The sequence below is a fragment of the Bartonella sp. B23 genome (assembly GCF_053793815.1).
This window is the reverse complement of sequence record NZ_CP200033.1, coordinates 980,417-1,095,759: the sequence shown is the minus strand read 5'-3', so window position 1 is coordinate 1,095,759 and position 115,343 is coordinate 980,417. Positions and strand designations below refer to the sequence as shown.

Sequence of the window (115,343 nt, the reverse complement as noted above, 5' to 3'; positions counted from 1 at the left end):
ATCTTCACCAATGGGACCTTTTCGCCAATGTTCTTCGATTTCTCTAATTTCATCATGGGCGCGACCTTGTGCAAGAGCTGTAGCGATTTCATCGGCTGCTAATATGCCAGATAAAATAGCATTGTGTGATCCTTTGATACGAGGAACATTAACAAAACCAGCAGAACAGCCAATAAGCGCTCCACCGGGAAAGGTAAGCTTTGGTACAGATTGCCAACCACCTTCGCTGATGACGCGTGCGCCATAGGAAAGACGTCTTGCGCCTTTGAAGATTTCATAGAGTTTTGGATGTGTTTTAAAACGCTGAAACTCTTCGAAGGGAGAAAGATAGGGATTTTTATAATCTAAGTGTACAACAAAACCAACAGAAATTAAATCGTCTTCTTGATGATAAAGGAAACCGCCACCGCCGGTATTATTGTCTAAGGGCCAACCGGCGAAATGCTGGACTAAACCAAGTCTGTGTTTTTGGGGATCAACTTTCCAGAGCTCTTTGAGACCGAGACCAAATTTTTGTGGTTCACGATTTTTGCTAAGATCGAATTTCTGTATCAGTTGTTTTGCAACGGAACCACGCGCTCCTTCCGCAATTAGAGTATATTTTGCTAATAAAGCCATACCAGGCATATAATTTTTTCCAGGGGTTCCATCTTTGTTAAGACCCATATCACCTGTGAGAACACCAATGATAGCTCCATTATCATCCTGGATGGTTTCTGATATGGCAAAACCAGGATAGATTCCAACGCCGAGTGCTTCGGCTTTTTTGCTTAACCAACGACAAACACTACCGAGTGAAACGATATAGCAACCATCATTTGATAAGATTTTTGGGCGAAAAATATTGGGAAATATTGTGGCGCGTTTTGGCTTTAGAAAAAAAAATTGATCACTGGTGACAGGTGTTTTGAAGGGATGATCACGCTCATTTCTCCATTCTGGCAAGAGTGTATCAATGCCGATGGGATCAACAACTGCACCAGACAGAATATGTGCACCAACTTCGCTCCCTTTTTCAACAATTGTAACAGAAAGTTCGGGATTAATCTGTTTTAGACGAATTGCGGCAGAGAGTCCTGCGGGTCCTGCTCCGACAATCACTATGTCAAATTCTATACTTTCACGTTGCTGATGCAAAGATGCATGCATGGCTTATAAAGCTTTCTCTAACTCAGGAATAATGTGGTGAAGATCGCCTACAAGGGCATAATCAGCAATTTGCATGATGGGAGCCTCTGCATCTCTATTAATGGCTACAATAACCCGTGCATCCATTATACCCGCTAAATGCTGGATTGCGCCGGAAATACCGACAGCGATATAGAGCTCAGGGGCAACGACTTTACCTGTTTGCCCAATTTGCAAATCATTAGGGGCATAGCCAGCGTCAACCGCTGCACGGCTGGCACCTAAAGCAGCTTTTAGCTTGTTTGCGAGGGGTAGAAGGAGTGCCATAAATTGCTCTTGTGAACCAAGACCACGCCCGCCTGATATAATAATGCGTGCTGAGGTAAGTTCAGGGCGATTACTTTTGTTTGTTTCTTCCTTCACGAAAGAGGAAAGATTCGGATTTGGAGCTGGTTTTATTATTTTAATGGGGGCAGCGTTATTTTGGAAGGGGGCTGGTGTGAAAGATGCTGTACGAACTGTTATCACCTTTTGACGATCATTGCTGCGTACAGTTTCCAATGCATTTCCTGCATAAATTGGTCGTTTGAAGGTATTGGGTGCAAGAACGGCGACAATGTCTGAAATTTGCATAAGATCAAGGAGAGCAGCTACGCGCGGCATTACATTTTTGCCAGTACTGGTAGAGGCAGCCATGATCACATCATAATCATTTGCCAATTTTACAATTGTATTCGCCATAGGTTCAGCCAGTTGATGTGCCAAATAATCAGATTCAGCGATAAGAATTTGTCGCACATCAGTGAGTTTAGCAGTGTTTTCAGCGATTGCTTGAACCTTTGAGCCACAAACCATAATATCGATGTCGTTGCTGATTGCGTGAGCAGCGGTGAGTGCTTTTGCAGTTTCTTCTATATTGTGTTCGGCTAATAAAAGAATTGCCATATGTTTTTACCTTTTTATACAGCGTTGCTTTTGATCTCTTGTTTATAGAATATTAAATGCATTTTTTTTGTTTTAGCGCATTGACAAGTTCTGCTACATTATCCACTTTGATCCCGGGTTGGCGGTTTTTGGGCTCTTCAACGCTAAGAATTTCTAAACGCGTTCGCGTATCTATGCCAAAATCAGCAAGCGCTTTTTGTTCAATGGGTTTCTTTCTTGCTTTCATGATATTGGGCAGAGAGGTATAACGCGGTTCGTTTAAGCGCAAATCAGCGGTCATAACTATGGGAAGAGGAAGGCAAATGGTTTGTGTGCCGTTATCTACTTCGCGGATGACTGTTGCGTGGCCGTTTTTTATGTCTAAATGCGAGGCAAAAGTTGCTTGTCCCCATCCAAGAAGAGCTGCGAGCATTTGTCCAGTTTGGTTACTATCGTCATCAATCGCCTGTTTTCCCAAGAAAACCATATCTGGTTTTTCTTCATCAACAATAACCTTGAGAATCTTGGCAATTGCTAAAGGTTCAAGTGTTTTGTCCGTTGTTACAAGGAGTGCGCGATCGGCACCCATTGCAAGTCCTGTTCGTAGGGTTTCTTGCGCTGCTTCTGATCCAATGGAAACAAGAATAACTTCGGAAATTTTGCCAGATTCTTTTTGACGGATTGCTTCTTCCACGGCGATTTCGTCAAAAGGGTTCATAGACATTTTTACGTGGGATAGATCAACGCCTGTGCCATCAGGTTTGACGCGTATTTTGATATTATAATCAACAACACGTTTGACGGCGACAATTATCTTCATAGTGATCCTCTTTGTTTTTCTGATTACAAGTTTATAGTAATCTTCATAAGAAACCAAATCGTTTAAGACTGAATTTTACCTATCATTGATTTTTTCATTGCATAAGCTTTCTTACATCTGTTTATACCCTTTTATCATTGTGATTCATCTCTATTTTGTTTTTTTGTGCAATTTAATAATTGCTACCTTTGTTTGAATAAAAAGTAAAAAACAATGAATATTTATTTTAACTAAATGCGTTTGTCATAGTTTGTAAAACAGTTTTAAAAGAACTTAAAATAAATGATGTAGAATGGTAAATGGTATCCGAATAGCAAAATAAGGATAGCCTTTTTAAATTCCGCATGCGGTTAACTGATCAATAGGAATTTAATGTAATGGTCAAGAGAGCAAAAAAAGAAAAAATGGAGGAATGACTTTCCAATTCAAATCTTGAGAGTAGTAAAATCAAATTCACTCACTTCAATGTTGTTAGAAAATGTTTTCGGAAATTCTTAAAGCTCTATTTACCAAAATAAAGCATACTTCTTACTCATTTATGAGATTCTTTGCAGAAAATTAATGAAGTGTAACATTTGTAAAGAGAATGAGGGGTAGCATTTTTGAATACGAAGAGTCAGACTGTAAAACAAGTTAAGCCTCATGACCCCCCTTTTTTTGTTGTTGAGCAAAAGGAGAAAAGGGATGTGCCTACCGAAGTAACGATGTCGGACATTGCTAAAAAGTTACGCTCTGTTTATGCACAAATGCAGATGAAGCGTTCACCTCGCCATTTGACATCGCAAAGTTTTGTGGAAGAGAGTTTTAAATCTTATTTGGATGACATTAGTCGGGCAATTTTGGCTGAGTACTATATACGTCGCCAAAAAGAGAAAAAGCTTTTTGAGGATTTAGAGCAGATTAAAATGCTTATTCAGAATTTGCATAGCGAAAAGAAAAACCCAGAGGAAGCAGCAGTAACACGACGTATGTCTCATTCAAAATCGCTTGATTCTGTTGTGCAACATCTTGCTCATATGGCATGTGAGGGAAATCAAGAGTGTTCTTCTCCCCAGGAGATACCAAATTTTTCAGAACAAAACAGCATAACCTTAAGCAAAATAAATGTTGAAAACGCGTTGCAACAAGGCGATAAAAGCTTTTCCCCAATGGATGCTATGAAGCCTTCTTTAAAAGAGAATGAAGAACTTGTGGGGCATCCTGCAATAATAGAAGAAAGGTGCTCTGATGTTCAAGTATCTGGCCGTTGCACTGAGAATGATCAGTTTCCTTCCTTAAAGGCGGAGTCTGTAGGAATTCCATTTTTTTTATGTTATCCTATTAAAAAATTTCTTCTTTGTTTTTTAATCATTGCATTTGTGGCAGCGATAACGTTATGCTTTTATGGCTTTTTAAGAGGAGTTCGTTTTTTTTAGTTTTACAATGTTATGTTAATAGATATGAGGTGTGTTGCGCAGTCGTGATTTTGCGAAGGCATGTATGGCATCTAAAATTTTCTTTCTAAACATGCGACGAGAATTATTGAAGAATGAGCTTTGAAAATTGTACAAAAAATAAACTTCATATTGTATTGAAAGTTTTATAAGTGAGTATTTATTTACCAATTGCCGAAATGTCGCTCAATATGCTGATCTTGATTGGTATGGGGGTGGTTGCTGGTTTTTTTTCAGGTCTTTTTGGGATTGGTGGTGGTTTTCTTATTACACCTTTATTGATTTTTTATAATATTCCTCCTGCCATTGCTGTTGGAACAGGGGCTAACCAGATGATTGCATCATCTGTAACGGGGGCAATTACACATTTTAGAAGACGCACTCTTGATATTAAACTTGGTATTCTTTTAGCGACTGGAGGGGGAATCGGCTCTCTGATCGGGATTCAGATCTTTTCTGTTTTGAAGAAATTGGGTCAATTAGATTTAATGATCTCGCTTCTTTATGTGGTTTTACTCGGAAGCGTAGGAAGTTTGATGATCATTGAAAGTTGGTGCGATATGATACGTCAGCGCAAGACACAAAAATCTAATATTCGTATTGCTGGTAGACATAATTGGATCCATCGTTTGCCATTAAAAATGCGTTTTCGGACATCAATGATATATGTTAGCATCATTCCAGTCTTAGGGATTGGTTTGATTGTTGGGTTGTTGTCTTCTATCATGGGAATTGGCGGAGGATTCTTTATGATACCAGCATTGATTTATCTTCTGCGTGTCTCAACCAGTGTGGTGATTGGAACTTCACTTTTTCAGATTACATTTGTATCCTCTTTTACTACAGTTTTGCAAAGTGTAAGTAATCAGTCAGTTGATATTGTTTTGGCCTTTTTGCTGATGATTGGAGGCAGTATTGGTGCGCAGTATGGAACGCGAGCTGGACGGAAGTTAAAGTCTGAACAATTGCGTATGGCACTTGCATTTTTGGTGTTGATTGTATGTATGCGTCTTGCTTTTCAATTATTCGTACGTCCTGATAATCTTTTTTCTCTCGATATTCTTATGAGATAAAAATGGGTAGGTTACTTTCTTTATACATCATTGCAAGTTGTTTTTATGTGGTTTTTTTTTCTACGGTGGTACATGTCGGTGCGAAAACTGCATTCATTGATCAAGTTGATCATGAAACTATCCAAATAATCGTAACAACCAATACAATTACGGTTGATGCACATTTTGATGGTCGTGATTTTTACATTGCCGGTGTTTTAGAAAATATTGATCCGTTATATTCTCGACAGAATCGTTATGATATTGTCGTTAGCTTGGAAGGGCAAGCTCGGCCAGTAGTCATGCGGGAAAAAAAACGTAATGCTGGAGTTTGGGTTAATGCAGATTCCCTTATTTTTAAAAATGTTCCTCTTTTTTATTCGATGGTTACAACGCGTGAGATTGAGGATATTGCTAGTGTTGAAGATTATAAACGCTTAGGATTAGGATTATCTTATTTTTTGCTGCAGACGGATGAACAAGATCAGGAGAAAATACAAATTTTTCGTGATGAACTTATAAAATTGCAAAAAGCTAAAAATCTTTATAATGAGGAAGTGGGCGGTGTTCGTTTTGGTTCTGGCACACTTTTTACAGCACATTTTCGGTTACCAGCAAATACTCCTGTTGGGCATTACCAGGCTCGTGCTTATCTTTTTCGGGATGGACAGTTTATTGATAGTGCGACAACGACTCTTGAAATCGCTAAAGCACATATTGCCTATACAATTTTCCAAGCAGCTCACAAGCATGGTTTTTTATATGGTATTGTTGCGGTAATCACAGCTATCAGCACAGGGTTTTTATGTCGTTTAATTTTTCGAAAAGACTAGCAAAGGGAAATACTAAGGCATTTATTTTTTATGAAAAATACGTAAAAAAAGGAAAATAGGTACAACGATGATTGCTCCCATCACAGTCATATAAAAGATGTTTGCAAGAGTTATAAACCCTGCTTCCCATAAGGATTTTAAAAATTCTGTTATTGTTCGTATGAAACTTCGAGGTGTCCATCCAAGAAAGTTCATCACGATGCCGACAAGAAGTGAAAGAATGAGCAATTTTATAGTAACACGTCCGAATGTTCCTCCAAGAAAAGCATGAAAAGAATTGGATGTATTTTTCCTTTTGTTCATTTTGACAAATTCCTAAATATATTGCGTTCCCGTTATATGACACGCAGTGCCGTCATCATAAAAAAAAGTGATAAGATTTTTTACCTATGTGTTTTTTCTGCGTCTCTTTCGGGTTTACCATCTTGTAATACTGGTGTAGCGTCTGTGCTGGTTTTTGAAACATGCTCGTGTTCAGTTGGCATTTTTCATGATATTTCCATAGTATTTCCTTTATTAATTTGTCGAATATTATTTTGTTTTGTGAGAATTATAGGTGGATGTTTATAATGTTTCGACGCTTGATGTGACGATAAGAACTTTTTAATACATCATCCTCCTATAACGGAGCAATATGTTGTATACAGAATAAAATTTCAAGATGTTCTATTTTATAGTATAGCATCCATTTCGATAAAAGCATGCTTGCATGAGTATCAAGATTAGGTACTTCAAGTTAGTGAATTGAAAAAATGATAAATTTGTTTGTCGAAAAAACAGTAAAAACGGATTTAACAGAATTTGGTCTTTCTAAAATAGTAGGGGTTTTAAAATGCGTTGTTGAAGAAAAGTTTTGTTATGTGCGGGTGTGTAGAGAGATATCAAGTTTTGCGGTGTCCATGCTTTGAATTATGTCTCTTTTTGTTTTAAAAATGATCAGGTGCGATTGGAGGCCATTATTTGGTGCGGCGTTGTGGAAAACTCAAATTCCCTCCGGAAGAAGGGATGGAAGTAATCGCTGTTGGCAAGCTTACAACTTATCCGGGATCATCGAAATATCAAATTGTCATTGAAGCGCTTGAGCCAACGGGAGTTGGTGCTTTGATGGTGCTTCTAGAAAACCGCAAAAAAGCTTGCTGATGAAGGTTTGTTTGACGAAGCTAATAAGAATCTTTACCTTATATGTATATGCCTCAGGTTATAGGCATTGTGACATCACCAAAGGGCGCTGTCATTTATATATATCAGATTGTTTTCCTTTGCATATTTTGGTTTGGTCTGTACGTGTTCAGGGGGGCAAGGGGTAGGAAGTAGCTGCTATTCTTGAATGTTTTATACTCTGCTTCTAGGAATTATGGTTTCTAAGTCTGATCTTATTATTTTGCGCGTTATTGTTGCATAGGGAATTTATATAATAAGCTTTATAAGGAAAAGTCTATGAACGTAAAAAGAGGGATATTAAAAGGCAGCGCTTCTTTTGTTTCTGCTGTTCTTGCAATGGGGATTTTTATGCAACAAGTTTCAGCCAAAACACCTACCGATACGCTTGTGATGGCTTGGAATCTTGATGCAATTAGTACATTTGATCCTGCACAACTCAATGACCATTATGGAAATGAAATTGTTCTCAATGTTTGTGATAATTTAGTTGATACTGCTACAGATGATGCTGCTAAAATAGTTCCTTCTTTGGCAAAAAGTTGGGATGTTTCAGGTGATGATCAGAGCACGGTAATTGCTTTTCATTTGCGCGATGATTTGAAGTTTAATGATGGTCGGTCTGCTAACGCTCATGATCTTGTTTGGGGTATGAGACGGGTTGTTAAATTAAAGATGGCCAATGCAGCGACGTTTAATGAATATGGGATTACAGAACAAAATGTTGATGACGCTCTTCAAGCACCGGATGAGAAGACGGTGATAATGAAGTTTGATAAGCCTTATCCAGCAGAGCTTATTCTTAGCAATATTTCCACTAGTCGCACTGCTGCTTTGCTTGATCGTGAGACAATTATGAAACACGAACAAGATGGTGATATGGGAAACAGGTATTTGGCTAGCCATGCCGCTTGTGTTGGCCCTTATCAGTTAAGTAGCTGGCGTCCTGGAGAAGCTATTTTATTGCGTGCAAGTTCCAACTATTGGGGGAAGACACCTAAACTGAAGAAGATTTTAATTCGCCATGTTGCGGAGCCAGGAACACAGCGCCTGTTATTGCAAAAACATGATATTGATGTTGCACGTGATCTGATGCCAGAGGATTTAGCAGATCTTCAAGCAACAACGGATATTAAAGTTGAAAAAATATTGGAACCATCCGCGTTGTATTGGGGGTTCAATACAACAAATCCAATTTTTGCCAATGAAAAAGTGCGTTTAGCGATGCGCTATCTTATTGATTATGAAGGTCTTGGAAAAACCCTTCTCAAAGATGTTGGTATTCCCCGTGCAAGCTTTATTCCTCTTGGTAATCTTGGTGCTTTGGATGAAAAAGAAGGACAACCCTTTAAACTTGATCTTCAAAAAGCCAAACAACTTTTAACAGAGGCAGGTTATCCAGAAGGGTTTGAGGTAAATTTTTTGGTGGGCACCTCTCCTTATGCTTTGCCCATTGCTCAGTCTATCCAAGATAATGCGGCAAAGGCGGGAGTGCGTTTTAAGATTGAACGTTTTGCAGGTACGCAGTTGTTTTCCAAACTTTATGCGCGTGCTTTTGATACCATTTTTGTTGGGTGGAGTAACGACTCTGCTGATCCTCATACAATGGCTTCACGCCTTATTTATAACCCTGATAATCGTTTTGAGGCTAAAAAAACGGCTTATCCAAGTTGGCATAACGGATATTTTGATGCAGAGATGAATAAAAAGGTTGAAGATGCATTGTTTCAAAAAGATTCACAGAAGCGGGTACAAATGTACACCGATATGCAACGTGAACTTATGCAGAAAGGACCTTATGCTTTCATTTTCCAAAAATATGCTGTTGCGGCTATGACACCTGATATAAAAAAATGGGTTTGGAATAGTGCACCACGCATTTTTTATAGTGCAATTGAAAAATAAGTGGGCAACAAATTTATAAAATACAAAAAGAGCGTTGTTATGATGTATTTGACGTATTGCACAGCATTTAAGAACTTTGCAATACATTGAAATTTATAGGCGATGGATTGATATGTTGTGTATAAAATATCATTTCAAAACATCCCTATTTTAGAGAGAGATTCCACTCTTATTAAAGGTATTTTTGTGTGGGTGTTAAGGTTGGATACTTCAATTTTTGTTGATACAATTTATAAGGTGGAATAATTTTGGTGGATTCCATATAGTGGCTTTAGGTATCATTTATAACTCTCATAATCAGTTTGAGGCTAAAAGTATAGATATTCTGGTTTGTGCCATGGATTTTGGATAAAAATATAAATTAAAGGGTTAAATACGCTGTGTTTTAAAAAGATTCACAGAAAAAAGCGTAAAGAATTGGAAAATGGTAAGTTTGTTTGGTGAAAAAACAGGTGCAACGAATGTAGCAGAATTTACTGTTTCAGAAATAGCAGGGGCTTTAAAGCGTGTTGTTGAAGAGAAGTTTGGTTATGTGCGGGTACGTGGGGAGATATCAGGTTACCGCGGTGTTCATGCTTCGGGGCATGCCTACTTTGCTTTAAAAGATGATAAGGCGCGGTTGGAGGCTGTTATTTGGCGCGGTGTTATGGAAAAGCTCAAATTCCCTCCGGAAGAAGGGATGGAAGTTGTCGCTGTTGGCAAGCTTACAACTTATCCGGGATCATCGAAATATCAAATTGTCATTGAAGCGCTTGAGCCGACAGGAGTTGGTGCTTTGATGGTGCTTCTAGAAAACCGCAAAAAAAAGCTTGCTGATGAAGGTTTATTTGATGAAGCTAAGAAGAAACCTTTGCCTTATATGCCCCGAATTATAGGTGTTGTGACATCACCAACAGGCGCTGTCATTCGCGATATCATTCATCGTATATCAGATCGATTTCCTTTGCATATTTTGGTTTGGCCTGTACGTGTTCAGGGGGAAACAAGTGGGCGGGAAGTAGCTGCTGCTGTTGAAGGTTTTAATGCTCTCCCTTTAGGGGGTATTGTTCCAAAACCTGATCTTATTATTGTTGCGCGGGGAGGAGGAAGTTTAGAAGATTTGTGGGGGTTTAATGACGAAGCTGTTGTTCGTGCTGTTTATGCATCTGCTCTTCCGGTTATTTCTGCTGTTGGGCATGAAACAGATTGGACTTTGATTGATTATGTTGCTGATTTGCGCGCTCCAACTCCTACAGGAGCGGCAGAGAAGGCTGTTCCTGTCAAGCTTGATCTCGAAGTGCATGTGGTGTCGCTTGGTGCACGTTTGCAGAAGGGATTGGCGCGTTATTTTTATTTTCATCAACAAAAATTATGTGCTATTACGCGCGCTCTTCCAACTGCTGACCAACTTTTTGCTTTACCGCGTCGTGGTTTTGACGAGGTTTCAGGTCGATTACAGCGTGCTCTTTGTGTTAGTTATGATAAAAAACGTTTTTATTTTTATGCACTTGTTATACGTCTTGCACCACGTTTGCTGAATATTGAAAAGGCACAACGCAACACAAAGGAATATACTATACGTCTTTATCGTGCTTTTATGCGCAATATGGAAAAACAACGTGCTGAGCTAGAGGTGGCGTTTAGGCTTTTAAAAAGTACTTCGTATCAGAATATTTTAGAGCGTGGTTTTGTTTTGGCTTTGGGGAAAGATCATAAGCCTATTAAACGGTTGGTGCAGATTCCTGAAACGGGGCAATTAAATTTACGCTTTTTTGATGGTGAAATTAGCGTTTCAATGCATGATTCTGTTCTCAATCGGTTTTCAAAATCTAAACGGATCAAATCGAAGCAAGATGATCAAGGAATGCTCTTTTAATATGGGAAATATGGTGCTTGATGAAGGGCTTCTCATGGGAGCGGATGGAAAAGTTCGTTGTGCATGGTCAGGAACTGATCCACTTTATTGTGCTTATCATGATAATGAATGGGGAAGACCTGTTTTTGAAGATCGCTGTTTGTTTGAAAAAATTTGTCTTGAAGGTTTTCAAGCAGGACTTTCTTGGCTCACGATTTTAAAAAAAATATCTTTTTTTCGAAATGCATTTGATCACTTTGATTTTGAAAAAATTATCCATTATGACGAAGTAAAGGTGCAAATGTTGATGCAGAATAAAGGCATTGTTCGTCATCAAGGAAAAATTCGATCAGTGCTTAATAATGCATTTAGAGCGCAGGAAATTGTACAAGAGTGGGGATGTTTGTCCCACTATTTTTGGTCTTTTCAACCGCCACAATCGGAGCGTTATGAAAAGGTAAATTTTCAAACACTGTTTTCTAACCCTATAACACCTGCTTCTCTTCGTCTTTCTAAGGATTTGAAGCGACGTGGTTGGACATTTGTTGGTCCCACAATTTGTTGTGCTTTTATGCAGGCCATAGGAATTGTCAATGATCATCTTGAAGGGTGTTTTTGTCGGTAAATTTGGAAAGCAGCTGTAATGGGTATTGTTTAGTAGAGTAATAAAAGAACAGAGAATATTTTTTTGATTTTTTATCTCCTTGTTGTTATTTGATTATTTCTTTTTATCATGGATGATGGAAGGCTAATTTTGTTAGAGACAGTAATGTGATGTTAAAAAAATCAAGAAAAATCAGTTGTCGGTTTTTTAAGAATGGTTTTTAAAGTTTTTTTATTTCTGAAATCATTATGAGAGCAATTTATCTTATTGATTTTTAATAAATATGTGTCTGTTTTATTTATATAGCAGCTATCATAAAGCAAATGACGGATATTTTATTTATAGTTATTGATGAAGGCAAATTGGTTTTCAAGTTTTTAGCGTAGCACTCTCATTGTATTGTTCTTTTTGTTAAATTTTTGTTGAATGTATAATAATTATTTTATCTATATAGCATCTGATTATCAAGTTCTTGTGTTATATTTTATTATCTGATAGCTTTCTCTTTTAGAAAGTAATTTTGCTGCGTGTGCGTTCCGATTTTTGGGGAAGAATCTTAAATTTAGATGGATTTGTATCCGCTATATCGCTTGGTTAAATCTCTAGAATTTTTCGTTGAAAACAAGGGGTTCTGCGGTGTATTTTTTGGTGTGCATTTTTGTGGTTGCGAAGAAATGATGAACATTGAAATTGGGGATGGTTTATGGCCAAGGATGTTTTTTGGGGGGTAGGTATGGCGAGTTTTGCTTTTACCAGTGAAAAGTACTTTTTATTATGAATTTTTTTATTGTCTACGGTCTTTTTGAAAAGATACAGTTTAGAGGGTTTTGGTAGTTCTGGTTTCCATTTTATCTCTGTTGACTCGTTTAGGATTATTGGTAGATAGGAAAAATTTTCTTTTGCGCTTTATTTTTAAAAAATTAAGCAATTTTTTATGGGGAGCAGATTTTAGTTGGGATGTCTTTTCGTGTTTTTCTGTTTTTTTCGCGTAGCATTTGATAATGCAGTAAGGGTGCGTGTATATCTTGAGACTGATGGTCCGAAAAAATACGATTATTTTTAAAGTTTGCACATTGATTATTTTTAATACAGTTTAAAAGAATAAAATGGTGAACTTATGAATCTCCGTGCGGTGATTTTTCGCAAAGTTTACAGTCTCCGTATTCGATTTGGGAACAGGTATGGCTCAGTTGGAGTGCGAAGAGGTGTTGGGATGTGGATGTAGTGGCGGTTTATGGAAGATGTGTTGTGTATCTATTATAGTTTAATTAAACTGAAATTTATGAATTTAAAAGTAAATGTTTCTTTATGGTATGGTCTATATGTATTTATTCAATTTTTGTTGTATAAAGTTGATGTGTTATTTCAGAATGATGAGTTGATGTAATAAGCTTTATAAGGAAAAGTCTATGAACGTAAAAAGAGGGATATTAAAAGGCAGCGCTTCTTTTGTTTCTGCTGTTCTTGCAATGGGGATTTTTATGCAACAAGTTTCAGCCAAAACACCTACCGATACGCTTGTGATGGCTTGGAATCTTGATGCAATTAGTACATTTGATCCTGCACAACTCAATGACCATTATGGAAATGAAATTGTTCTCAATGTTTGTGATAATTTAGTTGATACTGCTACAGATGATGCTGCTAAAATAGTTCCTTCTTTGGCAAAAAGTTGGGATGTTTCAGGTGATGATCAGAGCACGGTAATTGCTTTTCATTTGCGCGATGATTTGAAGTTTAATGATGGTCGGTCTGCTAACGCTCATGATCTTGTTTGGGGTATGAGACGGGTTGTTAAATTAAAGATGGCCAATGCAGCGACGTTTAATGAATATGGGATTACAGAACAAAATGTTGATGACGCTCTTCAAGCACCGGATGAGAAGACGGTGATAATGAAGTTTGATAAGCCTTATCCAGCAGAGCTTATTCTTAGCAATATTTCCACTAGTCGCACTGCTGCTTTGCTTGATCGTGAGACAATTATGAAACACGAACAAGATGGTGATATGGGAAACAGGTATTTGGCTAGCCATGCCGCTTGTGTTGGCCCTTATCAGTTAAGTAGCTGGCGTCCTGGAGAAGCTATTTTATTGCGTGCAAGTTCCAACTATTGGGGGAAGACACCTAAACTGAAGAAGATTTTAATTCGCCATGTTGCGGAGCCAGGAACACAGCGCCTGTTATTGCAAAAACATGATATTGATGTTGCACGTGATCTGATGCCAGAGGATTTAGCAGATCTTCAAGCAACAACGGATATTAAAGTTGAAAAAATATTGGAACCATCCGCGTTGTATTGGGGGTTCAATACAACAAATCCAATTTTTGCCAATGAAAAAGTGCGTTTAGCGATGCGCTATCTTATTGATTATGAAGGTCTTGGAAAAACCCTTCTCAAAGATGTTGGTATTCCCCGTGCAAGCTTTATTCCTCTTGGTAATCTTGGTGCTTTGGATGAAAAAGAAGGACAACCCTTTAAACTTGATCTTCAAAAAGCCAAACAACTTTTAACAGAGGCAGGTTATCCAGAAGGGTTTGAGGTAAATTTTTTGGTGGGCACCTCTCCTTATGCTTTGCCCATTGCTCAGTCTATCCAAGATAATGCGGCAAAGGCGGGAGTGCGTTTTAAGATTGAACGTTTTGCAGGTACGCAGTTGTTTTCCAAACTTTATGCGCGTGCTTTTGATACCATTTTTGTTGGGTGGAGTAACGACTCTGCTGATCCTCATACAATGGCTTCACGCCTTATTTATAACCCTGATAATCGTTTTGAGGCTAAAAAAACGGCTTATCCAAGTTGGCATAACGGATATTTTGATGCAGAGATGAATAAAAAGGTTGAAGATGCATTGTTTCAAAAAGATTCACAGAAGCGGGTACAAATGTACACCGATATGCAACGTGAACTTATGCAGAAAGGACCTTATGCTTTCATTTTCCAAAAATATGCTGTTGCGGCTATGACACCTGATATAAAAAAATGGGTTTGGAATAGTGCACCACGCATTTTTTATAGTGCAATTGAAAAATAAGTGGGCAACAAATTTATAAAATACAAAAAGAGCGTTGTTATGATGTAGAGTGATGAAAAGTATCCTCCCTCCCTCCGCATAGAGTGGTCTTACAGCCGTTTAGGGCGTGAAATTGTGGAGGGTTTTTTACAGTACGGTTGAGATGCGGCTTATGGTTTATACGGGAAGTGGTATTGATAAGCATGAAAAGTAATGTTTTTAGGGATATTTGTTCATTGTGGTATAGATGGTATGCATCTCAATTATGGTTTGATGTGTGAAGAGCTTGTTTTATGAATATTTGATCGGTGAAGTTGATGTCTTGCGCTATGCTACTGAGGGATGAAAGAGGGAAATTAAAACTACTCTGTATGAAGAAGATAAAATAAAATGCCAAAGAAAATGGTGAAGTGAGAAAAAAGAAATGTTTAAAAATTTTTGTATTTCATTAAGCATAATCGGATTTTTAAATGGATTTATATCACCAGCACTAAGTACATCATCTAAAGATACATTGGTGATGGCATGGAATATTGATTCAATTAGTAGTTTTGATCCAGCTCAATCGGTTGAGGTTGTGGCGAGTGAGTTATTGATGAATATTTGCAGTGCGTTAGTGCAGTATGATAGGCATGATCCCACAAAAATTCGCCCTGCTATGGCTCAATCTTGGGATGTCTTAGATAACGGGACAAGAATCGTTTTTCATCTTCGTGATGACTTAAAGTTTGATGATGGAAGAGCCGCGACAGCGCAGGATCTCGCATGGTCGATGCAACGCATTATTAAATTAGGATTGAGTTATGCTCAATCTTTGATGGATTATGGGTTCAATAAAAATAACATTGAAACAAATATTAAAGCTCTCGATGATAAAACTTTACAACTGAAATTAGATAAACCCTATCCTATCCAGCTTATATTGACGGTGATTGGACAGTCTTACGCTTCTGCTTTGCTTGATCGGCAAACAATTGAAGCAAAGAGTGTTGGCGGGGATATGGGTAATAAATATTTGGCCACGCATTCGGCTTGTGTTGGACCGTACAAATTAGTACGATGGTCTCCAGGGGAAAAAGTGGTACTACAGGCTACGCAACATTATTGGGGAGATATGCCTAAAATTAAGTATATTGTAGTGCGGCATGTGGCTGAATCAGCAAGCCAGAGATTGCTTTTGGAAAAAGGTGATGTAGATATAGCGCGTGATCTCTCTTCGGAGGATATTTTGGATATTGAAAAACAGAGAGGAGAGATCAGAATTGATCGTGTTTTGCGACCGCAAATTGTTTATCTATCGCTAAACAATAAGAATGCAGTTTTTGCTAACGAAAAAGTGAGGTTGGCATTTCGTTATTTGGTTGATTACGAAGGTCTTGGAAACACTGTTGTAAAGGGCATTGCAGTTCCACGTACGAGTTATATGCCATTAGGAATTCCTGGCGCTTTGGATGAAAAAGAGGGATTGTTTTTTAAGTTAGATTTAGAAAAAGCAAAGCAGTTGATCCGTGAGGCCGGTTATCCTGATGGTTTTACGGTTAATCTTTTGGTCGGTAGTCTTAGTTATATGTCGTCTGTTGCGCAGTCTATTCAGGCTAATGCACGCAAAATCGGTATTGAGCTCATAATTGAAAAAATGGCGCAAAATCAATTGTTAAGCCGCGTACGTGGTGGAAATTATGACACTGCTATCATGGGATGGGGAAGTTCTGATCCTGATGGTCATCCTGCTTCATTAAATCACGTTTTTAATCCTGATCCAACCTTTACAAAAAAACACAATATGTATTTGGCTTGGCGTGCTGGATATTATGATGAAAATGTCAATAAAATGGTGATGGATGCTTTGTTTGAACAAGATCAAAATAAACGTATTTTGCAGTATCGTGCTCTACAGCATTATGTGTTTGAACATGGCCCTATGGTCTATTTATTTCAGACATACTATACCATTGGTATGGGACCGGCAGTAAAAAAATGGGTTTGGAATAGTTTTAGACTTTACTACAATGATGCAGAAAAATAGAGTATGTTATGAAGAAAATTTTAGAGCGTGCTTGATGCGGCTTTTCTTGCTTGTACAAAAGGTGTTATTTTTATGTTTGGTGGCTATCGAGGGGGGGTATTATGATGGTTTTGCCATTTTCAGAATCTGAAAAAGAAGCATCACAAAAGCAAAAAAAGATGTTCGTATGGGACCTTTTTTTCAAGATACTAAAATTGTTTATTTCAGTTTTTTTTACGCTGCTTGGTTTGGTGACTGTCACTTTTTTTATTGGCCACCTGCTTCCTTTAGATCCCGTTCTTGCTATTCTTGGTGATAATATTAGTCAAGAGGCTTATGATGCAATGTTTCATAAGTTGGGTCTTGATAAGCCATTGATTATCCAATATTGGAACTATATTTGTAATATATTTTTGTTTGATTTTGGAGATGCTTTAACCTCAGGTCGTCCTGTCTTGGAAGATATCATGCGGGTGTTTCCAGCGACGTTAGAGCTTTCCACAGTTGCTATTGTGATTGGTACGAGTCTTGGTATTCCATTTGGTGTTTTTGCGGCAATGTATCGCGATTCATTTATTGATTACTTTGTCCGGACTTTTACACTCCTGAGTTATTCAACCCCAACTTTTTGGCTTGGGCTAATGGCGTTATTGGTCTTTTATGCCAAGCTTGGCTGGATTAGTGGCCCAGGACGTATTGATTTTATTTATGAATATTCTTTTGAACCGAAAACAGGATTTTTTCTCTTGGATACCGCCTGTCAGGGACAGTGGGAAGCCTTTGGTAATGTTTTCAGTCATATTATTATGCCTGCTTTAATTTTAGCTTTTGGCGCTATGGCTTATATTAGCCGTATGACACGCGTGTTTATGATTGAACAACTCAATCAGGAATATATCATTACTGCGCGTGTGAAGGGATTATCGTTGGCGCGAACAGTTTGGGGACATGCTTTTCGTAATGCTGCGGTTCAGGTTATCACTGTTGTTGCACTTTCTTATGCTTTTTTATTAGAAGGTGCTGTGTTAACGGAGACAGTTTTTGCTTGGCCTGGTTTTGGGCATTACTTGACCAATGCTCTTTTAGCTGGAGATATGAATGCAGTCGTCGGATGCACATTGCTTGTAGGGTTTCTCTTTGTCGTTATTAATTTATTTTCTGATTTGCTTTATCGAATCTTTGATCCAAGGACACGTTGAATATGACAATAACTAATCATAATGAATCGCAATCGTCATTTTCTTTGGGACGTTGGTTAAATGAATCTGTTCCACGGTCAATATCGCAGGCAAATGTACAAAGAATTTATCATGCATTGATTAAGTTTTCTCATAATTTTTCGGCTCTATTGGGTCTGATTATTATTTTTATTATTGTTTTATGTGCGATTTTTGCTCCTTGGATTGCTACTGATGATTTTGTTAGCAATGATCTTGCGCATCGATTGCAGCCACCCTCTATGTCGCATTATTTTGGTACAGATGAATTGGGGCGTGACATTTTTAGTCGTATCATTTTTGGTGCACGTATTACGCTTTATGTTGTTTTTCTCACTACAATTATTGTGGGACCGATAGGACTCATTGTTGGGACTGTATCTGGCTATATAGGAGGATGGGTGGATACTACTCTTATGCGCATTGTTGATATTTTTCTCGCTTTTCCAGCTTTAATTTTAGCTCTTGCTTTTTCAGCAGCTTTGGGACCAGGTATTGAAAATGCATCTATTGCTATTTCGATTGCAGCATGGCCGCCAATAGCGCGTTTAGCACGTGCTGAGACTCTGACGATACGTTCATCTGATTATGTTTCTGCTATTCGTTTGCAAGGGGCATCTGCTTGGCGGATTATTTTGTTTCATGTTGCACCGATGTGTATTCCTTCAGTGGTGGTACGGTTAACATTAGATATGTCTGGAATTATTTTAACGGCTGCTGGTCTTGGTTTTTTAGGGCTGGGAGCTCAATTACCAAGTCCTGAATGGGGAGCAATGCTTTCATCTGGCCGTGAATTTATGATGACAAATTGGTGGTTGGTGGCGATACCGGGTTGTGCAATACTGTTAGCAAGTCTTGCTTTCAATTTGTTAGGTGATGGACTTCGTGATGTATTGGATCCGCGCAATGGATAAAAAGTTATTAGAGATAGAAGATTTACGTGTTGCTTTTCCCACAAGGCGTGGCATTGCAGAAGTTGTGCGCGGCATTAGCTTTTCTGTTGGAAAAGAAAAAATTGGAATTGTTGGCGAATCCGGGTCTGGAAAGTCAATAACTGGGCGTGCAATACTTAAATTAACTCCAAGAGCAGGAATGGTCAAAGCTAAAAAAATGCACTTTGATGGTGTCGATTTATTGCGTGCAAGTGAACATCAGATGCGAACTATTCGGGGTAAGCGTATTTCGATGATTTTACAGGATCCAAAATATTCGCTTAATCCATTGATACGGATTGGGGAACAGATTATGGAGGCTTACCGTATTCATTACCGTGTTTCAAAAGCTGATGCGTGGGAGCAGACAATTTCTATGTTGGAATCTGTTCATATTCGTGATCCAGAGCGTGTAATGCGGTTGTTTCCTCATGAAATATCAGGTGGTATGGGACAGCGTGTAATGATTGCAATGATGCTTATTCCTAAACCTGATTTAATTATTGCAGATGAGCCAACCTCTGCACTTGATATTACAGTAAGACGTCAAGTCTTATCGGTATTAGATGAGCTTGTTACTAAATCTGGAACGGGACTTATTTTTATTAGTCACGATTTGAATATGATTGCTGATTTTTGTGACCGTGTTTTGGTTATGTATGCAGGTCGTGTGTTAGAAGAATTGCCTGCGTGTGACTTATCGCACGCTTGTCATCCTTATACTAGAGCTCTATTAGCGAGTTTACCACGGCTTGATAATCCTGTTGATGTTTTAGCTGTTCCTGAACGCGATTCTGATTGGTTGCATCATCCTACGATTATTAATGGTGTTGAAGAGGTTATTCATGACGAATTGTAAGAATATCATTGACGTTTCTAATTTATCGGTAACTTTTGGGAACAGGCATAAAGCAGTAACTGTTGTTAAAAATGTCAACTTTCATATTAAGCGTGGCGAAGCTTATGGTTTGATTGGCGAATCAGGATGTGGAAAATCAACCATTTTGAATACACTGGTTGGGTTGATTCCAGATTATAGTGGGTGTTTCATTTTTGATGGAGAAGAAGTTTCAAAAAAAAAAGATAAGAACTTTTTACGCCGTATTCAAATGGTTTTTCAAGATCCTTATGCTTCGCTTCATCCAAGAAAAATGGTTCATACTGTCCTGTCTGAATCTCTCAAAATCCATGGGATGGATAATTCAAAAAGGCTAGTGCATGATGCTTTAAATTCTGTTGGTTTAGATTCTTCGTTTCTTTATCGTTATCCGCATGAATTATCTGGAGGACAACGTCAGCGTATTGCTCTTGCACGTGCTCTAATTATCGAGCCAGAGGTTTTGTTGCTTGATGAGCCAACATCTGCATTGGATGTATCGGTACAGGCTGAAATTTTAAATTTGTTAAAGTCGTTACGGGAGGAAAGAAATCTCACTTATTTGATGGTATCCCACGATCTTGCTGTTGTGGCACACATCTGCGAACGTGTTGGAATTATGCATAAAGGGATTATTCTTGAAGAGCTTAGCAATGATGATTTGCGCAGTTTACACGCACAACATAACTATACAAAGATGTTTTTTGAAGCAAGTATTGAGCCTATTGTTCGTGGAGAAGAAAGCGCGTAATGAGTTTTATAAAAGAGAAAATATAATTTTTCTGTTGTAGATTTCTAGAAATGTTTCGCATTGTTGTTGCAATAGGGAGCCTTTGTATTTTTTATGGTATGAAATTTTGCTAAAATAATTTACTGGGAGATGGTTTGACTATATATTAATTTTGCTGGTCGTGTATGTATTATAAATCATGCAGATGCCCTGATGTGTATTGTTTTCTAATAATTATTATATTGTTTTTTTGATTATAAACTTATGTTCAGAAGTTTTTATTGTAGAACTTTGAGCGTTCAGTTTGTGAGCAATCACAAGTGGTTTGTGATATCGTATTTCCCGAAAAATTTGACCATTTTGTAGAGTTTGGTTTTTATTGTCCTTGATTGGTTTTGGCTTTTTTACAGTTTGAGGTTTTATTTATCCAAAAACGCTAAGTTTTATTCTTAAAAGGAGGTTATTTGGAAGAAAAACAGATTTTGTGAATAAAAAAGGTAGCATATTGTGTTACCATTTTTTATAAAGTGTATATGCAGATAACAATATGTCTGTTGTTACGGACTTGTCTTGAAATTAATAGTGTATTCTACTTGAAAAAAAATTCTATGAATAGACCAGTTCTTTGAAAATCTTTTGTTGGTGGTCGACTTCAATTTTTTGGTTTTGTCAATGATAACATTGATGATATCTTTTTTTAGGATTTTATAGGGTAAAAGAGTATCAGGATAAGAATTACGGTCACGCTGTATACTGCATAGGTAGTGAGTGAAGTGATCGTTTATTCAACATGCTCTTAAACTTACGGTCTTGAATATTCTCTGGAGTGAAAAAGGATTGTCTATAGGTTCCTACAAGACAAAAATGTGTTGTAGGTATTTTGTCCTTCTAGTGCGATAAAGTTAACAGCTCCTTGTAGAGCAGTATAGTGAAGATTAGCGCTGCTGTAATTATATTTATTAGGAGCACTACTTATCAGAAAGTAAGGTTCCTGTTTTTTCACAGGTGTGTAAGAAGAAGCCATTCCGTTTGTCTTATTTTTTCCCTAAGATAGATGTTCTCATATTGGCTAACAGTTGCACTTTGCTTAGCCATACTGGTCAATCCAGTATACAAGAGAGCACTAGGTATGACCAAATAGCTTATATTTATTGCATAATGGTTTTTACTTTTGATTCACTATCCAAGCAGTACCAGTTGTAAGCGAAAGTCCCAGAAATTTTTATTTTCTCCTAAAGGGTTTTGTTTAGTATATATTTATAAGGTGAACCACTTATTGTGATATAGTTCTTTGCAAGTTTGAAAGAGTTTTGATTTACTTTCCAAAAAACTTGAATGAGTGAAAGATTACGTCCACTGGTAAGAGAAGAAGTATCTACTTTAATGTTGTTCTTTTCCAAATGTCCAGTGATATAAACAAGTTTAGTACTTGAAACATCACCATAAATTAGAAGATAGTCAGCTTTTTGTTTGTTCATGATAGCGCTATTACTCCGTTCGACGTTGAAATGAATTTCTACTTTTCCTGTAGCATTGTAGCCTTTTTTGCTATTTTTCTGCCATATCCTATGGCAACGTGTGGTAATGATCTTCTGTTGGTTCTTCAAAAACAGCGGCAAAAAAGTATTAGCAAAAACCATTGTTCAGATTATAGAAGGCATCTTCCATAATATTTATGCTGAACTTTTTATTGGAATGGGAGGAATTTTCTTTAGGAGAACATTGATACCAGTTGTGGAAATCATCAATGATCGCTCAGGGGAGATGTGATCAATTTTTTCAGAGTTTTGCAACGCCATTATCGGCCTTTTATGGATATGCTAAAGTTCCAAATCAGCATCCGTTAGGCATTTCAACGTCTCTCACGGCAAGAGCAAAAGGATTTAACCGATTTAGAGCGTGTTGTTCGGTTTTTGTATTTGCAACGGTCAAGTTTTAGCGGCAAGGTGGTAAAGCGCACATTTGGCGTTGAAACGAGCTGTGGTGCACGGTTTAATTATTTTAAGGTTGAAGCGTCATTAGAGCTTCTTTGCCAGCGCTTGGCAAGGGTTGCGATTGAAAATACAGATTGGTCAGACTTTATTCTTCGCTATGATAAATAAAACGTTTTGTTTTACCTTGATCTGCCTTATTGGGGTGCTGAGAATTACTATGGAAAAGATTTGTTTAAACGAGAAGATTATCAGGTGATGGCTACGATTTTTGCGCAATTAAAGGGCAAGTTTCTTCTTTCTTTAAATGACGTACCAAAAATTCGGAAAACCTTTAGTCAATTCCATATAAAAGAGGTCACCACATCTTATTTATGTGGCAGCTCAAATAATACTATTGCTAAAGAACTGATCATCACAAATTGCGATTTTTAATAGAAAAAAGAATCCTTGAAGGGCCTGTGAAGATCCTTTAAAGTCTCCTTGAAAACCCTGTGAAAAAATAAATCTGTACAAAACGAGGCAGCAAGCTACAAAGCTATAACCAGGTGGCAAGCTACAATAAACAAAATGGTGCCGCATGCCGGATTCGAACCAGCGACCCCATCATTACGAATGATGTGCTCTACCAACTGAGCTAATGCGGCGTATGTTTGTATATTAGCTAGACAAAAGCCAGTTTGAGGGTAATAGCCAAAAGTTCGCACAAAAGCAAGTATGCATTTTTTTCAATAATTTATAAATGCTGTAATTATTGAGATAGGAGGTGGGGGAGCGCAAAGAACAGGAGTAGAATAGTATTTTTTTGATTTTAATGCTATAAAATGCTTTTCAATTGTAAGATCGCGTTTAAACTTAGAATATTGCATAAAAAATGCATCTTTGGAGTGGAAGGTGATGTTAGGATTTCCTCATAAAGATAAAAATATCTGCTACTTCTATGGAAATGAAGAATTTTATTGGGTAGGCAATGGGGAGAATAAAAAATATCATCAATCTTTATGAGGTGAAGATAAGATCAATAGAGTCAGCAGAAAAATTAATTCTCATTTTTATAGAAATGAGGGTGAAAATGGTGGATTAATGAATTAAATACGTTTTTATTTAAAATAGAGTAAGAGCCATGTCTGATGAAAATAGGCTAATAAAGTTAAAAACAAAACTATCCTATCAAAAAAATCTTATTGACGAGATTTCTTGTATTGTAATTGATCAATGAAAAAGTTTGAATGAGATATTTGAAAAATTTAGTATTTTAATGAGGAGATTTTCAGATTTAGAAGAACGGAGTGGTTTCCAAGATATTATTTCGCTATCTTCTCATCAACAGATGATATTAGATACCTTGAATTTTTTCAAGATTCAACAGAGGATAAGCCATTATGATATGGGTTTTTATCGTAATTATATTTGATTACTGCCCATCTTTTTATTTAATGCATTCTGTTAGATATGGAGTATAGCTTTTATAAAATTCAAAATCTTCTTCGTTTTTTCCAGAAATTCCAATCTTATAAGGAGTTCTGATATTATCTAAGAAGCATTTCCTATATGCGCTTCCGTGGTGCTGAAAAACAGAGAAAACTTTTTGGAATGCTCTAATTAGTGATTATGGGAAAATTAGCTATTTCGAAACCGTCAGTTTTCCGGTACAGACTTTTTTATAGGTACGATGAGAGATTAAATTTAATCGTTAATAAAAAAATGGGTCGATACGCAGTCACTTACAGCGATAATGAGCCGGCTGTGCTCATTATAAGATGCTTTTAGTCTGCCCCTTTTAACAAAATAGTTTTCAGCCATTTTATAAAATTAAATTTTCTAAAATATATTAAAAGTATATTAATTGTGTATAGCACCATAAATTCTAGAAGAATTTTATCAAGATCAAATATATTTTTCTGTATATAATATTTTATGAAAACGCTTTTGTTTTTTGCGATTCAAAATACAACATATTACTGCTAAGGCACCCGAGATAGACCATGCTGGTAAATAAGTAAGAGCAATGCAAATTGAGGATAGGAAATCTGGTATGGTATTACATATAGACTGATTAAGACGATAAATATCTGTCTGCAGAAGGTTTGCTAATATTTTATTTAAAGGGTTTGTCGTCCAATGTGATGCACTTACAGAGTGTGTACTATCAATGACGAATGCTATAATTGCTAGTGTAACGAAAATGAAAGCGATTAATTTAAGTAAAGGACGGAGCATATTTCTTCCTATAATTTTAACGGAGCATTCACATAATGCACATCAAAACAAGGAGTTGCATTATAACAAGAAAATAAGTTTACGTTCGTTTTGTATTTTTTTGAAAAAGATGCATAAAAACCATGATTGTTTTGTCTCGATGAAAATTTAGGTTGAATTCAACAAAGATAATGAGGAATGATGTTTGAGGAAAAGCACAATGAATTGAAGCGTAATCTTCAAAACCGTCACGTTCAAATGATTGCTTTAGGTGGTGTTATTGGAACAGGCCTTTTTTATGGGTCGACAGAGTCTATCAAATTAGCTGGACCTTCAACAATTTTAGCATATCTCTTTGGGGGACTTATTATCTATTTCATCATGAGGATGCTTGGTGAGATGTCAGTGGAAGAGCCAACATCAGGTGCTTTTAGTTTCTTTGCCTATAAATATTGGGGGAGTTTAGCTGGTTTCATAACAGGTTGGAATTATTGGTTTCTTTATATTCTCGTTGGTATGACCGAACTTACCGTTATTGGATTTTATCTAGATCATTGGATTTTGATTGATCATTGGAAGTCATCCTTTATCGTTCTTTTTTTTGTGACATTGATTAATTTATTGAATGTTCGTTTTTACGGTGAATTTGAATTTTTCTTAGCTTTGATTAAAGTTTCTGCTGTTGTTGGTATGATTATTTTTGGAATTTTTCTTATTTTCATTGGAATAGATGGATATGAATCTGGTATTCATAACCTTTGGTCTCACGGCGGTTTTTTCCCTTATGGTGCAACAGGAGTTGTTTTGGCTACGTGCGTGGTGATGTTTTCTTTTGGAGGAACAGAATTAATTGGTGTTGCTGCTGGAGAGATATCAAATCCACGAAAGACAATTCCAATCGCTGTTCGTAAAGTTATGTGGAGGATTGTAATTTTTTATGTTGGCTCTATTGGTGTTATTATGATGATGAGCCCGTGGAGTATGATCGGGAACAATGGTAGTCCTTTTGTTACAATTTTCGAGACAATAGGAATTCCAGCTGCTGGTCATATTTTGAACTTTGTAGTCATTATGGCTGCTATTTCAGTTTACAATAGCGGTATTTATTCTAATAGCCGTATGCTTTACAGTTTAGCCATACAAAAAAATGCTCCACATATTTTTAGCAAACTTAGTGCTGCTCGTGTTCCTTACATTGCTGTCCTTTTTTCATCGATTTGTACTGCGATGATTATCGCTGTTAATGCTCTTATCCCTGATAACAGTTTTATGCGGATCATGGCTCTTGCAACTGCAGCAGCGGTTATTACTTGGGCTATTATTGTTATTGTTCATTTGAAATTTCGAAAAGCGCATAAGAACAGAAAAAGGGCTTTTATTTATGCGTTTGATTTATATCCTTACGCTAACTATCTTTGCCTCTGCTTTTTTGCTTTATTATTCTGCATTATGTGTGTGAGTGGTTTTGGGAAGAATGGATTAATGGCTCGAGGTTTTGATATGATAGGGGTAAAGACGTCTTGTCTTGAAGCATATATCCCTGTGCAGATGCCTGATATGAGTTTATCAATTCTTATTATTCCTGTATGGTGCTTATTTTTACTCTCGAGTTATAAACTAATCGATAGCGGTAGAAAAGGCAATAAAAGGGATTGATTGGAATAAATCTTGGGGATTATAAAGTTTGATAAAGTAACACAAATTTTTGGAGATTTGTGTGTTTTAAAGAATATTACTGTACAGCTTACTGAAAGACGAATCGCTGTTATTGGTGCGAACGGTTCTGGGAAAAGTACATTTGTTCGCCTTATCAATGGGTTACAATTACCTTCTCATGGTTTTGTAAGCGTTGATGGGCTTGATACAAAGCGCGATGCAAAGGCAGTAAAACGTAAAGTAGGATTTGTTTTTCAAAATCCTGATAATCAAATTATTTTACCATTAGTGGAAGAAGATTTATCTTTTGGACTCAAAAATCTAAAACTTAGTAAAGATGAAATTAAGGAGCGTGTAGATGAAATTTTACAGCGCTATGATCTTCAAAATTTTAGAAATCATGCAGTTCATTTATTAAGTGGTGGGCAAAAGCAACTCGTTGCCATTTCCAGTATAGTAGCAATGAATCCAGACTATATTGTTTTTGATGAACCAACAACATTACTTGATTTACGAAATAAGCGCCGTGTTACGCACGTTATAGAAGAATTATCACAAACGGTAATTGTTGTATCACATGATTTGGAATTTCTTAAAAAGTTTGATAGAGTGCTGGTCTTTGAAAAGGGAGAAATAGTTGTTGATGATGTACCTTTTGTTGCGATCAAAGAATATATAGAAAAAATGTCGTGATCGGCTTATATTTTCATCAAGATACGTTTATTCATAGGCTCAGACCAGGAGGAAAGCTGTTATTCCTTGTTGTATGTGCAACTAGCCTGTTTATGGTATCGTCGATATTTATCCTTTTACCCTTTTTGCTATTTGTATCTTTATTGTATAGAGTTGCGAAAATTCCTTTTAAAAATGTATTAAAACAGCTTAAAGCAATGGGCTTATTTTTAGTTCTTATATTTGTTTTTCAAGTTCTTTTTAAGAATTGGTCTACAGGTTTTGAGGTTATATTACGTCTTCTTTCTCTTGCTTTTTTGGCATCACTTTTATCTTTAACAACAAAAGTTTCAGATATGGTGAATGCAATTGAAACATGGCTTCAACCATTTCAACGCTTTGGTATAAATCCATCAAAATTTAGTATGGTGTTATCCATGGCAATCAGATTTATCCCAGTTATTAGTGAAAAATTCAATGAAGTGCGTGAAGCACAAAGGGCACGTGGATTTGATGCAAGTATTATTGCTCTTGCAATGCCATTAATTATACGAACTATAAGGATGGCTTCAGAAGTTGCTGAAGCATTAGATGCGCGTTCTTATGATTGTGATTCTGATGATGAAGTTATTCATGATAAGGGGATCATCCAATGAATACAAAAGATCTAACCTATATTGCTCTATTTGCTGCTATTTACGCGATTTTAGGACTTTTTCCTCCTATTTTCCTTCCTATTTTTCTTGGGCTTCCTATTACTGCTCAGTCAATGGGACCAATGTTAGCAGGGTCTATATTAGGCGCGAAAAGAGGAGCTTTAGCATCTCTCCTTTTTCTTGTGCTTGTTGCTATTGGTTTACCTTTATTAGCTGGTGGACGTGGAGGAATCGGTGTTTTTTTGGGAGCTGGTGGAGGTTATATAATTGGTTATCCAGTTGCTGCATTTTTTATTGGTTTTATGGTCGAGCTATTTTGGCGTCATCTAAATTTTATTACATTGTTTGTGATAAATACTGTAGGTGGAGTTGGAATTGTTTTCCTTTTTGGAATACCATGGATGAGCTATATTACTCAAGTTCCTTTGCTAACAGCTTTAATAAGTTCATTAGGTTTTTTGATTGGTGATTTTCTGAAAGTGCTGATTTCATCTTTTGTTGCACTTACAGTTAAAAAATCTACTCCTCTCATTACCCAAAAGGAAGGGTAGTTCTTATGTTTGAATTGAGGTTGTGTATCGCAGTTTACATAAAGATAAAAAGAGAAGACATGCTATAAAGTTTTTTTGTTTTATTTTTTGTGCCATAGGTGAGAGGGCATGTACCAAGATAAAAGCATCTTATTATACGACTACCTAAATGTTGCATGACTATCCAAATTGCCAATATAAGAGACCAGTAGTATAAAATTCGCACAGAATATCATATAAGATATATAAAAGGGTAAAAAATAATCTCTGCTGTTTATAAGAGATATTTTTTGATTTTTGTTTAAAATAAATTTATTGAAGAATTTTTAGATGTTTTATTAAGCACAAATTGTGATTTTAAATTTTTTATCAGCAAATTTATAGTTTTTAACGTTAAAAGTTAACAATTAGAAATAATGATTGTGTTTCTATCAATAGCATATTTTGATATATTTATAGCAAAAAACATATAATATAATTTATTTAATGGAATATTATTTTATATATTTGTTTAATGAAATAAATATTGAAACATTTTTATCTTTTTGTATTATATAATTATTGATATTTATGCAAAATGATATAATATTATTTTAACATTACGTTTTTTTAAATAAGAATAAGGATCAAAATAAAGCTATGAATATAAGATATTACTTTGCTGTGTGCATTATTATTTTAAGTTTCTTGTCTGTTGTAAAAGCGTCTGGACATGTAGTTTCTCAAAGAGAAGAATCTGTTATTGTTATTCCTACAGTTTTTGCGACAAATATATTTTGTGATGATCAGATGAATTCTTTATTAAATAAAGTTGTTACACCTGTCCATTCAGGTAATTATGGTGCTTTTTGGAAAAGTATAAGATCAATCTTTCAGAAAGTAGCGCGTGTATATGCTGATTTAGGATCATATTTATACAATTCCATATTTTCCATATTTAATTGGTAGAATGCAAAAGAATGCATTGTTTGGCTTTTGACAGTCTAGATGAGTTATATTTTTTGAATTGCTATAGCTCACAAAGAAGGGTATCGCAGCTGCGGTAGTTTTTTGAAAAAACTTTATTAAAATGATACTTCTTCTTAAGACTGTCAAAGGGAAGTTTAAAAATCCTGTTCTATCATTTTTATTTACGCATCTCTCATATTTAAAATGTGTTAGTGAAAATAATAGATTACACGCGATGAAAAGAGCGTATCAGTAAATGCGGAAAAACATAGCAACGTGAATAAAATTACGTAAAGATGCAACAAGAGTATCTTGATGTCTATAGTTTTTTAATTCAATAAGAATTAAGTATTAAAGAAAAAATTTCACATCAAAATTAAAGCTTGGCAAGGTTATGGTAGCCTTTCAGCTATACTGAAGGTAATGACATTTGAGGAAAAATATGGGTAAGGAATTGGAAATGCTGTTAAATCTTTATGGTTGGCATTATGTGAATCCATTCTATCTGTAGCTTTCTTGGTACTTATACGGCAGTGTAAAAATATTTTGGAGTTAACAATAGATGCATAGAATATCCTTAATTTAGTAGCTCTAGAAGCTTTTTATGAAACTGATATTACAAAAACAGAATTGATTAACCGTTTAGGTTAGAAAAAACATGAACGAAATGTATTTAATCAAATTTACCTAATTAAATTTCAAAAATTGTAGCAAGCGCTGAGTATTCTGAATGAGCATGTTGTTACTATAATTAATGATTACGTTTTGGATATTTTCTTTGCTTTAAAAAAGAAAATGAAAAACGTACTTTTTTGAAGCTAAGTAGCTATTCATAATAGGGATTTTAAGACAGGAAGTTAAATTTTAGTCTTTAATTTTTTTACGGTTTTTATGATTGTACGATATATGGTGTTGTGCACTGCGCGGTGAATACGTAGCAATTGTTAATTTTAACATATCAAAGATTGAAGTTACTCTACAAAAGAGAGGGAGGTAGAAAAAAGTACAGCTCGTATACAATAAAAAATAAAAATATTGTGGTAATTAACAGGATCAAATATTTGTACCTAGAAAAATAACAATTAAATCGTATCGTTTATGTAATCTTATTCGTTGATTTTAAAAGCCATAGGTGGATTCATATTAGTACAAATTAGGCGTGTTACTTTTCGTTTTTTTGAACAGATATTTGTGCTTGTTAACTGCCAGAGTTACTATTTATTTTTTAGTTGTTATTGTGACGTATAATCCTTTTAACCTTGGCACTATTTTAAAAAATGAATTGCTTGATGGATTATGATTAATCGTAACAGAATCTGCAAATTATCTTGGCGTTGCGCATTTAGCTTTACGATTAAATAAAGTCAGGCTTAAACGGCGTGAGTTCTTGTCTTAAATTGCGGTAAAAGTATGGTCTATGGTAAGTGCATGATAATAATATATTTTTATATGTTGCACATTTAGAATAAGTGAAGAATTTTCAAATATTAAGATCGGGTGTAGTTTGACAATTGTTTTTGTATTCAGTGGGAAGAGATGGGATTGATTAGGAATATGTGTTAATTTGTTGTTTTTATGTACGATTTTTACTATTAAATGCATGTTTTATCAAATTGGATTTTGATATCTAAAATTTCCAAAAAGAGCGAAAAATCATAAAAATCGGAATTTTGTGCTAAAAATGAAAAAAGGCTTTGAAAGGTTTTTGAAAGCCTGGAAGATCGAATTTGAAAGATCTTTGAAAAAAATCACCTAAAAAGTCAGGTTAGCCTCAAAATCAGCTAAAATTACTAAAAAAGCAAAATAGAAATGCGCCTGCATCTTTGTATTTTAGAGGGACATTAAGCCGTATTTTGTGTGATTTCTAGATGTGCCTTTTCAGTTTCAATCTACCGTTTTAAGTGTGGTTTTAGAAGAGGAAAAGTTGCTTCGATTTTTTCCATATCGTTGATGTTTTGAACAAGCTCTTGCAACTTTCTATAGAGTTCCGCCGCGATTTCCGCTATATCTTCAGGGAGGAGTTTTATTTTCATACCACGATAGGTCATATAAGCTATACGACCAAGCTTTTTTATGAGTTCATCAAGGATAGTTTGTGGTTTAAAACCAGCGGCTTTCGCTTTATCTACGTCACGAAACATTTCTCCTTCACCCGTAACGAGCCAATGGGGGTTAATGTTATAGACCCTACGATGGGCGTTAGTTGTTGAGGATGCTGGTTCGTGTGCTCCGATTTCATAATTGACAAGAGCAGTGCGTTGTAAACTAATGTGTTGCACAAAATTCAGATCAAAGCAATATTGAGCGTGAAGAGAATAAAAAATCAAAAATGCAAGTTGACCTTTGATCGGTGATGGCGCAGTTTTAGAGCAATTTGGTAATGTCTGCCCTTTTGCTAAACATGTAGCGGATTGCATTGGTTTGTCTGAAGAGTCAGTAAGACGTTTTAACCGCATTACTCAGTATTTACATCTAGAATTGCGGTCTATTTTGCGTGGTATGGCATTGGCGGATAATCAACCACAATTGCTAAATCAGGGATTAGTGAACAGAATTTGGAAGCTTTTAGCATTTATGCGGCAAAGGCTGCCGTAGCCTTTAATATGTCTGGTGATCAAATTGGTGAGTGTTTTGCTAAGTTGCGTAACGTTTTTCAATTGAATCAGAGAGGCATTGAAGATTTAGGCGATGCTATCAATTATCTTTCCAATCATATGACGGCAAAAGCCAGTGAAGTTTCCGATTTTACCAATCGTGCCATTGGCGCGGCAACCATGTTTAAGCTCACGGCACGTGAAATCGCGGCTTTTGGTACGGCAATGATTTCTTCTGGTATTGTTCCAGAAAGTGCTGCCCGTGGTTTTAACTTTATGAGTACACATATTCAGGAAGGCGGAAAGCATATTGAGGATGCTTTTACAAAAAAGGAGAGAGGCTTTGTCGTGCTGTTGGAAGTTGTTTGTTTCTGTTAGAGGTTCACCCAGAAATCATGGCCAATCAACCTTTTTTCTCTGTGGGTTTCGTGGGGAAATGAATGGACAATGGAAAGCCTCTACGGTGCCCCATCGCCATGAAAAAGCCAGCAACTATACCACAGAAATTATCCTAGAAGGACCAGAAAAGGAAAGGGGAAATAGTAAGTAATAGAGGCTTGTCTTGTTATCCAGCCAACGGGAACAGTTTATCGATAAAATTGTCCGATGCCAAAAGACATAACATTGCAGCCATTTTTTATCACTCAAAGCAATGAGAAGAAGGCACTTATGGATGGAAGAAGTTAAGAAATTATGGACACAATTTATTCAGAAACATCACAATCTGTTTTTGCTGTGACACCAGCAGCTGTTTATGTTTGTGGCAAGGGAATATTGGCCAAAATCCTTGTCAAAATTTTGAATAGATTCCGCACAATGCTTATGCTGAACTTTTATTGGAATGGGAGGAATTTTCTTTAGGAGAACATTGATACCAGTTGTGGAAATCATCCCTGATCGCTCAGGGGAGATGTGATCAATTTTTTCAGAGTTTTGCAACGCCATTATCGGCCTTTTATGGATATGCTAAAGTTCCAAATCAGCATCCGTTAGGCATTTCAACGTCTCTCACGGCAAGAGCAAAAGGATTTAACCGATTTAGAGCGTGTTGTTCGGTTTTTGTATTTGCAACGGTCAAGTTTTAGCGGCAAGGTGGTAAAGCGCACATTTGGCGTTGAAACGAGCTGTGGTGCACGGTTTAATTATTTTAAGGTTGAAGCGTCATTAGAGCTTCTTTGCCAGCGCTTGGCAAGGGTTGCGATTGAAAATACAGATTGGTCAGACTTTATTCTTCGCTATGATAAATAAAACGTTTTGTTTTACCTTGATCCGCCTTATTGGGGTGCTGAGAATTACTATGGAAAGGATTTGTTTAAACGAGAAGATTATCAGGTGATGGCTACGATTCTTGCGTAATTAAAGGGCAAGTTTCTTCTTTCTTTAAATGACGTACCAAAAATTCGGAAAACCTTTAGTCAATTTCATATAAAAGAGGTCACCACATCTTATTTATGTGGCAGCTCAAATAATGCTATTGCTAAAGAACTGATCATCACAAATTGCGATTTTTAATAGAAAAAAGACTCTTTGAAAGGCCTGTGAAGATCCTTTAAAGCCACCTTGAAAACCCTGTGAAAAAATAAATCTGTACAAAACGAGGCAGCAAGCTATATACAAAATAAAACATTCTAGAAAACAAAACGGTAGCGGAGGAGGGATTCGAACCCCCGACACAAGGATTATGATTCCTCTGCTCTAACCTACTGAGCTACTCCGCCAAAATCAAATCACTATGATTGCACTTATCTCACCTTTTGCGGATATAAGAGGTAGAATAGTAGGATGTCAAGCATCGTTTTAAGCTTTTTGCTTGTCATTCCATGTTATCCTCGATATGGAGAGTATAGGGAAATATAATTTTTATATGATGAAGTAAGGTAGGCATAAAGATGGTGCCACGTGTAGCGGTTTTAGGATGCGGTCATTGGGGTGGAAATCATATACGGACGCTTCAAAAACTTGGAGCTTTAGTAGCAGTTTCTGATGCTAATGTTGATCGTGCTGCGAGTTTTGCAAATATGTATGGCGTGGATGTTGTTGCGCCTGATGATCTTTTTGCTCATAATGGTATTGATGCACTTGTGTTGGCGTTGCCTCCACAATTTCACACAGACAATGTGATACGTGCTGTTGAAAATGGTAAAGATGTCTTGGTTGAAAAACCTATTGCCTTAAATGTCGCTGATGCTGAACGTCAAGTGCAGGTTGCTAGTCAATATGATCGGATTTTTATGGTGGGTCATATTGTGCGCTTTCATCCTGCTTTTGAAAAAATGTATGAGTTAGTAGCAAAGGGAGAATTAGGCGATGTACGTTATATATATTCTTACCGATTAGGTTTTGGAAAATTTCATACACAAAGCGACGCTTTATGGGATCTTGCTCCTCATGATCTCTCAATGATCTTGGCTTTGACAGGATGTGAACCCTCAGAAATTCGAGGTGAAGGAGCTGCTGTCATTGATCGGTGTTCTGATTTTTCTCATGTTCATATGACTTTTCCAAATGGTATACGTAGCCATCTTTTTGCTTCACGTTTTAGTCCCTATCGTGAAAGGCGTTTAACTGTTGTTGGTACAAAGGCTATGCTCGTTTTTAATGATATGGAACCATGGAATCGTAAATTAGCATTACACGGTTTTGCCATTTGGAAAGAGAATCAAGAGTGGGCCTTTAGCACTGATGAGTTGAATTACATTGATGTTTGTGAAGATTTACCGCTTACTTGTGAATTACAACATTTCCTTCATTGTATTGAAACGCGCCAATCTCCTCGCACAAATGGTGATGATGCTCTTGCTGTTTTACGGATTTTAACTGCTGCTAGCGTCAATTATTATTAGATAAAAGAAAATAAATAGTATTTTTGCATTCTTGTGATTATCAATGGAGTTAATATGCAATTCATCGACCTTGGAGCGCAGCGTGTGCGCATTGAAGATAAAATCAATTCTGCAATTGCGCATGTGATCACTAGTGGTAAGTATATTTTAGGGTCAAAAGTTACAGAGTTCGAAGAGCAATTAGCAGATTATCTTGGCGTTAAACATGTGGTTGCATGTGCTAATGGAACTGACGCGCTGAAGATGCCTCTTATGGCTCAAAATATTGGTTTAGGCGATGCTGTTTTTTGTCCCAGTTTCACGTTTTGTGCAACTGCTGAAGTTGTCGCTCTGGTAGGAGCTGAGCCTGTTTTTGTTGATGTCCTTCCTGATACATTCAATATTGATGTTGAGAAACTTTGTGAAGCAATAGAAATAGTTAAAAAAGAGGGACGTCTTAAACCAAAGGCAATTATTGCCGTTGATTTGTTTGGGCTTCCTGCTGATTATGTGCAAATTGCCAAAATAGCTGTACAGGAGAATCTTTTTGTTATTGAAGATGCCGCTCAATCGATAGGGGGAAGGAGCGGTAATATTATGTGCGGAGCTTTTGGTGATGTTGCCGCAACGAGTTTTTATCCTGCAAAACCATTAGGGTGTTACGGCGATGGAGGTGCTATGATGACAAATGATGATAATTTAGCCGCACTTTTACGCTCTATTTTGTTTCATGGTAAAGGTGAAACGCAATACGACAATGTGCGTATTGGTATGAATTCACGTTTAGATGCTATTCAGGCTGCAATTTTGCTAGAAAAGCTTGTAATTTTTGAAGATGAAATGGAAAAACGAGAGGAAATTGCTCGACGTTACTCCGATGGATTAAGAGGTGTTGTCACAGTTCCAGAAGTTGGAGAGAACATGCGTTGTGCTTATGCACAATATACTGTTAAAGCGGAAGAGCGTGATAGATTAAAGGATTATTTACAGAAAAAATCTATTCCTACAATGGTTTATTACAAGACTCCCTTACATCAACAGCCGGCTTATAAAAATTTTTCTTATGTAAAAAATTCTCTTTCTGTTTCTGAATCTTTGGGAGATTGTGTTCTAAGTTTACCTATGCATCCTTATTTAACGCAAATTGACCAGGATATAATTATCCAAGGAATAAGGGATTTTTATCATTCTTGAGAGAAGATTTTTATCCTGAAAATTGGTTTAGTTGGAGGCGTTGTTTTTGTTATCTTCTTGGAAGGTATTTTTGATTTGCAATTAAAACTAAAGTCAAAATAAGCAGTTCTTATGTTAAGAGAATAGATTCCGCGTCAAGGACACGTCTTGTCAAAAGATAAGTTATGTAGAGGGTATTTTTTTTGTGGATGCTACTTTTTCGCGAATGCGTGATGCCAGGTCGTTTTTGCTTTTAGAATTTTGGATCATTATGTTGATCGGGGATGATTTACCCTCTTGTAATGCTATTTCGGCAGCTAACGTTGCCGCTAGTTCTTTTGTTTCTTCGCGCAGTTCGTTTAAGAGTTGCTGATTCATTGTAGTGTCAAACTCATTGGTTTGAATTTTCTGCAAAAGCTGCTGATAATGTGCGATTTTTTCACGCATAGTTTTGATTTCCATTGTAAAAATGTTTCTTGTAACGACATTTTGTTCAACTGTGAGTGTTCCTTTTTGGGAAAAAGGTGTATCTTGTGTGGGAAGACATAACCGATGAAGCTGTTCGGTCACTTGGCTAAGTTGTGTTTTCTGTTGGGCATATTTTTTTTGCAAATAGGCGTATTTTTGTTCATTGCGTACCCGTGTTACAGCATATCGTGCACAAAGAAAATCATAGTTTGCTTGCATTTCAGTGTGTGATAACGGAATTTGTGCAGAAACATATTTATGCGCAAAGTAAATGGCTCTGCGCCAAATAAGAGGGGCAAAAAATACGAGCAACCAAGAGGTGCAAGCAACTCCAAAAATAAAAAAAAGAACTGATTGGATAAGCATAAATCCTCATTTTCAAAAAAAATCCATTTAAAATGGATTCCATGTTGGTATGCGTGTCAATTTTAAATATCCCACATTTAGGCCAAGGCGTGCACCAACTCCTGTGCGTACTGGAATTAACAAGATATTACGGCGTTTAAGGACATGAAAACCAACACCTGCTACTAAATAGGCTGAACCTGAAATACCACCATAGCGCCCCCATAAATTATTTACGTTATTCAGATTGTAAACTAATATCATTAAACGAGAGCCTTGTCCGCCAAAATCCCATCCTACAGAGGGACCTTGCAAAAAAATTTTATGCTGACCATAGCTTTTGGTAAAAAGCTTCCCTTCACCATAGGTTAATCCAGCAAAAAAAGCACCAGAAGCTTCTTCCCCTAAAATATAGGCATTTGGATAACCGTATTGTGAAAAGATCTTTTGAATTGCTACTGCTATATTGCTAGCGGTTTTTCCAAAAAAAACATGACCGGAATCAATAATTTCTTGTAGCGAATAGTGGGGTTCATTTTGTTCTATTGGTTGGATTTGAGCATTTACAGCGTTTATGATTACGAATAAAAGGAAGATTGCAGATACAATACTTTTATACCAGCGTTTTAGAAGAGAGAGAGCCATAGAATTTTTTTCTTTTATTAGTTACGAACAGAAGATAATATTAGAATTTTCATTATATTCAAATAAAAAATAAGATGTAAGGTTATTTAAATTTTTGAATTTGTTTCTGAAAAAATTTTAGCGTGATTGTTAAAGTCCTGTGTACGTATGCATTGGATGTTAAGGATTTTTCTTTAAAATGAAACTTGTTTTTTAATCTAGGAGTTTTCAATAATTATGACGTTAGATGTTTCTTTGAAGCCCACGGATTTTGCTGCTTTGCTTTGCAGCCGTATTTGCCATGATTTGATTTCACCTGTTGGTGCTATTCAAAATGCAATGGAGCTATATGACGAAGGAGGAGCTGAAGAAGATGCTTTGCAATTGGTACGTTTGTCTGTTGCGAATGCTTCTGCGCGTCTACAATTTGCACGATTGGCTTTTGGTTTTTCAGGGGCAAGTGGAGGACAAATAGATATACGTTCTGCTGAGCAGGTTGCGCAACAATATATGAGGGAAGAAAAAGCAATTTTAAAATGGCAAGCTCCCTCTCTGCTTTTACCAAAAAATGAAGTTAAACTTTTGCTTAATTTGCTATTGATTGCAAACGTAACAGTTTCTCGTGGGGGAGAAATCATTGTTATGATTTTGCAGGAAAAAAATAAACGTATCTTTCGCTTTGAGATTTTCGGTAAAACTTTACGTGTTCCTTCTCATTTTATTGCGTTATACAATGGGAACATTCAGGAAGAATTTATCGATTCTCATACTATCCAATTGTATTATACAGTGTTGCTTGCTGAGATGACAGATATGCAAATAAATATTGATAGGACTGAAAGTTGTATTATTTTGGAAAGTATAAAAAGCTTTGAATAAAACAGGGGCGCTTGAGTTATGTTGAGGAAAGAGGATTTAAACTGTATCCGCAAACGATGGGGCTATACCCGTAAACGATAACAGTGACTTTTCTAAGTCTTAAAAATTCTCCTATATAGGGAATTTCTGGTGTGCGAGCCTTTTACTATGACAGAAAAAAAATCCCGGCCCGCTACACTCCGAGATTTTACAATGTGCATTTCTACTGCTCAAGCGGTTTTACGTATGTTTTCTTCGATCGGATCACGTAACACATAGCCGCGTCCCCAAACCGTATCAATGTAGTTCACATGAGAAGAGATTGCTTCCAATTTCTTTCGAAGTTTGCAGATAAAAACATCGATAATTTTAAGTTCTGGTTCATCCATTCCACCATAGAGATGATTGAGAAACATTTCCTTGGTGAGTGTAGTACCTTTGCGTAAGGAGAGAAGTTCTAGCATCTGATACTCCTTACCAGTTAAATGAACGGGATGCCCAGCAACTTCGACTGTTTTTGCATCAAGGTTAACGGTAAGATCGCCGGTAACAATAATCGATTGTGCATGCCCTTTAGAGCGACGAACAACTGCATGAATACGCGCAATTAATTCATCCTTATGGAATGGCTTCGTCATATAATCATCTGCGCCAAAGCCAAAACCACGCACCTTGTCTTCAATGGCATTCATACCGGAAAGAATGAGGACAGGGGTTTTTATCTTTGCCAATCTTAGGGTTCGCAAAACATCATAGCCTGACATATCAGGTAGATTCAGATCAAGCAAAATGATATCGTAATCATAAAGCTTGCCTAAATCGATACCTTCTTCACCTAAATCAGTGATATAGACATTAAAGTTTGCGGACTTCAACATTAACTCAATGCTTTGAGTCATTGCTCTATCATCTTCAATTAATAATACGCGCATTTTAGATCCCTCACTTTGCTCCTTCGAATCGGAAGAAGCACTCTTGTTTTATAACAGCTAGTAAAACCGCTGTTGATAAAAACAACCCATGAAATCAAACACTTCTAATAAAAGTGTCTATGAATATTTCAGCGGTACGCGTAACAATCACCACCGAATTCCCCACTATCTACGATAGTGGTTAACAAAATATTTTTATTTTTGAAAGAGGCTATAAAATTATTTTAGAAAAATCGCGTATTTTTTAATTAATAGGAAAATGAAATGTTTTTTCATCAATCTTAATTTTAAAAAGTTTATAACAGATTCTTTTAAATTACTTTTTTACAATTTCAGTGTTTATTTACTGAGCTTTAAACCTCTTCACTCTACAGTGTAGGCGAAAAATAAAGAAATAATTATATTTCTTTAAAGCAGGCAGTGTTCATGGGTGTTTTAAAGGAAGGCGGATAATGTATTGGCAAGTTAAAAAATGAACGGTTTTTGTTAGAAAAGCTATAACTAAAGGCATATAAAAGAGTGCGAATGCAAGTTTTGAGTTGGCGTAATCGAGGAGTAGTAAGTATGAAGCCACGGGAAAGTATGGTGCGATTGAGAATGTTTCAAGCGCGTGGGAAGCGTCGTGAAATTGCACAGCTTGAGATGATGATCGCAGAATTTGAGAAAATGGTGTTAGAATTAGAAGCGCAAATTATCAATGAAGAACGTAAATCTGGAAACAGTGATGTTCACCATTTTGCATATTCTACTTTTGCTCGTGCAGCACGGAAAAGGCGCGATAATCTTATAAATTCGATTCGTGATTTGCAGGCTCAAAAAACAAATGCTGAAATTGCTCTCCATGAAGTCAGTACAGAGCTGCAACACGCGCAGATTCTTGAAGAACGGGAAAAAAAGGCAGTAGCAGATAACGAGAGTATTGTAGTTCATTCTAGTTCAATGACTGGATGATAAGATTTATAATTTGAAAATAAATTCTTCCAGATGTTTTTGTGCTGAGAGCATAAAAACAGCCAAACCTTCATCAAGTTTGGCTATTTTAAAGCAGTTACCAAATCATTATTAGTAGCAGCTAATGCCTATAATGTTGGATTCTGGTTGTTCGTAATCCAGCTAAACCGTGTTCATCAATCAAACTTTGCCATGAAAGAAACTCTTCTACAGTCAAAGTATAGCGTTGACACGCCTCATCAAGACTTAACAATCCACCTCTAACAGCCGCGACAACCTCAGCTTTGCGGCGGATCACCCAGCGCCGTGTTGTTTTTGGTGGTAGATCGGCGATTGTAAGTGGATTTCCATCTGGTCCAGTAACATATTTCATTTGTGTTTTTATCAAATTTGCCATTCGTATCCTCTACCTTTAGTCAAGGATTTGATTCGTTTATAAAACATGAAATTTAAAAAAGAGCTAAACACGTTGAAAGAAAAAATTAATAAAGCAAGCCAACATGCAAAAATGTGCTGCAAATTGAAATGGAGTGAAGAGCTTATTACAATGTTTTTGTAAAAGTTTTTTGAAAGAGCAAAAATGATTTTCATTGTGCCTTATTTCCATCACTCTTTTTTTGTTTGCAGCCACTTTAAAGAAAGTGATGCTGCTGGTTGTGGAATGAATAAAAAAACAATATAAAGGAACAATGAATAGCACGCATAAAAACATTAACCAATGGGTGTCTATTAATCAGAGAATGAGTACATGTTTTTGAACAGCCTTGATTTACCAGGAAAACCTGAAAATTCCCGTGTCGTTGTGGCAATGTCGGGTGGGGTTGATTCGTCGGTTGTTGCAGGCCTTTTGAAAAAAGAAGGGTATAATGTCATTGGGATTACGTTGCAGCTGTATGATCATGGTGCTGCAACACATCATCGGGTGGGGGCATGTTGTGCTGGACAAGATATTGAAGATGCACGTCGTGTGGCAGAGATATTGGGGATACCTCATTATGTTCTTGATTATGAAAAGCGATTTCGAGAAGCGGTGATTGATCCTTTTGCAGAAAGTTATGCACATGGGGAGACTCCTGTTCCATGTGTAGCATGCAATCAGACTGTCAAATTTGCTGATTTATTAGAAACTGCGCGCGAATTAGGTGCAGATGCTTTGGCAACAGGGCATTATATTCGTTCGCGTCCCAATGGTGTGCATCGGGCACTCTTTCGTCCTCTTGATAGCGATCGCGATCAGAGTTATTTTCTTTTTGCAACAACACAAGAGCAGATTGATTATCTGCGTTTTCCACTTGGTGATCTTCCAAAAGCATGTGTTCGTGAAATAGCAGAAGAAATGGGCTTTGCTGTTGCCAATAAGCATGACAGCCAAGATATCTGTTTTGTTCCGCAAGGAAAATATTCTGATGTTATCACAAAGTTGCGTCCAGAAGCTGCTAATCCTGGAGTTATTGTTCATATTGATGGACAGGTTTTGGGAAAACATTCGGGTATTGTTCATTATACTGTCGGTCAGCGTCGTGGTATCGGTGTTGCAACAGGTGAAGCACTTTATGTCGTTTATCTCGATGTAGAAAATGCCCGTGTTATTGTTGGCCCGCGTGAAATGTTGGAAACACATAAGCTTTTTTTGCGTGATGTAAATTGGCTTGGGGATGAGCCATTGGATAATTTTCCTCCCGATGGTGTTGAGGTGGCTGTAAAAGTTCGTTCAACACGCCCTCCACATCTTGCTCGCCTGCATTATCAAGAGGGTATTTTTTCTGTTGACTTATTGGAGCGTGAAAATGCTGTAGCACCAGGGCAAGCTTGTGTTCTTTATGATGGAAATGGTAATGAAGCACGAGTTCTTGGGGGAGGATTTGTGACACACTCAGAACGTGCTGCTGATATTGAAGTGATGTTGAAGCGCGTTTTATACAATCTGGAAATAGATGCTGCTGTTGATTCCGAGCTTAAAACAACCGCTTCTTATAAATGAAAATGGTATTTTTATGGAATTGTTTTTAAACTTGAGATGCTATCGTGTTTGGGAAATTTTATCAAAATCACTAAAGTGGGCGAGTGTAATGTTTGTTGCTGTGGCAACATTGAGACTATCAAAGTCGTGAGCTATAGGAATACGTAAGGTTTCTAACTTTTGCAGTATATGGGATGGCAAGTCATAATATTCTGTTTTAAAAATAAGTGCTATCCGTCTTTTTTTTTGCTTGCTTGAGAGTGCGTGGGGCAGAGGGGAAAAGTGCATCAGCATAAAAATTTGAATCACTTAGCATTTTTAGAATGTTATCAATATCGGTGCTTTGCGTGTAGGATATTTTGAGTGCTGCACTTGCAGAAACCCTGATTGATTTGCGGTAAAGCGGATCGCATAAAGTTTTGTCAACGATAATGCCGTCACGGGCAAAAGCGGTTGCATTGCGAAAAATAGTGCCCATGTTATCACGACTAGAAATACCACATAAAACGAGAATCAAAGCTTTTTCTGGTAAATCTTGTAAAAAATTTTACAATGCTGGGAGTGTTTTGCATTTACCTATACCGAGTATGCCGCGATGAACATGGAAATTCACGGTATTATCCATGATTTTTTGCGGAACGCAATAAATAAGACATATTGGCTGTGCTTTTTTTAAGGGGGCATGTCTAGGAAGGTGTTCATCTATTATGAGCAGTGAGAGAGCAAAAAACTCTTTCGAATGTAGTAATGCTGACAATATTGCTTTGCCTTCAGCAATAAATTGATGTTGTCGTTCAACAAGATCTTTTTTACGAATATTATGATAATCTTTCAGGTACATATCATTAGTTTCGTAGATTGGCGCAATATTCAAACGCATGCGAGGTTTTTAGTATTTTTTTTAAATTGCTAGATATTAAATGTTTATTTTATTTTGAAGAAAGAGATAAAAATTTTTATTATTTTAAAATCTATAGTAGAATTTATATTGACATAATACAACCATAGGTATAGTATCACAGTACTGAATGCGGAACAATGTATTTTGTTTTTGCATCGGATGCAGGGTTTTAGGTCCCCGCTATTTCCTATGCCCTGCATGCCCTTAGTTGTTAAGGGAAAGGAATCTGGGTCCCCAATGCCCAGATTCTTTTTTGCTTTGTGGGGAGTATTTTCTTTGTTCTTGGAGATCATTGTTCTTTTAGTAGTTGTCTTTTTTGAATACAGTTCAAGGTGTCAGACTACAGCAGAATGTTAAGCAATCTGTTTTACTGCGTGCAATTATACTGATATATCTACTGGTTTGATGTTTATAAAAGATTGAATGATGGCGTGGAAATATGCTGTATTTGAGAAAAAATAGGTGTTTTTTCAATTATAGGGATGTAGATGTATCAGAGCTACGCTACTCAAAAATTTATTGATAATCAGAGCTATGTATTTAATTTCTCTTAGAGATTTATTTTTATTGTTTGCGTCATATCTGCTCACTTTATTTGTTTATTATATCATATGGCTGAACGGTTGTTGCAGTAAAATAGTGGGCTGTGTGCGCTGTTCATTGTATTGTGAAACTTCTGTGATATTGAAGAAATATTGGTGGTATGCCAAAATATCACAGGGCGTATGGGTGAAAGTATTGTTCCTTATTGAGTAAAGAAAAAGGTATAGATATGGCTGTAAAAATCAATATACAAAGCTTGACCTTATACTCTATTTTCGTTGCTTGTATGGTTTTTGTTTTGAAATATTGGGCGTATTATATCACTGATTCGGTTGCACTTTATTCTGATGCGTTGGAATCAATCGTCAATATACTTGCTGCATTGGCAGCATGGTGGGCTGTTAAAGTCAGTATGAAGCCGGCGGATCATGATCATCCTTTTGGACATCATAAAGCGGAATATTTTTCTGCAATTCTTGAGGGAATACTCATTATTATAGCGGCAATTATCATTTTGAGAGAATCCTGGATAGCTCTTTCGACCGTTAAATTATTGCAAAAACCTGGGATATGGATTGTTATGCATCTTGGTGCAAGTGTCATAAATTACATATGGGGTTGGGTTCTGATCCGGCAGGGAAAAATTCACCGTTCACCAGCTCTTAAAGCTGATGGAGTGCATTTCATAACAGATGTTTTTACTTCTATTGCCATTTTAATTGGTTTGGTGGCTGGATTTGTGGGTGGATGGGGCATTTTGGATCCGATTTTAGCAATAATTGTTGCCGTTAATATTCTTTTGCAGGGGTGGAAAGTGATTAGCAGTGCCGTTCAAGGGCTAATGGATGTTGGAGTTGAATTGAATGAAAATATGCGGATTCGTGAACTTATTTCTTCAAATGCGCATGGTGCGCTTGAAGTTCATGATTTGCTTACGCGTGTTGCTGGTAGAGTCACTTTTATAGAGTTTCATCTAGTGGTTCCTGCAGCAATGTCGGTAAGAGAAGCACATCAGATTTGCGATAAAATTGAAGCTGTTCTTCAAAAAGAATTTGATAATGTGCGTATTTCTATTCACGTTGAGCCTGAAGATGAGGCGAAATTGCCCCTAGGTACAACGGTGATACCTTTTATATAAGAAAGTTCTCTATAGGTGCGCGTAAATATTGTGCTTCAAGATAGTGAGACAAGACACATTTATGCTTATTAAAAATATAGTGCCCACCTGTATCTGGTTTTATTTTTTGCATCAACCAACAAAAGAATAAAGTTAAACCGGATATTCGGGGCAGGGATTTTTCGGTGAGCTTGTAAAGTAAATCATATAAGTTGTAGCAGGTAAAACGCACTCGAAATTAATCACTCTGTTATCAAATTTGTAGCCAAGAATCTACTTTTTTTGAGGTGATGAAAAAATAAAAGGGTGTGAGCTTAAAAATTGTTTTTGTTGTTTTGCAACTTTTGGATGTTCTTACGAGATATTTAAAGGTTAATTGTTTCAGTACACTCTATTTCATTTTTTTGATTGATAAGACTATAACGTTGCAATTGGCAGTGCCACTTAAGGTTTTCTCTTTCAATGGCAAATAAGTTGAAACCTGCTGGTGGTTTTTTATCACCAAAAGCTTGTGATGCAGAAGAAACACCAACAACAGGAATTTTTCCTGTTGTTCCTTTAACGGTATTCAAAGTGGGCACATGGGTATGTCCGTGAAGAATGAGTTCACAGCCGTGATGTTTGATGACGCCTAAAAAACATTCGATGCCCCATAACTTTTTATACCAAGCGGTTGCATGATGAAAAGGGGGATGATGTATCATGATGACACGAAAAAGATTGCGCATTGCAGCTTCATTTAAAAGCTGTGATAAAGTTTGCGCTTGCTTTTTACTAAAATAACCAGACGCTTGAAAAGGTGGTGTAGCAATAGCTGAAGAAACAGCTATAATGGCGACATTATTGCGAATACGCATATAGGGGAAGGGAGGGGTGTTTTTTTGAGGAAAATCACCTGTGATCCAAGGCTGTAAAAGAGTACAAGCTTTTTGAAATGCTCCACGGATATAGGCGTCATGATTGCCAAATGTTAAAGAAATATTTCTTGGCTTTCCCTGGTTAAGTAACCAATTGTGTGCTTGTTCAAATTCTTTATCAAGAGCAAGATTGACAAGATCACCAGATATTACAAGGTGATCAGGATTTATCTTTTTCAAGGTATCCATTAAAGCTTCTAGGACATTTGTTGCCATTTGATCTTTACGTTTTTTTTGCCAATTAAGATAGCCGGTAAGACGCTTTCCACAAAGTTCAAACAAGGAAGGTTGTGGTAAGGGAGAAAGATGCACATCCGATATATGGGCAAGATAAAACATAGATGCTAGCATAGCGTTGAAAACGATTTAAGCAATAAAAAAGAGTACAGAAAAGTCAGTGTATGATATTGGAGATAAGATACCAACCCATCCTTACCATAGCGATATCCAGCTTGCTCAGCAGCTGTAAGAATGGCTTCATTAAACCGCTTTGTTGTTTTATTCAAGGCACCTTTTGGACGCCCTCTTCAGTGTAAAGCATCAAGGAAGACGACGTTCATCTACCATCATGATGTTCCTTCAAATAAAGAAAAGCGCATCTCACGACAAAAAAAGAGTATCAAAATCCTCAAGCATCACGATCTTTAGTTCCCCGCTCTCAAGATACCGCATCTTTTGCCCTTACCGGCACAATCTCAACACGTGAAATTGCTGTAACATCGCCTCTCACTTCTCCCATCACCTGCAGAGGAAACAATTTAGCTAGAAGTGAAAAAAGGCACAGGATTATTCAGTGCATTTTTGAGATAAAAGAGGATTATGAAATCAAGAAATAATCAGAGATTTATATTTTATTGGTTTTTGAAGGAAAAAAGATAGCATAATATATCGTCTTGTTGTTTATTTTAGCGGTGCATACTTTTCCGTAGGATACGCTGCATTACAAGGCCGCGGTATAAATTCTTAAGATTTCTTAACGGCTTTCACGGTACCACATGCTGTTCAACAATAAAAGACAAGAAAGTAGTGCAAAAAAACCAGAAAAGACTGAAAAATAGAGACTGTTAATTAAACGGGTCTGTGTTGCTTCTTTCAAAACAATTGAATGGGCAAGAGAAGATGTTTGGCTTGTTTGCGATTGAATTAGTTTGAGAGAAGGAAGATTAATACCGTCTTTTCCTTTGTCGCGTAAACGTACGGTGTATCCACCGGTGTGTTTACTGATAGGAGCCAGTTTTTCTTTTGTTGAAATTAAATCAAACAATTCGAGATTATCAAGTGTTCCTACAGAAGAAAATGCTGTTAAATCACCGTTTTTTATGTTAAAAATTCCCGTTTCATCGGTATTAATAGTTGTTGTAAAGACTCCTTCTTGCTCTTTTGTGAGGATGATACTTTCTTTTTTTCCAGAGGGAAAGGTTATGTGGGCTGGTTCTGGATGGTCTTTGAGTGTTTGGCGACGAACTGTTAAACGATGATGGTTGCTTGTAGCACTTAATTTTTCCTCTTCAAGTTCTGGTTCTTTCATAAGCCAATGAGCAATTCGGCGATAAAGAGCAGCATAAGGTCCTCCACCTTCGAAGCCTCTTGCCCAAAGCCAGCTTTCATCGGAAAGCAACATGCCTACACGGCCCTTGCCAGTATGGGAAAGGAGTAAAAGTGGTTGTTCATCAGCACCTTTCATAAGAGCGGTGCCTTTGTGTATGTTTTGAATGGCAATTTGTCGTAGCCATCGTCCCCATTGGGATGCTGGATAGGTAGGTGTTGCAAGATCTCTTGTGACAGGATGACGTTCACCTTCTTTGGTTAATGTGGGTCGAAAAGGCTTTTGAATAATAACACCATTGGGTAATGCGGGGAGAATGCTTATTAAAGGTGTTTTTGCCAGTGAATTTTCTTTGGTAAATTCTGGTCCTGTTACTATCAGCAATGCACCGCCCTTTTGTACGTACTGAGCAATACAATCGTAATAGATTAATGGGAGAACAGCAGAATGTTGATAGCCATCAAGAATGATGAGATCAAAATTATCAATCTCTTCAACAAAGAGCTTTCTTGTGGGAAAAACCACAAGTGATAATTGGCTTGATGGTGTATTATCTGCTTTGTTGGGAGGACGCAAAATGGTAAAATGAACAAGATCTATATTAGAGTCACCTTTCAAAAGATCACGCCATGTTCGTTCACCATTGTAAGGTGCACCTGAGATAAAAAGGACACGCAAATTTTCTCTAATGCCTTCAATAATAGCTATAGCGTTGTTGTTTTCAAAGCTTAATTCACCTTTGTGCGCATCGGTGAAAACTTGAATGATATTTTTTCCAGCGTGAGGAAGAGTGATTTCAGTTTGGAAAATGACACCAGGTGTTACGGAATAATGACCAACTTCTTGTCCATTAACGCTTACAGTAACATTTGCTTGTGTTGGTAGAGATTCTTGAAAGTGTCCTTTATCTTCCACTAAAATGGAGAGTATTTGCGGTTTATTAATAAGGGCAAAGCGAGGGGGAGAAATAATTTTAATTTGGCGGTCAAATTCATCTGATCTTCCTGTTATAAGAGCATTGATGGGTGCTTTATGATGAAGGTCTGAAATGTAAGGAATGTCATGCACCTGTCCATCGGTGATAAAAATTGTGCCTGCGTAACGAGATGGTGGGATATCAGATGTCGCTTGTGTTAAAGCATGAAACAAATTTGTTGAGGGCGTATATTGGTTATCAGCAAGTTTCCCAGCTTCAATAAAGCGTAGTTCAAACTGTGGATAATGAGCTAATGCATTGATCAATTGTATTCGTGCTTCATCACTATCATTCGTACGTGTACCAAGTGTTTGGCTTTTACTACGATCAATAACAATGCCTACCGTGCTTTTAAGTGGTTCACGTTGCTCTCTTATAATCATTGGATTAAGCACAACAAGGATGAGAGATGCCAATGCCATGAGGCGTAATAAAGACCCTTTACGCTGTGTAAAAAGGCTGATAATGACAAGAATAGTGGATATTCCCCCTAAGAATAAAATCCAAGAGAGAGACAAGAAAGGCTGAAAAGTAAAAAATGATATCATTGCCTTTTTTCTCTTTTAAAGCGTTCTAAAAGTGCGGGAACATGAACTTGGTCAGCTTTATAGTTTCCTGTAAGTACATAGATAACTATATTTAATCCTGCACGAAATGCCCAGAGGCGTTGCATCGGATCGTTAGGAATCAGGGGGTATTTCCACATGCCTTTTTCATCTAATGCCCAAGCACCAGCAAAGTTATTTCCGGTAATCAGGAGAGAACTTACATTATCACCGCTGCCAAGGGAATTTTTGTTTTTTTTATTCATTGATGATGATTCAACCCACAAAGGTGAACCACGGTAGAGACCAGGGAAATCTCGCATAATATAAAAAGAACGTGTAACAACGTGATCAGTTGATGCTGGTTCAATGGTTGGAATGTTTAGCCCCTTTAAGATAGTTCGTAATCTTTGTGTGGCTGGGGTGGCAGATCCTTCAAGATTAAGGCTGGTATTTATCTGATCGCGTGTGTCGAATAAAACAGTGCCCCCGTGTTTCATGAAGCTGTTTATTTTTTCAAGGCTCTTTTGTGTTGGCATAGGGCTGTTAACATCAATTGGCCAGTAAATTAGAGGATAGAAGGCGAGTTCATCTTTATCGAGATCAAGAGCTGTCACAAAACTGGGCAAGAGCATTGTACGTTCTGCGATAAATCGGCTGAGTGCTTCTAAACCGCTCTTGCTCGTTGTATCAATCTCATGGTTATGTGTCACAACGTAAGCGAGATGTACTGCGCCAGCTGCTTGTATTACAGTTTCATTATTATTTTCTGTGCCTTGCGCATGAACTATTGAATTATATAGAAAAAAAGCAACGAAACCTATTATAAGGGATACAAAGAGGAGCATATTGCGTCGTCGGTTAAGAGAAAAGGCGTTTCCTCTCCATAAAATAAGGAAATTGTCAAAGGCAAATAATAATATTGCTAGTCCTAAAAGTGGGCCAATAAGGTGTGTTTCTTTTGTATCGTAAGATAAAGGGCTTCCTTTTAAGGAAGATGGCGATGACGATTGTTTCATCAAATATGATGAATTATTTAAGAGATTGAGTGCATAAAAATTATTTTTTACACCGTAGAGCCCAGGTGGAGTAAGATAGGAGGGACGGGGTAGATTTTTAGAATCAAGGATTAGTGGAATAACATAAGAGGGAGGCGTTCGTAATTGTCCTTCAGCGGTCATTATTTTCCAAGGGTTTTGTATTGTTGTTTCTTTCTTTATATGTGTTAGGTCTGTGTTTTCGTAGCTACTCAATGTGATCAATTTTTGCAGCATTTTCGCAAAAAATCCAGAAAGAGGAAGATTAGACCATGTGGGATCTGGGGCGATATGAACAAAAATGAGTGTTCCTTTGCCGCGATGAGTTGCTGTAATGAGGGGAGTTCCATCAGAAAGACTAAGCCATGTCTTTTCAAAAAGATCTGGGCTTGGCTCTGCTAAAATTTGGCGTGAGATAGTGACATCTTCTGGAAAAGGAAGATCAGAAAATAAGCTATTTTTTGCAAATGGTGCAAGTTTTTGTGGTTTTGTCCAAGACATAATACTACCAAGTAAACGTTGACCCTGACGTAGTGGTACTGGAAGCAGACTATCATAGTGTTCTACAGTACCTAGGTTTTCTCCTGCAAAGCGGATGAGTGTTCCTCCTTTATTTACAAAGTCAGACAGCTTTTTTTCTGCTTCTTTTGACATGTTTACAATGTCACCTATAATAAAAACAGAAGGATTTTGTTTAAGTAAATGGTCAAGATCAGTTGAAAGTTCTCTTCCGCTTGCTGTTATAAGCTGTGTGTATCCTTGTAATGCTTTGATAATATAGTAAAATGGAGAGAGAAGAGGTTGTATCATTTCATGCGTATTTGGTGAGAGGAGAGCAACTCGGTTTACTCTCTTATGACTGTCCACTAAGAAGGTAGCAGCAGCATGGGATTGGTTGTTAACTGTTATCCAAGCAATGTCGTTGCGTAGTTCAAGTGGTACATTAAAAGGAACAAGCGCTGTTGTTTCTCCCTCAAGGAAATTTGTTGTAAAACGATTGAGGAGTTGGTTGTTTGTATCGTAAAGGTCTAGTGTGATGGGAGTTTTGCCGAGTGTTGTTGAACGGATAACACGCACTGCCATGTTTCCGTTATTATTTTCTATGGCTGTTATGCCGGTTAAATCGGAAATATCAGCTAAGTACCATAAGAATGTTTCGGGTTTTAATTGTTCAATAAGAGCGAAAGCTTGATCGTCTTCATCTGTTTTTAATCCATCGCTTAAGTAAGCAATATCAAGAGGCTTACCTTTGGTTATTTCAATCAGCTTTTCCAGTGCATGCGTACGGTTGACAGGCCATGGACGTGGTTGCAAATGCATTAAATGTTGTTTTATGACTTCCGCAGGGAGTGGTCCTATATTGGAGGTATCATTTTCAGCTGTCGCAAGAAAATAAATATCTTTTTGATATTTTTCTGCTTGTGCAAGGAGGGTTTCGGCAGTGGAAATGCGCTTTTTCCATTCTCTTATAGACGCCCATCCGTTGTCGATGATGAGTGCAATTGGCTGAGAGCCGGAAAGTATAATTGGTTTTTGATTCCAAATAGGTCGCGCCAAAGCAATGATAATGAGTGTTGCTATGGTTAAGCGTAATAACAGTAACCACCAGGGTATGTGGTTTGCGGTTTCCTGCTGATTGGTTGATTTTTGGAGAAAGCGCAAAGGAGGAAAGGGTTCTTTATGCGGGGATGGAGGTGTCATTCGCAACAACCACCAAATAATTGGTAGAGATAAAAGTCCTAGTAAAAGCAGAGGAGAAGTAAAACTCAAGGCAATCTCCTACTGTAAGATGGTGAGCTCCCCATTTTGTTTGCGAGATGCAAAATGGCTTCTGTGAAAGACTGGTTTGTTGTACTTACATGATAGGTCCACCCTTGGCGTGAGCAAAAGTTTGCTAATTCGCGTCGCCTTGCCTGATAGAGTTTACAATAGTGTTCGCGAAAATTTTCCGCCTTTCCAAAAATATGCTTTTCTTTTGTTTCTGGATCAAAAAATTCTATATGACCTTTGTAAGGAAAGTTTTCTTCTGCAGGATCAGCAATTTCAATTAAGTGAGCTGTGACTTGTTTTGTCGATAAAACGGTTAAATTTTGGATGATCTGTTCAGGATAATCGAGAAAATCGCTTATTATGATGGCGTGTGAAAAACGCGTAACAGATGAAAAATTTGGAAAGGGACTTTCACTTTGATGATTTGCTAAAGTTAGCGCTATGCGTTCTATTACATTGCTTGCCATCGTGGGAGGCATTAAGGTGGGGATAGCAATATGTTCGCCACTGTGTGTAAGCAGTGATGCTAATGCAAGGGTAAGAATGATGGTATAATCACTCTTAGAGATTTTGGAGAAACGCGAACGGTAATGCATAGATTCAGTTTGATCAGGCCAAAGCCAAACTGTTTGTGTCGCTTGCCATTCGTGTTCACGTAGGTAAGTGTGTTCGTCACGTGCTGAGCGACGCCAGTCAATGCGTGTAATAGATTCTCCCTCAATATAAGGACGAAATTGCCAAAAATTTTCCCCGCTGCCCCGTTTACGTTGTCCATGCCATCCAGTTACCACTGTATTGGCGATCTTACGTGCTTGTAAAACAAGATACGGCATTTTTGCGGCATCTTTATGCAGCTTAGAAGCCAGTGATATTGGAGGCTTTGGCGGAGCTTTTTTTCCAATAGCCATTTAGAGAACGTCTTTCATGAGATTATTGATAATATCTTTTACGGTTATATCTTCAGCACGTGCAGAAAAATTGAGTGCCATGCGGTGTTGTAAGACGGGATGAGCCAATGCTTCAACATCATCAAGTGAGGGAGCTAAACGACCATGATAAAGTGCACGGGCGCGGACACAGAGTGAAAGTGCTTGTGATGCTCTTGGACCAGGGCCCCAAGCAACATAGGTGTTTGCGAGAGTGTTGCCTTTATAAGGGCGTGCCAAACGGACGAGTTTTAAAATAGCTTCAACAACATTTTCTGAGAGAGGCATTTTACGAACGATATTTTGAATTTTTTGTAGTTTTTGGGTTGATAAAATTGGTTTTGCCTTTTGGTTTTTTTCTCTTGTTGTTTCTAAAATGATACGCCGTTCTGTGGTTAGATCAGGATAGTCAATGTCAATTTGCATCAAAAAGCGATCCAGTTGTGCTTCAGGAAGTGGGTAGGTTCCTTCCTGTTCAAGAGGATTTTGGGTTGCAAGCACATGAAAAGGTTGTGGTAAATCATAACGGGTACCAGCAACGGTGACATGATATTCTTGCATAGCTTGTAAAAGAGCTGATTGGGTTCGGGGAGAAGCACGATTGATTTCATCAGCCATGAGAAGTTGGGTAAAAATAGGACCTTGAACATAGCGGAAAGAACGTTTACCGCTTTTATCTGAATCCATAACTTCAGAACCGATAATATCTGATGGCATTAAATCAGGGGTAAATTGAATGCGTTTTTCATCGAGCCCCAATACTGTTCCCAAAGTTTCAACAAGACGTGTTTTAGCAAGTCCTGGGGCGCCGACAAGAAAAGCATGACCACCAGAAAAAATAGCTATTAAAGCGCATTCAATCGCATGATTTTGTCCAAAAATAACTTTGTCAATTTCTTGTTGTAGAATATTCAACTCTTGGTGTGCTGCATCAATATCATCAATGATCATTTGGGCGTCATGATTGATATTGGCCTTTTTAAGGGAATTGGAGGATGTATCATGTTGACTCATATTTCTTCCTTAAGGCGTTTGTTGCAAAATCGATAATTTTCTCTGCATGATCATGATAATGAATATTTTATGATTTGTAGCAGAAAATAAGAAGAAAAGAAGCTTAATATGTTGTTTTTTAGTATTCGCACACATAAAGCACTCTATTTGAAACAAATAAATGTGTTGTATAAGGGGATGTATGAGAAATAATATTTCCGTAAAGACATCTACTTAAGGCAGAGATACTTAAGGCAGAGAGGATAATTTTTGAAGGGTTAGAGGGTGAGTATAAGACAAAATTTTAAACAAGTTAAATGGTTGCAGCATAGTGATATCCAAACACTTCTTCGCATTTTGTCTGTGGGTGGTGAAGAAGCGCGTGTTGTGGGGGGAGCGGTGCGCAATCAGCTGTTAGGACAGCCTATTAGTGATATTGATATTGCTACAACCTGTTTGCCGCAACAGGTTATAGTGCGTGCAGAAAAAGCAGGATTTAAAGTTATTCCTACAGGTGTTGCGTTTGGTACGGTGACTGTGGTTTCGCAGTCATGTTTTTATGAGATAACAACGCTTCGCTCTGATATTGAAACGGATGGTCGTCATGCCAAAGTGGTCTTTGGGCGTGATTGGAAAAAAGATGCTGAACGGCGAGATTTTACGATTAATGCGCTTTATTGTGATGCTGATGGTCGCCTTTATGATGATGTAGGAGGATTGAATGATATTGCTCGCCGAACAGTGCGTTTTATCGGTATTGCAGAAAATCGCATTCGCGAAGATTATTTACGTATTTTGCGTTTTTTTCGCTTTTTTGCTTGGTATGGAGCAGGGCGACCTGATGCACAAGCATTGAAAGCGTGTGTGTGTTTAAAAGATGGTCTGCAAAAACTTTCCTCTGAGCGTATTTGGGGAGAGATGAAAAAACTTCTCATGGCTTTAGATCCAACACGTGCTCTTTTATGGATGCGTCAAAGTAGAATTTTGACACGCATTTTCCCTGAAACAGAAAAATGGGGCATTGATGGAATCTACTCATTGGTGAAAGCAGAACAGAATTTTGGTTGGAAAATCGATCCGTTGTTACGGCTGGAAAGTCTTCTCCCTCCTGATCCTGTACGCCTTCATGAAATGGCACAGCGTTTGCGTCTATCTAATAAGGAAAAAATGCGATTAAAGGAATGGGCAAAATTAAAAATGATTAACCAAAAATGTTCAGACGGTTTTGTGCAAAAACTGATTTATTTTCATGGTCGTCAACCGGTTTTAGATCAATTATCATTGTGCGTTGCAGCAGCACATGTTGCTGCCCTAGAAGAAGATGAAGCTTTGCAGAAAGCAGAAAGTTATGAGAGGCTTTATCAGCTTGCTCAAAAATGGCAGATTCCTACTTTTCCTGTTAATGGCACGGATTTGATGAAGAAAGGTTTGTCTGGGGGGGTATTTTTAGGAAAAAAGCTCAAAGAGCTAGAAATGATATGGGTTGAAAGTGGATTTTTAACAGATCGTAAAGCATTATTAGAAAAAATTAATTTATAATATGGATTTTATAAAGAAGCTTTGTACTTTTTTATGAAGTTTCTCTCTTTTCATTATAACCAATTTGGCGAAGAGCTTCTCCTGTTGTTATGGCTACGCTCATTGCTAGATTTAAAGAACGTGCATGTGGTTTCATAGGAATTTTTAATGCACAATCAACGGATTCATGAACATAATCAGGAACTCCTGCTGATTCACGACCAAAAAGTAAAACATCATTTTTCTGGTAGCATATTTTCGTATAGCATGTTTCTGCTTTTGTGCTCAAAAGTAAAAGACGACGGTGAAAGTGTTTCATAGCACGTATAAAATGTTGCCAATCAATGTGCCGCTCTAGTGAAGCGTATTCGAGATAATCTAATCCCGCTCGTTTAAGATTGCGATCTGACAGATTAAAGCCTGCGGGCTCAATAATGTGTACATATAAACCGAAACAGGAACTAAGACGCAAAATGGTTCCAGTATTACCAGCAATATCAGGTTGAAAAAGAGCAATATGAAGTGTCATATGACTTACAGTATGTTTTTTTCTTCGTGTTTGTAAAGAAGATTTATTATTTATTCAAAAAGTATAATTGAAAAACATAGAGTTTTTCCGTTTATTTGCCATTTATTCTGTATTCTAGAAAAAATTATGTTCTCAAACTTATTATGAGATGCGCAGATAAGGAAACAATGAAAGATGACAATCATTAATGTATTTCAATGTGGATGTGAATTGTTATGAAAATATGTTTTATTTAGAGAGTACTCAGGACTACTTCGTTTGCAAAGTTTTACTGCAGATGAGAGAATCTTATCAGAGTGATAGCTTTTTTTACCAATATCAGCATAATCAAAACTATATGATTTTGATTAAGTGCTAAGGGAAATTTGATGCAAAATTTAAGTTTTGTTTGTAAAGGTTGATTGCAAAAGAGTTCTGTATAAATTTTATTCCTACGAATAAAGATTTCTGTGTTCAGTGAATTAGCGATTGGAATGTTATTTGAGCTAAAATAATTCCTAGTCTTTACAATAAGTAGCGTAGCAATAGTTGATAATATGTCTGCTGGTATTACCTTATAGGTGATGATATTGAAGACAGGAAGCATGAAAAATGGGGGAGAATAAGCACTGTTTTCTAGAGTGAGGGCTATAAGTTTTTTTGGGAAGGAAAACAATTACACAAATGGTAAGAAGCTTTTTCTGAAGTGTTTTTATGGCTTAGGAAACTTAATTATCAGGGATTATGCGATGGGGGATAGTATAGTAAAAAGGAAATTTGGAGCATAGGATTTTTTAATTAAAGTAATGAGTGAGAAAACAAGGCGCGATTTTCTGTTTTTGGTAACGACTGTTACAGGGGCTGTTGGGGTTTGTGCAGTTGAGTAGCCTTTTATCCGTCAACTGAGTCCAGGTGAGGCTGTTTTGGCATCTTTTTCTGTTGAGGTAGACCTTTCTGGTGTTGAAGAGGACATGTTAGTGATGGTTAAGTGTCGTGGATAGCCTGTTGTTATTCGTAATCGTACCGCAAAGGAAATTGCTGAATCTCGTGTTACAAAACTGAGTATTCTTAAAGATCGTCAGGCACGCAATCCTAATTTTGAAAGTGAAGAAGATGCAAAAATTTTGCACGTTCTGCAGGTGAAGGGTGTGAGAATGGGCTTATTTTCGTTAATTTTGTACGCATCTAGGTTATATAACACTTGGACAAACGGGTAGATCTTGGGGGTTGTTATGTTCGTGTCATGGATCTGTTTATGATACAGTTGGAAGAGTACGCTCAGGATTAGCTAACTATAATTTAGCCATCCTGCCTTATCGATTCCTTTCTGATACCTTGCTGAGGATAGGATAAGGTGATGGCAAAATTTTTTCCTTATTTTTCTAATAGTGCTCTTGTCCGTTGGTTTGATAAAAGTTTGCCTCTTTCCCGTTTTTTTTACAATGCATTTGCTGTTTTTCCTGTTCTACGTAATCTGAATTACTTTTATATATTTGATGGTATTTTGACCGCTATGCTTTTATCGCAACTTTTGGCCGGCATTGTTTTAGCACTGTATTATATGTGCCAGATGTTCATTTATCTTTTAAAATTGGTGAGCGATTTGGGCGTGAGAGACAGTTTGATTGGCTTTTTCGCCCATGGATTTGTGTAGGGGATTTGTTTTTTTTATTGCCGTCTATGTTCATTTAGCGCGCGGACTTTATTATGGTTTTTATAAACATATGCGAGAAATGGTTTGGGTTACGGGTATTTTTATCTATACCATCATGATGGCAATAGCATTTTTTGGCTATGGGCTGATTTGGAGGATGATGTCTGTTCTAGCGGCTTTAGTGGTTGCGAGCCTTTTTAAACTATTCCTTTGGTGGAGAGATGGTTGCGTGAGGCACTTTTGGGTGGCTATAGCGTAGGGCAAGCGATATTGAGCCGTTTTTATGTTTTTATTTGTTTTACTTATTTGGGTAGGGCTTCATATTTGGGCATTTTACTAAGTTTAACAGGGTAATCTAATTTGTCTTGCAACACAATTCGAGAAGAAAATTGTTCCTTTTCCACCTTATGCGCTTATCAAAGATATTTTTGCCATGTTTTTATTTCATACGCCAAATTATGTGGGGTAGGCTGAAAATTATAGCGTTGTGAATTTTTTAAAGTCACCTCTTCGTGTGGTGCCAGAATGGTATTTTTTGCCTTTTTATGCTATAACGTTTAACATTGGTGCTCTTTTATCAACTTTGTGGGTGTTATTTTACCAGCTGGTTTGTTTTTTGTTCCATGGTTAGACCACTCTAAAATATGCTCTGCAAGATATCAACCTGTTTATAATATTTTCTTTTTGGTATTCATTGTTGATACTGTTTTTCTTTGTTGGCTTTGGTCAAGAGAAATTGGTGATGGCACTCTATTTATGGACGCAATTGGCTGCATTTTATTATTTATATTCTTTTTGATTGTTTTGCTGACTTTACCTATTTTTGAAACTTCTTTCTTCAGTTACTGAAGATATGAAACAGAAGAAAAATAAACTGTGGTGAATGTTGTTATTAGATTGATTGTTATAGCGGTGATAGGCTTTCCTTTTTGGAGTGTTGCGGTTAATCTCTCTGATAAAGAGGAAAAGTTTGTTTCTTTCCCCTTATATGTGTTCCTAAAAAAGAATGGAGTTTTTCAGGGCTATTTGGGCTTTATGATAAGGTGCAGTTGCGGTGTGGTTTAAAAGTTTATAAATAGGTTTGTTCTAGTTGCCATGAGCTAAAATATATAGCTTTTCATGATTTAAAGGCGCTAGGCTATGATCAGGAACAGATTAAGGATTTTGCTAAGCGATATGAAGTGAGAGATGGCTATCATCGAGAAGAAAATTTTTCAAACGCGCTAGTATTGCAGAAAACACCTTTCTTTTTCCCTTTTGTAACGAAGAAGAAGCCGAAATTTGTTCTTAATGGTGCTTATCCTCTAGAACTTTCATTGATAGCACTGGCACGCGTCATATCTTTGCCATTTCTTGCTGTTATCTTCGATGTATTAACTCTTTTGATTCTTTAACCACGGGCGCCTCTGTTAAGTTATGGTGTTGTTTTCTGTTGTGATGGGACATCAGAAACAGTCGAACAATATGTGCGCGACGTCTCTGCTTTTTGGGTTTAGGATTCAGATCCTTACATGGAGATTCTAAAAAAACAGGTTTTCATGTTATTTTATTTTTCATTATTTTTGGAGTGTTTGTTTATATTTTAAAAGTCCGTGTCTGGCGTGGTTTAGAAGAAAAATTGGAAAAGAAGATAAAAAGACTGAGAAAAAGAAAAGGCCGGGCCAGGGTGCTGGTTTTGACAGAGTTTGGAACAAATCATGATCATGATGCATTGAGTTTTATAAAATAAAAGCAAAAACGGAGATGTTAAAATGAAAAAAATTGCATGTACTACTCTTATATCGGTTTTGATGGCTTCTAGTGCTTATGTTCAGTCTTTCGCGGTACCTCCTAAACCTGAAACGATTTCTTCAACAGGTACTGTACAGGTAGGGTCAGATATGTCTGTGCGTTATGTTACACCTTTAGCAACGGACTTTGTCGCTTCAAGCCTTATTGGTGCAAATGTATACAATATAGATGATGAAAATATTGGTGAAGTAAAAGATATTATTCTGCGTGAAAATAATATTGCGGGTTTTGTTGTTGCTGTTGGTGGTTTCCTTGGGATAGGGGAGAGTTATGTAGTCGTTTCTCCAGAAACAATCCAGATGATAAACGATTATGGTAAATGGAAACTTATTACTAATGCAACAAAGGATTCTTTAAAGGAGGCTCCAACATTTAAATACGAAGGACGTTGGACACGCTAATTTTGTATTTTTATTCTCCATTGAGAGAGCAGCGCTATCATGATATATGGTGGCGTTGTTTTTTTGTGCAAAGCTTTCAAGAATGAAACATTGAGATATTGAGATATTATGTGTTATGTTTAAACAGCATGATGTCACCATCTTGCACAATGTATTCTTTACCTTCATCGCGGGCTTTTCCTGCTTCTTTTGCACCGTTTTCTCCACCCAGAGCAATATAATCCTCATAGCTAATGGTTTGGGCACGAATAAAGCCACGTTCAAAATCTGAGTGAATCACACCAGCTGCTTGGGGGGCTTTCGTGCCGCGCGTAATTGTCCATGCTCTCGTTTCCTTAGGTCCACAGGTAAAGTAAGTAATGAGGTCAAGCAAAGAGTAGCCAGCGCGAATGAGGCGGTTGAGACTCGGTTCAAAGAGTTCTAAGGCATTAAGATATTCTGTAGCTTCTGCATCATTAAGTTGGGTGATTTCGGCTTCGATAGAAGCAGAAATGATAATGCTTTGAGCATTTTGCTCTGTTGCCATTTTTTCAACGGTTTTGGTAAAATTATTTCCATGAGCGGCATCATCTTCACCAACATTGCATACATAAAGTACGGGTTTGGAAGTTAAAAGGTTTAAATTATCGAGGATGTTTCGCTCATCGGAAGAGATATCTTTAAATAATAACCGGACAGGACTCCCTTTTTGCAGTGAGTTTAATGCTAATTCCATCATGGGAAGAATTGTTAAAGATTCTTTATCTTTTCCGGTTGCACGTTTGCGGATTTGTACGATTCGCCGCTCAAGGCTTTCAAGATCGGCAAGCATGAGTTCCGTTTCAACGGTTGTGGCATCAGAAACAGGATCAATGCGGCCTTCTACATGGGTAATATCGTCATCTTGAAAACAGCGTAAAACGTGAATAATGGCATCGACTTCACGGATATTGGCTAAAAATTTATTACCTAAACCTTCACCTTTTGAAGCGCCACGCACTAATCCAGCAATATCAACAAAATTGATACGTGTGGGAATGATTTCTTTTGAACCAGCGATCGATGCAATTTTTTCCATTCGAAAATCCGGAACGGCAACTTCTCCTGTATTGGGCTCGATTGTGCAAAAAGGGTAATTGGCAGCTTGCGCTGTCGCTGTTTTTGTTAATGCATTAAAAAGGGTTGATTTACCGACATTAGGTAATCCCACAATACCGCATTTAAAACCCATGAGCATCTTCTTTTCTGTTGATTTTATGGTCAGGATGAAATGTCTTTAACGCTTCTATAGCATATTTTAAGAAGACTTATAGTCTCTTATTGCTGTAGGTAAGAAAAAAAGCCATGTTGAAAAGATGTTTTGATTTTTTCAGTATATTTAAAATCCTTTATCTTAATGATAAGGAGATTCCAAATTAATGTTAATAGTACGCTAAGTTTTTCATAGTATGCAGGTCTGTATGAAGAATTAATTAGAAAGAATGTAAGAGTGTTATCTCATCGTGTTTTTTTAATTTCTATATCTCTGGCTTTGGCTGGATGCGCTGCGCGTCGTTCGGATGTGTCATTTGTTTCTTCTCAACAAGTTCGGCACATCTCAGCGGAAATGCAGGCTTTGTATGGACCTGTAACAAATGAACTTTATTCATTGCCCGCCATTGATCTTGCAACTATTGATCCAAAATTTTTGCGCCAGAAAGTGCTGTATCATACATCTTATCCACCTGGGACATTAGTGATAGATACGCAGGAATGTTTTCTTTACCTGATTGGTGAAAATGGGGAAGCTTTGCGTTATGGCATTGGTGTTGGTAAGGAAGGGTTGGCATTTGAAGGTGAGGGGGTTGTGCAGCGTAAGCGTCAGTGGCCGAGTTGGGCTCCTACTGCAGCAATGATGGCGCGAGAACCAGAACGTTATGGTCATTTAGGGAAAGGGATGCCACCAGGACCAGAGAATCCATTGGGTGCTCGAGCACTTTATCTTTTCAAAAATGGGCATGATACATTGTTTCGTATTCATGGTTCACATGAGGCGTGGTCAATTGGTCGTGCTATTTCAAGTGGATGTATTCGTTTGCTTAATCAGGATATTATTGATCTTTATGACCGTGTGCCTATTGGTTCTCGTGTGGTGGTGTTGCAAAATAGCGATCGTCGTCAACCTAATGCGTTAAGTCAGCAATCAAATCTTCACGATCCACTACAGTCAACGATTGCTCCAAGTGAATTTTTTTAATTCTGAGGAGGATTAGCTTAGCAGCCTCATTGGTGTTGTTTTGGTTTTGCGATTCAATGGCCTTTTTTTTGAAAGAGGACGCATTATTTGTAAGAGGTATACAAAGCAATGCTGATTTGTTTTGTAAATTCGCGAAACAAACTGTTATCGAAAGTCTTTGTTTTTCATTGCTTGTGAGATTTTGTTCATAAAGAGGTCCTCCTCACCCTTGAAGAAAAGAGTGATGTTTTTTGCGATTGTCTCTAAGAGAGGAGGTAAGCATTCTTGGTCAGATTTCGTAAAGTTCCCTAGAACATGTTTATGCACAAGTTCTTTAGAGTTAGGGCGTCCGATCCCTAAGCGTATACGATGGTAATCAGTGCCACAATGAGCATCAATGGACTTTATACCGTTATGCCCGTTACTTCCTCCACCAATTTTTATACGCACTTTTCCAAGTGGTAAATCTAATTCATCATAGATGATGATCAAATTTTTCAAGTCTAGTTTATAAAACTGCAAAGCTTCTTCAATGGCTTGTCCGGAAAGATTCATGAAAGTTTGGGGTTTTATGAGAAGCGTTTTTTCCCTATCTATGAAGCCACTGGAGATTTTGGCTTGAAATTTTTTTGACCATGGAGAGAAAGAGAAGAGCTGATAAATAGCATCAACAGCCATGAAACCGATATTATGGCGGTTATTTTGGTATTGTGAACCGGGATTGCCAAGACCAGCAATAAGCCACATATGTGTGCTTTCAGTAAAGTGTGAGAGGTTAAAAATTTTAATGAAGGCGGGAATTTTCCCGCCTGATAAAGTTTATCAATTTTTTTCGTTATCTCCGTCATTTTTTTGTTCGGAAGTTTTATCACTAACATTCAAGCTAGCAGGGGTTGCTATAGTTGCAATGGTAAAGTCTCGATCTTGGATAACCGGGGTTACCCCTGCTGGCAATTGCACTGCTGAAATATGGATCGAATCACCAATAGAGTAGCTAGCGAGATCAATCTCAATTGCTTCAGGGATGGCATTTGCGGGAGCAGTACATTCAATTTCATGGCGAACGATATTGAGGACACCTCCTTTTTTAAGTCCAGGAGCTGTCTCCTCATTGAGGAAGTGCACAGGGATACTCACTTCCACAACAGATTTCGCTGAAATACGTAGAAAATCTACATGTAGGGGAAAATCACGCACGGGATCGAGTTGGTAATCTTTTGGTAAAACCATAATTTTTTGTTTACCAATTGCAATAGTCGCGACGGTAGTACGGAAGCCACCAGCATGAATTTTGTAAAAAATTTCTTTATAGGGAACTGTAATTGCTAAAGGTGGTTGTTTTTCACCATAAATGATAGCAGGAATAAGACCGTTGCGACGAAGTTCACGGGAGGACCCCTTACCAACCCGTTCGCGTATTTCGGCCTTAAGAGTGTAGCTTTTGCTCATAATTTAAGTCCTTTTATGTAATTGGAGATTCATCAAAAACCAACAACAGTTTTTGCATGAATATGAAGATATGCGCTACCAAGCAGCGATTACTCCATTCTGCGTTGCCTCCAAGGGTGTCTGCGCAGAATTTTTTCTATAATTCAAACCATTCATAGATGCAAGAGTTGTGGGAAAAATCGATGATTTCTATCGTTGGATAAGAGGAAATGCTACAACTATGGTTTAGATGAAGAATAAATACTAGCAGATACAAAATAAAATATTGGAGATGTTATGAAGGTTGAGATTGCCTTAGGTGAGATGGCAGAGGGTAGTGCTTTGCGTAAGGTGGCATCAGCATTCATTGATCTTGAAGAATTATTGGCGACGCGTCTTCTTGTGCAAGGCAATTCCGGTTCAGGAAAATCACATCTTCTTCGCCGTCTTCTTGAGCAAAGTGCTTCATGGGTACAACATTGTGTGATTGATCCAGAAGGTGATTTTGTAACTTTGGCAGATAAATTTGGTCATGTCATTGTTGAAGCTCAAAGGAGCGAACCAGAACTGACACGTATTGCTCACCGAATTCGCCAACATCGCGTTTCGGTGGTGTTTAACCTTGAAGGTTTAGATGCCGAACAACAGATGCGTGCTGTGGGGGCTTTTCTTAGTGCACTGTTTGATGTGGAACGTGATTATTGGTATCCTATGCTTGTTGTTGTTGATGAAGCACAACTGTTTGCTCCAGCTGCGGCGGGAGAGGTTTCCGATGAAGCACGTAAAATTGCGCTCAATGCTATGACCAATCTTATGTGTCGAGGGCGCAAACGTGGTCTTGCTGGTGTCATCGCGACACAACGTTTGGCTAAGCTTGCAAAAAATGTAGCTGCTGAAGCTTCAAATTTTTTAATAGGGCGCACTTTTTTAGATATTGATATGGTGCGAGCTGCGGATCTCTTGGGAATGGAGCGTCGTCAAGCAGAAATGTTTAGAGATCTTGAGCGCGGTCATTTTATAGCTTTAGGTCCTGCTTTATCAAGGCGTCCCTTATCAATTATCATTGGTTCTGTCGAAACATTGGCACGTTCTTCTAGTCCCAAATTAATGCCCCTTCCAACAAAGCGTGCTGATGTAAAAAAACTCGTTTTTACTGCTTCGCCAGAGGAAATTTTGATTCCATGCAAGCATTCACGAGAAACTGTGAGAGAAAAGTCAATTCATGAGATGTTAGAGGAGGCGGTGCAAAAAAAACAAGAATTGCTGGAAAAAGAACCAAGCTTATTTCCTGAACTTTCTGCTGCTGATCGCGATCTTCAGCTAGAACGTATTATTCGGGAAATTCTTGATGACCCTGAAGCCTTCTATCGTTCAACGGCGGTGCTTTATCAAGATTTTTTGGTTCGTTGTCGTATTCATGGTCACTCAGGAGACCTTTTAAATCTTTCGCAATTTCGTCGTAAATTAGCTATTGCTCAGGCTTCTGTTGACGAAAAAACCGCTGTAAGTGAAAACTGGAAACGTATTTTGCATCTATCAGAAAGTTTAGAAGATGATGTTCAAGGCGTCTTTCTGCATGTAGCACAGGCTGCCCTAAGCAAAAAACCGTGTCCATCGGATGCATTTCTGGCACGTCTTTATGGAACTCATTCTTTAAGTCGTGCACGCCGACTTTTAACCTATTTTGAAGAGCGTGGATTCATTGTTATCCATACACATTTTAGTGGTCAACGTGTTATCGCTTTCCCTGATTTTGGTGTAGAAACAGCACCAGGAGATCCAAAGGAATTAGTTTAACTAAATAAGCTCGAGACAGATTGTTCTGCCGCTGTTCTTGCAATTGCTTCTCCAATAAGATCGGCAATTGGCAGAACGCGAATATTATGCGCCTCCTCGATTGCTTGTGTTGGCATAACTGAATTCGTAATAACCAATTCTTTCATTTCTGAATTTGTAATACGTTCGATAGCATTTCCAGAAAGAACACCATGTGTAATATAAGCAGTGACACTCTTTGCACCGTGTTTAAGGAGAGCACTTGCTGCATTGCATAGCGTTCCGCCTGAATCAACAATATCATCAAGCAAAAGACAGTCTTTTCCGGATACATCTCCAATGATATTCATAACTTCTGATTCACCAGGACGTTCACGACGCTTATCAACAATAGCAAGCAAGCTGTTCAAACGCTTTGCGAGCGAGCGCGCACGTACAACACCGCCAACATCAGGTGAAACAACGATGACATTTTCAAGAGAATAATGCATTTTGACATCGCGAGAAATAACAGGAACAGCATAGAGATTATCCGTTGGAATATCAAAAAATCCTTGAATTTGCCCTGCATGAAGATCCAATGTCAAAACGCGATGAGCACCTGCTTCTGTAATGAGATTTGCGATAAGTTTTGCAGAAATGGGGGTACGTGGGCCAGGTTTACGGTCTTGGCGAGCATAACCAAAATAGGGGATAACGGCTGTGATGCGGCGTGCTGAAGAACGGCGAAGCGCATCAATCATGATGAGCAATTCCATCAAGTGATCATTGGCTGGATAGGATGTGGATTGTAAAACAAATACGTCCTGTCCACGCACATTTTCATGCAATTCTACGAAAATTTCTTGATCAGCGAAACGTTTTACAGTTGCTTTGCCTAAGGGAATGTTTAGATAATTTGCGACATCTTCAGCAAGGCGTGGATTAGAATTGCCGCAGAAAAGTTTCATGATAAATCCTCTGAGTAATCACGATGAAGTGTGATGTGGTTTTTAACTTCTTGTTGCCAGATTGCAAGGAAACAATTACGAGAGCATTACAATTTTATTCATCATTGTTAAAGAAGGTATGCGTTTTGTTATCTCTTTTTCCAAAAGTTTGTTACTTTTAGAGCAAAGTTTTTTCCATGCGGCAAAGAGATACATATTGATTAAGTTCTTTGATTATTACTTTACAAAAAATGCTCTCAATATGGGGAATGTTCCGTATTTAAGATGAATGAAGGGGAGCAAAAAAAGGGGAGCGCTATCCTACCTCCAATCATTATAACAAAAATATTGAAAATAATCCAGGGCAAAAGCTGTTGTATTTTGTGGGCCGGCAGATGATCTTGTAAAAAAGTAAAGTACAATGAAATTTATTTTCATATTTTGGTAAAAAGCTTAGTTTTGTAGTTTTGGTATTGTTTTAAGGTATAAAAGAGAATTTTCATTTATTTTTCAGCATAATAGCAGAAATTTGCCGTCCGTAATCAGGTTCGCTGCGGTGTATTGCACGGCGATAGGAGAAGAAACGCTTTTCGTCTTTGTAGGTGCAAAGCCCTACACAAGAAGAGTTAACGCCTGCTTCTATGAGTTGATGCATAATGAATGCCCATAGATTAAAATAAAAGTGATTTATTTTGTCTGTTTTTATAAAAAAATTTCGGTATTTGCTATGGCAATCAATAAATTGATCATAAAATTCATCTGTTACTTCATAGTGGCAAGGACCAATACAAGGTCCAAGGACTGCTGTTATTGACTGTCGTTTAGCTCCTTGTTTTTCCATAATATAAATTGTTTTCTCAATAATTTTATTTAAGCTTCCTCGCCATCCAGCGTGAGTTGCCGCAATGACGCCTGCTTTAGGATCAGCAAACAGGACTGGTCCACAATCTGCTGTAAGAATACCAATTACAAGATCTTTTGTAGTCGTAACGAGAGCATCGGCTTGAGGAGGAGAACCGATACAGGCTTTATCAACGACAACGACATCGCAAGAGTGTATTTGATTGACAGTGACCAAATTTTGTACCTCAACATCAAAATAATGAGCAACTAAAGTGCGATTTTGTGCAATATGTTCAGGGTGATCATTAGAGCTTTGGCCAACATTAAGGCTTTGGTAAAGGCTCTTTGAAACACCACCTTGACGAGTAAAAAAACCATGTTTTATTCCTTGGTGGTGCAAAGCAGAAAGATTTTTTGCAAGGATAGGAGCAGGGACAGGATTCATAAAAGTTTCTTATATCAGTAGTGATTTTCAAAGTGAGAATGGTGTATGAGATGCATTTGTTAATAAATATTGCTGCCGGTTATAAAAAACTAGGAGGTAATGGTATATTTTTATCACAAATATGCAGGATTTTAAATAATGTACCCATTTGATCTGGACTGACTAATCGTTCGATATCTTGGCGAATTTTGTCTTGCAGTGTAGTGCTTTTACCTGCTCCAAGGTGTTTTGCGCGTTCCAGAAGTCCCATTTTTAAAAGAAAATCTCCTTGCTCGAAGATTTCAGCAAAACAACCTTGTTCAAGGGCTATTTTTTTTAAAAAGAAAAAACCAACATGCGATGTTAAATCATGTTCACCAGGAGCATCGAAAATATCATGGAATCTGTGTTTTGACAGTGCTTGTAGTGTATCACCAAATGCAAGATCAGAAGCTCCATAATCAATGAGCAAAGCAGAGCCTTTTCCTCGTACTAAATGGTTACTAATTTGTTGCATTAATTGATACCGTGAGGGCGCATGTTCAAAAATTGTTCCATCAGGGACTTCAAAATAATAGGGTTGTAAGAAAGAAGAAGGAAATTTACGTGGGCAAGCAATAAAGGCAAATTCTCCATTTTGATTGATTGTAATGCGGCGTTCTCTCCATTCTCCTTTAATTTTAATATATTGGTTGATGGGGAGCGTATCGAAGAATTCATTGGCTATTAAGAAGAGTGGTTTTGAGGGGATTTGATCAAAACTTTCAATGCTGTGGATTTGTTTTTGATAGGAAGAAAGGCGATTTTTTTGTTCGTTTGCGAGCTTTTTACTTATTTCAAGGAGAAAAACTTCAGCAGATTCAAATGCTGTTGTGGATAATTTTTGAATGGTACGCAAAATGTCATCCATAAGAGTTCCACGTCCTGGACCTATTTCAGCCAGAATGAAAGGGTTAGGGCATCCATGAGCGTTCCAACTTGCGAGAATCCAAATCCCAATCATCTCTCCAAATAATTGGCTTATTTCAGGTGCGGTAATGAAATCACCATCACACCCAAAAGGATTTTGTGTTCGATAATAGCCAAACTGAGGATCAGTGAGTGCAAAAGCCATATATTGGCTAACAGTGATTGGTCCATTGCGTGTGATAATTTCTTTAATTTTCTCTTTGAGGGTAGCCATTATTTTGCGGGTTGCTTTCTAAAGGCTTGGAAAAGGAGATGTCCTCCCAAAAAAAGCATAGGAAGAGTTAAAGCCATGCCATAGGTCAATCCAGTTGAATGAAAAAGAGTAGAAAACCATTCTGGGTCTTCTTGAGGAGCACGGTAAATTTCTGAAATGCTCCGTGCTATCGCGTAGCCTGTAATAAATACTCCTGCCACCATGCCAGGGCGCTTTAATGCTTTGAAGGTAAAAATAATAAGGTATAAGATGATGAAAAGAAGAAATCCTTCCATGAAAGATTCGTAGAGTTGGCTTGGATGGCGCGGCAGATATTGGGGATCTTGAGAGAAGCAAACAGCCCAAGGGTACGTGGTCATATTGCCCCATAATTCTTGGTTTATGAAATTGCATATCCGCACAACACCGATGCCAATAGGAGCACCTGCTGCAATTATATCAAACATTGTTCGCATGTTGATATTGTTTTTATGGGAAAACCAGACCATTGCTATGATGATGGCAATAAGCCCGCCATGGAAGGACATTCCCCCATTCCACACTGCGATGATGGCACTTGGGTGATCAAAATAATAAATAGGATCCCATATAAGTACTTGCCCTAAGCGGCCACCAACAACAATACTGATGGCAGACAAAACAACAAAATCCCCTATCTTTTCTTTATCCATAGGAGGATGATTTGCATACCATAGAGTTTGTTTTTTTAATAATTTTTGTGCATACCACCAAGAAAAAAGGATACCCACTGCGTAACCAAATCCATACCAATGGAGAGATACGGAGCCTAAATGTATAATTACGGGGTCGAGAAAAGATGGAAAAGCAATCGCTGGACAGGAAAGATTGTTCATGAGTTAGGTGTTTCGCATTATATAAGGTTACATGGCGGTCAAAAATGACAGATGAATGCGCGATGGTCAAGCTAGGAGAGCAGTAGATTTCCACTAAATTTTGGTGTTAAAATCTTATGATGGTAAAAGCAGTGTAAAAAGGCTTAAAATAAAATCTGCATGATGAAACATAGGCGGTAAGGTAAGACCTATAGGACAAAAGGAACAAATACAGCATCTAAGTATTATGAAATATACGTTATAGTGCGTTTATTAATAGTTAAACTTAAGGAAAAATATTATGCGTAATGGATCAAATCGTATTCTTGATGAATTGGCAAAATTAGCAACGGATATCGCCGATGTCGCACAAGGTATACGACGTGAAGCTGGAACAGCTTTTCGTTTGCAGGCTGAAAAGATGGTCAATAGACTTGACCTTGTTTCACGTGAAGAATTTGAGGCGTTTAAGGAGATGGTGTTGAAAACACGTGCTGACAATGTTGATTTGAAAAAACGTCTTGATGATTTGGAAAAAACGCAAGATAGTTTTTGTAAAGATTAAGGGTCACACAAAAAATATCCCCAATTTTTCAATGTCATGCGTGAAACTAAAAAATGCTTAATCCTGAGTCTGTTAGAGCAGATCGGTTCTTTATTTTTTGATTTGTTTTTTGTAAAAGAACATTTTTTTGAAGCAGGGGGGCTAGTACTGTGAAGTTGTATCAATACACTGGGAAAGCTTGATGATTCGTTTTATTGTTATCAAGCTACCGCGGAGAGCATTATTGAGTTCTGAGTAGTGTATACTGTCGATTGTTTTTAATGTGTATTTTTTGGTGTAAAAGCTTTGATTGTGGCAAAGTGTTGTTACAGTTTGGGCGGTTTGTATTCTGTTGACAATTTTTAATATGATTGAGGGTTATGATGAGGCTTGCATTTTGCGCCACAGAAAGGGAAGAGCATCCTGTTGATTTTATTGAACAGATTGCCTGTAAATATGATTGGTCATTTGAGCGGGATGCAGAAGATGAAATTAGTGTTTGTGTGGAAGGGAAACGCGCAAATTATCGTCTTGCCTTTTCATGGATGGAAGAACACGAAGCGCTTCATTTAGCCTGTTCATTTGATCTCTCCATTAAAAATGCTCGAACAGCTGAAATACAGCGCTTATTGCTAGCAATTAATGAAAAGTTGTTGTTGGGGCATTTTGATTATTGGCAAGGGAATAATTCAGTTATTTATCGGCAAGGGCTTCTTCTGGCAGGTGGGTTGCATCCATCTCATGTACAGGTTGAGACATTGTTGATATATGCTCTTAAAGTCTGTGAAAGTCATTATGTTGCATTTCAGATGGTTGCTTGGAGTGGGGAAAGCGCTTATAAGGCACTGCAATACACTTTGTTTGAAACTGTAGGGAACGCTTAAATTATCATGTTTGTTTGATGATTTTTGCTTGTGGACGATTTGCGAAATATTGCTCATAGAGGAATATCGATAATGGCACGCAACCCCCCAAGAGGGCTGTCACTTAATTGAATACTACCTCCATGGCTGCGTGCTATATCTTGAGCAATAGAAAGGCCGAGACCGGTTCCACTTGCATCTTGATTTCGCGCTTTATCAAGTCGAAAGAATGGTTTAAAAACTTCTGTGCGCATATTTTTATCAATGCCAGGTCCATTATCATCAATGGTTAAGATGAAAGATTCTTTTTGGTATATGGTTGTCAACTGGACAATGTCGGCATAACAAAATGCATTTGACACAAGATTGCTGACCAGGCGGGTGAAGGCACGTGGGCGTACTTGTATGTGTGTAGATCCTTCAATGGTATAGGAAAATTGACGTTTGTGAAGATGAGCATCGGCGGAGAATTTTTGCATAAGAGCATTTAAATCAAAACTTTTAACACTTTCATTCCCTTCGCCACGGGCAAAAGCAAGGTAGTCTTCTAATATATTTTGCATGTCGCTTACATCTTGCTCAAGTGGTTTAATATCAAAGTCAGTATTTGCTAGCGCTAGCTGAAGTTTAAAGCGTGTAAGAATAGTTCTTAAATCATGACTTACTCCTGAGAGCATCATGGTGCGTTGTTCGATTTGGCGTTCAATGCGTTCTCGCATGCGTAAAAAAGCAATGCCAGCGCGACGAACCTCATCAGCCCCCTGTGGCTGAAATCCTTTTGGTAAAGGACGACCGCGTCCAAAGCTTTCTGCTGCTTCAGCCAATTGTTGAATCGGTTTTATTTGGTTGCGTAGAAAGTAAATTGCTATCAGTAATAAAACAAGAGCTGTTCCTACCATCCAGCTTAAAAAAATACCAGTATTGGAAGCATAGGTTTGGCTGCGCAGCGCAAAGACGCGCAAAATGTTGCGACCAAGGTGGATGCGGATTTCGACAAGATTAGAATCGCCTACTGTATCAATCCAGAAAGGGCGGTTAATTTGGCGAGTGATTTCTTCACTTAAAAAATAATCAAGAATTGCAAAAAATGGCTTAGGTCCTGGGGGGGGAAGGGGGGCAGGTGGCAGGATAGAAATGTTTAATCCCATGCGTTGTTGTGCAATACGCTTGATATCTTCATAGTTATCTTGTTGCGGATATGTTTCAATGATGTCGATAATGGCAGAAATATCATGAACAACGGCGGTTGAAAGACGCTTGGTTACCATTTGCCAATGGCGTTCCATAAAAACGTAAGCAATTACTGTTTGCAATAGTACCATAGGAGCGATAATGATAATTAAAGAGCGAGCATAAAGCCGTTTAGGCATCTTCTTTGTTAACCAGCGGATAAATTTTTTTGAAGATTTGATCATTATGCGTCTACTCAATGGAGAGTTTATAACCTATTCCTCGCACAGTTTGGAGCCATTTGGGAATTGCTGGATTTTTTTCAATCTTATGGCGTAGACGATTGATTTGTACATCAATGGCACGTTCACCAATATTACTGCTGTTCATTGCGAATGTATGGCGCGGTATCGTATCGCCTGCATTTTCAGCAAAAATGACCATCATTTCTTGTTCCTTATCTGTCAACTTAATAACCTGTCCTTCTTTTTTAAGTTCACGTCGTGAAATTGAAAATATATAAGGTCCAAAAACTATCTGCTCAATTTTTGGTTGATTCGATGGAAAACCACGCCGTAAAATAGCATTGATACGAAGGAGAAGCTCACGAGGATCAAACGGTTTAGCGAGATAGTCATCTGCGCCTGCTTCTAATCCATGAATACGATTGTCTATTTCCGACAAAGCTGTGAGCATGAGAATGGGAACATCTTTTGTTTGGCGGAGAGAATGGGTGAGATCAATGCCATTTTCGCCTGGCATCATAACATCAACTATAAGAAGGTCAAAATCTAAGCTTGCAAGTTGCCGTCTTGCTTCACCGGCATTAGCAGCGACTGAAACACGAAATCCATTCTTCATGAGAAATTGAAATAAAAGATTGCGGATACGAGTGTCGTCATCAATTACAAGAAGGTGAGGTGCATCATCACACAAAACTTGAATGTGATCAGTCATTCTTTGAAGCCTTGATAAAAATTCATTTTACAAAAAATTCAAGTTTACATAAGTTGCATAAAGCTGTCGAGCTGACATTTTTATTCTATAAAGTGTAGAGTGTTATTTAAAAGATTGAAAAGCTTACTTTTGAAAAAGATATTATGGATAATTTTAGGGCACATATTATTCCGGTCACACCTTTCCAACAAAACTGCACTTTGCTTTTTGACAATGAATGTAAAACGGGGGTTTTAGTTGATCCTGGTGGTGATTGGCATCGGATTCAAGAAGTGATCGAAAAGAGTGGTGTGATCGTTGAGGCTATTTGGATAACACATGGTCATATTGATCATGTGGGAGCGGCAATGCAAGCCAAAGAGACGCTTAATGTGAAAATTATTGGTTCACATCGTGACGATAAGCCTGTAATGGATGCTATGAGAGAAAGCGCAAAAAATTATGGTATAACTGATGTGCGTATTTGTGTTCCCGACCAATGGTTGGAAGATGGTGAGAGCGTTCATTTTGCTGGACATGTATTTAGGGTTTTTCATACCCCAGGACATTCCCCTGGTCATGTCATTTATTTTAATGAAAAAAAACGTTTTGCTCTCTTGGGTGATGTACTATTTCGTGGTTCTATTGGACGTACAGATTTTCCATTTTGTTCTCATGAGAAATTGATGAAATCTCTTAAGGAGAAGATTTTCCCATTAGGCGACGACGTTCATTTCATCTGTGGTCATGGTCCTGGAAGTCAAATAGGTTATGAGCGCCAGTGGAATCCTTTTTTGCAAGGAATCAATGAATAAAAACATGAAAAAACCCGCTTTAAAGCGGGTTTCTGCAATGGTTATTCAGGGTCATCTTACTGGAGCATAGCAGAAGTGATCTAGGCCATCATAACCTCGAAAAGTTCCTGTTTTATGGTTAAATGAACGGTATCTTGTTTTACAATATTTAAGCCAGTCAGCAGTCCATGGCTGATATATTGTTTCTGATTGTATTTCATAAACTACATGACTTTGTGGAACTTGTTGGTACACCACATGATTTTGTGGTGCAGCTTGGTAAACAATTTGTGGTTGTTCTGGTTGTTTTAGTACATTACCGAGAAATGCACCTGCAGCAAGGCCAAGAATTCCCGCTGCCAAAGCATCACCTGAGTTATTATGATTTACATGATGTTCATGTATATGATTGTGTGTTGTTGTTTTGCGCTCGACATAATGGTATGTTTTGCGTTCAACATGATGATGTTTTTTTTCTCTCCTTTTATGGTCAACATGATGGTGGTGCTGATTATCAGAAGAATAAAAAGGGTGATGCTTGCTAAGAATAGAACGAGAGCTATAATCATCAGAACGGATGTTAAAGCTATGAGAAGGGAAACGATTTTCCGCCGTTATTCTTCTCATCGAATTATCCATTTTCTTTTGCATTCTATCCATTTCTCTCGTAACATATTCACTGTGGAAGGATGTCATATCAGCAAGCGTTGTACCTAATGGTGCCAAAACAGCTGCAGTTGACATTGCCGATAATACCGCTACTCTAATCACTTTTTTCATAACAACGCTCCTTGATGTAAATTCGCATTTTTTCATATTCTATATGTGCCAAACTGAATAGAGTCTGAACAATTGTGGATTTTATTATAACAAAACAAGTAAAAATTCATTTAGCTAAACCTACCGCAGGTATTATATGATATAATTTTGATTTCACTTAATGTATCCTGCTTGAGGTTGATTAATAAGTTTGTATTGATAGTTTCCGATTTTTTACTGTGGAATATAAAATCTTTATTTATGGATACTTTTTGTATTATTTGGTATAGTATGAGTTGAATAATAGGTGTATGAATAGAAATTATCATTTTTTATCATAAACTTATGGTGATATGATAAAGTATCACTTTGCTTTATTTGTGTCATAGAATAGTATCCTGTTTGACTATTATCTTGTAAAGATAAATAATGTTTGAACAAGATATCACAGTATAAATGTATAATGACAATGTATTGTAGTAATTTTTTTGATACACATAGGATTTTTTCTTTAAATTTGTCTGATTTTTATAGTTTATGAGTTTTTTACGTCTTTGGAGATTTTTTACAACGTGGTTTAGTAAGAAAAAATGCTTAAAAAGTCAATAAATATTAGGCGTTTTTTGTAAAATGTTCTCTTTTATGGTGTTTTAGATAAATTGGAGCACCCTTGATGCTTAAGATTGTATATTTTTCAGATAATACTGTTTTCTTTTGAGCTTTAGTCTTTTTTTAGAAGAGATGAAGATTGTTTTAGGCGGTTTGAAATTTTTTACTCTTTTGTTGATTGCGTTTTTTTTCGTTTTATTGTTTCTTGATTAGGTGTGTTTTTACAAGATTTTTTCCTTCGATTTTCTAAAATATCAATGTTCATGGTTGGTTCCATGTGTGAAAGGTCTGGCTTGAAGAAAAGGCTTGGCTGTAATACGGGCTCATGGGTGGATTGTTCGCTATTATGTGTTAAGGGGTTCTCAGTGATTGTTAGCTCTATCCTTTGTAATTGTTTGATTTCATCGCGAAGTCGCGCTGCTTCTTCAAAGTTGAGATCAGTGGCTGCTTCATGCATTAATTTTTCAAGGCGTTTAATATGAGATGCTAAATTATTGCCAACCGTATTTTTTTTCTCGATGATATTAGGGATATTTGTGCGAATATGTTCGTTTTCATAGCCTGAATTTAGAATATCTTTGATATTTTTTTTGATACTTTTCGGTGTAATATGGTGTTCTTCATTATAGGCTACTTGTTTTTGCCGGCGTCTTTGTGTTTCCTGTAAGGCTCGTTCTATGGAGCCAGTGATTATATCCGCATAAAGAATAACTCGGCCATCTACGTTGCGTGCAGCGCGTCCAATTGTTTGTATGAGCGAGGTTTCGGAGCGCAAAAATCCCTCTTTGTCAGCGTCTAGAATAGCGACAAAACCGCATTCTGGAATATCTAAGCCTTCTCGAAGCAAATTGATACCGATTAAGACATCAAAGGTTCCGAGTCTCAGATCGCGAAGAATTTCAATACGTTCTAATGTATCAATGTCAGAATGCATATAGCGTACGCGAATACCTTGTTCGTGAAGATATTCAGTTAAATTCTCGGCCATACGCTTGGTTAGGACCGTCACCAATGTACGGTAACCTTTTTGAATTGTTTTATGAATTTCATTCACAACATCATCGATTTGATTGCGGGCTGGGCGAATCTCTGTTTGTGGGTCAACAAGCCCTGTTGGGCGAATAATTTGTTCAGCAAAAATGCCATGAGATTGTTCTATTTCCCAGCGTCCTGGTGTTGCAGAGACGGCAATAGTTTGTGGGCGCATAGCATCCCATTCTTCAAAGCGTAAAGGACGATTGTCCATGCAAGAGGGGAGGCGAAAACCATATTCTGCTAAGGTGGCTTTTCGTCGAAAATCACCTCGGTACATGCCGCCAATTTGGGGAATGGTTACATGGCTTTCATCGATAAAAACAAGAGCATTGTTTGGAATATATTCGAACAAGGTTGGTGGTGGTTCGCCGGGTTTTCGTCCTGTTAAATAGCGTGAATAATTTTCAATTCCGGAGCATGAGCCAGTGGTTTCCAGCATTTCCAAATCAAAAATTGTACGCTGTTCTAAACGCTGCGCTTCTAAAAAACGTCCAGCTGCGTTCAACTCATCGAGGCGTTGAATTAATTCCATTTTGATTGATTTCATTGCTTGATTTAGAGTTGGTCGGGGTGTTACGTAGTGTGAGTTGGCATAAATTTTAATTGATTGGAGATTACCTGTTTTTTGACCTGTTAGAGGATCAAATTCCGTAATTGTTTCCACTTCATCGCCAAAGAGTGAAATACGCCAAGCACGATCTTCTAGGTGAGCAGGGAAAATTTCGATTGTATCCCCTCGAACACGAAAAGAACCACGAATGAAGTTAATATCTTGTCGATAATAATGTTGGGAAACTAAATCAGCCAGTAATTGCCGTTGATTGAGTTTATCACCTTTTTCTATTTTAAAGGTCATAGCAGTATAAGTTTCTACTGAACCAATCCCGTAAATACAGGATACAGACGCGACTATAATGACGTCATCACGTTCAAGGATAGCACGTGTTGCAGCATGGCGCATACGGTCAATTTGTTTATTAATTGAGGATTCTTTTTCAATATAGGTATCAGAGCGTGCAACGTAGGATTCTGGTTGATAATAGTCATAATAGGAAACAAAATATTCGACAGCATTGTGGGGAAAAAAACTTTTAAATTCTCCGTAAAGCTGCGCTGCTAGAGTTTTATTTGGTGCTAAAATTAAAGCTGGACGCTGTGTTTCTTCAATGATTTTGGCCATTGTATAGGTTTTTCCTGAGCCGGTAACACCCAAAAGCACTTGTGTATGTTCACCTTTTTGAATTCCTTTAACCAGAGTTTTGATTGCTTTAGGTTGATCTCCTGCGGGTTCAAAGGGTGTTTCGAGTTGAAATGGAATGCCACTTTCAGACTTTTCAGGACGTACAGGACGGTGAGGTGTCCATAACGCGCCATTCTTAAAAAGAGGATTTCCCGAGGTAATCAGAGCAGAAAGAGCTTCAACTGTTGCTGTAACACCATTTTTCATTATCGCTTCCTTTGACATGAAAATACATGTGCTATTCAAAGAAATATTGTTCATAAATTTGATCGAGATAACGACAAAGCGTTATTTAGTAGTTTCGCTCCGGTTTACTAGATGTTTTATTATTTTTCTCATTTATGCCATGATGATCTACAGAAAGGTATTTGTAATGATGTTCACTATGACTGTTATGGACATTGAGGTTGCATGTACTGCTACTTGTGACGGGAAGCGTTGCATATGTGCGATAAAGATCGTTTCCATCTTTAAATGAGAGGTAGCGAGATGATACCCAACCGATTTGAGAGTTATGTTTGATTTGGCACCAATTCTCTCTACAGGTTTGGACAAAGACCAATGTTCCTGCTGGAATTAAACCATGAAGCGTATGCTGCGTGCTTGGTCCTGCTCTAAAATTAAGATTGCTCGTTACAAAAGCATCTATGGCTCTAGATACTGTTATGTTTAGAAGGAGAGAGCAAAACACAAAAAAAAATACCAAATTTTTCATTTTTCCACAGAAGATTCCTTTAGAGGTTTCTCTTATTTCTCTCTTCATATAAAATTTCTGCTGCTAGACTATGATAAAACAGAAAAAATTACAATTGTTTCTTCTTTACACCTTGAATTATAGGATTTTATTTGAACATTTGAAGTCCTTTAATCATTGAATTTTGCTAAACAGAATTGGTGAATGCTTTCTTTTCCTTTTTATTTTTATATGGAAAATAGGGATGCTGTACTATATAATGTATGAAATTGTGGTTTTTGGATTCTAAAAGTGATTTTGGAAGCCATTTTTTGTGTTTTTATTAAACCTTCCGTGTAACAGAAAGGAACGGGTTATGAAAAAAGTTCCGATGACTACAGCTGGTTTTGAACGTCTTAAAGAAGAGTTGCGTTGGCGCCAACAACAGGAACGTCCAAGAATTATTGAAGCAATTTCTGAGGCGCGTGCACATGGTGATCTTTCAGAAAATGCCGAATACCATGCCGCTAAAGAGGCGCAAAGCCATAATGAGGGGCGTATAAATGAGCTTGAAGACTATATTGCGCGGGCAGAGGTTATTAATGTTTCGCGTCTTTCAGGCGATAAAATTAAATTTGGAGCCACTATCAAACTTTTGGATGAGGATACTGAAGAAAAAAAGGTTTATCAGATCGTTGGTGATCAGGAGGCTGATGTCAAAACTGGAAAAATTTCTATTTCCTCACCTATTGCACGTGCACTTATTGGTAAGCAAGAGGGCGATGTGATTGAAGTAAATGCACCAGGTGGTGCGCATAATTATGAAATTATTAAAGTTCAGTACATCTAAATTCTTATACGTGTATCTTTGAAAAAAACTGAAATTATTGCTCTTCAGTTTAAGAATTTTTTATCGAGAGTGGCATCTACGGTTGTTTAGCTCATTTCACTGCAGAGAGGATAAGGTGTACATATGTCCGTTTTTGGGTTTGGGTTGCCGAGCAATTTTCTGGCTCTTGCCTTTTAAAATATTTGTCGGCTTTGAAAAATCCCGAGGGAGGGGAGGTGTTGTGTTGTATTTGGCATGCACAGCGCAATATTGAGATGCTTTGTGGAGTCTTTTTGCGCGATGTTTTGCAGATGAAGCTTAAACTCACCTTTACATTGACTTTCAGCATCATAGTAAGCCTTTTGTCAAATGCTTGATTCGCCGTATGAATAAGGTTATTGCTACAAGTGCGTGTACGGGAGCTTGTCTAGAGGTGCCTCATAAAATTATCATGCATGGGGTGGATGTTGGGTGGTTTTTACAACCGAAAACTATTGATGGTCGCTTTTCTTCATCAGAACTTCTAGGAAAATATGCGGTGGGATGTTTTGGGCGCGTGCGTTATTTGAAGGACACTGATTTGTTTATAGATGCAATGATAGCATTATTGCCGCGCTATTCTGAGTGGACAGCACTTGTTGCTGGTTGTATGGCGGAATAGCGTTATAATTTTGAAAAAAATTACGTCAGAGGATTTCTGAATCCGGTTTGGATAATTGCATTATTTGTTTTGGTGAGAGGATTGATTTACTTTTGTGGTATCGTCTTTATCGCTTTATATTACACCTTCTCGTGTGGAAGGTTTTGTTTGATACCATTGGAAGCCATGATATCTTAGGCAGTTGTGGTGGATAGTGATGCAAGAATTTTAAAAAATTGATAGCAGAGAGAACAGGAACGGTTGTTAAACAAGGAGATGAGGCAGTGTTAATTACAGAAATTAAACTTTATTTTGCTGATTTATAAAAAACATTTGTGGCAGGGCAAAAAATTTTATCTTGTATTTGTATTCACTTTCCTATGGAGATTCTTGTAAATGAATATTCAATCATACAAATGTTATTTCATAAAATTGCGCATGTTTTGATACGATAATAAACGCTCAAAATTTTTGAAGAGATTTAGGATTTTATGCTCTTAGAGTGATGTGGATATTGTTATAAAGTACAAGTGTGGGGTATGTATTTTTTATTCTAGAAATTGGTGGGGCAGGAAATAATTGCTTTAACACACTCAATTCTAAATATTTTAGGTAAAATTTAGCGCCGTAAGTAAGGCTTGTATCGTTATTTTGTGGTACTAAGTGTGTAGGAAAAAGCAATAAGATAATTTATTTCCGATCAAGTGCACTGTAATGAAAAAATATTTTTACTAAAAATCATCACTGTTTCTTTCTTAATGATGAGCCATTGGTAAAAATATTGAAGTGTTGTCTGAATCCATTTTCTCTTTTTGATGAGGAAGATGCATAAAGCATAGAGTTATAAGATCTTTTTTGATGTGAAAGCTCTTGAGTAACACTTGATGGTTTTTTATGTGTTGCATTTATTTTAAATAGTTGATGTGCAAAAAAAGAGCGATTTAAAATCCTATTTGGAGGATAACTTTGTGTTGTTGACATAATGACACATTTAAAATTTTTTCATCAATTAAGCTACACATTAGAATTACTCACGCCAAAAAGCGGGAATAAAAAGTACGAATATAGTTATAATTTCAAGACGTCCAGCGAGCATTAAAAAACTTAAAAACCATAAGGCATTGTCATTGATTGTAGAAAAATTGCCAGCAGGTCCAATAATATCTCCAAAACCTGGCCCAATATTTGAAAGGGCGGTTAAGACACCTGTAAAGGCAGTGGTAAAATCAAGACCGGTAGTAAGTAAAAGTGCAGTACCAATAATAAGGCAGAACATATAAAGGCATACAAAAAACAAAATTGATTTGGCAACATCGCTTGATATATTTGCATGATCATAGCGAGCCTTTACCACTACATTAGGAGAAAGAAGTTGTGCTATATTTGTTTGTGTAATACGCCAAAGGATAATGAGGCGATTAATTTTTATACCGCCAGAGGTAGAACCAGCGCATCCGCCCATAAAGGAAACAATGAAAAAAATTCCAAGCGCAAAAGAACCCCAAAGTTGATAATCTTTAGCGCTATAGCCAGTGGTGCTAATGATAGAAGAAAGGTGAAAAATTACATCGAGAAAAATCCAATTGAAGGTACGCTGATCATAAAAACGCAACCATGCTGCTAAAGCAAAGCTAAAGAGAAAAACAGTAGTGAGAAAAACGATTACTTGTGGATCAAGGAAGCGTTTAGAGCGTCCAGGAAGCACTAATTTAACATAGAGCACAAAGGGTAAAGCAGAAAGCAACATAAAGATTGTTGAAACAATTAAAATAGCTGGCTTATCAGAAAAATGGCCAAAAGAGGTGTCGTGAGTTGAAAAACCAGCTGTTGCCACTGTGCTCATTGCGTGGTTTATGGCATCAAATAAATTCATGCCAGAAGCAAAATAAGAGAGCATACAAGCGAGTGTGAGTCCAACATAAGCTATGATAATTCCATTAGCAATGTGGTTGATGCGGGGTAGTATTTTTTCAGATTTATCTGATGATTCCATATGAAAAAGCTGGCTTCCCCCAACGCGCAGTGAAGGTAAAAGCAAGAGGGCTAGACCGATAAAGCCAATGCCTCCAATCCAGCATATAATAGAACGCCATAACAAAATACTCCGCGATAAATTGTCAAGATCAGTGAGTACTGTGGAACCTGTAGTTGTAATTCCAGAGACAGATTCAAAGATTGCGGCTGCTAGAGAAATTGGGAGAGGGGAAAGATAAAGGGGTAAGGCGCCAATAATGCTTCCTATTAGCCAAAGACAAACAGTAAGTATAAAGCCAAGCCGTGCTGAAAAACGACAGGTAGCACCCTTAGTAGCTAAAAGAATTAGCGTTGCCAACATGGTGGTGATGGCGTAAGAGTAGAGAAAAGCTATCCAATTGCGGTTGCTGTCGTGCAAACCCACAAAAATTGGCAGAAGCATTGCTCCTCCCATAATTAACGCAAAACGCGCACAGACATTGATAATAAATTGAAAAATGGCTGTTCCCTATCTTTGTATCGTTTTTTGTTACGGTTTTGTGCTCATAAAAATTTGCACTTTATTATCTTTATAAGACAAAGATTAATTTTTCTACATTAAGTGCATTTTTATAAATTGGTAATCGAAATTTTTTACCAAACTTGAAAAGAAATACGTATACAACATAGTTTAGACTGTTGAAAAATGTTTTTTAAAAGGCTGTATTCCATTATAATTTATAGAATAATTAGATAACAAAAAGTAAAGGGGATTTTATGGTACGATCGCATATTCGTTTGCTTATTATCGGCTCAGGGCCGGCTGGTTATACAGCGGCGATTTATGCGGCAAGAGCAATGCTCAAACCGGTTTTGATTGCTGGATTGCAGCAGGGTGGGCAATTGACGATTACAACGGATGTTGAAAATTATCCAGGATTTGCTGATCCAATTCAAGGACCATGGTTGATGGAACAAATGGCAAAACAGGCTGAAAACATGGGTACCAAAATTGTTTATGATAGTATTACGAAGGCTGATTTGTTGAAGTATCCTTTTATCTTGTACGGAGATTCTGGAACGCGATATTGTTGTGACGCGCTGATTATTGCAACGGGAGCGCAGGCGCGTTGGCTTGGTTTGGAAAGTGAACAGGCCTTTATGGGTGGTGGTGTTTCTGCTTGCGCTACATGTGATGGATTTTTTTATCGTGATAAGGATGTCATTGTTGTGGGAGGTGGAAATACAGCCGTTGAAGAAGCCCTTTATTTATCGCATTTGGCAAAAAGTGTAAGTGTGGTTCATCGGCGCAGTTATTTTCGGGCGGAAAAAATTTTGCAAGATAGATTGCTTGCTTGCAATAATGTGCGTGTTCTTTGGGATCATGTTGTAGAAGAAATCGTTGGTTTACCAGCCCAGGATTCAAGAGGAGCTGTTGTAACAGGCGCACGTCTGAAGAATATTAAAACTAATCAAGAAATTAAGGTAAATGCAGAGGGAATATTTATTGCTATTGGTCATGATCCTGCAGTTTCTTTGTTTGAAGGACAACTGAAACAAAAGCGAGGTGGCTACTTATGGACGGCACCAGATTCAACAGCAACAAGTATTGCTGGTGTGTTTGCGGCAGGTGATGTAACAGATGAAGTTTTCCGCCAAGCTATAACAGCGGCGGGAATGGGATGTATGGCAGCGTTGGAAGCGGAGCGTTTTTTAGATTTGCAAGCATAACATTCATTGAAAAAGTAAAAAATTAGAGGTAAAATTGTGACATCACCATTGGATTGGGATAGGTTGAGGGTTTTTCACGCAGTGGCAGAGGCAGGTTCGTTTACACATGCCGCCCAAGAGCTTCATTTATCCCAATCAGCTATTTCACGGCAGGTTTCAGCTTTGGAGCAGGATGTTGGTGTGTCCTTGTTTCAGCGCCATGCTCGAGGGCTAATCTTAACGGAGCAGGGTGAAATTCTTTACCGTGCAACGCATGATGTTTTAATGAAGCTTGAGAGTGCACGTTCGCAATTAAGTGAAAGTTGTGAAAAGCCAACAGGGGATTTACGTGTTACGTCGACTTTTGGAGTAGGGGCAGGGTGGCTTGTAGAGCGTATGCCAGCATTCCTTAGCCTGTATCCGGATATGCGGGTTCAGCTCTTGTTGGATGACAAAGAACTTGATCTGACGATGCGTCAGGCAGACTGTGCTGTTCGTTTACATCAGCCTCAACAGCCTGATCTTATACAAAGAAAACTCTTTACAATTCATATGCATGTTTATGCTTCGGAAAATTATATTGCGAATTATGGACAACCAAAAACATTATCTGAACTGGATGCACACCGTATTATTTCATTTGGTGAACCTGTTCCATCTTATTTATCTGGTTTAAATTGGTTGGAAAAGGCTGGAAGAAATGATGGATCTTTACGTTTTTCAGTCCTGCGAATCAATAATATTATTTCAATCAAGAATGCGCTTATACGTGATCTTGGCATTGCCGTGCTTCCTGATTATATCGTGAATAATGATAAGCGACTCGTCCGTCTTTTTCCTGAGATGCTTGATATCCCTTGTTTTGATACTTTTTTTTGTTACCCTTATGCCTTAAAAAATTTGGCAAAGCTGAAAGCTTTCCGAGATTATATTTTTTTGAAAGCTCGTCAGTGGGCTTTTTAATGGATGTGGATTTTTAGCTATGTGTTTCATGCATAGCAGATACGCTTAAGTCTTTATTGTGCTTCTCCTTATAAAATGACATACAATACCATCTCTTGATTATGTTGCCTCCCATTGCATTTTCTTGAGTGTTCCCTTACGAAAATCTACTAGATTGATTTTATCTTTGGAGATTTTCTAGATTTGCCGGGCGTTTGTCCGGCTTTTTTTGTTTCGCAATATAGCATCTGAGAATGCAGGCGTTTTAGAAGATGATAAGAGAAAAATTTTAAAGCTTTTATGAATTTGAAACATTTTTAAGTGCATCAAGATATGAAATATTGGGACTATGATGATGACTATTGCTGGGCAGAAAGGGTTTTATAAAAAATATAGGATTTTTAGACGGGAAATTTTCTGAGATGTCTCAAATTACATGAAGAAATACAAGCTTTATGAACACATCGAAGAATTTTCCTTTATATGCATTCTCTACAGAACCCATATATTCGTGCTATAACTCAATGGACTACAATTTTTTTGGATGTATCAACATCTAGTGACAGAAATATAGTAGTAGAAGATAGTGAGCGCTTTAAAGAAGGCTATCACAAAAGCGCTGTATACGTAGGCAAGCTTCTTCAAGTAACTTTTCTGATGTTGCATAAGAAATACGAAAAGCTGGTCCAAGTCCAAAAGCAGATCCATGAACAACAGCGACAGATTCTGCCTCCAGAAGCTCTATTACAAAGTCTTCATCACGAGTGATTACTTTACCTTCGGGGGTTTTTTTTCCAATGAGTTCTGCACAAGAAGGATAAACATAGAAGGCACCTTCTGGTGTTGGACAATGAATGCCAGGTGCTTGGTTCAGCATGGAAACGACAAGATCGCGGCGTGCTTGGAAAATACTTTTATTTCGAGCAATAAAATCTTGTGGACCAGTAAGTGCTTCGACGGATGCCCATTGTGAGATAGAACTTGTACCAGATGTTTGCTGACCTTGAATGATATCCATGGCTTTAATTAACTCTTTTGATCCTCCTGCATAACCGATTCGCCAACCTGTCATGGCATAGGCTTTAGAAACACCATTCATGGTAAGTGTACGGTCGTAAAGTTTTGGTTCTACTTCTGCTGGAGTGACAAAGTTAAAACCTTCATATGTGAGATGTTCATAAATATCATCGGCGAGGATATAAACATGAGGGTATTCTACTAAAACATCTGTTAGTTTTTTTAATTCGTCATGTGTATAAGTAGCACCTGATGGATTTGAAGGAGAGTTAAAAATAAACCATTTGGTTTTAGGGGTGATGGCAGATTCTAACTCTTGCGGTTGAAGTTTATAAGAAAATTCAGCTTTGGTTTCGACAAAAATAGGCGTGCCACTGTTGAGCGTAACCATTTCTGGATAACTAACCCAATAAGGAGATGGGATGATGACTTCATCCCCTTTATTTAAAGTTGCCATCAATGCATTGAAAAGGATTTGTTTACCACCGGTACCGACAATAATTTGTTCTGGCTGATAAGTGAGATTATTTTCTCTTTTAAATTTGTCTGCAATTGCTTGGCGCAATTCTGGAATACCAGATATGGGGGTATATTTTGTTTCTCCACGTCGAACAGCTTCAATGGCAGCATTTTTGATATTGTCTGGTGTATCAAAATCTGGTTCTCCAGCGCTTAAAGCAATAACATCACGACCTAACGCTTTCAAATGACGCGCTTTTTGGGAAACAGTAATTGTTGCAGAAGGTTTGATACGAGAAAGCCTATCGGCGATAAAAGCCATAATTTCAATCCTTATACGATACAAGAAAATGATTGCGGATTTGAAACTATTCTATAAGAGATTGCATCGTATGCAATAAAAAATTGCAGTGAAATGTTTAAGTTTTTACATCTAAAGAAGATTTGAGATGAAGGTGAACAGGCTAATGTTCTGTTTACAGAAAATAAGAATATTATCAGAGAGGAGTTTTACGTTAAAAGCAGAGATTGCAAAGGATTTATGATTTGTCGATAAAATTTTTTGGGTTCGCATAAAGATTAAAAATTTTTCTCTCCATTTTGTTTAAAGATGTAAGCGAAATGTAAGAGTCTTTTTTTCTTAGGTAAGTGGTATAGCATATCATAAAATATTATGCATTTTGATATGAGACGAGGGGAATATCATGATGTTTTAGAGGAATGTGTCAAGGATGATGAACGTGAGTTTATGATGGCTAATTCTTCTTCTTTGCACTCATCCTGGTCATTTTTTTTACTCCAACAGAAAAATATTGCGTAATTATGGTGAATATATTTACAAAGAACGATATCTTCCCGCATTCTTCTACAACAAAACAAACAGTTCAAGATATGTTTTCTTGCGATTTAATAAAAAAAATCTTTTCTATTTATGGAATATCTGAATTACGTTTCCGTTTTCTCTTGGTTTAGGTGAATAGATACATAGAGTTTAGGAAAATTTATTTCAAAAGAAGGATTTGTGTTTTAGTTTTTTGAGGTTTTATAGGAAAAAACGGTTTGCAGCGGTTATGGAAGATTTCAAAGAAATGTTGGGAATATCTTGGATCGTTGTGCAAAGCAAAAATCCAGTACTTTTTTATAAAAAGTAAAAAAACTCGCCCATGAAGGCGAGAATTTTTTATTAGAATGCAAGATTATTTAAAGACTAAAGTGCTGCAAGATTTCCAGCAGAAAATTTCCCAGAACGACGATCTTGAAGAACGTCATAGGAAATTTTTTGTCCTTCATTAAGATTACTTAAACCAGAACGCTCAACAGCAGAAATATGTACAAATACATCTGCGCTTCCATCACTAGGTTGAATGAATCCGAAACCTTTTGTTGTATTAAACCACTTAACTGTTCCTGTAGACATAGGAAACTCCTTAAAATATAAATTACATTGTGTACTGAGAGAAAAAATCCCTCAATACGGTTTTAGATCGAAATTAGGTGGGAGAAGTTTCGTCAAAGGTGCAGAGCGCACAGGAAAGAAAGCCACATAACCAAAAATCTTATGGGGATGAGTATAAAAGTTTTTATGATAAAAAGCAAGCCTTAATTGGTATTATTTATACAAATAAAAGATTGAGAGAGAATATAAAATATGAGTAGAATATACTTTCTACTATAGTGAAAAGTTCAAGTGAAATAACTTTGCAGTGAGCGCACTTCGAGGCACTTTTTTTTGAGTGCTTTGATGGCTTCCACGGCAGCTTCGGCTCCAGCTACTGTCGTATAATAGGGGACTTTTTGCATGAGTGCTGCGTGGCGTAATGATTTAGAATCGGAGATGGCACTGGCAGTACTGGTCGTATTAAAAATTAATTGAATTTTTCGATTGCGAATGGCATCTTCAATATGGGGATGTCCTTCTAAGACTTTGTTGATTTTTTTTGCCTCAATACCACATTCGGTAAGAAATTTATGTGTGCCACTTGTTGCTAAAATAGAAAAGCCAAGTTCACCTAAAAGTTTTACAGGATTTAAGATATGTTTTTTGTCTTCATCTCTCACAGAAACAAACAAAGTTCCTTCTTTTGGGAGCTCAACACCAGCTCCGAGCTGGGCTTTAGCAAAAGCAAGAGAAAATTCATAATCAAGTCCCATAACCTCACCAGTTGAGCGCATCTCCGGACCAAGAAGTGTATCAATACCTGAAAAACGCGCAAAAGGAAAAACTGCTTCTTTGACAGCAATGTGTTGTTTTTTCTGCAGAGAAGGTAAGCCGCCATAAGCCTGAAGGGCTTTGTGAAGAGTTTCTCCTGCCATAATTCGTGCGGCTATCTTAGCAATGGGGCGACCAATTGTTTTTGCGACGAAAGGAACCGTGCGAGAAGCACGGGGGTTAACCTCTAAGACATAAATTGTGTTATTTTTAATGGCATATTGCACATTCATCAAACCGCACACATGAAGTGCTTTCGCTAATGCTTTTGTTTGGCGCTCTAATTCAGCCACTATTTTATGGGAGAGTGTATGTACTGGTAACGAACATGCTGAATCACCAGAATGGATACCAGCTTCTTCAATATGTTCCATAATACCAACAATCAATGTTTCTTCTCCATCGCAAAGACAATCAATGTCAACTTCAATTGCTTCTGTGAGATAACTATCAAACAGAAGTGGATTTTTACCAAGTAATGTATTGATCTGCTCTGTTTTGTTGTTTGGATAACGAGCTTTTATATCTTCTGAAACCAATTCATGAACACTCTCAAGCAAATAATTTTGCAAGCTGCGTTCATCACGGATAATTTGCATAGCACGCCCTCCTAGAACATAAGAAGGGCGCACAATCAGTGGAAAACCTAATTCATGGGCAACGAGACGCGCCTGTTCAATTGAATGGGCAATACCATTTTGAGGTTGTGTTAGATTAAGTTTGAACAGCAATTTTTGAAAGTGATCTCTGTCTTCTGCTAAATCGATGGCTTCAGGAGAAGTGCCCAAAATGGGAATATTATGTTTTTTGAGTGCGCTTGCCAATTTCAGTGGTGTTTGTCCACCAAATTGGACGATGACTCCGACCAATTCGCCTTTTTGCTGTTCTGTTTCTAAAATAGCGAGAACATCTTCTGTTGTTAAAGATTCAAAATAAAGACGATCAGAGGTATCGTAGTCTGTCGAGACGGTTTCAGGATTGCAGTTAATCATGATGGCTTCAAATCCCGCATCACGTAGTGCAAAAGCAGCATGACAACAACAATAATCAAATTCAATACCTTGTCCGATGCGGTTTGGTCCCCCGCCTAAAATAGCAATTTTTTTGCGTTCAGAAACGTGTGCTTCTGAGTTTTCTATACCTGCAAAGGGAACTTCATATGTTGAATACATATAGGCTGTCGGTGAAGAAAATTCAGCTGCACACGTATCAATCCGTTTAAAAACGTGTTTGACATTAAGCGATTTGCGCAGAGCAGCAATATCATCCGGTTCTTGTCCTGTAAGGGTGGCTAAACGCGCATCCGAAAAGCCCATAGCTTTTAACATGCGTAAATTATCTGCATTTTTGGGCAGTCCATGGATGCGGATATATTGTTCCATTGCAATAATGGAGGCTATTTGTTCCAAAAACCATGGATCAATTTTGCTGATTTGGTGTATTTCATTTAAGGATAATCCCTTGCGCATGGCTTGAGCAATGTAACGTAAACGATCAGGGCTTGGTATTGCAATAGCGGAGCGTATGGAACTCTTTTCATCACCTTCAGCATGTTCAGGGATTACGATTTCATCAAGACCGGTAAGACCTGTTTCAAGTCCACGGAGCGCTTTTTGCAGTGATTCTTGAAAAGTGCGTCCTATCGCCATCACTTCTCCTACAGATTTCATCGCAGTCGTTAAGATGGTTGATGAACCAGGAAATTTTTCGAAAGCAAAACGAGGAATCTTGGTAACAATATAGTCAATAGAAGGTTCAAATGATGCTGGTGTTGTGCCACCTGTGATATCATTTTTTAATTCATCAAGTGTGTAGCCAACTGCTAGTTTAGCCGCTACTTTAGCAATTGGAAAACCTGTTGCTTTTGAGGCAAGCGCTGAGGAGCGAGAAACTCGCGGGTTCATTTCAATAACAATGAGGCGGCCATTTTCGGGATTAACAGCAAACTGTACATTGGACCCACCAGTTTCAACACCGATTTCACGGAGTACAGCAATTGAAGCATTGCGCATACATTGATATTCTTTATCTGTTAAAGTAAGGGCAGGGGCTACGGTAATCGAGTCACCAGTATGAATCCCCATAGGGTCAATGTTTTCAATGGAACAAACAATGATACAATTGTCGTTCTTATCGCGGACAACTTCCATTTCATATTCTTTCCACCCTAAAACACTTTCTTCAATCAAAACTTCCGTTGTAGGTGAAGCTTCAAGTCCTCGTTCAATGATTTCATAAAATTCAGAGCGGTTATAAGCAATTCCTCCGCCGGTACCACCAAGAGTGAATGAAGGACGGATAATCGCTGGAAGACCAACGATATCAAGAGCTTGAACTGCTTTTGCGGTAGCATGTGCGATATAATGTTGTTTACGGTCAGCCTCTTTATGGCGCCAATTGCGTTCAAGGTCTTCTAATGCTTTGTCAAGAGCATTACCGGAAAGTTTCGCTTTAAGTTCATCACGCATTTTTGCATGCTGTCGGCGATTTTCTTCTTTAAGTTCTGTTGCATTGGCTAATATAGACCGTGGTGTTTCCAAACCAATTTTTGCCATTGCCTTGCGAAATAAAGCACGGTCTTCAGCTTTATCAATCGCATCGGCATTTGCACCTATCATTTCAACGTGATAGCGGTCTAAAATGCCCATACGCTTTAACGATAAGGCTGTATTAAGGGCTGTTTGTCCTCCCATAGTTGGTAAAATAGCATCTGGACGTTCATGAGCAATAATTTTGGCAACTATTTCAGGAGTAATGGGTTCAATGTAAGTTGCATCAGCTAAGTCTGGGTCTGTCATAATGGTGGCAGGATTAGAGTTCACCAAAATAATTCGGTAACCTTCTTCTTTTAATGCTTTACAAGCTTGTGTGCCTGAATAGTCAAATTCACATGCCTGACCAATAACAATAGGTCCTGCTCCAATGATGAGAATAGATTTTATATCTGTGCGCTTTGGCATGGTCTTTTCCTATGACAAACATCTGTGCGAGATTGTGTTAGACAGAATATTTAAATTTTGAGGCTAAAACTATTTTATAGGTTAAGTGACAAAGAAAGTAAGCCATAAAATGCCTTTTCCATGCTTTTTTTCATGGTCAAAAATTAAAAATGATAAAAAATAATTATTGATATTAAATTGTTTATTATATAAGATACAAGGATAGAATAAAGCTCTTTGATGTTACGATAGAAAGCATTAATAGAGCTATTGTATGTGTATATATTACATGAATTTTGATGTTTTTTGACAACTTGGGTGCACATTAATAGCATAGGGAACATTCTTGTTTCCATATAGATTTACTTAAGGGCTCTTAAAACAATAATTCCTGGTGTTTGTGCTACATAATCCATAAAAGGGGAGTCTACAACTTTTTCATTTTCTTTTCGTGAAGAAGCATTTCGTAGCATTGGACCATTATCTGTTATGATAAAAAAACCTACGTGGGTTACATCCAACCCAGCAAGTTTGGTGTAGATACCGATGAAATCACCGGATTGTAACTGACTTAAAACTTCTTCATCAATAAAGTTACTTGGAATATAAGTTATATTGCGTTTAACAATTGGTAATCCGGGAAGATAGTTTCCACCATCTGCTTTTTTATTGAGATGTTTTTCAATGTTTACCGCATTAGGGCTGATCTGCGCGGTGATGTCATCGGCAATTTTATATTTTCTATAAGCCCAATCAGTGAAAAAGTGTTTCCGGTCTAAAAAACTAATATTACCATCAATGTAACGCGTTCGGATAACGTTATTTATGAATTCTGTTTGCGAAGTTGATTTCCGTAATGCTTCAATATAGTCCAGATAAGTGAAACAATCTAAACCTCTAAAGTCAATTATTAGTTTTTCTGATACATTTTGTGAACCATGTAACATATTTGCTTGGTAAGGTGTTCCTAAAAAAGCTGCAGATAGAAAGTCAATCATTTTTCCTGTCTCATGGTCATTGATTTTCAACCGTTCTTTAAGAAGAACATTGAGCTTTTTTAAAGTATAAGAATCTAGATTCACTTGTTTTTTTTGCTGTGTTTTCGTTTTGTTTTCAGGAGTCTCTTTATTTATGTTAGAATTCTGAAAATCATATCCTGTAATCAACGTGAAAATTAAAATAAATAGGAATATTTTTCGCATTTTTTTACCATTTTTGAATTGAATAATGAGCGGTACTTTTCTACGCTAACCAGATTGTCCTATGTTAATTGTAGCATATTATAAATGCAGCATAAATAGATATAGCTATGGTTTTATTTTAGGTTATGCTGATTGTGTGCAAGGTAGGTGTTTTTTAGCATAAAAATGCACAAAAATTTTTTAAATAATTGAAATTATATTAAAATGTAATTTTCTATTTTTAGAAAGCATATTTATCGCTACCCTCTTTAATTTTAAGAAAGTTATAGGTAAATTATTATGCTGGAACCCGTATGCATTTCATTCATCAAAAGGGATTTTTTGAAAAAGATGATCCTTTATAAAGATATGTACAGTGTCGCGTATTTAGTAAAATGAGGATTTGTGGCATTTTTAAGTTTTTACTTTCATGATGGTTTTTTTAAGAATAAGTTATGTTATTAGCTATTTTTAATAGCAGGTGGAGTTTAACAGATTGTAGGGAAAACAATTTGCATGCTATGAGTAATCAAAAATGCGATTCAAAAATTATCCATCAGGGGTTCGTTTTAGTTTTTATTATTTTGTTGTTGTATGTTATTGCTATTGCAATCGTTGGTTCTGTTTTGCTTGAATATTTTGCTTATCTCTATTATAAGCTTTGCGCTTGATAATTTCATATGTGCTATAGCATGGAGCTGTTCTATGTTGTTTATTAGGCGTCTCTTGTCAGGAATGAATAGTGTTGATTTTTAAACCTGCATGGCATATCCTGCTGATATGTCCAATGATAAGATCCGTATACGCGATTTTGGTTTATTGGGAATCGCATTTGAATTGAGGTTTATTTTAGGTTCATTGATCGGTGTTTTTTAGGTCAGTTTGGTTCGCATGTTGCGTTTCATTTTGCCGTTGATTTTTCATTCATTTTATTTTTGCATGGATTATGCTTCCTAAAATTCTCTCTATGTGGAATCGGTGCGCTTTTAATATTAAAATGTAATGTACAGATCTTTTCTTTTCTAGATGCTTGTTTTCAGTTTTGGCAATATCCAAAGGTTCTTTAGGTGTCGTTGGCCTTTTTTCTTCATTGGTTTGCTGAATCTGTATGGCTTTGTATTTGATCATTCATTGCTAAAGAGTGTTATAATTGGGGCACGTTTTTCATCGAGATGTCCTAAGTGTTTTGGTATAGGGTAGATTATTGTTGTAACTCCTATTTTTCCTTATTTTTCTAAGAAATGAGGCAGTTGGTTTATTGCTATGGTAGGGCTTGTGTTTGCATCAGTTGCTATGCCTGTGGCTACGTATTTGCAACGCAAGCGTGGATGGTTTATCTCGTCTTTACGTATATCGTGATTGAATGTTCTGTTCATGCGCCCATGCGTGCCACTATTTCAGCACAGATACCAGCGAATGTGCAAGGAGAATCTCCGGGAGCGATGGTTTCTACTATTTCATTGAGTCTTATATTTGATCCCATTTTTTATATATTTATTTTCGAATAATTTACGCATGGAGATGTGATGTTCCATTTTTATTGCGCTACTTTTGGGGGAGTCTTTTATGTGTTTGTTGTTGCGACGATAATCTTTGCCTTATGGGTACGATAGATTTCTGGATTTTTAGCTGGTAAGAATATTCTCCAAGTTGGCATTTTATCAAAGTCGTTTTATGGAGGAAGGATTATTATCTGTTATTTTGAAAAGAAAATTTTGTATACGGAAAATGGTGCAATTTCAATTAAGCTATTTTTTATAATTCATGATAAGATTGCTGAAATATTGAAAGAGGTAGTGGCTATCTTGTGGGCCGGGAGAAGCTTCAGGGTGATATTGAACCGAAAAAATTGGTTTTCCAATGATCCGAATACCACAGTTAGAACCATCAAAAAGGGAAATATGTGTTTCTTGGACATGTGATGGTAGAGATGCAGCATCTACAGCAAAGCCATGGTTCATTGATACAATCTCAACTTTTCCGGTGTCAAGATCTTTAATAGGATGGTTGGCACCATGATGTCCTTGGTGCATTTTTATGGTTTTTGCCCCAAGAGTTAGAGCTAAAAGTTGGTGACCAAGGCATATACCGAAAAGTGGCAAATTATGGTCAATTAGCGTTTTAATAGTTGGAACTGCGTATTGAGCTGTTGCTGCCGGATCGCCTGGGCCATTAGAAAGAAAAATACCATCAGGGTTCATTGCCAAAATTTCTTCTGCATTTGTGTGTGCAGGCACGACGGTAATGCGTGCATTTTGTGTAGCAATAAGACGTAGAATATTACGCTTAATGCCATAGTCGATTGCAATGATATGAAGATTGTGCACATTGTTTGTATGATATCCTTTATTCCATATCCATGGCTTTTCACTCCATTGCCTTAACGATTTAGATGTGACTTCTTTTGTAAGGTCAAGATTTATGAGGCCCGACCATTTTTGTGCACGCTTTTGTAAAGAAGGGATATCAAAATTTCCATGAGGATCGTGTGCAATGATAGCATTTTGTGCACCTTTTTCCCGGATAAAAATGGTTAGTGCGCGCGTATCAATACCGCAAAGCGCAATAATTTTACGTGCTTTAAGCCATTGATGCAGGTTTTCATTTGCACGATAGTTGGAAGGACGTGTGATGTCTGCTTTGAAAAGAGCACCGACTGCACCATGACAGTTGAGAGGAGTAAGATCTTCGATATCTTCGCTATTTGTGCCTACATTTCCTATATGAGGGAATGTAAAATTGATAATTTGCTGCGTGTACGACGGATCTGTAAGAATTTCCTCATAACCTGTTATAGCGGTGTTGAAACATACCTCACCCTCGGCAATGCCTGTAGCACCTGCTCCTCTACCTTCAATAACTGTTCCATCAGCTAATACTAAGAGGGCTGTGGGTTTTTTTACACTCCAAGGATCGCGAGATGGGATAGTTTGTGTCATGGTGTATGCCCAAAATTTATTTTTGAAAGATATAAAAACAAACGTTACACAAAAGCTGTTATGCTCTTATGTATATTATTTACAATATTTCACCTAAGGTGGCGAATATAGGTATATTCTATGAAGAGGTAAAGTCTTGTTTTTGAATTTTCTAAAATTCCGATATTAATTATTTTTTATTATGTATTGTAAGACGTGTAATAATTGCTAAGAAGCGATTTTCTGATTGGACAGAATGAGATAATTTGTGTTGTCTAACCAGATTGATGGGGCAGTCAATTCTGCTTTGAAGATGCAGGAGAGTGTGCATCTTTCCATACTTTTTGTTTAGTAAGACGCTAGGTCAGAGATCGTGATATTCTTTAATTATGATGAAGAAAATTTAAAGGTGAATAATTGATATAGTCTGTTTTCACTAACATGCTTGAACGTTTTAACAATGTGAGGAATTAACGCGTGCTTATAAGAACTTTTGTCACTTAGAATTAGTAGAGAAAGCATCAAGAAAATTTTGATAAGCAATAATTATTCCATACAGGTTAGTGCGAAGGAATATTTTTTAGTAAACAAGCCAGTGTTTCTTTTTGTTAAGAGGAGAAGAGATCGTTTTCGCTTAGTATATATTCTTTTTTTGCAAATTATTTAGGTTATAAAAGGGCTATAAGTGCTTTAATTATTTTAAATACAAAAAAGTTATTTGGAGAAGATAAGGTGGCTAGAACAAACTGTTCAATATGCAAGTTTGCGTATGTTTTCACGATTATGGTACGGTAAGAGGGATTTTAAAATGCTTATTTTTAAAATAGCAATACCCTCCAGCTGAGATATTTCAAAAAGTATCTCGGGAATAAGTTGTCGTTTGCAATATGCTGTTGAGATAGATTGGAAAGCTCTGTTTTTTTACTTTGAAAAAGGCATATATGTTACGCACGCTCAGAGAAATATAGGTATCCTCCATTTATGCTGAGTTTGTTGTGTAAAGCGGTGAAGCTGTTAAAAATAGCTCGGTTAATAACAGTGGCTTGTTTATTAATCGCAAACGAGAGCGGCGTGCCCACAGGGTGCCTTGTTGGCCAATATGAATGTAATCGCGGGTTAATTTGTCACTGTTAAATAAATAGTGTCCTAATGGGGTAGAGCCTAAATGCATCAATGCTTGATTCTGTTTGGATAGGGTTTCTTGTGGAATTACAGTGCGTCCAAGAAGCCAAGGCTGATTATCTCCCATCAGTATGACTTCACGTAGCCAGTAACGTGCACTGTTGGGGAGATGATCCGCTTCTTCTTGCAATTGATCCCGCGTAATAAAACATTCACGCTGTGGTTCGACACGTATGCAGGTACAGTGATTTTGTAATCGAAGCGTCATTGAGCCCGATTCCATGAGCCAGCTACGGATGTTCTTTGGTAGATGATTGTCTTGATCAGAAAGCCATTTTAGAGGCGGTAAGATGGAATCCCTAGGATTATGCATCATTTACTCCACACCTAAAACCGTACCTCGTACGCTATACCGGACAGCACAAAAAGACGTCCCTATTATAATATAGAAATGCAAAGGTAGCAAGATTTTAAATGGAAAAATGTTAAGGCGAACGTTTAAGCGAAGAATGTTTAAAAAGGTATGATGAAAGCGTGTTGTTGGCTGAAACTTCATATCTATCATTCATAAAATTTAGAAGATAAAAAAACTGAAAGGGAAATGAATAAGGTATCATCTCTTTTTCACTTTCATTAACAGTAAAGGAAATTCTCTTTATGATCTACAAAATTCAAAATTGGTGTTGGAGGTTTCTGGTAAAACCATCTTGTTGATGGAGTACATAGAATTTAGGGCTACGGCGAGAGAAGTTTGGGGAAAAAGTATTATTTTAATAATAATACTGGGTGATTGTGTTGGTATTACAGTGAGATGAGAAAGATTTAATTGTTATTGGTATATTTTATTGATCAAAATTTTGCGTATTGGTGTGGTGCTGAAGCAATCCAAATATTAGAAACAATGATATTTGAATGAATTATAAAAAACTAAATCGATATTGTACAAAAATAATGCCCTCACCCTTGTTGGTGTAAAGTTGCAGCATATGGAAAGGGATAGTGTTCTTGTAAAGAGCTTTGATGTTTCTCATTTAACAATACAATGATGGCGATGCAAAAAATCGTAGCTTAAGCATCTAACCATCACTTCACCACGGGCTGTAATTTTAAAGCTGGGGCGGAAACATTTAAATTGTCTCATTTAGAATCAATGAACACCTTAAAAAAGACAAATAGATATTCTAAGATCGAATCTTTCTTCCTATCCATATAAGAATGCAGGCTCCTATAAAACCTGAAATGAGATAGCCAAGCCAACCAGCAAAGCTCACGCCTAAAAGGCCAAAAGCAAAATTGGCTAATACTGCTCCAATAATTCCCAAGATAATGTTTAAGAAAAGCCCAGTCTGGCTTTTCATAAGACACTGCGCAGCCCAACCTGCAAGGCCGCCGATAATAATAGCTGCAATCCAGCCGATATTTGCATTTTCCATTTGTACTCTCCTTTGCCTGAATCCTAACTAGGGTAAGCTTTGTAAAGGTCAAGGCTAACCTTTTCACCTCAAGGAGAGGTGCTGCCGTTGAAAAATTTGTTACTTTTACTGCGCTGTTTTTTCAATTCGTACGAACATCTTAAGGAACGAGAAAAATAGATATTCAAAAAGTTTAAAAAGAAGTTTATCAATATGACATCAATTATATTAAAAAATATTGTTATTTAAATTTTTATAAATAATTACATAGGCTGAATCTTTAAAAATGGTATAATTTTTGCATATCAATGGATATTTGTATTTCCCTATGTTACGTTTCTTTTCTTTGTGCTGTGGGGTGGTGTGTTGTTTTACAAAAATTTGATTTAACCACGATACTCAGATATGCAAAATTTAATAATCGATGTGATTATTTTATCGTTCGAATGATCTTAAAATTAAAATTTGGCTGTTTGTTGTTCAGCAGGATTACGTAGGCGAGAACTTTTGAGAAGTCCCTGTGCTTCTAAAATCGGATAGATCATTGAGGTTAAAAGGGAGTTGATTTGTTTTAGATCACGTACGGTGTCAAGATGAAGACTGGACGACTCTATGTTTTTAAGATCGCCTTCACGAAGGCGTTTAAAATGCTTTAAACTCATCTCTTTTTCTAAATTTCGGAGTTGATCTTTTTTCTGCACCAGTAAATGCGCAGTGTGTGTATCACGCGAAACAAGAACATTAAATGCGATATGTGCATTGGCCAGAACAATGGCGTGGAATTGCAGGAGGTCATTCCATCCATCGCTGCTAAATTGTAAACCTTTTTGTTTCTTCTTTTTAACCAGTGTAAGCATATTATGAATAATGATGTCTCCTGCCTGATCCAATTTTATACAAGCACTCAGAAGTTCTTGTGTTTGAAGGGCTTGTTCATCAGATAATTTTTGTCTAGCCAATTGTGCGAGATAAAGTTTAATTGCGACATGCTTTTTGTCCAGCATAGTGTTCAGCTGGTTAAGCTCACGGATGATGTCGGGATCGGGTTTTTCATAAAGGTCCATGATTTTTTCTAGCATGATATCCACGAGGTCACAAATATGAATGACTTCACGCATGACATTGGAAAGTGCTAAAGTTGGGCGTTCAAGAACGCTATCATCAAGAGCTGTTTGATCAGATAAACTGAGTATTTTATCGCTTTGCGTTGTTTTTGTACTTATACGAACAATTTTAGCGGTTAATTTTAAAACCCATTTCGAGAGTGGTATTCCAGCAAGGAGAATGAAAACGTTAAAAATAATATGAGCGTTGGTAACTTGAGCAGAGGGGGCATTGCCAAGCCATGTGATTGGTGGTTGAAAAAAAAGAAATAAGATGAGGATAAAGATTGAACCGGCACCACGCATAAATAAATTTCCTAAGGGAATGAGGCGGGAATTAGGGGAGGCATTTCGCGTTAAAATTGGAGCTATAAGAGAAGAACCAAAATTAACGCCAAGAACCATTATAACACATAGTTGAGCGTGGATGAGGTCGTAGTTGGCAAAATTGACCAGCAAAATTATTCCTGCAATGGATGAATGTAAGAGGTAAGTTAATGCTGCTGCCAACAAAAAAGTGGAAATAGGATCGGTTGAAAGATAACGAATAATGCTAGGAAGAACAGCACTATTACGTAAAGGTTCCATGGCTGCGCTTATCATTTGTAAAGATAACACCAAAAGACCAATACCAATGATAATACGCCCTATTTGACGCCAATCACGTTTTTCAGTTGTCATGAAGATACATGTGCCAATTAAAAGACATAGTGGCACAACAAGTGTGAGGTTATAGGAAAGAATTTTGACAACGAATGCTGATCCTAATTCTCCTCCACGTACAGCCATAAGTCCTGCTAATTCAGAGATAAAACCGGATTCGACAAAAGAACCAACAAGGAGTGTTACTGCTGTAGAGCTTTGTAAAATTATTGCTGAAAAAAGTCCAAAACTTATCGCAAATAATGGTTTGGAAATGACGTAGCGCATTTTATATTTAAGTCTGTCACTATAGGCACGTTTAACACCTGTGCGTACCATACGTGTGGCCCAAAGAAGTAAAGAAATAGCGCCTGCAAGATGAAGGAGTACCAATGAACTATTCATGATACTTTTTCTTTCTCTGTTGTTATAAATAGGGTTGATCTAAAAAAATTGATGAATTTAGATTTATCGTTTTACTGTTCTTTTACTTTTAGTATATGATGAAAATCATAGCCACTTGGATTTTGAAAAATCTTTAGACCAAAACTAGGAAGGATGGAATAAAGGTGGTCAAAAATATCAGATTGAATTTGTTCATATTCTAACCAAACAGTTGTGTTGGTAAAACAATAAATTTCCAAAGGCAAACCATTGGGTGTAGGAGATAATTGTCGTGTCATCAAAGTCATGTTTTGTGCGATGTTTAAATGATTTTTTAGGTAAGCAAAAACATAAGCACGGAAAGTTCCAATGTTGGTTAAACGGCGGGTATTGGCTAACACGTCGTGATTTTTGTTTAATTGAGCATTCCATTCGTCAATTTCTGGTATTTTTTGTGTGAAATAATCTTCTAACAAATTAAATCGAGAAAGGTATTCTTGTTCTTCTTTTGTATGAAAACGGATGCTTGATTGGTCAATAAAGAGGGATCGTTTAATACGTCGTCCACCTGCTTCTTTCATTCCACGCCAATTCTTAAAAGGGTGAGTCACCAATTTACGGATAGGCACAGTTGTGATTGTTTTATCAAAATTTTGAACTTTAACAGTATGAAGTGCAATTTCAGTGACATCACCATCTACATCAAGACTTGGGATTTGAATCCAATCACCAACACGTACCATATCAGTAGATGAAATTTGGATACCTGCAACGAGAGAAAGAAGAGTGTCTTGGAAAATTAAAATGAGGACAGCAGCCATTGCACCAAGACTGGATAGAAGAATGAGCGGTGAGCGATCCATTAATGTGGCTACCATGAGAATTGCAGCTGCAGTAAAAAGCGCAATTTTGGCAATTTGAATATAACCCTTTATTGGTTTTAATCGTGCCGTTGGCTGTTGTTCATAAAGGATATTGATAACATTAAGAAGAGAGGAAATTGCTAAGACAACAACAAAAATAATGAAGGCGTTGGCAACATTGCCTACAATAGTACTGAGAGCATCAGGGAGTCTTTGGATAAAATTAATGCCGATTGAAAGAGTAGAGGCTGCAACAGCGTTAGCCATGTAGCGAATGGTGGCTTCAATATCAGCGGTGGTATTTTTAGAGAGAAAAGAAGAAAGCTTTTTTGCTCTGTGTGAGAGGAGGTTTTGTGCTAAAAAGTTGACTAAAAGCGCAATGATGATAAGAATAATGAGCCAAGCAATAGCTTCTAGCAAAGGATGTTGAACGAGAAATTTTATCACTTTTTTACTCTCCATTTCTGAAAAATATACGGTTAGACCTTTAAAAATTTTTAACCGCTTAAAAGGAAGTATTGGAATTATGCTCTAAAGTAGTTAAATATGCAAAAAAGAATTTTAAAACTCTGTGAGAGATAATGCGCTTTCCGCCTGATTTTCTTTATGATCTTCGCACGAAATTACCGATTTCAACAGTTATTGGCCAAAGGGTGGTATTTGATCCTCAAAAAAGCAAGCCTTCGCGAGGAGATTTTTGGTGTTGTTGCCCATTTCATGGTGAGAAAACTCCAAGTTTTCATTGTGATGATCGTAAAGGACGCTATTATTGTTTTGGCTGTGGTGTGAGTGGTGATATTTTTACTTTTCTTTGTGAACTTGATGGATTGCACTTTTCAGAAAGTGTAGAGCGTTTGGCTGATTTTGCGGGAATAAAATTACCTCTTTTTGATACACAAAGCCATAAACGTCAAATGGAAAAGGCTGATCTTTATGATGTTATGGGAATAGCTACGAGTTTTTTTCAACAAAGCTTGCATGATAAAGTAGGTGCCCAGGCGCGTCGTTATCTTGATGCGCGGGGGGTGACACCAAAGCTTGTCGAGCGTTTTCGAATTGGTTTTGCACCAATGAAACGTACAGCTTTGAAAGAAGCTTTAGGCGCGCGTGGTATTTCAATAAAACAAATGGAAGATTGTGGACTTCTCAAATTGAGTGAAGATAATACGATTTCCTATGATCGATTTAGAAACCGTATTATGTTTCCTATTGAAGACTTACGCGGACGTGTGGTGGCTTTTGGAGGACGTGCGTTAGAAAAGGATGTGTCAGCAAAATATCTCAATAGTCCTGAAACGGTACTGTTTCATAAAGGAAATATGCTTTACAATGCAGCAGCAGCTCGCAAAAATAGCCGCTTCGTTGGCGATGAAAAAATCCATTCACTCCTTGTTGTCGAAGGTTATATGGATGTGATTGCGTTGACCAAAGCTGGTTTTGAAGGAGTGGTAGCGCCTTTAGGTACAGCATTAACGGAAACGCAAATTGGGCTTTTATGGAAAATGGGGAGTGATCCCATTTTGTGTTTTGATGGTGATGATGCTGGTTTAAAAGCAGCTTTTCGTGCTGCTGATCGTGTGCTTCCCCTTTTAAAGGCTGGGGTTTCAGTGCGCTTTGTTTTGTTGCCACAAGGTAAAGATCCAGATGAAATTATTGCTGCTGGTGGTGCACAACTTTTTTCTTCTTTTTTGCAAAAAGCGATTCCGTTAATTGAGCTTTTATGGTGGCGTGCTGCTTACGGAAAGAATTTTGAAACCCCAGAAGCACGAGCAGCGCTAGAAAAACAACTGAAACAGCAAATTTTTACGATTAAGGATGAAGATATACGCCGTTATTATTTGCAAGATATAAAGAAACGGCTTTTTGATTTTTTTCGTCCCTCTTTTTCGAAAAAAAAAGACGCAGGGCAGTATCAACAGTCTTCTCAAACTAGAATATTTAAAGATCAATCTTTTTCCATTTTGGCAAATTCTGATATGGTGCGCAATTCGTCGCAGTCTATTCCGCTGCGTGAGGCCGTTATTTTATTGCTTTTAGCCTATTACCCTGAGTTATGGTATGAAAACTTTGAAGTATTTGCTGAATTGGAATTACACAATACTCAATTGGTTTGTTTTCATCAATCTATGTTAGAAATTCTTGGAAATCAGCAACTTCATGATAAACAGACAATGGTTGCACTCTTAGAAGAAAAAGGGCAAAAAGATTTGTTAGAGCGTATGAAACATCTTGTGCAACATGTTGGTATGCGCGCTGTCTTTATTGGAGCTCCTGTAGAAGATGCTCGTGCTATATTAAAACAGGCTATCTACTTGCATCTTCAAGAACACCACCTACATAAGAGATTACAAGATATTGAAGAGCAACTCGTAAAGAATCCTAAGAGTGAGATTTTTGATTTGCTTCGTGAGACAAAAAGTGAGTTAGAACAAACACAAGCAACAGAAGCGTTAATTGAGGGATTTGGAAGTTGGTTGGATGAAAAAGTAGACGGGAATAACAAAGATACGATAAAATGATTCGCTTTTTTAATGCGAATCAGTCACCTAAGGCGTAGGATGAGGAGGTTCATGTAGGGCATCATCTTTATAAAAAAATGACGATTAGATTTTAGGAAAAGCGGGAAATTGGTTCTTACTTGTAGGATACAGAGATTATCTCAGAAAGGCTGAGAGGTGTCGGGGAAACTTCTGGAGTTTTCCCGCGTTTTTGTGTGAATGAATGATGTATACAAAATGTATTCTTTCAAATAGTAATCTCCTCTAAAAGAGGGGAGTATTATGGAAAACTGTTAGTACGCTTAAGTGAGAGCGCGAAAAGCTGGTCACGTGGAAGCTGTGGAGTGATCAAGTGGAGTTACGGTATGGCAACAAAGGTTAAACAGAAAGATAATATGGAAGTAATAAGCCACGCGAGTTTGGATAATCCTCTTCTTGATTTTTCTGATGATGCCATTAAAAAAATGGTTAAGCTCGCCAAAAAAAATGGTTATGTGACGATGGATGAACTGAATGCAGTTCTTCCGTCTGAAGAGGTTACATCCGAACAAATTGAAGATATCTTGGCGATGTTTTCTGAAATGGGTGTTAATGTTGTGGACGATGAAGATGAAGTCGATTCTGAACATTATGATGAAGGAATTACTGTAGAGGGTGGAGATTTAGTAGAGGCCTCTGGCCATGCGATCGTTACAACAACAAATAAGCGTGAAGTAGCAGATCGTACTGATGATCCGGTGCGTATGTATTTACGCGAAATGGGAGCTGTTGAGCTGCTTTCTCGGGAAGGAGAAATCGCCATTGCTAAGCGTATTGAAGCAGGGCGTGAGACAATGATTGCAGGACTTTGTGAGAGTCCTTTGACTTTTCAAGCTCTTATCATCTGGCGTGAAGAATTGAAAGAGCAGCGTATTCTTCTTCGTGAAATTATTGATCTTGAAATGACTTACGCTGGTCCGGAAGCTAAGCAGGCTCCTATTGTTGAACGAGGAGAAGTTGATGAGATAAAAGAGGAAAAAATATCTCATAGTACGCGTGATATGCTGGGCATTGAAGGAGATAGAGGCATTGAGGATGATGAGGAGGACGATGACGAGGTTAACTTGTCGCTTGCTGCAATGGAAAGTGAACTTTGTCCTCAAGTAATGGAAACATTGGATTTCATCGCGCAAACCTATGTAAAATTGCGAAAATTACAAGATCAGCATGTTGAGAGTAGTTTGGCAGAGCGTAAAGAGGGTGCTCTCACGCCTTCTCAGAGGAAAAAATGCATTCAATTAAAGGGTGAGTTGATTCAAGCAGTAAAATCCCTTTCTTTGAACCAGAATCGTATCGAATCTTTGGTTGAGCAGCTTTATGACATCAATAAGAGATTGATTCATAATGAGGGTAAGCTAAAGCGGATTGCTAATAGTTACGGCATTGGTCATGAGGACTTTTTAAAAGAATACCAAGGACGAGAATTAGATGCAGATTGGATAAATTATATTGCAACTTTGCCAGGATCTGGTTGGAAGGAATTTTCAACACGTGAAGCAAGGGAAATTCAAAAGCTGCGCTGCGAGATACAAAATCTTGCGCAAGAGACGGCTATTTCGATTGGTGAATTTCGTCGGATTGTTACACAGGTACAGAAAGGTGAACGCGAATCAACAATTGCTAAAAAAGAAATGGTGGAGGCTAATCTACGTCTCGTGATTTCAATTGCAAAAAAATATACCAATCGTGGTTTGCAGTTTCTTGATCTTATTCAAGAAGGTAATATCGGTTTGATGAAAGCCGTGGATAAATTTGAATATCGGCGTGGGTATAAGTTTTCAACTTATGCAACATGGTGGATTCGTCAGGCAATTACCCGTTCAATTGCTGATCAGGCACGTACTATTCGTATCCCTGTTCATATGATTGAAACAATCAATAAAATTGTTCGTACATCCCGACAAATTTTGCATGAAATTGGACGTGAGCCCACACCAGAAGAGCTGTCTAGTAAGCTTTCTATGCCGTTAGAAAAAGTGCGGAAGGTTCTTAAGATTGCAAAAGAGCCTATTTCACTTGAAACGCCTGTTGGTGATGAGGATGATTCACATTTGGGTGATTTTATTGAGGATAGGAATGCATTATTGCCGATTGATGCTGCTATTCAGGCGAATTTGCGGGATACGACAACGCGCGTCCTTGCTTCATTAACTCCACGTGAAGAACGTGTTTTGCGAATGCGTTTTGGTATAGGGATGAATACCGATCATACGTTGGAAGAAGTTGGTCAACAATTTTCGGTGACTCGGGAACGTATTCGACAGATTGAAGCAAAGGCTCTTCGTAAGTTGAAGCATCCTAGCCGTTCACGAAAATTGCGTAGTTTTCTCGATTCTTAAATAAAGGATGTTGTGTTTTTATCTGTAGAGCTAAAAAGATAATAGCGTGACATTTCGTGGTGACTTCTCAACAAAATAAACGCGGTGTTCTAAGCATCCTTTGTGTGTATCGTAGGGATTGTGGATTTTTAAAGAGATGCAATACCTTAAAGGTAACTTATTAAGGTATGTTAGATTTTTATAACGAAATGCACGGTTTCTTTTGTAGTAATGAGGCTTTTATAGAAGCAATTTATGCAGATATGTGGGAGTCTAAAAATTCCATTTGGATGGGTATTATTGTTTTAGATTGTAAAATATTAACTGCGTGTTGAAATTTTTTCTATGTTGCTCATAACAGATGTTTTTATGCTTTATTTTTCTTTATACAAGATGCTTGCTAAAAATAGAGTACATCTTTCTTTATTGATTTTAAAAAATTGTCTTAAGGAAACAGAGTGGATTGAATGTTTTTCAAGAAATAAAAATTGGTGGTATAGAAGGGATTGAATTTTGCTTATAGATTTTCTTATTTCAAAAAGATATGATCGATTTTATGAGTGAAAAACCCCCCTTTTGGGAAGTAAAAAAATTAGAAGAAATTTCCATTTCTGAGTGGGAGAGTCTCTGCGATGGTTGTGGGCGTTGTTGTTTGCATAAGGTAGAAGATGATGATACTGGTGATATCTATGCAACCAGTGTCGCGTGTCGTCTTTTAGATGGGGAAACTTGTCGGTGTCGGGACTATATTCATCGGCAATCAATTGTTTCAAACTGTATATCGTTAGATGTTGCAACGGTTAAAAAAGCCCGTTGGCTTCCGGAGAGTTGTGCTTATCGGTTGATTAATGAGGGAAAAGGTCTTCAATGGTGGCATCCACTGGTGTCAGGAAATTGGCAGACGGTGCATAAAACACAATTTTCTGCCCGTGGACAGATAGAAATTTACGAAGACGAGTTATCGTCCGAAGAGGCTTATCTCGACCATATCACCGGTCTTCTCTGTGAAGGCCAATGATATGATTATTTTACGAAATAATTGATGATATTAGATGATATTATATGGCTTATTCTACAGCAAATACTACGACAACACTGACGTTGTAGCCCAACTCACCCCCTGAAAAATTTGTATCGGTGTAGCCTGCATGTGTTGCACTTCTCATAAGCCGTGGCGTTGGATAATAATTGTCATTATTTTCATTGATTGCAATGATTTTTCCTAATTTCAAATTTGCTGCTTGTGCTATAGTTTCTGCTTTTTCAATGGATTCAGAAATAGCTTTTTTACGTGCTTCTTGATAAAATGGCTTTGTATCGGCGTTGGTAAAGGTGATACCATTAACTGAGTTAACGCCGAGCGCCATTGCTTGATCAAATATTTTACCAGCATTGGCAAGATCACGAATACGTACCGTTAAAGAATTTGAAACATAATACGGTCTTTCGTTATTCTTTTTTTCATGACGTTGATTGGGATTAGATTGATAAATGGACAAGCCTGATGTTTGCAAATCATTTTCTTGTATGCCGTTGTTTTTAAAAGCATTTACAATATCATTCATGGATTTATTGTTAGCTGTTAATGCTTTCTGGGCGGTTTTGTCATGTGTAACAACGGCTAAATTGATAATTGCCATATCCGGTTCTGCTCGGCTCTCGCCGGTTGCGGTAACCGTAATAGTCGATTTCATTCTACTTTTTTCAGCGTGCACGGTGAGTGAACTGGCCAGCAATGTAAATGCTATTACAGCTATTTTGACTCTACAATGATTTAATGGTTGGAAAATTGTTTTTGTCATATCTGCTCCTTTGTATTTGTTAATCTTCCACTTTCTCATTTTTGAGAGTTTTTGTAAAGAAATTAGGGCACTAGAGAAAAAAAACGACAGATAAACAGAAAAAGATAGATTATAACTCGAGTAGGCTCTTGTATCATAGGCCGTTTTAGTTTAGACAAAAGCAACCTGTGTGGGGCCTGTAGCTCAATTGGTTAGAGCCAGCGGCTCATAACCGCTTGGTTGGGGGTTCGAGTCCCTCCGGGCCCACCATTTATAGGATAAATAGGTTATAGAGAAGTTTTAGAGGTTTCGCTTCCACTATTTTTTGAATTTTTTTCTGTTTGTCTTGAATCTTCTTGTAGTTTTCTTGAATGTGGCTTCTTATCACTCTCCTTAGTATCAAGGGATATTGTTCTATCTTTAGGCCAACTAGAATTTTGTTTTTATTCGTGATATTGTAGCATTTGCATTAGCTGATAGGTATTGCTCTTTGCTTTCTCAATATCTATGCTGATATTATTTCTTAAAATAGATGTTTTACCCTAGTGAGACAAATTTGAAAGTTTTTGGTGCGTTTGGGTAAAATTGGAAGAAAAACTTTTATCTTAAATCGGCTTTTCTCTATTTTGTAATAAGTAACATTATTTGTTATGCTTTTTCGAAAGTTTAGATCTGTATCATTTTAATCCAATTTTGATGATTTGAGCCTGTATAAAAGAAAGTAGGTCACAGACATTTATGTATATCGTGGGGGAAAAGATGATAACGTTTTTCGCTATTTTATTGTAAATACTTGTGCAATTTATGTACAGGTGTCATTAAGGCTTGACCCATTGTACCTTTTTAAGTATTGCTATCCCTGTCCATGACAGACTTCTATGCTGGTATTTCTAAGGAGCCTCCGGAGGGAAGGTGGCTTTTTCTGGAAGGCGTGTCGTAGAGTCCTAAGCAGTGCTGATGTTCATAAAAACTGTACATATTGCGTCGTTATGTACTTGCTTTGCTATATCGTTTAAAAACATAGATAGTGCTGTGTAGAATAGGATTGTGATATATTTTTCATTTAAAATAAGGTTTTTTGTATTTTCTTATACAGAGAATAGTAATGTCTTCAAAGATATTTTCACATCAATTAGTCATTGGTTTGATTCACAAGATCCGAGTAACATTATTAGCGGTGTTTATAAAAGTGATGATACCATTTTTTCATAAAAAAGTCCGAACTGTGCGATGTTTTCTGTTTCACCATGGTACATAACTGACAGAATCCCATCTGATTGTATAAGAGCAGTTTGTACACAATCACTTCCATACTGCTTATTACAAATATTTTTTGTAAGGTATGGGACATGTGTAAACGCTTTAGCGTTAGGCAGTTTGACTACACGGAGTATAACGATGAAGGATAGCGAAAAATTTGAGGCCGCTTTGTCTGATATTATAGTGAAATGGGAAGCCTTGTCGAGAGCTCAAAAGCAAGAAATATTGAAAATAGTAGAAAGCTCTACAACTTCTGCTCAGTCAGTAGAACACTTAAAGCTTCAATCTTCTTTTTATCTCCAGACGAAATCAAAGCGATGAGTTTTAAATCTTCATCGGAAATGTTAAAACCGGTTATTACGTATATAGCGCTGGCATTTCCGAGTGTGTTAAGAATAGCCATCAGTTTATCTACAGAGGGTCTTTTTCCTCCATTTATCATTTGCTGTACGTAGTTTTGTCCACAGCCTGCTGCTTTGCTTATTTCAATCATTGTGCGTCCATCACTTTTTATTAATTCAATTAAGCGTTGGAACCAATCTTTTTCAGTCTTTTTCATTTTTAGACCTTTACACATTTACGCTATAGCGTTAATATTGAACTGCGAATCTAGAGTAGATGATATAAGGAGCGTGAGAATATCCATGCGTAGCTTTTTGCCTATGGAGGATAGATGGTCTTTTTTAACTAATAACAAAATGTCCCCATGCACTTTCAGATTCGAATCAATAAAAAATGGTTATTTAGTTCCACGGTTGTAACAGGATGAATGCGTATGACCAGATATGGAAATACACTTGGTGTGTTCATGAAATATTGCTGATGATATACGCAGCGTCACTATAAATCAAGATATACCCTAACATTGGCATTTGTAAGGAATTTCTGCGTCGAGGCCGTGCTCAGATAAAATAGAGTTTTACAGCCTTAAGAGGGGGATAGTGGCTGTAAAAAATGTAAATTCATGGGCACAGAGCGTCATTTTTTTAATAGATTAGGTTACTTCCAGATGGCATATCGCATGTGGGCGTTGAGAGACTTTATAAATGTCAAAAAAAGTGTTTTTTGTGATTTTATAGAGTCTAAAAGTATTCTTCATTATAAAGATGATTGCTGGGGGAAATATCGTATAAGTGGTAAATGCTGTATCAAAGGTGGATGCTCTTTTACCTATACTATTATGGTTTATAATAGTATTCGTGTTTGCAGTGGCAGCGCTATTTATGACAATGCAAAGATATATTGTATGTTGCTTGTTTCTAGCAGTGCTCGTTTTTATGACAATGCTGAGGTTTGTAACTATGAAGATTTTCGCAATGGTAAGGAAATTCGCATAGATAACCGTATTGTGTATATTACAAAAAGGGTAAACAAAAACAATGCGATGGGGTTGTGTATAAAGTTTATCACGCCGTTAATATTGTCTGAAATTATTTGTGTTTCGGCGTTTTATATAAATAAATGCAATGCAAACATATTGGTGTGAGAGTATAGATTTAGGCAGCTTTCATGGGGTTATTTTGCGTCATTTGTTAGAGTGTTTTGCAAAAAGAATAAAGATTACCAAGTGTGATTTGTTGCACTTGTCATGTGCGATTTTTGGCATTCTTTTTTATGGAGGATTGAACCAAATAAATTGGTCAAGATGATCAATTTAATAACAATTAAAGGAGATCAAAATGGGTGTAAATGAAATTTTATTAGCAGTTGTAATTATTATTGTGCTTTTGAGTGGTATTATGCTTCGTTTTGCTTTTTATTATCGCGATCAGGTTAAAGCTCTTAAAGAAGAGGCAAGAAAGATAAAACATGAGTTCTTAAGAGATTCTATGAAGATGACTGAAGAACGAGATAGGGCAATTAGAGATCAAAGTATGGTAATTAAAAGACGTGATCAAGCAATTGAAAAACTGAAAAAACAAATTAAGCAGCACGAAGAAGTCATAAAACAACATCAGGAAGCAATTAAATTTAAAGATGATGTGAAGAGATGATTTATCCACATTTGCATTGGATTTGTATGTTAAAAGATTTTTATAACGTAAGATTTTGAACAACAAGAAAGGTAACCGTTTATTATAAAAGCAAATGTTTGGTTAGTGGTGAAATTATGTTTTGGGGTAATACTAAAGTTTATCGAAAGGTAATCGTTGGTAGCAACGTAAGAGTTTATGGCGATGCACTAACTTATAGATATACTAAGGTTATTAAGAGTACACATATATGATCCCGCAACTGTTCGTGATGTGTACATATTGCTGAAAATAATACTGAAGGTAGTACGTTCACTTTGGGAGAAATGAAGTATATTATGATAAAAATGTCTCAAGAGATTAGCACAGCAATAATAAGAAGAGAGTTTCCTGTTCTTTAGAAGATGAAGCGGTCAAGAAAATAGGAAGAGAAGGATGTACGCAGAAAATATCCGGCATTTGGTAGAGCAATTATATTCATAATTTATATGCATTCCATTATATCTATTACTTGTATGAATAGATACAAAACCTAGAGGAGTTGATGATTGTCAATTTAATGCAGCTTGATTGTTATTTTATACATAAGTTACAGCATGCACTGTTGTCTAAGTTGTTTGTGTATATTATGAATCATACAGAAACCACTCCTCTATTGAGACAAACAAACCACTTTGTTGCTCACTACAAAAGCACGAAATTTCAAGTATACGGAGTAATATTTTGTTTTAATGGTAAAAAACGCTAAGATCGCAGTTCTTTAATAAGAGCTTTGTGCGTGATTTCCTTTATTTGCTCAATATTTGTCAGGATATCTTGCTTTGTTGGATAACCCTTACTAGAAAAAGCAATTTTTTGTTTGTCTTTTGAGATTAGACGCCAGTACCATTGATTGTGAACACCTCTAAATACCTCAAAATACATGCTTTCCACCTCATAAAACATTTAATAATTTGTAGGATAAATATTCAAATGTTCTAACTACGGATATTAAAGTACATCTCTGTCACAAGTAATCAATATATTCTTCTCAATTTTTTTGATTTTAAACAATAATTTTTACGATAATGGTATCTTGTAACAAAAAATATTTATTGTCAACAAGGTATAAATAAGCATTTTGCTACTATAAAATTCATCTTTTTAATTAATTTTATTATATTATTATTTAGTAGGAAATGTTTCATTATTATTAGCTAAACATATTCGATTATTTTGCTACAGAAGTAAAATTTGTATGGCACACCGAATTCTACCAACATGCAAAAAGTAGGAGCACTGTTTTCCATGCTGATAGGGCTTACATCTATTTTGTTATTCTTTATTGATAAAGATATCTATTGATTAGCTATCATTTCTTTTTGCGATATGCTACGAATGAGTAGGTCAATGAACAGGCTGAGAGTGTAAGAATTGGCCATTTTTGCCTTCATATCGATTAAAGAAGTTGCAACTTTTGGGCTAAGGCTATTAGACAATCCTTGTCTTGACAAATATTGTTGCAATTTTTCATAAGAACCATCAATTTTTTCTCGATTTAGTTTTTCACTATTGTCACTGCTGGTAAGAATTTCTTCAAGACCCTCGATTTTTTTTATAAAATAGTTCCAATCAAAATCACCTTTAGCATATTCGGTGTCAAACATTTTTCCTTGTCCTGTTAAAAGCCAATTGATATTAACACCATACAATGTGCGATACGTTTGTAAGACACTAAGATTAGGTTCTCTTTCTCCACGCTCATAAAAGGCAATGGAATTTTTTGTCATGCTAAAATTTTTAGCCAATGTTTCACGTGATGGATCCCCTAAAGCAAGGCGTACATAACGCAAACGTTTTCCAAATATAGTTTTTGATTCAGTTTCAGGACGAGCCACGAATTATCTCCCTCAGTCAATCATCATGGTATAGAGTTCAACCGATAAAGGCACACTATGTATTAATATTTCATGATGCAATGTCAATATTTATAGTTTATTTCTCTTTATTTTTTTAATTTTAGTGGATAGAAAGCTAATTTGAACTTGTTGTATTTCATATTACTTAAAACTGGTATTCATTTCAAACAAAATGATAAAATTGCTGGTTTTTTCTTGTTTTTTTTGCAGGAACTTCCATATGGATCTGCCGTGTAGGGCTTTTCTACCTTTGCATTAATAAATGTAATCTTTTGATTCGCGCTACAAATGAATGAAGGAGATGGATTTTGAGGAGTGAACATGGCCCTATTAGGTTATTTTAGGTGGGCTTTTTTTTTCACAATTGTTGGCGTCTTTATGGGAGGGGCGATTGGTTGGTTTGAAACAAAAAGTGTTGCTGGTGTTCTTCAATATTTTTTCATTTGCTGTGTTTTAGGAATTTTGGAGATTTCTTTATCTTTTGATAATTCTATTATCAACGCTCGTGTTCTCGGAAAAATGGATCCATTATGGCGCCGTCGTTTTTTTGTATGGGGTATTTTGGTGGCTGTGTTTGGGATGCGGATTATTTTTCCATTGCTGATAGTTGCTGTTGCTGTTGAGATTAACCCCATTGCAGCCGTAAAGTTAGCAATATGGGAACCACATCAATATGCTGCAATTTTAACAGATGCTCATGTTGGGATTGCAGCTTTTGGGGGAACTTTCCTGATAATGGTTGGTTTGAGATATTTTCTTGATTCTCAAAAGGAGGTGCATTGGCTTGCTTTTATAGAAAAGCCTGCTCAAAAGTTTGGGACGCTTGTTGGCATTGATATTGCAATCGTTTTAGTTTTGATATTGTTTTTTTCAGAACAGATTGCAAAAGAAGATAAAATGACTTTTTTACTAGCGAGCCTTTATGGACTTTTGACGTTTATAGGTGTCGAAGCTATTAGTTCGCTTTTTGATGGTCAAAAAGCGGTTTTATCTGCTGTTGCTAAAGGGGGAGCTGGAGCTTTTCTTTATCTAGAGATTCTAGACGCTAGCTTTTCTTTTGATGGTGTTGTTGGTGCTTTTGCTTTTTCACACAACCTTTTTATTATCGCAATTGGTCTTGGTATTGGTGCGTTTTATGTTCGGTCTATGACGATCATGTTGGTCGAATCAAAGGTGTTGTTGCATTATCGTTATTTGGAGCATGGTGCTTTTTATGCGATTTTGGTACTTGCAGCGATTATGTATTTGCAGACTGTTATATCGGTTCCTGAAATACTAACAGGGCTGATAGGAGGGGGGATTATTGGAATGGCGTTTTATGCTTCTCTTCGTTTTAAGCGGTATCACCTGAATAAGCATGATGTATCTAAGTAAATTGAAAATTTTTTATGCATTATGATAGCAAGACAGAAGAAGGTATTTTAGCAAGCCATTAAAAGTTCTATACCGGATTCGTTCATAGTTTTAAGTATAGTGTTAAGAGACCCGTTGAGATCAATACCAGCACAGGCGTTTAATGCAACACTTACTTTAAAGCCGCATTGTATAGCGTGAAGTGCGGAAAATCCTACACAAAAATCGGTTGCTAGGCCGCATATCGCCAGTTTTGTAAAACCATGTTCTTTGAGATAAGCTTGTAAGCCTGTTGGTGTTTTTTGATCATTTTCAAAAAAGGCAGAATAGCTATCAATTTTTTTATTATAACCCTTTCTAAGGATAAGTTGCGCCTTTTCAATTCTGAGAAATGGGTGGAACTCTGCTCCTTGTGTTCCTTGTATGCAATGATCAGGCCAAAGTGTTTGAGGGCCATAGTCAAGCTCAATGATATCATAGGGCGCTTTTCCAGGGTGGGAAGAAGCAAAGCTGCAATGATTTTTTGGGTGCCAGTCTTGGGTTAAAATGACATGGTTAAAATGATTTATGAGATTATTGACAGCGGGTAATATGGTATCACTTTGTGGTACTGCAAGTGTCCCACTTGGTAAGAAATCATTTTGAACGTCAATAACGATTAAAGCTTTTTTTTTCATAGAATATATTCCTGTAGGAGACTTACTTTTTGATGATATCTTTAAGAAGTTGTACTTTCATCTCGTGGAAGTTTTGAAATAATTTCGTGGATATCGGTATTATTTTTATAATTATCGAGCCAAAAAAGGGGAAGTGATAGGTTTTTACAATTCGTTTTATAGTTTTTTACAAATTGCAACCATGTACCAATGGGAAGTGCACTGTAGTTACCAATTGCAACATGTCGGTGTAAAGCCTTCATGATCATTAAGCTTGGAACGTCAGATCCCATAAGGCGGCGGTCATTTTGTAAACACAATTTGAGCTGTAGTAAAGCGAGGGATGAAGTCCATTGTTTTTCGTGACACAAAATCGATGAAAAAAGAGAGCTTCTTTTTACAGCGTAATCTAAAGCCCATAAAGCAAAAAAAGATGGGGCATAGAGAATTGGTTTTTTTGAGGGGACCATATTGCATTGATAGGTCGGTTTAATACGGTAAAAACACAATGTTGTATCTGCTAAGGAAAAGATGGGTGATGTTTGATAGCATGTTTCAGGTACAGCTAAGAGGATTTGTTTCTTATTCGTTGAAGGTATGTTTTTTTGCATTCAGAACCATAGTGGGGCTTGTGAGATTAGAAAAAATGTATCAATATTAGAATGCAAAACTCTTGCATTGGATATAAATGTTGCTTATCCGATAGTCTGGGAAAAGCGGAGGCATTTTTTTCAAAGTTCTAACTCTGATACCACAAAATATTTAAAGAGAAGTTTATGGCACGTCAATTTATCTATCACATGGCTGGGCTTACCAAGGTTTACGGTAATAAGAAAATTTTGGAAAATATTCATCTGTCTTTTTATCCAGATGCAAAAATCGGTATTTTAGGACCGAATGGTGCAGGTAAATCAACCATTTTACGGATTATGGCTGGGCTGGATAAGGAATATACTGGAGAGGCATGGCTTTCTGAAGGAGCACGTTGTGGTTATCTGCCTCAAGAGCCTCTTCTCGATGCAAGCAAAGATGTACGTGGTAATGTGATGGAAGGTGTTGCCGATAAGCAGGCAATTTTGGAACGCTATAATGAATTGATGATGAATTATAGTGAAGAAACAGCTGATGAAAGTACGCGTCTTCAAGATATCATCGACAGCCAAAATCTTTGGGATTTAGAAAGTCAAGTAGAAATGGCTATGGCTGCTCTTGATTGTCCGCCAGCCAATGAGGATGTGACAAAGCTTTCGGGAGGTGAGAAGCGGCGTGTTGCGCTTTGTAAACTGCTTTTGTCGAAACCTGATTTATTGCTCTTAGATGAACCAACAAACCATTTGGATGCTGAGACTACAGCCTGGCTTGAAAGGTATTTACGTGAATATTCCGGTGCAGTGCTTTTAGTGACGCATGATCGTTATTTTCTAGATAATGTAACGGGATGGATTTTAGAATTAGATCGCGGGAAAGGTATTCCTTATGAGGGGAACTATTCTGCTTATTTAGAGGCTAAAGCTAAACGTTTGGCTCAGGAAGGGCGTGAAGAGGCTGCTCGGCACCGCGCACTATCGCGCGAAAAAGAATGGATAGCTTCTAGTCCAAAAGGACGACAAGCAAAATCAAAAGCGCGAATTAAAGCATATAATGAATTGGTTCAGCTTGCACATGAGCGTCGTCCTGGAGATGCACAGATTATTATTCCTATCGGCGAAAGATTGGGGCAGGTTGTCATTGAAGTTGATAACCTCTCTAAGGCGTATAGGGAGCGTGTGTTGATTAATGGTCTTTCTTTCAAGCTTCCTGCTGGTGGAATTGTTGGAGTCATTGGTGCAAATGGTATGGGAAAATCTACCTTGTTTAAAATGTTGACGGGGCAGGAACAACAAGATTCAGGCCAAATACGTATCGGTGAAACAGTTTACATGAGTTACGTTGATCAGAGCCGTGATTCATTGGCGGGCGATAAAACCGTTTGGGAAGAAATTTCCGGCGGAAATGACATTATTAAATTAGGTAAATATGATATGAATAGCCGCGCTTATTGCAGTGCGTTTAATTTTAAGGGTGCAGATCAACAGCAAAAAGT

At 37.3% G+C, this 115,343-nt stretch carries 89 protein-coding genes, 3 tRNA genes and 11 pseudogenes (2 of these 103 running past the window's edge); 54 read left to right on the top strand and 49 right to left on the bottom strand.

What is annotated here, in order from left to right:
- The 3 genes in view from V4B17_RS04915 to V4B17_RS04905 are tightly spaced (at most 52 nt apart) and all read right to left on the bottom strand, a layout consistent with a single transcriptional unit that may run on beyond the window.
- A protein-coding gene (locus tag V4B17_RS04915) for a 4Fe-4S dicluster domain-containing protein (protein ID WP_455479077.1) crosses the window boundary here: on the bottom strand, positions 1 to 1,149 show its 5' portion. The gene continues 513 nt to the left of window position 1, outside the view; only the first 1,149 of its 1,662 coding nucleotides appear in the window; it begins with the start codon at positions 1,147 to 1,149; its stop codon lies off the left edge, out of view.
- A 3-nt stretch (positions 1,150 to 1,152) separates the two neighbouring features.
- The gene (locus tag V4B17_RS04910; protein WP_455479076.1) at positions 1,153 to 2,073 is read right to left on the bottom strand and encodes an electron transfer flavoprotein subunit alpha/FixB family protein; all 921 of its coding nucleotides are present in this window, start codon (positions 2,071 to 2,073) and stop codon (positions 1,153 to 1,155) included.
- 52 nt (positions 2,074 to 2,125) lie between these two features.
- Positions 2,126 to 2,872, bottom strand: a complete 747-nt coding sequence (locus tag V4B17_RS04905) for an electron transfer flavoprotein subunit beta/FixA family protein (RefSeq protein WP_455479075.1) — start codon at positions 2,870 to 2,872, stop codon at positions 2,126 to 2,128.
- 602 nt (positions 2,873 to 3,474) lie between these two features.
- Here V4B17_RS04905 and V4B17_RS04900 point away from each other — a divergent pair.
- The 3 genes from V4B17_RS04900 to V4B17_RS04890 all read left to right on the top strand — a co-directional run bounded on the left by V4B17_RS04900 (position 3,475) and on the right by V4B17_RS04890 (position 6,190).
- Complete coding sequence (locus tag V4B17_RS04900; RefSeq protein ID WP_455479074.1) at positions 3,475 to 4,287, top strand: hypothetical protein; 813 nt, start codon at positions 3,475 to 3,477, stop codon at positions 4,285 to 4,287.
- 170 nt (positions 4,288 to 4,457) lie between these two features.
- Positions 4,458 to 5,378, top strand: a complete 921-nt coding sequence (locus V4B17_RS04895; protein WP_455479073.1) for a sulfite exporter TauE/SafE family protein — start codon at positions 4,458 to 4,460, stop codon at positions 5,376 to 5,378.
- A gap of 2 nt (positions 5,379 to 5,380) precedes the next feature.
- Positions 5,381 to 6,190 carry a TIGR02186 family protein gene (locus V4B17_RS04890; protein WP_455479072.1) on the top strand — a complete coding sequence of 270 codons (810 nt, stop codon included), beginning with the start codon at positions 5,381 to 5,383 and terminating at the stop codon, positions 6,188 to 6,190.
- A gap of 21 nt (positions 6,191 to 6,211) precedes the next feature.
- Here V4B17_RS04890 and V4B17_RS04885 read toward each other — a convergent pair whose 3' ends face one another.
- Positions 6,212 to 6,493, bottom strand: coding sequence for a DUF6460 domain-containing protein (locus V4B17_RS04885; RefSeq protein ID WP_455479071.1), 282 nt, complete (start codon positions 6,491 to 6,493; stop codon positions 6,212 to 6,214).
- 449 nt (positions 6,494 to 6,942) lie between these two features.
- Between V4B17_RS04885 and V4B17_RS04880 the strand changes: the two are divergent.
- From V4B17_RS04880 to V4B17_RS04835, 10 genes and pseudogenes are all read left to right on the top strand, one after another.
- A pseudogene (locus tag V4B17_RS04880) lies at positions 6,943 to 7,485 on the top strand (exodeoxyribonuclease VII large subunit); the annotation flags it as partial.
- Between the two features lie 142 nt (positions 7,486 to 7,627).
- Positions 7,628 to 9,253: an ABC transporter substrate-binding protein gene (locus V4B17_RS04875; RefSeq protein ID WP_455479068.1), complete on the top strand. Its 1,626-nt coding sequence runs from the start codon at positions 7,628 to 7,630 to the stop codon at positions 9,251 to 9,253.
- Between the two features lie 424 nt (positions 9,254 to 9,677).
- On the top strand, positions 9,678 to 11,108 hold the full coding sequence (gene xseA, locus V4B17_RS04870; RefSeq protein WP_455479070.1) for an exodeoxyribonuclease VII large subunit: 1,431 nt from the start codon (positions 9,678 to 9,680) through the stop codon (positions 11,106 to 11,108).
- A complete protein-coding gene (locus V4B17_RS04865) occupies positions 11,086 to 11,712 on the top strand; it encodes a DNA-3-methyladenine glycosylase I (RefSeq protein ID WP_455479069.1) in 627 nt (208 codons plus the stop codon). The genes xseA and V4B17_RS04865 overlap by 23 nt, the downstream gene beginning before the upstream one ends.
- 1,388 nt (positions 11,713 to 13,100) lie before the next feature.
- Positions 13,101 to 14,726: an ABC transporter substrate-binding protein gene (locus tag V4B17_RS04860; RefSeq protein WP_455479068.1), complete on the top strand. Its 1,626-nt coding sequence runs from the start codon at positions 13,101 to 13,103 to the stop codon at positions 14,724 to 14,726.
- Between the two features lie 403 nt (positions 14,727 to 15,129).
- Entirely contained in the window at positions 15,130 to 16,731 is a 1,602-nt protein-coding gene (locus tag V4B17_RS04855) for an ABC transporter substrate-binding protein (protein WP_455479067.1), read from the top strand.
- Positions 16,732 to 16,835: 104 nt separating this feature from the next.
- On the top strand, positions 16,836 to 17,909 hold the full coding sequence (locus V4B17_RS04850) for an ABC transporter permease (protein WP_455480187.1): 1,074 nt from the start codon (positions 16,836 to 16,838) through the stop codon (positions 17,907 to 17,909).
- Between the two features lie 2 nt (positions 17,910 to 17,911).
- On the top strand, positions 17,912 to 18,841 hold the full coding sequence (locus V4B17_RS04845) for an ABC transporter permease (protein ID WP_455479066.1): 930 nt from the start codon (positions 17,912 to 17,914) through the stop codon (positions 18,839 to 18,841).
- Positions 18,834 to 19,718: an ABC transporter ATP-binding protein gene (locus tag V4B17_RS04840; RefSeq protein WP_455479065.1), complete on the top strand. Its 885-nt coding sequence runs from the start codon at positions 18,834 to 18,836 to the stop codon at positions 19,716 to 19,718. Before V4B17_RS04845 ends, V4B17_RS04840 begins: the two co-directional genes overlap by 8 nt.
- A complete protein-coding gene (locus V4B17_RS04835) occupies positions 19,705 to 20,487 on the top strand; it encodes an ABC transporter ATP-binding protein (RefSeq protein ID WP_455479064.1) in 783 nt (260 codons plus the stop codon). The genes V4B17_RS04840 and V4B17_RS04835 overlap by 14 nt, the downstream gene beginning before the upstream one ends.
- 1,211 nt (positions 20,488 to 21,698) lie before the next feature.
- Here V4B17_RS04835 and V4B17_RS04830 read toward each other — a convergent pair.
- Positions 21,699 to 21,944, bottom strand: coding sequence for a hypothetical protein (locus V4B17_RS04830; protein ID WP_455479063.1), 246 nt, complete (start codon positions 21,942 to 21,944; stop codon positions 21,699 to 21,701).
- 106 nt (positions 21,945 to 22,050) lie between these two features.
- On the opposite strand from V4B17_RS04830, the pseudogene V4B17_RS04825 reads away from it, so the two are divergent.
- Positions 22,051 to 22,832: pseudogene (locus tag V4B17_RS04825) on the top strand (DNA adenine methylase).
- Positions 22,833 to 22,968: 136 nt separating this feature from the next.
- On the opposite strand, the gene V4B17_RS04820 reads toward V4B17_RS04825, so the two are convergent.
- A tRNA-Thr gene (locus tag V4B17_RS04820) sits at positions 22,969 to 23,044 on the bottom strand.
- A 1,750-nt stretch (positions 23,045 to 24,794) separates the two neighbouring features.
- Between V4B17_RS04820 and V4B17_RS04815 the strand changes: the two genes are divergently transcribed.
- The 5 genes from V4B17_RS04815 to V4B17_RS04795 all read left to right on the top strand — a co-directional run bounded on the left by V4B17_RS04815 (position 24,795) and on the right by V4B17_RS04795 (position 29,058).
- On the top strand, positions 24,795 to 26,252 hold the full coding sequence (locus V4B17_RS04815; protein ID WP_455479062.1) for an amino acid permease: 1,458 nt from the start codon (positions 24,795 to 24,797) through the stop codon (positions 26,250 to 26,252).
- Positions 26,253 to 26,264: 12 nt separating this feature from the next.
- A complete protein-coding gene (locus V4B17_RS04810) occupies positions 26,265 to 26,945 on the top strand; it encodes an energy-coupling factor ABC transporter ATP-binding protein (RefSeq protein ID WP_455479061.1) in 681 nt (226 codons plus the stop codon).
- Positions 26,942 to 27,580: an energy-coupling factor transporter transmembrane component T family protein gene (locus V4B17_RS04805; protein ID WP_455479060.1), complete on the top strand. Its 639-nt coding sequence runs from the start codon at positions 26,942 to 26,944 to the stop codon at positions 27,578 to 27,580. Before V4B17_RS04810 ends, V4B17_RS04805 begins: the two co-directional genes overlap by 4 nt.
- Positions 27,577 to 28,131, top strand: a complete 555-nt coding sequence (locus V4B17_RS04800) for a biotin transporter BioY (protein WP_455479059.1) — start codon at positions 27,577 to 27,579, stop codon at positions 28,129 to 28,131. Before V4B17_RS04805 ends, V4B17_RS04800 begins: the two co-directional genes overlap by 4 nt.
- A gap of 618 nt (positions 28,132 to 28,749) precedes the next feature.
- A complete protein-coding gene (locus V4B17_RS04795) occupies positions 28,750 to 29,058 on the top strand; it encodes a hypothetical protein (RefSeq protein ID WP_455479058.1) in 309 nt (102 codons plus the stop codon).
- A gap of 1,889 nt (positions 29,059 to 30,947) precedes the next feature.
- Here V4B17_RS04795 and V4B17_RS04790 read toward each other — a convergent pair.
- Positions 30,948 to 31,514 carry a hypothetical protein gene (locus tag V4B17_RS04790; RefSeq protein ID WP_455479057.1) on the bottom strand — a complete coding sequence of 189 codons (567 nt, stop codon included), beginning with the start codon at positions 31,512 to 31,514 and terminating at the stop codon, positions 30,948 to 30,950.
- 81 nt (positions 31,515 to 31,595) lie between these two features.
- Here V4B17_RS04790 and V4B17_RS04785 point away from each other — a divergent pair.
- From V4B17_RS04785 to V4B17_RS04775, 3 genes and pseudogenes are all read left to right on the top strand, one after another.
- Positions 31,596 to 31,979 (top strand): annotated as a pseudogene (locus V4B17_RS04785) (phage tail tape measure protein); the annotation flags it as partial.
- 16 nt (positions 31,980 to 31,995) lie between these two features.
- Positions 31,996 to 32,202, top strand: coding sequence for a hypothetical protein (locus V4B17_RS04780; protein ID WP_455479056.1), 207 nt, complete (start codon positions 31,996 to 31,998; stop codon positions 32,200 to 32,202).
- Between the two features lie 143 nt (positions 32,203 to 32,345).
- Positions 32,346 to 33,164 (top strand): annotated as a pseudogene (locus V4B17_RS04775) (DNA adenine methylase).
- Positions 33,165 to 33,296: 132 nt separating this feature from the next.
- Here the strand turns inward: V4B17_RS04775 and V4B17_RS04770 are convergent.
- A tRNA-Met gene (locus V4B17_RS04770) sits at positions 33,297 to 33,370 on the bottom strand.
- Between the two features lie 171 nt (positions 33,371 to 33,541).
- On the opposite strand from V4B17_RS04770, the gene V4B17_RS04765 reads away from it, so the two are divergent.
- Both V4B17_RS04765 and V4B17_RS04760 read left to right on the top strand, forming a co-directional pair.
- A complete protein-coding gene (locus tag V4B17_RS04765) occupies positions 33,542 to 34,495 on the top strand; it encodes a Gfo/Idh/MocA family protein (protein ID WP_455479055.1) in 954 nt (317 codons plus the stop codon).
- A 54-nt stretch (positions 34,496 to 34,549) separates the two neighbouring features.
- Positions 34,550 to 35,668 carry a DegT/DnrJ/EryC1/StrS family aminotransferase gene (locus tag V4B17_RS04760; protein WP_455479054.1) on the top strand — a complete coding sequence of 373 codons (1,119 nt, stop codon included), beginning with the start codon at positions 34,550 to 34,552 and terminating at the stop codon, positions 35,666 to 35,668.
- 162 nt (positions 35,669 to 35,830) lie between these two features.
- Here the strand turns inward: V4B17_RS04760 and V4B17_RS04755 are convergent, their stop codons facing one another.
- Together V4B17_RS04755 and V4B17_RS04750 are read right to left on the bottom strand one after the other, a co-directional pair.
- On the bottom strand, positions 35,831 to 36,481 hold the full coding sequence (locus V4B17_RS04755; protein ID WP_455479053.1) for a hypothetical protein: 651 nt from the start codon (positions 36,479 to 36,481) through the stop codon (positions 35,831 to 35,833).
- A gap of 27 nt (positions 36,482 to 36,508) precedes the next feature.
- Positions 36,509 to 37,105 (bottom strand): DUF1134 domain-containing protein, encoded by a 597-nt coding sequence (locus V4B17_RS04750; protein WP_455479052.1) that lies wholly within the window; start codon positions 37,103 to 37,105, stop codon positions 36,509 to 36,511.
- A gap of 216 nt (positions 37,106 to 37,321) precedes the next feature.
- Here V4B17_RS04750 and chpT point away from each other — a divergent pair, with 216 nt between their 5' ends.
- Positions 37,322 to 37,963, top strand: coding sequence for a histidine phosphotransferase ChpT (gene chpT, locus V4B17_RS04745; RefSeq protein WP_455479051.1), 642 nt, complete (start codon positions 37,322 to 37,324; stop codon positions 37,961 to 37,963).
- Between the two features lie 209 nt (positions 37,964 to 38,172).
- On the opposite strand, the gene ctrA is transcribed toward chpT, so the two are convergent.
- The gene (gene ctrA / locus V4B17_RS04740; RefSeq protein ID WP_455479050.1) at positions 38,173 to 38,874 is read right to left on the bottom strand and encodes a response regulator transcription factor CtrA; all 702 of its coding nucleotides are present in this window, start codon (positions 38,872 to 38,874) and stop codon (positions 38,173 to 38,175) included.
- Between the two features lie 564 nt (positions 38,875 to 39,438).
- Here ctrA and V4B17_RS04735 point away from each other — a divergent pair.
- The gene (locus V4B17_RS04735; protein ID WP_455479049.1) at positions 39,439 to 39,825 is read left to right on the top strand and encodes a flagellar export protein FliJ; all 387 of its coding nucleotides are present in this window, start codon (positions 39,439 to 39,441) and stop codon (positions 39,823 to 39,825) included.
- 121 nt (positions 39,826 to 39,946) lie between these two features.
- On the opposite strand, the gene sciP is transcribed toward V4B17_RS04735, so the two are convergent.
- Positions 39,947 to 40,222 (bottom strand): CtrA inhibitor SciP, encoded by a 276-nt coding sequence (gene sciP, locus V4B17_RS04730; RefSeq protein WP_455479048.1) that lies wholly within the window; start codon positions 40,220 to 40,222, stop codon positions 39,947 to 39,949.
- A gap of 351 nt (positions 40,223 to 40,573) precedes the next feature.
- Here sciP and mnmA point away from each other — a divergent pair, with 351 nt between their 5' ends.
- Entirely contained in the window at positions 40,574 to 41,806 is a 1,233-nt protein-coding gene (mnmA, locus tag V4B17_RS04725) for a tRNA 2-thiouridine(34) synthase MnmA (protein ID WP_455479047.1), read from the top strand.
- Between the two features lie 39 nt (positions 41,807 to 41,845).
- On the opposite strand, the pseudogene V4B17_RS04720 reads toward mnmA, so the two are convergent.
- Positions 41,846 to 42,665 (bottom strand): annotated as a pseudogene (locus V4B17_RS04720) (TrmH family RNA methyltransferase).
- Positions 42,666 to 43,458: 793 nt separating this feature from the next.
- Between V4B17_RS04720 and V4B17_RS04715 the strand changes: the two are divergent.
- A complete protein-coding gene (locus tag V4B17_RS04715; RefSeq protein WP_455479046.1) occupies positions 43,459 to 44,367 on the top strand; it encodes a cation diffusion facilitator family transporter in 909 nt (302 codons plus the stop codon).
- A 344-nt stretch (positions 44,368 to 44,711) separates the two neighbouring features.
- On the opposite strand, the gene V4B17_RS04710 is transcribed toward V4B17_RS04715, so the two are convergent.
- The 6 genes from V4B17_RS04710 to V4B17_RS04685 all read right to left on the bottom strand — a co-directional run bounded on the left by V4B17_RS04710 (position 44,712) and on the right by V4B17_RS04685 (position 53,077).
- Positions 44,712 to 45,614 carry a metallophosphoesterase family protein gene (locus tag V4B17_RS04710; protein ID WP_455479045.1) on the bottom strand — a complete coding sequence of 301 codons (903 nt, stop codon included), beginning with the start codon at positions 45,612 to 45,614 and terminating at the stop codon, positions 44,712 to 44,714.
- Positions 45,608 to 45,769, bottom strand: a complete 162-nt coding sequence (locus V4B17_RS04705) for a hypothetical protein (RefSeq protein ID WP_455480229.1) — start codon at positions 45,767 to 45,769, stop codon at positions 45,608 to 45,610. The genes V4B17_RS04710 and V4B17_RS04705 overlap by 7 nt, the downstream gene beginning before the upstream one ends.
- Before the next feature lie 467 nt (positions 45,770 to 46,236).
- The gene (locus tag V4B17_RS04700) at positions 46,237 to 48,333 is read right to left on the bottom strand and encodes a hypothetical protein (protein WP_455479044.1); all 2,097 of its coding nucleotides are present in this window, start codon (positions 48,331 to 48,333) and stop codon (positions 46,237 to 46,239) included.
- Positions 48,330 to 51,137 carry a DUF4159 domain-containing protein gene (locus tag V4B17_RS04695; RefSeq protein ID WP_455479043.1) on the bottom strand — a complete coding sequence of 936 codons (2,808 nt, stop codon included), beginning with the start codon at positions 51,135 to 51,137 and terminating at the stop codon, positions 48,330 to 48,332. Before V4B17_RS04695 ends, V4B17_RS04700 begins: the two co-directional genes overlap by 4 nt.
- A complete protein-coding gene (locus V4B17_RS04690; RefSeq protein WP_455479042.1) occupies positions 51,134 to 52,045 on the bottom strand; it encodes a DUF58 domain-containing protein in 912 nt (303 codons plus the stop codon). Before V4B17_RS04690 ends, V4B17_RS04695 begins: the two co-directional genes overlap by 4 nt.
- Positions 52,046 to 53,077 carry an AAA family ATPase gene (locus V4B17_RS04685; protein WP_455479041.1) on the bottom strand — a complete coding sequence of 344 codons (1,032 nt, stop codon included), beginning with the start codon at positions 53,075 to 53,077 and terminating at the stop codon, positions 52,046 to 52,048. It lies immediately after the preceding gene.
- 264 nt (positions 53,078 to 53,341) lie between these two features.
- Between V4B17_RS04685 and V4B17_RS04680 the strand changes: the two genes are divergently transcribed.
- Positions 53,342 to 54,595 carry a CCA tRNA nucleotidyltransferase gene (locus V4B17_RS04680; RefSeq protein WP_455479040.1) on the top strand — a complete coding sequence of 418 codons (1,254 nt, stop codon included), beginning with the start codon at positions 53,342 to 53,344 and terminating at the stop codon, positions 54,593 to 54,595.
- 31 nt (positions 54,596 to 54,626) lie between these two features.
- Here the strand turns inward: V4B17_RS04680 and V4B17_RS04675 are convergent, their stop codons facing one another.
- On the bottom strand, positions 54,627 to 55,103 hold the full coding sequence (locus tag V4B17_RS04675) for a tRNA (cytidine(34)-2'-O)-methyltransferase (protein ID WP_455479039.1): 477 nt from the start codon (positions 55,101 to 55,103) through the stop codon (positions 54,627 to 54,629).
- A 785-nt stretch (positions 55,104 to 55,888) separates the two neighbouring features.
- On the opposite strand from V4B17_RS04675, the pseudogene petA reads away from it, so the two are divergent.
- The 6 genes and pseudogenes from petA to V4B17_RS04645 all read left to right on the top strand — a co-directional run bounded on the left by petA (position 55,889) and on the right by V4B17_RS04645 (position 58,928).
- Positions 55,889 to 56,435, top strand: a pseudogene (gene petA, locus V4B17_RS04670) (ubiquinol-cytochrome c reductase iron-sulfur subunit).
- A gap of 4 nt (positions 56,436 to 56,439) precedes the next feature.
- Entirely contained in the window at positions 56,440 to 56,736 is a 297-nt protein-coding gene (locus V4B17_RS04665; protein ID WP_455479038.1) for a hypothetical protein, read from the top strand.
- A complete protein-coding gene (locus tag V4B17_RS04660; RefSeq protein ID WP_455479037.1) occupies positions 56,723 to 56,995 on the top strand; it encodes a cytochrome b N-terminal domain-containing protein in 273 nt (90 codons plus the stop codon). The genes V4B17_RS04665 and V4B17_RS04660 overlap by 14 nt, the downstream gene beginning before the upstream one ends.
- Positions 56,996 to 57,223: 228 nt before the next feature.
- Positions 57,224 to 57,585, top strand: a pseudogene (locus V4B17_RS04655) (hypothetical protein).
- 260 nt (positions 57,586 to 57,845) lie between these two features.
- Complete coding sequence (locus tag V4B17_RS04650; RefSeq protein WP_455480186.1) at positions 57,846 to 58,130, top strand: cytochrome c1; 285 nt, start codon at positions 57,846 to 57,848, stop codon at positions 58,128 to 58,130.
- Positions 58,131 to 58,487: 357 nt separating this feature from the next.
- A complete protein-coding gene (locus tag V4B17_RS04645; RefSeq protein WP_455479036.1) occupies positions 58,488 to 58,928 on the top strand; it encodes a PRC-barrel domain-containing protein in 441 nt (146 codons plus the stop codon).
- A gap of 106 nt (positions 58,929 to 59,034) precedes the next feature.
- Here the strand turns inward: V4B17_RS04645 and ychF are convergent, their stop codons facing one another.
- Positions 59,035 to 60,138 (bottom strand): redox-regulated ATPase YchF, encoded by a 1,104-nt coding sequence (gene ychF, locus V4B17_RS04640; protein WP_455479035.1) that lies wholly within the window; start codon positions 60,136 to 60,138, stop codon positions 59,035 to 59,037.
- Between the two features lie 258 nt (positions 60,139 to 60,396).
- Here ychF and V4B17_RS04635 point away from each other — a divergent pair, with 258 nt between their 5' ends.
- Positions 60,397 to 61,143, top strand: coding sequence for a L,D-transpeptidase (locus V4B17_RS04635; RefSeq protein ID WP_455479034.1), 747 nt, complete (start codon positions 60,397 to 60,399; stop codon positions 61,141 to 61,143).
- A 144-nt stretch (positions 61,144 to 61,287) separates the two neighbouring features.
- Here the strand turns inward: V4B17_RS04635 and pth are convergent, their stop codons facing one another.
- Together pth and V4B17_RS04625 are read right to left on the bottom strand one after the other, a co-directional pair.
- On the bottom strand, positions 61,288 to 61,869 hold the full coding sequence (pth, locus tag V4B17_RS04630) for an aminoacyl-tRNA hydrolase (protein ID WP_455479033.1): 582 nt from the start codon (positions 61,867 to 61,869) through the stop codon (positions 61,288 to 61,290).
- Between the two features lie 75 nt (positions 61,870 to 61,944).
- Positions 61,945 to 62,571 carry a 50S ribosomal protein L25/general stress protein Ctc gene (locus V4B17_RS04625; protein WP_455479032.1) on the bottom strand — a complete coding sequence of 209 codons (627 nt, stop codon included), beginning with the start codon at positions 62,569 to 62,571 and terminating at the stop codon, positions 61,945 to 61,947.
- Between the two features lie 276 nt (positions 62,572 to 62,847).
- On the opposite strand from V4B17_RS04625, the gene V4B17_RS04620 reads away from it, so the two are divergent.
- On the top strand, positions 62,848 to 64,347 hold the full coding sequence (locus V4B17_RS04620; RefSeq protein ID WP_455479031.1) for a helicase HerA domain-containing protein: 1,500 nt from the start codon (positions 62,848 to 62,850) through the stop codon (positions 64,345 to 64,347).
- Here the strand turns inward: V4B17_RS04620 and V4B17_RS04615 are convergent.
- The 4 genes and pseudogenes from V4B17_RS04615 to lgt form a co-directional block, all read right to left on the bottom strand.
- A complete protein-coding gene (locus V4B17_RS04615) occupies positions 64,344 to 65,276 on the bottom strand; it encodes a ribose-phosphate pyrophosphokinase (RefSeq protein ID WP_455479030.1) in 933 nt (310 codons plus the stop codon). The genes V4B17_RS04620 and V4B17_RS04615 overlap by 4 nt on opposite strands.
- A gap of 478 nt (positions 65,277 to 65,754) precedes the next feature.
- Entirely contained in the window at positions 65,755 to 66,543 is a 789-nt protein-coding gene (gene pgeF / locus V4B17_RS04610; protein WP_455479029.1) for a peptidoglycan editing factor PgeF, read from the bottom strand.
- A gap of 79 nt (positions 66,544 to 66,622) precedes the next feature.
- Positions 66,623 to 67,705: a class I SAM-dependent methyltransferase gene (locus V4B17_RS04605; RefSeq protein WP_455479028.1), complete on the bottom strand. Its 1,083-nt coding sequence runs from the start codon at positions 67,703 to 67,705 to the stop codon at positions 66,623 to 66,625.
- Positions 67,680 to 68,559: pseudogene (gene lgt / locus V4B17_RS04600) on the bottom strand (prolipoprotein diacylglyceryl transferase). The gene V4B17_RS04605 and the pseudogene lgt overlap by 26 nt, the downstream one beginning before the upstream one ends.
- Before the next feature lie 280 nt (positions 68,560 to 68,839).
- Here lgt and V4B17_RS04595 point away from each other — a divergent pair.
- Both V4B17_RS04595 and V4B17_RS04590 read left to right on the top strand, forming a co-directional pair.
- Positions 68,840 to 69,103 carry an accessory factor UbiK family protein gene (locus tag V4B17_RS04595; protein WP_455479027.1) on the top strand — a complete coding sequence of 88 codons (264 nt, stop codon included), beginning with the start codon at positions 68,840 to 68,842 and terminating at the stop codon, positions 69,101 to 69,103.
- A 362-nt stretch (positions 69,104 to 69,465) separates the two neighbouring features.
- On the top strand, positions 69,466 to 69,966 hold the full coding sequence (locus tag V4B17_RS04590) for a YbjN domain-containing protein (protein ID WP_455480185.1): 501 nt from the start codon (positions 69,466 to 69,468) through the stop codon (positions 69,964 to 69,966).
- 53 nt (positions 69,967 to 70,019) lie between these two features.
- Here V4B17_RS04590 and V4B17_RS04585 read toward each other — a convergent pair whose 3' ends face one another.
- Both V4B17_RS04585 and V4B17_RS04580 read right to left on the bottom strand, forming a co-directional pair.
- Positions 70,020 to 71,360 (bottom strand): ATP-binding protein, encoded by a 1,341-nt coding sequence (locus tag V4B17_RS04585; RefSeq protein WP_455479026.1) that lies wholly within the window; start codon positions 71,358 to 71,360, stop codon positions 70,020 to 70,022.
- Positions 71,361 to 71,367: 7 nt separating this feature from the next.
- Complete coding sequence (locus V4B17_RS04580; protein WP_455479025.1) at positions 71,368 to 72,072, bottom strand: response regulator; 705 nt, start codon at positions 72,070 to 72,072, stop codon at positions 71,368 to 71,370.
- 143 nt (positions 72,073 to 72,215) lie between these two features.
- Between V4B17_RS04580 and V4B17_RS04575 the strand changes: the two genes are divergently transcribed.
- On the top strand, positions 72,216 to 72,866 hold the full coding sequence (locus V4B17_RS04575) for an MBL fold metallo-hydrolase (RefSeq protein ID WP_455479024.1): 651 nt from the start codon (positions 72,216 to 72,218) through the stop codon (positions 72,864 to 72,866).
- A 51-nt stretch (positions 72,867 to 72,917) separates the two neighbouring features.
- Here the strand turns inward: V4B17_RS04575 and V4B17_RS04570 are convergent, their stop codons facing one another.
- The 3 genes and pseudogenes from V4B17_RS04570 to V4B17_RS04560 form a co-directional block, all read right to left on the bottom strand.
- On the bottom strand, positions 72,918 to 73,625 hold the full coding sequence (locus V4B17_RS04570) for a BA14K family protein (protein WP_455479023.1): 708 nt from the start codon (positions 73,623 to 73,625) through the stop codon (positions 72,918 to 72,920).
- A gap of 751 nt (positions 73,626 to 74,376) precedes the next feature.
- A complete protein-coding gene (uvrB, locus tag V4B17_RS04565; protein ID WP_455479022.1) occupies positions 74,377 to 76,695 on the bottom strand; it encodes an excinuclease ABC subunit UvrB in 2,319 nt (772 codons plus the stop codon).
- Positions 76,696 to 76,903: 208 nt separating this feature from the next.
- Positions 76,904 to 77,203, bottom strand: a pseudogene (locus V4B17_RS04560) (SH3 domain-containing protein); the annotation flags it as partial.
- Positions 77,204 to 77,537: 334 nt separating this feature from the next.
- Here V4B17_RS04560 and greA point away from each other — a divergent pair.
- Both greA and V4B17_RS04550 read left to right on the top strand, forming a co-directional pair.
- On the top strand, positions 77,538 to 78,011 hold the full coding sequence (greA, locus tag V4B17_RS04555) for a transcription elongation factor GreA (RefSeq protein ID WP_455479021.1): 474 nt from the start codon (positions 77,538 to 77,540) through the stop codon (positions 78,009 to 78,011).
- Positions 78,012 to 78,017: 6 nt separating this feature from the next.
- Positions 78,018 to 79,085 (top strand): annotated as a pseudogene (locus tag V4B17_RS04550) (glycosyltransferase).
- 286 nt (positions 79,086 to 79,371) lie between these two features.
- On the opposite strand, the gene V4B17_RS04545 reads toward V4B17_RS04550, so the two are convergent.
- Together V4B17_RS04545 and V4B17_RS04540 are read right to left on the bottom strand one after the other, a co-directional pair.
- Entirely contained in the window at positions 79,372 to 79,611 is a 240-nt protein-coding gene (locus tag V4B17_RS04545; protein ID WP_455479020.1) for a hypothetical protein, read from the bottom strand.
- Positions 79,612 to 79,657: 46 nt separating this feature from the next.
- Positions 79,658 to 81,046 (bottom strand): TrkH family potassium uptake protein, encoded by a 1,389-nt coding sequence (locus V4B17_RS04540; RefSeq protein WP_455479019.1) that lies wholly within the window; start codon positions 81,044 to 81,046, stop codon positions 79,658 to 79,660.
- Positions 81,047 to 81,360: 314 nt separating this feature from the next.
- On the opposite strand from V4B17_RS04540, the gene trxB reads away from it, so the two are divergent.
- Both trxB and V4B17_RS04530 read left to right on the top strand, forming a co-directional pair.
- Complete coding sequence (trxB, locus tag V4B17_RS04535) at positions 81,361 to 82,314, top strand: thioredoxin-disulfide reductase (protein ID WP_455479018.1); 954 nt, start codon at positions 81,361 to 81,363, stop codon at positions 82,312 to 82,314.
- 36 nt (positions 82,315 to 82,350) lie between these two features.
- Complete coding sequence (locus tag V4B17_RS04530; RefSeq protein WP_455479017.1) at positions 82,351 to 83,256, top strand: LysR family transcriptional regulator; 906 nt, start codon at positions 82,351 to 82,353, stop codon at positions 83,254 to 83,256.
- Positions 83,257 to 83,830: 574 nt separating this feature from the next.
- On the opposite strand, the gene V4B17_RS04525 is transcribed toward V4B17_RS04530, so the two are convergent.
- From V4B17_RS04525 to V4B17_RS04510, 4 genes are all read right to left on the bottom strand, one after another.
- Positions 83,831 to 85,033, bottom strand: coding sequence for a pyridoxal phosphate-dependent aminotransferase (locus V4B17_RS04525; RefSeq protein ID WP_455479016.1), 1,203 nt, complete (start codon positions 85,031 to 85,033; stop codon positions 83,831 to 83,833).
- An 885-nt stretch (positions 85,034 to 85,918) separates the two neighbouring features.
- The gene (locus V4B17_RS04520) at positions 85,919 to 86,128 is read right to left on the bottom strand and encodes a cold-shock protein (protein WP_455465640.1); all 210 of its coding nucleotides are present in this window, start codon (positions 86,126 to 86,128) and stop codon (positions 85,919 to 85,921) included.
- Positions 86,129 to 86,394: 266 nt separating this feature from the next.
- Positions 86,395 to 89,880 (bottom strand): carbamoyl-phosphate synthase large subunit, encoded by a 3,486-nt coding sequence (carB, locus tag V4B17_RS04515; RefSeq protein ID WP_455479015.1) that lies wholly within the window; start codon positions 89,878 to 89,880, stop codon positions 86,395 to 86,397.
- A gap of 341 nt (positions 89,881 to 90,221) precedes the next feature.
- Positions 90,222 to 91,061 (bottom strand): DUF1460 domain-containing protein, encoded by an 840-nt coding sequence (locus V4B17_RS04510; RefSeq protein WP_455479014.1) that lies wholly within the window; start codon positions 91,059 to 91,061, stop codon positions 90,222 to 90,224.
- A 500-nt stretch (positions 91,062 to 91,561) separates the two neighbouring features.
- Here V4B17_RS04510 and V4B17_RS04505 point away from each other — a divergent pair.
- A pseudogene (locus V4B17_RS04505) lies at positions 91,562 to 92,653 on the top strand (MFS transporter).
- 135 nt (positions 92,654 to 92,788) lie between these two features.
- Here V4B17_RS04505 and carA read toward each other — a convergent pair.
- The 5 genes from carA to V4B17_RS04480 all read right to left on the bottom strand — a co-directional run bounded on the left by carA (position 92,789) and on the right by V4B17_RS04480 (position 99,931).
- Positions 92,789 to 93,979 carry a glutamine-hydrolyzing carbamoyl-phosphate synthase small subunit gene (carA, locus tag V4B17_RS04500; protein WP_455479013.1) on the bottom strand — a complete coding sequence of 397 codons (1,191 nt, stop codon included), beginning with the start codon at positions 93,977 to 93,979 and terminating at the stop codon, positions 92,789 to 92,791.
- A gap of 958 nt (positions 93,980 to 94,937) precedes the next feature.
- Positions 94,938 to 95,456 (bottom strand): chorismate lyase, encoded by a 519-nt coding sequence (ubiC, locus tag V4B17_RS04495; protein ID WP_455479012.1) that lies wholly within the window; start codon positions 95,454 to 95,456, stop codon positions 94,938 to 94,940.
- Positions 95,457 to 96,261: 805 nt separating this feature from the next.
- On the bottom strand, positions 96,262 to 96,513 hold the full coding sequence (locus V4B17_RS04490) for a GlsB/YeaQ/YmgE family stress response membrane protein (protein WP_455479011.1): 252 nt from the start codon (positions 96,511 to 96,513) through the stop codon (positions 96,262 to 96,264).
- 437 nt (positions 96,514 to 96,950) lie between these two features.
- Entirely contained in the window at positions 96,951 to 98,642 is a 1,692-nt protein-coding gene (locus V4B17_RS04485; protein ID WP_455479010.1) for a Na/Pi cotransporter family protein, read from the bottom strand.
- 71 nt (positions 98,643 to 98,713) lie between these two features.
- Complete coding sequence (locus V4B17_RS04480; RefSeq protein ID WP_455479009.1) at positions 98,714 to 99,931, bottom strand: mechanosensitive ion channel family protein; 1,218 nt, start codon at positions 99,929 to 99,931, stop codon at positions 98,714 to 98,716.
- A gap of 134 nt (positions 99,932 to 100,065) precedes the next feature.
- Here V4B17_RS04480 and dnaG point away from each other — a divergent pair, with 134 nt between their 5' ends.
- The 3 genes from dnaG (at position 100,066) to V4B17_RS04465 (ending at position 105,357) form a co-directional block, all read left to right on the top strand.
- On the top strand, positions 100,066 to 102,003 hold the full coding sequence (gene dnaG, locus V4B17_RS04475; protein ID WP_455479008.1) for a DNA primase: 1,938 nt from the start codon (positions 100,066 to 100,068) through the stop codon (positions 102,001 to 102,003).
- Between the two features lie 344 nt (positions 102,004 to 102,347).
- Entirely contained in the window at positions 102,348 to 104,360 is a 2,013-nt protein-coding gene (gene rpoD, locus V4B17_RS04470; RefSeq protein ID WP_455479007.1) for an RNA polymerase sigma factor RpoD, read from the top strand.
- A 535-nt stretch (positions 104,361 to 104,895) separates the two neighbouring features.
- Positions 104,896 to 105,357: a YcgN family cysteine cluster protein gene (locus V4B17_RS04465; protein ID WP_455479006.1), complete on the top strand. Its 462-nt coding sequence runs from the start codon at positions 104,896 to 104,898 to the stop codon at positions 105,355 to 105,357.
- 49 nt (positions 105,358 to 105,406) lie between these two features.
- Here the strand turns inward: V4B17_RS04465 and V4B17_RS04460 are convergent, their stop codons facing one another.
- A complete protein-coding gene (locus tag V4B17_RS04460; RefSeq protein WP_455479005.1) occupies positions 105,407 to 106,141 on the bottom strand; it encodes an SIMPL domain-containing protein in 735 nt (244 codons plus the stop codon).
- A gap of 172 nt (positions 106,142 to 106,313) precedes the next feature.
- Between V4B17_RS04460 and V4B17_RS04455 the strand changes: the two genes are divergently transcribed.
- Both V4B17_RS04455 and V4B17_RS04450 read left to right on the top strand, forming a co-directional pair.
- Positions 106,314 to 106,390 (top strand) — tRNA-Ile (locus tag V4B17_RS04455).
- A gap of 1,128 nt (positions 106,391 to 107,518) precedes the next feature.
- Positions 107,519 to 107,701, top strand: coding sequence for a hypothetical protein (locus tag V4B17_RS04450; protein WP_455479004.1), 183 nt, complete (start codon positions 107,519 to 107,521; stop codon positions 107,699 to 107,701).
- Here V4B17_RS04450 and V4B17_RS04445 read toward each other — a convergent pair.
- Positions 107,625 to 107,939 carry a helix-turn-helix domain-containing protein gene (locus V4B17_RS04445; protein ID WP_455479003.1) on the bottom strand — a complete coding sequence of 105 codons (315 nt, stop codon included), beginning with the start codon at positions 107,937 to 107,939 and terminating at the stop codon, positions 107,625 to 107,627. The genes V4B17_RS04450 and V4B17_RS04445 overlap by 77 nt on opposite strands.
- A gap of 450 nt (positions 107,940 to 108,389) precedes the next feature.
- On the opposite strand from V4B17_RS04445, the gene V4B17_RS04440 reads away from it, so the two are divergent.
- The gene (locus V4B17_RS04440; protein ID WP_455479002.1) at positions 108,390 to 108,866 is read left to right on the top strand and encodes a hypothetical protein; all 477 of its coding nucleotides are present in this window, start codon (positions 108,390 to 108,392) and stop codon (positions 108,864 to 108,866) included.
- 193 nt (positions 108,867 to 109,059) lie between these two features.
- Positions 109,060 to 109,374 carry a hypothetical protein gene (locus V4B17_RS04435; RefSeq protein ID WP_455479001.1) on the top strand — a complete coding sequence of 105 codons (315 nt, stop codon included), beginning with the start codon at positions 109,060 to 109,062 and terminating at the stop codon, positions 109,372 to 109,374.
- A 723-nt stretch (positions 109,375 to 110,097) separates the two neighbouring features.
- Here V4B17_RS04435 and V4B17_RS04430 read toward each other — a convergent pair.
- Positions 110,098 to 110,277 (bottom strand): YegP family protein, encoded by a 180-nt coding sequence (locus tag V4B17_RS04430; protein WP_455479000.1) that lies wholly within the window; start codon positions 110,275 to 110,277, stop codon positions 110,098 to 110,100.
- Positions 110,278 to 110,690: 413 nt separating this feature from the next.
- A complete protein-coding gene (locus tag V4B17_RS04425) occupies positions 110,691 to 111,230 on the bottom strand; it encodes a helix-turn-helix domain-containing protein (protein WP_455478999.1) in 540 nt (179 codons plus the stop codon).
- 342 nt (positions 111,231 to 111,572) lie between these two features.
- Here V4B17_RS04425 and V4B17_RS04420 point away from each other — a divergent pair, with 342 nt between their 5' ends.
- Positions 111,573 to 112,625 carry a DUF475 domain-containing protein gene (locus tag V4B17_RS04420; RefSeq protein ID WP_455478998.1) on the top strand — a complete coding sequence of 351 codons (1,053 nt, stop codon included), beginning with the start codon at positions 111,573 to 111,575 and terminating at the stop codon, positions 112,623 to 112,625.
- A 47-nt stretch (positions 112,626 to 112,672) separates the two neighbouring features.
- Here V4B17_RS04420 and pncA read toward each other — a convergent pair whose 3' ends face one another.
- The gene (gene pncA / locus V4B17_RS04415) at positions 112,673 to 113,281 is read right to left on the bottom strand and encodes a bifunctional nicotinamidase/pyrazinamidase (RefSeq protein WP_455478997.1); all 609 of its coding nucleotides are present in this window, start codon (positions 113,279 to 113,281) and stop codon (positions 112,673 to 112,675) included.
- Between the two features lie 41 nt (positions 113,282 to 113,322).
- The gene (locus tag V4B17_RS04410; protein WP_455478996.1) at positions 113,323 to 113,871 is read right to left on the bottom strand and encodes a hypothetical protein; all 549 of its coding nucleotides are present in this window, start codon (positions 113,869 to 113,871) and stop codon (positions 113,323 to 113,325) included.
- 165 nt (positions 113,872 to 114,036) lie between these two features.
- Between V4B17_RS04410 and ettA the strand changes: the two genes are divergently transcribed.
- Positions 114,037 to 115,343: the 5' portion of an energy-dependent translational throttle protein EttA gene (gene ettA, locus V4B17_RS04405; protein ID WP_455478995.1), read on the top strand. Its footprint extends 343 nt past the window's final position; 1,307 of the gene's 1,650 nt are visible here — the first part of the coding sequence; it begins with the start codon at positions 114,037 to 114,039; the stop codon falls past the right edge of the window.

Coding starts and splice junctions, on each gene's coding strand:
- V4B17_RS04910 (WP_455479076.1), bottom strand. CDS start 2,073: ATGGCAATTCTTTTATTAGCCGAACACAATATAGAAGAAACTGCAAAA.
- V4B17_RS04905 (WP_455479075.1), bottom strand. CDS start 2,872: ATGAAGATAATTGTCGCCGTCAAACGTGTTGTTGATTATAATATCAAA.
- V4B17_RS04890 (WP_455479072.1), top strand. CDS start 5,381: ATGGGTAGGTTACTTTCTTTATACATCATTGCAAGTTGTTTTTATGTG.
- V4B17_RS04885 (WP_455479071.1), bottom strand. CDS start 6,493: ATGAACAAAAGGAAAAATACATCCAATTCTTTTCATGCTTTTCTTGGA.
- V4B17_RS04875 (WP_455479068.1), top strand. CDS start 7,628: ATGAACGTAAAAAGAGGGATATTAAAAGGCAGCGCTTCTTTTGTTTCT.
- xseA (WP_455479070.1), top strand. CDS start 9,678: ATGGTAAGTTTGTTTGGTGAAAAAACAGGTGCAACGAATGTAGCAGAA.
- V4B17_RS04865 (WP_455479069.1), top strand. CDS start 11,086: ATGATCAAGGAATGCTCTTTTAATATGGGAAATATGGTGCTTGATGAA.
- V4B17_RS04860 (WP_455479068.1), top strand. CDS start 13,101: ATGAACGTAAAAAGAGGGATATTAAAAGGCAGCGCTTCTTTTGTTTCT.
- V4B17_RS04855 (WP_455479067.1), top strand. CDS start 15,130: ATGTTTAAAAATTTTTGTATTTCATTAAGCATAATCGGATTTTTAAAT.
- V4B17_RS04850 (WP_455480187.1), top strand. CDS start 16,836: ATGGTTTTGCCATTTTCAGAATCTGAAAAAGAAGCATCACAAAAGCAA.
- V4B17_RS04845 (WP_455479066.1), top strand. CDS start 17,912: ATGACAATAACTAATCATAATGAATCGCAATCGTCATTTTCTTTGGGA.
- V4B17_RS04840 (WP_455479065.1), top strand. CDS start 18,834: ATGGATAAAAAGTTATTAGAGATAGAAGATTTACGTGTTGCTTTTCCC.
- V4B17_RS04835 (WP_455479064.1), top strand. CDS start 19,705: ATGACGAATTGTAAGAATATCATTGACGTTTCTAATTTATCGGTAACT.
- V4B17_RS04830 (WP_455479063.1), bottom strand. CDS start 21,944: ATGAACAAACAAAAAGCTGACTATCTTCTAATTTATGGTGATGTTTCA.
- V4B17_RS04815 (WP_455479062.1), top strand. CDS start 24,795: ATGATGTTTGAGGAAAAGCACAATGAATTGAAGCGTAATCTTCAAAAC.
- V4B17_RS04800 (WP_455479059.1), top strand. CDS start 27,577: ATGAATACAAAAGATCTAACCTATATTGCTCTATTTGCTGCTATTTAC.
- V4B17_RS04795 (WP_455479058.1), top strand. CDS start 28,750: ATGAATATAAGATATTACTTTGCTGTGTGCATTATTATTTTAAGTTTC.
- V4B17_RS04790 (WP_455479057.1), bottom strand. CDS start 31,514: ATGCGGTTAAAACGTCTTACTGACTCTTCAGACAAACCAATGCAATCC.
- V4B17_RS04765 (WP_455479055.1), top strand. CDS start 33,542: ATGGTGCCACGTGTAGCGGTTTTAGGATGCGGTCATTGGGGTGGAAAT.
- V4B17_RS04760 (WP_455479054.1), top strand. CDS start 34,550: ATGCAATTCATCGACCTTGGAGCGCAGCGTGTGCGCATTGAAGATAAA.
- V4B17_RS04755 (WP_455479053.1), bottom strand. CDS start 36,481: ATGCTTATCCAATCAGTTCTTTTTTTTATTTTTGGAGTTGCTTGCACC.
- V4B17_RS04750 (WP_455479052.1), bottom strand. CDS start 37,105: ATGGCTCTCTCTCTTCTAAAACGCTGGTATAAAAGTATTGTATCTGCA.
- chpT (WP_455479051.1), top strand. CDS start 37,322: ATGACGTTAGATGTTTCTTTGAAGCCCACGGATTTTGCTGCTTTGCTT.
- ctrA (WP_455479050.1), bottom strand. CDS start 38,874: ATGCGCGTATTATTAATTGAAGATGATAGAGCAATGACTCAAAGCATT.
- V4B17_RS04735 (WP_455479049.1), top strand. CDS start 39,439: ATGAAGCCACGGGAAAGTATGGTGCGATTGAGAATGTTTCAAGCGCGT.
- sciP (WP_455479048.1), bottom strand. CDS start 40,222: ATGGCAAATTTGATAAAAACACAAATGAAATATGTTACTGGACCAGAT.
- mnmA (WP_455479047.1), top strand. CDS start 40,574: ATGTTTTTGAACAGCCTTGATTTACCAGGAAAACCTGAAAATTCCCGT.
- V4B17_RS04715 (WP_455479046.1), top strand. CDS start 43,459: ATGGCTGTAAAAATCAATATACAAAGCTTGACCTTATACTCTATTTTC.
- V4B17_RS04710 (WP_455479045.1), bottom strand. CDS start 45,614: ATGCTAGCATCTATGTTTTATCTTGCCCATATATCGGATGTGCATCTT.
- V4B17_RS04700 (WP_455479044.1), bottom strand. CDS start 48,333: ATGATATCATTTTTTACTTTTCAGCCTTTCTTGTCTCTCTCTTGGATT.
- V4B17_RS04690 (WP_455479042.1), bottom strand. CDS start 52,045: ATGGCTATTGGAAAAAAAGCTCCGCCAAAGCCTCCAATATCACTGGCT.
- V4B17_RS04685 (WP_455479041.1), bottom strand. CDS start 53,077: ATGAGTCAACATGATACATCCTCCAATTCCCTTAAAAAGGCCAATATC.
- V4B17_RS04675 (WP_455479039.1), bottom strand. CDS start 55,103: ATGACACTTCATATTGCTCTTTTTCAACCTGATATTGCTGGTAATACT.
- V4B17_RS04665 (WP_455479038.1), top strand. CDS start 56,440: ATGGCAAAATTTTTTCCTTATTTTTCTAATAGTGCTCTTGTCCGTTGG.
- V4B17_RS04660 (WP_455479037.1), top strand. CDS start 56,723: ATGGATTTGTGTAGGGGATTTGTTTTTTTTATTGCCGTCTATGTTCAT.
- V4B17_RS04645 (WP_455479036.1), top strand. CDS start 58,488: ATGAAAAAAATTGCATGTACTACTCTTATATCGGTTTTGATGGCTTCT.
- ychF (WP_455479035.1), bottom strand. CDS start 60,138: ATGGGTTTTAAATGCGGTATTGTGGGATTACCTAATGTCGGTAAATCA.
- pth (WP_455479033.1), bottom strand. CDS start 61,869: ATGTGGCTTATTGCTGGTCTTGGCAATCCCGGTTCACAATACCAAAAT.
- V4B17_RS04625 (WP_455479032.1), bottom strand. CDS start 62,571: ATGAGCAAAAGCTACACTCTTAAGGCCGAAATACGCGAACGGGTTGGT.
- V4B17_RS04620 (WP_455479031.1), top strand. CDS start 62,848: ATGAAGGTTGAGATTGCCTTAGGTGAGATGGCAGAGGGTAGTGCTTTG.
- V4B17_RS04615 (WP_455479030.1), bottom strand. CDS start 65,276: ATGAAACTTTTCTGCGGCAATTCTAATCCACGCCTTGCTGAAGATGTC.
- pgeF (WP_455479029.1), bottom strand. CDS start 66,543: ATGAATCCTGTCCCTGCTCCTATCCTTGCAAAAAATCTTTCTGCTTTG.
- V4B17_RS04605 (WP_455479028.1), bottom strand. CDS start 67,705: ATGGCTACCCTCAAAGAGAAAATTAAAGAAATTATCACACGCAATGGA.
- V4B17_RS04595 (WP_455479027.1), top strand. CDS start 68,840: ATGCGTAATGGATCAAATCGTATTCTTGATGAATTGGCAAAATTAGCA.
- V4B17_RS04590 (WP_455480185.1), top strand. CDS start 69,466: ATGAGGCTTGCATTTTGCGCCACAGAAAGGGAAGAGCATCCTGTTGAT.
- V4B17_RS04585 (WP_455479026.1), bottom strand. CDS start 71,360: ATGATCAAATCTTCAAAAAAATTTATCCGCTGGTTAACAAAGAAGATG.
- V4B17_RS04580 (WP_455479025.1), bottom strand. CDS start 72,072: ATGACTGATCACATTCAAGTTTTGTGTGATGATGCACCTCACCTTCTT.
- V4B17_RS04575 (WP_455479024.1), top strand. CDS start 72,216: ATGGATAATTTTAGGGCACATATTATTCCGGTCACACCTTTCCAACAA.
- V4B17_RS04570 (WP_455479023.1), bottom strand. CDS start 73,625: ATGAAAAAAGTGATTAGAGTAGCGGTATTATCGGCAATGTCAACTGCA.
- uvrB (WP_455479022.1), bottom strand. CDS start 76,695: ATGAAAAATGGTGTTACAGCAACAGTTGAAGCTCTTTCTGCTCTGATT.
- greA (WP_455479021.1), top strand. CDS start 77,538: ATGAAAAAAGTTCCGATGACTACAGCTGGTTTTGAACGTCTTAAAGAA.
- V4B17_RS04545 (WP_455479020.1), bottom strand. CDS start 79,611: ATGTCAACAACACAAAGTTATCCTCCAAATAGGATTTTAAATCGCTCT.
- V4B17_RS04540 (WP_455479019.1), bottom strand. CDS start 81,046: ATGCTTCTGCCAATTTTTGTGGGTTTGCACGACAGCAACCGCAATTGG.
- trxB (WP_455479018.1), top strand. CDS start 81,361: ATGGTACGATCGCATATTCGTTTGCTTATTATCGGCTCAGGGCCGGCT.
- V4B17_RS04525 (WP_455479016.1), bottom strand. CDS start 85,033: ATGGCTTTTATCGCCGATAGGCTTTCTCGTATCAAACCTTCTGCAACA.
- V4B17_RS04520 (WP_455465640.1), bottom strand. CDS start 86,128: ATGTCTACAGGAACAGTTAAGTGGTTTAATACAACAAAAGGTTTCGGA.
- carB (WP_455479015.1), bottom strand. CDS start 89,880: ATGCCAAAGCGCACAGATATAAAATCTATTCTCATCATTGGAGCAGGA.
- V4B17_RS04510 (WP_455479014.1), bottom strand. CDS start 91,061: ATGCGAAAAATATTCCTATTTATTTTAATTTTCACGTTGATTACAGGA.
- carA (WP_455479013.1), bottom strand. CDS start 93,979: ATGACACAAACTATCCCATCTCGCGATCCTTGGAGTGTAAAAAAACCC.
- ubiC (WP_455479012.1), bottom strand. CDS start 95,456: ATGATGCATAATCCTAGGGATTCCATCTTACCGCCTCTAAAATGGCTT.
- V4B17_RS04490 (WP_455479011.1), bottom strand. CDS start 96,513: ATGGAAAATGCAAATATCGGCTGGATTGCAGCTATTATTATCGGCGGC.
- V4B17_RS04485 (WP_455479010.1), bottom strand. CDS start 98,642: ATGAATAGTTCATTGGTACTCCTTCATCTTGCAGGCGCTATTTCTTTA.
- dnaG (WP_455479008.1), top strand. CDS start 100,066: ATGCGCTTTCCGCCTGATTTTCTTTATGATCTTCGCACGAAATTACCG.
- rpoD (WP_455479007.1), top strand. CDS start 102,348: ATGGCAACAAAGGTTAAACAGAAAGATAATATGGAAGTAATAAGCCAC.
- V4B17_RS04465 (WP_455479006.1), top strand. CDS start 104,896: ATGAGTGAAAAACCCCCCTTTTGGGAAGTAAAAAAATTAGAAGAAATT.
- V4B17_RS04460 (WP_455479005.1), bottom strand. CDS start 106,141: ATGACAAAAACAATTTTCCAACCATTAAATCATTGTAGAGTCAAAATA.
- V4B17_RS04450 (WP_455479004.1), top strand. CDS start 107,519: ATGAAGGATAGCGAAAAATTTGAGGCCGCTTTGTCTGATATTATAGTG.
- V4B17_RS04445 (WP_455479003.1), bottom strand. CDS start 107,939: ATGAAAAAGACTGAAAAAGATTGGTTCCAACGCTTAATTGAATTAATA.
- V4B17_RS04440 (WP_455479002.1), top strand. CDS start 108,390: ATGGCATATCGCATGTGGGCGTTGAGAGACTTTATAAATGTCAAAAAA.
- V4B17_RS04435 (WP_455479001.1), top strand. CDS start 109,060: ATGGGTGTAAATGAAATTTTATTAGCAGTTGTAATTATTATTGTGCTT.
- V4B17_RS04430 (WP_455479000.1), bottom strand. CDS start 110,277: ATGTATTTTGAGGTATTTAGAGGTGTTCACAATCAATGGTACTGGCGT.
- V4B17_RS04420 (WP_455478998.1), top strand. CDS start 111,573: ATGGCCCTATTAGGTTATTTTAGGTGGGCTTTTTTTTTCACAATTGTT.
- pncA (WP_455478997.1), bottom strand. CDS start 113,281: ATGAAAAAAAAAGCTTTAATCGTTATTGACGTTCAAAATGATTTCTTA.
- V4B17_RS04410 (WP_455478996.1), bottom strand. CDS start 113,871: ATGCAAAAAAACATACCTTCAACGAATAAGAAACAAATCCTCTTAGCT.